Origin of the sequence: Bordetella genomosp. 12, from assembly GCF_002261355.1 — a bacterium.
Lineage (GTDB): Bacteria > Pseudomonadota > Gammaproteobacteria > Burkholderiales > Burkholderiaceae_B > Bordetella.
Window position 1 is genome coordinate 901057 of sequence record NZ_NEVU01000002.1, and the last position, 112229, is coordinate 1013285.

At 65.4% G+C, this 112229-nt stretch carries 109 protein-coding genes (2 of these 109 only partly in view); 65 read left to right on the forward strand and 44 right to left on the reverse strand.

The window, feature by feature from the left end; translation table 11 throughout:
• Nucleotides 1-79, forward strand: the 3' end of a protein-coding gene (purF, locus tag CAL22_RS09685; protein ID WP_094812596.1) for an amidophosphoribosyltransferase. The gene continues 1442 nt to the left of window position 1, outside the view; the window shows 79 of its 1521 coding nt (coding positions 1443-1521); the start codon falls outside the window, past its left edge; its stop codon occupies nucleotides 77-79.
• Between the two features lie 66 nt (nucleotides 80-145).
• On the opposite strand, the gene CAL22_RS09690 is transcribed toward purF, so the two are convergent.
• Genes CAL22_RS09690 through map form a run of 4 tightly spaced genes read right to left on the reverse strand, consistent with a single transcriptional unit; the run spans nucleotide 146 to nucleotide 4843 of the window.
• Complete coding sequence (locus tag CAL22_RS09690) at nucleotides 146-625, reverse strand: disulfide bond formation protein B (RefSeq protein WP_094812598.1); 480 nt, start codon at nucleotides 623-625, stop codon at nucleotides 146-148.
• 12 nt (nucleotides 626-637) lie between these two features.
• On the reverse strand, nucleotides 638-1351 hold the full coding sequence (locus CAL22_RS09695) for a MarC family protein (protein ID WP_094812600.1): 714 nt from the start codon (nucleotides 1349-1351) through the stop codon (nucleotides 638-640).
• 48 nt (nucleotides 1352-1399) lie between these two features.
• Nucleotides 1400-3997, reverse strand: coding sequence for a [protein-PII] uridylyltransferase (locus CAL22_RS09700; RefSeq protein ID WP_094812602.1), 2598 nt, complete (start codon nucleotides 3995-3997; stop codon nucleotides 1400-1402).
• A gap of 24 nt (nucleotides 3998-4021) precedes the next feature.
• Nucleotides 4022-4843: a type I methionyl aminopeptidase gene (gene map / locus CAL22_RS09705; protein ID WP_094812604.1), complete on the reverse strand. Its 822-nt coding sequence runs from the start codon at nucleotides 4841-4843 to the stop codon at nucleotides 4022-4024.
• A 723-nt stretch (nucleotides 4844-5566) separates the two neighbouring features.
• Here map and rpsB point away from each other — a divergent pair.
• The 17 genes from rpsB (at nucleotide 5567) to CAL22_RS09790 (ending at nucleotide 21788) form a co-directional block, all read left to right on the forward strand.
• Nucleotides 5567-6316 carry a 30S ribosomal protein S2 gene (gene rpsB / locus CAL22_RS09710; RefSeq protein WP_094812606.1) on the forward strand — a complete coding sequence of 250 codons (750 nt, stop codon included), beginning with the start codon at nucleotides 5567-5569 and terminating at the stop codon, nucleotides 6314-6316.
• A 148-nt stretch (nucleotides 6317-6464) separates the two neighbouring features.
• The gene (gene tsf, locus CAL22_RS09715) at nucleotides 6465-7343 is read left to right on the forward strand and encodes a translation elongation factor Ts (protein ID WP_094812608.1); all 879 of its coding nucleotides are present in this window, start codon (nucleotides 6465-6467) and stop codon (nucleotides 7341-7343) included.
• 105 nt (nucleotides 7344-7448) lie between these two features.
• The gene (gene pyrH, locus CAL22_RS09720) at nucleotides 7449-8165 is read left to right on the forward strand and encodes a UMP kinase (RefSeq protein WP_005013924.1); all 717 of its coding nucleotides are present in this window, start codon (nucleotides 7449-7451) and stop codon (nucleotides 8163-8165) included.
• 13 nt (nucleotides 8166-8178) lie between these two features.
• Entirely contained in the window at nucleotides 8179-8739 is a 561-nt protein-coding gene (gene frr, locus CAL22_RS09725) for a ribosome recycling factor (RefSeq protein WP_094812610.1), read from the forward strand.
• A gap of 170 nt (nucleotides 8740-8909) precedes the next feature.
• Entirely contained in the window at nucleotides 8910-9668 is a 759-nt protein-coding gene (gene uppS / locus CAL22_RS09730) for a polyprenyl diphosphate synthase (protein ID WP_094812612.1), read from the forward strand.
• Between the two features lie 30 nt (nucleotides 9669-9698).
• Complete coding sequence (locus CAL22_RS09735; RefSeq protein WP_094812614.1) at nucleotides 9699-10550, forward strand: phosphatidate cytidylyltransferase; 852 nt, start codon at nucleotides 9699-9701, stop codon at nucleotides 10548-10550.
• Nucleotides 10547-11746, forward strand: coding sequence for a 1-deoxy-D-xylulose-5-phosphate reductoisomerase (locus CAL22_RS09740; protein WP_094812616.1), 1200 nt, complete (start codon nucleotides 10547-10549; stop codon nucleotides 11744-11746). Before CAL22_RS09735 ends, CAL22_RS09740 begins: the two co-directional genes overlap by 4 nt.
• Before the next feature lie 97 nt (nucleotides 11747-11843).
• Nucleotides 11844-13178: an RIP metalloprotease RseP gene (gene rseP / locus CAL22_RS09745; protein ID WP_094812618.1), complete on the forward strand. Its 1335-nt coding sequence runs from the start codon at nucleotides 11844-11846 to the stop codon at nucleotides 13176-13178.
• 52 nt (nucleotides 13179-13230) lie between these two features.
• The gene (gene bamA, locus CAL22_RS09750; RefSeq protein WP_094812620.1) at nucleotides 13231-15609 is read left to right on the forward strand and encodes an outer membrane protein assembly factor BamA; all 2379 of its coding nucleotides are present in this window, start codon (nucleotides 13231-13233) and stop codon (nucleotides 15607-15609) included.
• A gap of 183 nt (nucleotides 15610-15792) precedes the next feature.
• A complete protein-coding gene (locus CAL22_RS09755; protein WP_094812622.1) occupies nucleotides 15793-16347 on the forward strand; it encodes an OmpH family outer membrane protein in 555 nt (184 codons plus the stop codon).
• A 6-nt stretch (nucleotides 16348-16353) separates the two neighbouring features.
• Complete coding sequence (lpxD, locus tag CAL22_RS09760; RefSeq protein WP_094812624.1) at nucleotides 16354-17439, forward strand: UDP-3-O-(3-hydroxymyristoyl)glucosamine N-acyltransferase; 1086 nt, start codon at nucleotides 16354-16356, stop codon at nucleotides 17437-17439.
• A gap of 82 nt (nucleotides 17440-17521) precedes the next feature.
• Nucleotides 17522-17977: a 3-hydroxyacyl-ACP dehydratase FabZ gene (gene fabZ, locus CAL22_RS09765; RefSeq protein WP_094812626.1), complete on the forward strand. Its 456-nt coding sequence runs from the start codon at nucleotides 17522-17524 to the stop codon at nucleotides 17975-17977.
• Nucleotides 17978-18772 carry an acyl-ACP--UDP-N-acetylglucosamine O-acyltransferase gene (lpxA, locus tag CAL22_RS09770; protein WP_094812628.1) on the forward strand — a complete coding sequence of 265 codons (795 nt, stop codon included), beginning with the start codon at nucleotides 17978-17980 and terminating at the stop codon, nucleotides 18770-18772. It abuts the gene before it with no gap.
• On the forward strand, nucleotides 18769-19956 hold the full coding sequence (gene lpxB, locus CAL22_RS09775) for a lipid-A-disaccharide synthase (RefSeq protein ID WP_094812630.1): 1188 nt from the start codon (nucleotides 18769-18771) through the stop codon (nucleotides 19954-19956). Before lpxA ends, lpxB begins: the two co-directional genes overlap by 4 nt.
• Nucleotides 19943-20551 (forward strand): ribonuclease HII, encoded by a 609-nt coding sequence (rnhB, locus tag CAL22_RS09780; RefSeq protein WP_094812632.1) that lies wholly within the window; start codon nucleotides 19943-19945, stop codon nucleotides 20549-20551. Before lpxB ends, rnhB begins: the two co-directional genes overlap by 14 nt.
• Nucleotides 20548-21327: a TrmH family RNA methyltransferase gene (locus CAL22_RS09785; protein ID WP_094812634.1), complete on the forward strand. Its 780-nt coding sequence runs from the start codon at nucleotides 20548-20550 to the stop codon at nucleotides 21325-21327. Before rnhB ends, CAL22_RS09785 begins: the two co-directional genes overlap by 4 nt.
• Nucleotides 21328-21389: 62 nt before the next feature.
• Complete coding sequence (locus CAL22_RS09790) at nucleotides 21390-21788, forward strand: hypothetical protein (protein ID WP_094813573.1); 399 nt, start codon at nucleotides 21390-21392, stop codon at nucleotides 21786-21788.
• A gap of 10 nt (nucleotides 21789-21798) precedes the next feature.
• On the opposite strand, the gene ppsR is transcribed toward CAL22_RS09790, so the two are convergent.
• A complete protein-coding gene (gene ppsR / locus CAL22_RS09795; RefSeq protein ID WP_094812635.1) occupies nucleotides 21799-22626 on the reverse strand; it encodes a posphoenolpyruvate synthetase regulatory kinase/phosphorylase PpsR in 828 nt (275 codons plus the stop codon).
• Nucleotides 22627-22784: 158 nt separating this feature from the next.
• Here ppsR and ppsA point away from each other — a divergent pair, with 158 nt between their 5' ends.
• On the forward strand, nucleotides 22785-25151 hold the full coding sequence (ppsA, locus tag CAL22_RS09800; RefSeq protein ID WP_094812637.1) for a phosphoenolpyruvate synthase: 2367 nt from the start codon (nucleotides 22785-22787) through the stop codon (nucleotides 25149-25151).
• 81 nt (nucleotides 25152-25232) lie between these two features.
• Here ppsA and CAL22_RS09805 read toward each other — a convergent pair whose 3' ends face one another.
• Nucleotides 25233-25970 carry a glutamine amidotransferase gene (locus tag CAL22_RS09805; RefSeq protein WP_348271685.1) on the reverse strand — a complete coding sequence of 246 codons (738 nt, stop codon included), beginning with the start codon at nucleotides 25968-25970 and terminating at the stop codon, nucleotides 25233-25235.
• A 117-nt stretch (nucleotides 25971-26087) separates the two neighbouring features.
• Between CAL22_RS09805 and CAL22_RS09810 the strand changes: the two genes are divergently transcribed.
• Genes CAL22_RS09810 through CAL22_RS09820 form a run of 3 tightly spaced genes read left to right on the forward strand, consistent with a single transcriptional unit; the run spans nucleotide 26088 to nucleotide 28673 of the window.
• On the forward strand, nucleotides 26088-26519 hold the full coding sequence (locus CAL22_RS09810; RefSeq protein ID WP_094812641.1) for an NfeD family protein: 432 nt from the start codon (nucleotides 26088-26090) through the stop codon (nucleotides 26517-26519).
• A gap of 33 nt (nucleotides 26520-26552) precedes the next feature.
• Complete coding sequence (locus tag CAL22_RS09815) at nucleotides 26553-27476, forward strand: SPFH domain-containing protein (protein WP_094813575.1); 924 nt, start codon at nucleotides 26553-26555, stop codon at nucleotides 27474-27476.
• 39 nt (nucleotides 27477-27515) lie between these two features.
• Entirely contained in the window at nucleotides 27516-28673 is a 1158-nt protein-coding gene (locus CAL22_RS09820) for a GGDEF domain-containing protein (protein WP_244193829.1), read from the forward strand.
• Here CAL22_RS09820 and smpB read toward each other — a convergent pair.
• The gene (smpB, locus tag CAL22_RS09825; protein WP_005013871.1) at nucleotides 28670-29131 is read right to left on the reverse strand and encodes an SsrA-binding protein SmpB; all 462 of its coding nucleotides are present in this window, start codon (nucleotides 29129-29131) and stop codon (nucleotides 28670-28672) included. The two genes, CAL22_RS09820 and smpB, sit on opposite strands and share 4 nt — an antisense overlap.
• 65 nt (nucleotides 29132-29196) lie before the next feature.
• On the opposite strand from smpB, the gene CAL22_RS09830 reads away from it, so the two are divergent.
• The 6 genes from CAL22_RS09830 to CAL22_RS09855 all read left to right on the forward strand — a co-directional run bounded on the left by CAL22_RS09830 (nucleotide 29197) and on the right by CAL22_RS09855 (nucleotide 34199).
• Complete coding sequence (locus CAL22_RS09830; protein WP_005013870.1) at nucleotides 29197-29631, forward strand: type II toxin-antitoxin system RatA family toxin; 435 nt, start codon at nucleotides 29197-29199, stop codon at nucleotides 29629-29631.
• Entirely contained in the window at nucleotides 29621-29953 is a 333-nt protein-coding gene (locus CAL22_RS09835) for an RnfH family protein (protein ID WP_094812645.1), read from the forward strand. The genes CAL22_RS09830 and CAL22_RS09835 overlap by 11 nt, the downstream gene beginning before the upstream one ends.
• A gap of 164 nt (nucleotides 29954-30117) precedes the next feature.
• Nucleotides 30118-31272, forward strand: a complete 1155-nt coding sequence (locus CAL22_RS09840) for an acyl-CoA dehydrogenase family protein (protein ID WP_094812647.1) — start codon at nucleotides 30118-30120, stop codon at nucleotides 31270-31272.
• Nucleotides 31269-32444: an enoyl-CoA hydratase/isomerase family protein gene (locus tag CAL22_RS09845; protein ID WP_094812649.1), complete on the forward strand. Its 1176-nt coding sequence runs from the start codon at nucleotides 31269-31271 to the stop codon at nucleotides 32442-32444. Before CAL22_RS09840 ends, CAL22_RS09845 begins: the two co-directional genes overlap by 4 nt.
• Before the next feature lie 43 nt (nucleotides 32445-32487).
• The gene (gene mmsB / locus CAL22_RS09850) at nucleotides 32488-33378 is read left to right on the forward strand and encodes a 3-hydroxyisobutyrate dehydrogenase (RefSeq protein ID WP_094812651.1); all 891 of its coding nucleotides are present in this window, start codon (nucleotides 32488-32490) and stop codon (nucleotides 33376-33378) included.
• A gap of 131 nt (nucleotides 33379-33509) precedes the next feature.
• Nucleotides 33510-34199 (forward strand): VIT1/CCC1 transporter family protein, encoded by a 690-nt coding sequence (locus tag CAL22_RS09855; RefSeq protein ID WP_094812653.1) that lies wholly within the window; start codon nucleotides 33510-33512, stop codon nucleotides 34197-34199.
• Nucleotides 34200-34217: 18 nt separating this feature from the next.
• On the opposite strand, the gene CAL22_RS09860 is transcribed toward CAL22_RS09855, so the two are convergent.
• Entirely contained in the window at nucleotides 34218-35192 is a 975-nt protein-coding gene (locus CAL22_RS09860) for a YgfZ/GcvT domain-containing protein (RefSeq protein ID WP_094812655.1), read from the reverse strand.
• A gap of 132 nt (nucleotides 35193-35324) precedes the next feature.
• On the opposite strand from CAL22_RS09860, the gene mltG reads away from it, so the two are divergent.
• The 14 genes from mltG (at nucleotide 35325) to CAL22_RS09930 (ending at nucleotide 47316) form a co-directional block, all read left to right on the forward strand.
• Nucleotides 35325-36341 carry an endolytic transglycosylase MltG gene (mltG, locus tag CAL22_RS09865; RefSeq protein WP_094812657.1) on the forward strand — a complete coding sequence of 339 codons (1017 nt, stop codon included), beginning with the start codon at nucleotides 35325-35327 and terminating at the stop codon, nucleotides 36339-36341.
• Nucleotides 36341-36964 (forward strand): dTMP kinase, encoded by a 624-nt coding sequence (gene tmk, locus CAL22_RS09870; protein WP_094812659.1) that lies wholly within the window; start codon nucleotides 36341-36343, stop codon nucleotides 36962-36964. Before mltG ends, tmk begins: the two co-directional genes overlap by 1 nt.
• The gene (gene holB, locus CAL22_RS09875; protein WP_094812661.1) at nucleotides 36961-38016 is read left to right on the forward strand and encodes a DNA polymerase III subunit delta'; all 1056 of its coding nucleotides are present in this window, start codon (nucleotides 36961-36963) and stop codon (nucleotides 38014-38016) included. Before tmk ends, holB begins: the two co-directional genes overlap by 4 nt.
• Before the next feature lie 19 nt (nucleotides 38017-38035).
• Nucleotides 38036-38806 carry a TatD family hydrolase gene (locus tag CAL22_RS09880; protein ID WP_094812663.1) on the forward strand — a complete coding sequence of 257 codons (771 nt, stop codon included), beginning with the start codon at nucleotides 38036-38038 and terminating at the stop codon, nucleotides 38804-38806.
• A gap of 54 nt (nucleotides 38807-38860) precedes the next feature.
• Nucleotides 38861-39652, forward strand: a complete 792-nt coding sequence (locus tag CAL22_RS09885) for an ankyrin repeat domain-containing protein (protein ID WP_094813577.1) — start codon at nucleotides 38861-38863, stop codon at nucleotides 39650-39652.
• A 194-nt stretch (nucleotides 39653-39846) separates the two neighbouring features.
• Entirely contained in the window at nucleotides 39847-40581 is a 735-nt protein-coding gene (locus tag CAL22_RS09890; RefSeq protein WP_094812665.1) for an IclR family transcriptional regulator, read from the forward strand.
• 35 nt (nucleotides 40582-40616) lie between these two features.
• Complete coding sequence (locus CAL22_RS09895; RefSeq protein WP_094812667.1) at nucleotides 40617-41360, forward strand: transporter substrate-binding domain-containing protein; 744 nt, start codon at nucleotides 40617-40619, stop codon at nucleotides 41358-41360.
• A complete protein-coding gene (locus CAL22_RS09900) occupies nucleotides 41357-42025 on the forward strand; it encodes an amino acid ABC transporter permease (RefSeq protein ID WP_094812669.1) in 669 nt (222 codons plus the stop codon). Before CAL22_RS09895 ends, CAL22_RS09900 begins: the two co-directional genes overlap by 4 nt.
• Nucleotides 42022-42786: an amino acid ABC transporter ATP-binding protein gene (locus tag CAL22_RS09905; protein ID WP_094812671.1), complete on the forward strand. Its 765-nt coding sequence runs from the start codon at nucleotides 42022-42024 to the stop codon at nucleotides 42784-42786. Before CAL22_RS09900 ends, CAL22_RS09905 begins: the two co-directional genes overlap by 4 nt.
• Entirely contained in the window at nucleotides 42783-43730 is a 948-nt protein-coding gene (gene hutG / locus CAL22_RS09910) for a formimidoylglutamase (protein WP_094812673.1), read from the forward strand. The genes CAL22_RS09905 and hutG overlap by 4 nt, the downstream gene beginning before the upstream one ends.
• A gap of 98 nt (nucleotides 43731-43828) precedes the next feature.
• A complete protein-coding gene (locus tag CAL22_RS09915) occupies nucleotides 43829-44545 on the forward strand; it encodes a ribonuclease activity regulator RraA (RefSeq protein WP_094812675.1) in 717 nt (238 codons plus the stop codon).
• A 210-nt stretch (nucleotides 44546-44755) separates the two neighbouring features.
• Nucleotides 44756-46045, forward strand: coding sequence for a Glu/Leu/Phe/Val family dehydrogenase (locus CAL22_RS09920; RefSeq protein WP_094812677.1), 1290 nt, complete (start codon nucleotides 44756-44758; stop codon nucleotides 46043-46045).
• A 160-nt stretch (nucleotides 46046-46205) separates the two neighbouring features.
• A complete protein-coding gene (locus CAL22_RS09925) occupies nucleotides 46206-46769 on the forward strand; it encodes a chromate transporter (protein ID WP_094812679.1) in 564 nt (187 codons plus the stop codon).
• Between the two features lies 1 nt (nucleotide 46770).
• Nucleotides 46771-47316, forward strand: coding sequence for a chromate transporter (locus tag CAL22_RS09930; protein WP_094812681.1), 546 nt, complete (start codon nucleotides 46771-46773; stop codon nucleotides 47314-47316).
• A 22-nt stretch (nucleotides 47317-47338) separates the two neighbouring features.
• Here CAL22_RS09930 and CAL22_RS09935 read toward each other — a convergent pair whose 3' ends face one another.
• From CAL22_RS09935 to CAL22_RS09965, 7 genes are all read right to left on the reverse strand, one after another.
• The gene (locus tag CAL22_RS09935) at nucleotides 47339-48163 is read right to left on the reverse strand and encodes an RsiV family protein (RefSeq protein WP_094812683.1); all 825 of its coding nucleotides are present in this window, start codon (nucleotides 48161-48163) and stop codon (nucleotides 47339-47341) included.
• 50 nt (nucleotides 48164-48213) lie between these two features.
• The gene (locus CAL22_RS09940) at nucleotides 48214-48990 is read right to left on the reverse strand and encodes a lipoate--protein ligase family protein (RefSeq protein WP_094812685.1); all 777 of its coding nucleotides are present in this window, start codon (nucleotides 48988-48990) and stop codon (nucleotides 48214-48216) included.
• On the reverse strand, nucleotides 48987-49262 hold the full coding sequence (locus CAL22_RS21210; RefSeq protein ID WP_094812687.1) for a biotin--protein ligase: 276 nt from the start codon (nucleotides 49260-49262) through the stop codon (nucleotides 48987-48989). Before CAL22_RS21210 ends, CAL22_RS09940 begins: the two co-directional genes overlap by 4 nt.
• 16 nt (nucleotides 49263-49278) lie before the next feature.
• The gene (locus CAL22_RS09950; protein ID WP_094812689.1) at nucleotides 49279-49743 is read right to left on the reverse strand and encodes a GNAT family N-acetyltransferase; all 465 of its coding nucleotides are present in this window, start codon (nucleotides 49741-49743) and stop codon (nucleotides 49279-49281) included.
• Nucleotides 49744-49756: 13 nt separating this feature from the next.
• Nucleotides 49757-50248, reverse strand: a complete 492-nt coding sequence (locus CAL22_RS09955) for a glutathione peroxidase (protein WP_094812691.1) — start codon at nucleotides 50246-50248, stop codon at nucleotides 49757-49759.
• A gap of 79 nt (nucleotides 50249-50327) precedes the next feature.
• Nucleotides 50328-51509, reverse strand: coding sequence for a DUF1501 domain-containing protein (locus CAL22_RS09960; protein ID WP_094812693.1), 1182 nt, complete (start codon nucleotides 51507-51509; stop codon nucleotides 50328-50330).
• Nucleotides 51510-51533: 24 nt separating this feature from the next.
• On the reverse strand, nucleotides 51534-53069 hold the full coding sequence (locus tag CAL22_RS09965; RefSeq protein WP_094812695.1) for a DUF1800 domain-containing protein: 1536 nt from the start codon (nucleotides 53067-53069) through the stop codon (nucleotides 51534-51536).
• Nucleotides 53070-53236: 167 nt separating this feature from the next.
• Here CAL22_RS09965 and CAL22_RS09970 point away from each other — a divergent pair, with 167 nt between their 5' ends.
• A complete protein-coding gene (locus CAL22_RS09970) occupies nucleotides 53237-53560 on the forward strand; it encodes a tetratricopeptide repeat protein (protein ID WP_094812697.1) in 324 nt (107 codons plus the stop codon).
• 7 nt (nucleotides 53561-53567) lie between these two features.
• On the opposite strand, the gene phrB is transcribed toward CAL22_RS09970, so the two are convergent.
• A complete protein-coding gene (phrB, locus tag CAL22_RS09975) occupies nucleotides 53568-54980 on the reverse strand; it encodes a deoxyribodipyrimidine photo-lyase (RefSeq protein ID WP_094812699.1) in 1413 nt (470 codons plus the stop codon).
• 218 nt (nucleotides 54981-55198) lie between these two features.
• Here phrB and CAL22_RS09980 point away from each other — a divergent pair, with 218 nt between their 5' ends.
• Both CAL22_RS09980 and arsC read left to right on the forward strand, forming a co-directional pair.
• Nucleotides 55199-56671: a CoA transferase gene (locus tag CAL22_RS09980; protein ID WP_167383618.1), complete on the forward strand. Its 1473-nt coding sequence runs from the start codon at nucleotides 55199-55201 to the stop codon at nucleotides 56669-56671.
• A gap of 33 nt (nucleotides 56672-56704) precedes the next feature.
• Nucleotides 56705-57064: an arsenate reductase (glutaredoxin) gene (arsC, locus tag CAL22_RS09985; RefSeq protein ID WP_094812703.1), complete on the forward strand. Its 360-nt coding sequence runs from the start codon at nucleotides 56705-56707 to the stop codon at nucleotides 57062-57064.
• A 23-nt stretch (nucleotides 57065-57087) separates the two neighbouring features.
• Here the strand turns inward: arsC and CAL22_RS09990 are convergent, their stop codons facing one another.
• The 3 genes from CAL22_RS09990 to CAL22_RS10000 all read right to left on the reverse strand — a co-directional run bounded on the left by CAL22_RS09990 (nucleotide 57088) and on the right by CAL22_RS10000 (nucleotide 60557).
• Nucleotides 57088-57642, reverse strand: a complete 555-nt coding sequence (locus CAL22_RS09990; protein ID WP_094813579.1) for a peroxiredoxin — start codon at nucleotides 57640-57642, stop codon at nucleotides 57088-57090.
• Nucleotides 57643-57742: 100 nt separating this feature from the next.
• Nucleotides 57743-59005 carry a YXWGXW repeat-containing protein gene (locus CAL22_RS09995; RefSeq protein WP_143276957.1) on the reverse strand — a complete coding sequence of 421 codons (1263 nt, stop codon included), beginning with the start codon at nucleotides 59003-59005 and terminating at the stop codon, nucleotides 57743-57745.
• 124 nt (nucleotides 59006-59129) lie between these two features.
• The gene (locus CAL22_RS10000) at nucleotides 59130-60557 is read right to left on the reverse strand and encodes a PLP-dependent aminotransferase family protein (RefSeq protein WP_094812705.1); all 1428 of its coding nucleotides are present in this window, start codon (nucleotides 60555-60557) and stop codon (nucleotides 59130-59132) included.
• Nucleotides 60558-60646: 89 nt separating this feature from the next.
• On the opposite strand from CAL22_RS10000, the gene CAL22_RS10005 reads away from it, so the two are divergent.
• From CAL22_RS10005 to CAL22_RS10015, 3 genes are read left to right on the forward strand one after another with little or no spacing between them, the layout of a single operon-like run.
• Complete coding sequence (locus CAL22_RS10005; RefSeq protein WP_094812707.1) at nucleotides 60647-61078, forward strand: GNAT family N-acetyltransferase; 432 nt, start codon at nucleotides 60647-60649, stop codon at nucleotides 61076-61078.
• Nucleotides 61079-61089: 11 nt separating this feature from the next.
• The gene (locus tag CAL22_RS10010) at nucleotides 61090-61692 is read left to right on the forward strand and encodes an FMN-dependent NADH-azoreductase (RefSeq protein WP_094812709.1); all 603 of its coding nucleotides are present in this window, start codon (nucleotides 61090-61092) and stop codon (nucleotides 61690-61692) included.
• Nucleotides 61689-62120: a carboxymuconolactone decarboxylase family protein gene (locus tag CAL22_RS10015; protein WP_094812711.1), complete on the forward strand. Its 432-nt coding sequence runs from the start codon at nucleotides 61689-61691 to the stop codon at nucleotides 62118-62120. The genes CAL22_RS10010 and CAL22_RS10015 overlap by 4 nt, the downstream gene beginning before the upstream one ends.
• An 86-nt stretch (nucleotides 62121-62206) precedes the next feature.
• On the opposite strand, the gene CAL22_RS10020 is transcribed toward CAL22_RS10015, so the two are convergent.
• The 9 genes from CAL22_RS10020 to CAL22_RS10060 form a co-directional block, all read right to left on the reverse strand.
• Nucleotides 62207-62614: a DoxX family protein gene (locus CAL22_RS10020; protein WP_094812713.1), complete on the reverse strand. Its 408-nt coding sequence runs from the start codon at nucleotides 62612-62614 to the stop codon at nucleotides 62207-62209.
• Nucleotides 62615-62824: 210 nt separating this feature from the next.
• Nucleotides 62825-63253, reverse strand: coding sequence for a universal stress protein (locus CAL22_RS10025; protein WP_094812715.1), 429 nt, complete (start codon nucleotides 63251-63253; stop codon nucleotides 62825-62827).
• 108 nt (nucleotides 63254-63361) lie between these two features.
• Nucleotides 63362-64102, reverse strand: coding sequence for an acetoacetyl-CoA reductase (gene phbB, locus CAL22_RS10030; RefSeq protein WP_094812717.1), 741 nt, complete (start codon nucleotides 64100-64102; stop codon nucleotides 63362-63364).
• On the reverse strand, nucleotides 64092-64562 hold the full coding sequence (locus tag CAL22_RS10035; RefSeq protein WP_094812719.1) for a hypothetical protein: 471 nt from the start codon (nucleotides 64560-64562) through the stop codon (nucleotides 64092-64094). The genes phbB and CAL22_RS10035 overlap by 11 nt, the downstream gene beginning before the upstream one ends.
• A gap of 38 nt (nucleotides 64563-64600) precedes the next feature.
• Nucleotides 64601-65728 (reverse strand): ABC transporter permease, encoded by a 1128-nt coding sequence (locus tag CAL22_RS10040; protein ID WP_094812721.1) that lies wholly within the window; start codon nucleotides 65726-65728, stop codon nucleotides 64601-64603.
• Nucleotides 65729-65731: 3 nt separating this feature from the next.
• The gene (rbbA, locus tag CAL22_RS10045; protein ID WP_094812723.1) at nucleotides 65732-68476 is read right to left on the reverse strand and encodes a ribosome-associated ATPase/putative transporter RbbA; all 2745 of its coding nucleotides are present in this window, start codon (nucleotides 68474-68476) and stop codon (nucleotides 65732-65734) included.
• Entirely contained in the window at nucleotides 68476-69537 is a 1062-nt protein-coding gene (locus tag CAL22_RS10050; RefSeq protein WP_094812725.1) for an HlyD family secretion protein, read from the reverse strand. The genes rbbA and CAL22_RS10050 overlap by 1 nt, the downstream gene beginning before the upstream one ends.
• A gap of 13 nt (nucleotides 69538-69550) precedes the next feature.
• The gene (locus tag CAL22_RS10055; protein WP_094812727.1) at nucleotides 69551-70996 is read right to left on the reverse strand and encodes an efflux transporter outer membrane subunit; all 1446 of its coding nucleotides are present in this window, start codon (nucleotides 70994-70996) and stop codon (nucleotides 69551-69553) included.
• Nucleotides 70997-71000: 4 nt separating this feature from the next.
• Nucleotides 71001-72731, reverse strand: coding sequence for a PHA/PHB synthase family protein (locus tag CAL22_RS10060; protein WP_094812729.1), 1731 nt, complete (start codon nucleotides 72729-72731; stop codon nucleotides 71001-71003).
• 202 nt (nucleotides 72732-72933) lie between these two features.
• Here CAL22_RS10060 and CAL22_RS10065 point away from each other — a divergent pair, with 202 nt between their 5' ends.
• Nucleotides 72934-73596, forward strand: a complete 663-nt coding sequence (locus CAL22_RS10065) for a TetR/AcrR family transcriptional regulator (RefSeq protein WP_094812731.1) — start codon at nucleotides 72934-72936, stop codon at nucleotides 73594-73596.
• Between the two features lie 6 nt (nucleotides 73597-73602).
• On the opposite strand, the gene ligD is transcribed toward CAL22_RS10065, so the two are convergent.
• Together ligD and CAL22_RS10075 are read right to left on the reverse strand one after the other, a co-directional pair.
• On the reverse strand, nucleotides 73603-75954 hold the full coding sequence (gene ligD / locus CAL22_RS10070) for a DNA ligase D (RefSeq protein ID WP_094812733.1): 2352 nt from the start codon (nucleotides 75952-75954) through the stop codon (nucleotides 73603-73605).
• Between the two features lies 1 nt (nucleotide 75955).
• Nucleotides 75956-76906: a Ku protein gene (locus CAL22_RS10075; RefSeq protein ID WP_094812735.1), complete on the reverse strand. Its 951-nt coding sequence runs from the start codon at nucleotides 76904-76906 to the stop codon at nucleotides 75956-75958.
• Between the two features lie 257 nt (nucleotides 76907-77163).
• Between CAL22_RS10075 and CAL22_RS10080 the strand changes: the two genes are divergently transcribed.
• The 5 genes from CAL22_RS10080 (at nucleotide 77164) to CAL22_RS10095 (ending at nucleotide 82993) form a co-directional block, all read left to right on the forward strand.
• On the forward strand, nucleotides 77164-77475 hold the full coding sequence (locus tag CAL22_RS10080; protein WP_094812737.1) for a hypothetical protein: 312 nt from the start codon (nucleotides 77164-77166) through the stop codon (nucleotides 77473-77475).
• Nucleotides 77476-77581: 106 nt separating this feature from the next.
• The gene (locus CAL22_RS21430; protein ID WP_279628540.1) at nucleotides 77582-77707 is read left to right on the forward strand and encodes a hypothetical protein; all 126 of its coding nucleotides are present in this window, start codon (nucleotides 77582-77584) and stop codon (nucleotides 77705-77707) included.
• 53 nt (nucleotides 77708-77760) lie between these two features.
• Nucleotides 77761-79377, forward strand: a complete 1617-nt coding sequence (locus CAL22_RS10085; protein ID WP_094812739.1) for a VRR-NUC domain-containing protein — start codon at nucleotides 77761-77763, stop codon at nucleotides 79375-79377.
• Nucleotides 79374-81611, forward strand: a complete 2238-nt coding sequence (locus CAL22_RS10090; protein ID WP_094812741.1) for an ATP-dependent DNA helicase — start codon at nucleotides 79374-79376, stop codon at nucleotides 81609-81611. The genes CAL22_RS10085 and CAL22_RS10090 overlap by 4 nt, the downstream gene beginning before the upstream one ends.
• Nucleotides 81612-81748: 137 nt before the next feature.
• The gene (locus tag CAL22_RS10095; RefSeq protein ID WP_208621977.1) at nucleotides 81749-82993 is read left to right on the forward strand and encodes a DUF445 domain-containing protein; all 1245 of its coding nucleotides are present in this window, start codon (nucleotides 81749-81751) and stop codon (nucleotides 82991-82993) included.
• A gap of 12 nt (nucleotides 82994-83005) precedes the next feature.
• Here CAL22_RS10095 and CAL22_RS10100 read toward each other — a convergent pair whose 3' ends face one another.
• The 12 genes from CAL22_RS10100 to CAL22_RS10155 all read right to left on the reverse strand — a co-directional run bounded on the left by CAL22_RS10100 (nucleotide 83006) and on the right by CAL22_RS10155 (nucleotide 95855).
• On the reverse strand, nucleotides 83006-83719 hold the full coding sequence (locus tag CAL22_RS10100; protein ID WP_094813581.1) for an MgtC/SapB family protein: 714 nt from the start codon (nucleotides 83717-83719) through the stop codon (nucleotides 83006-83008).
• Nucleotides 83720-83918: 199 nt separating this feature from the next.
• A complete protein-coding gene (locus CAL22_RS10105; RefSeq protein WP_094812745.1) occupies nucleotides 83919-86432 on the reverse strand; it encodes a TonB-dependent receptor in 2514 nt (837 codons plus the stop codon).
• Between the two features lie 85 nt (nucleotides 86433-86517).
• Entirely contained in the window at nucleotides 86518-87432 is a 915-nt protein-coding gene (locus tag CAL22_RS10110) for a FecR family protein (protein ID WP_094812747.1), read from the reverse strand.
• Between the two features lies 1 nt (nucleotide 87433).
• Nucleotides 87434-87928: an RNA polymerase sigma factor gene (locus tag CAL22_RS10115; RefSeq protein ID WP_094812749.1), complete on the reverse strand. Its 495-nt coding sequence runs from the start codon at nucleotides 87926-87928 to the stop codon at nucleotides 87434-87436.
• A gap of 169 nt (nucleotides 87929-88097) precedes the next feature.
• Nucleotides 88098-89078 (reverse strand): D-2-hydroxyacid dehydrogenase, encoded by a 981-nt coding sequence (locus CAL22_RS10120; RefSeq protein ID WP_094812751.1) that lies wholly within the window; start codon nucleotides 89076-89078, stop codon nucleotides 88098-88100.
• Nucleotides 89062-90012, reverse strand: a complete 951-nt coding sequence (locus tag CAL22_RS10125; protein WP_208621943.1) for a Bug family tripartite tricarboxylate transporter substrate binding protein — start codon at nucleotides 90010-90012, stop codon at nucleotides 89062-89064. Before CAL22_RS10125 ends, CAL22_RS10120 begins: the two co-directional genes overlap by 17 nt.
• Nucleotides 90013-90094: 82 nt before the next feature.
• The gene (locus tag CAL22_RS10130) at nucleotides 90095-90883 is read right to left on the reverse strand and encodes a class II aldolase/adducin family protein (protein ID WP_094812753.1); all 789 of its coding nucleotides are present in this window, start codon (nucleotides 90881-90883) and stop codon (nucleotides 90095-90097) included.
• A 98-nt stretch (nucleotides 90884-90981) separates the two neighbouring features.
• Nucleotides 90982-91908 carry a LysR substrate-binding domain-containing protein gene (locus CAL22_RS10135; protein ID WP_094812755.1) on the reverse strand — a complete coding sequence of 309 codons (927 nt, stop codon included), beginning with the start codon at nucleotides 91906-91908 and terminating at the stop codon, nucleotides 90982-90984.
• Nucleotides 91909-91965: 57 nt separating this feature from the next.
• Nucleotides 91966-92913 (reverse strand): transketolase family protein, encoded by a 948-nt coding sequence (locus CAL22_RS10140; protein ID WP_094812757.1) that lies wholly within the window; start codon nucleotides 92911-92913, stop codon nucleotides 91966-91968.
• Nucleotides 92910-93752 carry a transketolase gene (locus CAL22_RS10145; RefSeq protein WP_094812759.1) on the reverse strand — a complete coding sequence of 281 codons (843 nt, stop codon included), beginning with the start codon at nucleotides 93750-93752 and terminating at the stop codon, nucleotides 92910-92912. Before CAL22_RS10145 ends, CAL22_RS10140 begins: the two co-directional genes overlap by 4 nt.
• 10 nt (nucleotides 93753-93762) lie before the next feature.
• Entirely contained in the window at nucleotides 93763-95019 is a 1257-nt protein-coding gene (locus CAL22_RS10150; protein ID WP_094812761.1) for an aminotransferase class III-fold pyridoxal phosphate-dependent enzyme, read from the reverse strand.
• A 104-nt stretch (nucleotides 95020-95123) separates the two neighbouring features.
• Complete coding sequence (locus tag CAL22_RS10155; protein ID WP_094812763.1) at nucleotides 95124-95855, reverse strand: GntR family transcriptional regulator; 732 nt, start codon at nucleotides 95853-95855, stop codon at nucleotides 95124-95126.
• Between the two features lie 107 nt (nucleotides 95856-95962).
• Here CAL22_RS10155 and CAL22_RS10160 point away from each other — a divergent pair, with 107 nt between their 5' ends.
• The 7 genes from CAL22_RS10160 to CAL22_RS10190 all read left to right on the forward strand — a co-directional run bounded on the left by CAL22_RS10160 (nucleotide 95963) and on the right by CAL22_RS10190 (nucleotide 105332).
• On the forward strand, nucleotides 95963-98275 hold the full coding sequence (locus CAL22_RS10160; protein ID WP_208621944.1) for a penicillin acylase family protein: 2313 nt from the start codon (nucleotides 95963-95965) through the stop codon (nucleotides 98273-98275).
• Between the two features lie 13 nt (nucleotides 98276-98288).
• Nucleotides 98289-99839 (forward strand): ABC transporter substrate-binding protein, encoded by a 1551-nt coding sequence (locus CAL22_RS10165; RefSeq protein WP_094812767.1) that lies wholly within the window; start codon nucleotides 98289-98291, stop codon nucleotides 99837-99839.
• A gap of 9 nt (nucleotides 99840-99848) precedes the next feature.
• A complete protein-coding gene (locus CAL22_RS10170; protein ID WP_167383588.1) occupies nucleotides 99849-100793 on the forward strand; it encodes an ABC transporter permease in 945 nt (314 codons plus the stop codon).
• The gene (locus tag CAL22_RS10175; RefSeq protein WP_094812769.1) at nucleotides 100786-101679 is read left to right on the forward strand and encodes an ABC transporter permease; all 894 of its coding nucleotides are present in this window, start codon (nucleotides 100786-100788) and stop codon (nucleotides 101677-101679) included. The genes CAL22_RS10170 and CAL22_RS10175 overlap by 8 nt, the downstream gene beginning before the upstream one ends.
• A complete protein-coding gene (locus CAL22_RS10180; protein ID WP_094812771.1) occupies nucleotides 101679-102662 on the forward strand; it encodes an ABC transporter ATP-binding protein in 984 nt (327 codons plus the stop codon). Before CAL22_RS10175 ends, CAL22_RS10180 begins: the two co-directional genes overlap by 1 nt.
• Entirely contained in the window at nucleotides 102659-103633 is a 975-nt protein-coding gene (locus tag CAL22_RS10185; protein WP_094812773.1) for an ABC transporter ATP-binding protein, read from the forward strand. The genes CAL22_RS10180 and CAL22_RS10185 overlap by 4 nt, the downstream gene beginning before the upstream one ends.
• 85 nt (nucleotides 103634-103718) lie before the next feature.
• Nucleotides 103719-105332 (forward strand): N,N-dimethylformamidase beta subunit family domain-containing protein, encoded by a 1614-nt coding sequence (locus CAL22_RS10190; RefSeq protein ID WP_208621945.1) that lies wholly within the window; start codon nucleotides 103719-103721, stop codon nucleotides 105330-105332.
• Between the two features lie 47 nt (nucleotides 105333-105379).
• Here CAL22_RS10190 and CAL22_RS10195 read toward each other — a convergent pair whose 3' ends face one another.
• Together CAL22_RS10195 and CAL22_RS10200 are read right to left on the reverse strand one after the other, a co-directional pair.
• Nucleotides 105380-106351 (reverse strand): Bug family tripartite tricarboxylate transporter substrate binding protein, encoded by a 972-nt coding sequence (locus CAL22_RS10195; protein ID WP_094812777.1) that lies wholly within the window; start codon nucleotides 106349-106351, stop codon nucleotides 105380-105382.
• A 155-nt stretch (nucleotides 106352-106506) separates the two neighbouring features.
• Entirely contained in the window at nucleotides 106507-107430 is a 924-nt protein-coding gene (locus CAL22_RS10200) for a LysR family transcriptional regulator (RefSeq protein ID WP_094812779.1), read from the reverse strand.
• A gap of 159 nt (nucleotides 107431-107589) precedes the next feature.
• On the opposite strand from CAL22_RS10200, the gene CAL22_RS10205 reads away from it, so the two are divergent.
• The 4 genes from CAL22_RS10205 to CAL22_RS10220 form a co-directional block, all read left to right on the forward strand.
• The gene (locus CAL22_RS10205; RefSeq protein WP_094812781.1) at nucleotides 107590-109209 is read left to right on the forward strand and encodes a thiamine pyrophosphate-binding protein; all 1620 of its coding nucleotides are present in this window, start codon (nucleotides 107590-107592) and stop codon (nucleotides 109207-109209) included.
• A gap of 150 nt (nucleotides 109210-109359) precedes the next feature.
• A complete protein-coding gene (locus CAL22_RS21215; RefSeq protein ID WP_208621947.1) occupies nucleotides 109360-111357 on the forward strand; it encodes an alkaline phosphatase family protein in 1998 nt (665 codons plus the stop codon).
• A gap of 18 nt (nucleotides 111358-111375) precedes the next feature.
• Nucleotides 111376-111558, forward strand: coding sequence for a hypothetical protein (locus CAL22_RS10215; protein WP_094813589.1), 183 nt, complete (start codon nucleotides 111376-111378; stop codon nucleotides 111556-111558).
• 26 nt (nucleotides 111559-111584) lie between these two features.
• Nucleotides 111585-112229 carry the beginning of a phosphocholine-specific phospholipase C gene (locus CAL22_RS10220; protein WP_094812783.1) on the forward strand. Its footprint extends 1527 nt past the window's final position, so the window shows 645 of its 2172 coding nt (coding positions 1-645); its start codon is at nucleotides 111585-111587; its stop codon lies beyond the right edge, outside the window.

Below are 112229 nucleotides of genomic sequence, written 5' to 3' on the forward strand. Positions count from 1 at the left end.
GTCGCGTGATTCTTCGGCGGGCGAAGAGCTGGCTGGCGGCTTGCAGTTCAACATGGGTTACGCGGCCAACGACGTTTGAGGCGTCAGGCAGTGCGCATGCAAAAAGGCGGCCATCTGGCCGCCTTTTTCGTGGCTTGCGCTTGGGTCAGGCGCGGCGGCGTACGGTGGCCGCGGCCATGAAGAACAGCACTACGAACAGGGCCAGGCTCCAGATGGCGTACTCGATGCCCAGCAGGCTCACCATGGCATCCATGCAGGTGGCGTAGATGCCAAAGACCGAGGGCAGCGCGCCATCAAGTCCGGTTGCGCTCATGAAGCGGTCGGCAAACGTCTGGTCGCAGGACAGCATCTTGGCCGCCACACTGTATTGATACCAGGCTGCCGCCACGCCGCAGGCGGCAAGCACCGTGCACAGCAGACCGCCCAGGCGCGCGGCCAGCGGCGGGGCGTAGGCAGCCACCAGCGCAATCAGGCCGATGCACAGGTAGATCAGGCGCTGCATCACGCACCAGGCGCAGGGTGCCATGTCAAAAGCGTATTGTGAAAGCAAAGCCAGTCCGATCGCGCCGAAGCTGAGCAGGGCGATCAGCAGCAACAGGCGTCGGCGAGCGTTGGGGGCGTTCATAAGGGATCCATCCTATGGTGTGGGTGCGGGTATGGCCAGCGCGGATTGGGCAAGCATGGCAAGCAGAAGTTCACGTGCGCCATCCCAAAAAATCTGCACGCCCAGGCAAAGCATGATGAAGGCCGACATGCGCATGAAGACGGCGGTGCCGTTTTCGCCCAGCCGGTGCAGAATCTGCGCGGCAAAGCGCAGGCAGATATAAAGCGTGAGCGAGACCACCATCACGCCGGGCAGCGAGCCCCCCAGCCGCAGCAGACTGACCAGCCGGTCGTCGTCGCTGAGCGAAGCGCCCACGGTGATGGCTGCGGCGATCGAGCCAGGGCCGCAGGTGATCGGGAAGGTCAGGGGATAGAAGGCGCGAGCTTGGGCCGTTTCATTGGTGAACGGCTCGGCCATGCGAGCTACCCGGCTGGTGTCGCCATCGGCCGAATTGACCAGGCGCCAGGCGCTGTAAATGACCAGGATGCCGCCGCCCACACGCACGATGGCCAACGAAATGCCAAAAAAACTCAGCACCACGTTGCCCGCCACCATGGCCACGATCAGCATGGCGGCCACGTTGACGGCCACCCGCTTGGCCAGCGCGCTGCGGGTGGCGTTGGAGGCGCCGGTGGTCATCGTCCAGAAAATCGGGGCGATGGCGGGAGGATTCAGAAAGGGCAGCAGGGTCGCCACCGCGAACAGAAAGCTGCGGCCCAGGATCAAGGCATATTCGGTGTACGCCATACGCTAAACGGCTGTTAAAAAAGCCGATTGTATGCGGTTTGTCACCGATTAAGCGGCCTTTTGTTGCGGCTCCTCGCCGGCCAGCGCATCCAGCACGGCATGCTCGAACTGCATTTGCGTGCGGGGGCGTTCGAGCACCGAGCCGGAAATGACGAACACGTCCTCGACCCGGTCGCCCAGCGTCATGACCTTGGCCATGACGAGGTCCACGCCATGTTCGGCAAACACCTTGGCCAGCGCATAGAGCAGGCCGGGGCGGTCGGTGGCCGTGACCGACAAGCGCCAGGACTGGCTGCGCTCATCGGGGTGCAGTTCAGCCTGCGGCATGACCGGAAACACCCGCGACAGACGCGATTGCCGGTTGCGGTGGTAGCCGTGCGACCGCGCCAGCGGCACATCGCCGCGTGCCTGCCGCAAGCGGGCAGCCAGTTCGTGTTCGACCAGCGCGGCTTGAGCGCGCAAATCAGACAGGGGTTCCGTAGGCAGCACTATGAAACTGTCCAGTGCCCAGCCCTGGCGCGTCGTATGGATACGCGCGTCCTGGATGCTGAACGCCTTGCCATCGAAATAGCCACAGGTGTTCATGAAGAGATCGGGTGTGTCACGGGTGTAGACCATGATCTGCAAACCCGCGCCTTCTTCGGTCGGGCGCACCTTGACCACGGCCTCTTCGGGCTGCACCTGGTAGTAGAGGTGGCGGGTGTGCCAGGCGATCTCGGATGCATCGTGGCGCAGGAAGTAGGCCACATCCAGTTGTTTCCAGAACGCCTCGCGCGCATCGTCGCGCAGGCCGGCCAGCCGCAGCAGCCGGGCCGCCTCTTCCTTGCGCGCGGCCAGCACGGTGTGCGCGTCCTGCGCGCCGCCCAGCGCCGTGAGCGTCAGGCGATAGAGGTCTTCGAGCAGCTTGCCTTTCCAGGCGTTCCAGACCTTGGGGCTGGTGCCGCGGATATCGGCCACCGTCAGCAGATAGAGCGCGCTCAGGTGGCGTTCGTCCTTGACCTGGCGGGCGAAGTCGTTGATGACTTCGGGGTCGGACAGGTCGCGCTTCTGGGCCACGGCCGACATGAGCAGGTGCTGGCGCACCAGGAACTCGACCAGCTCGGCGTCTTCGGGCGAGAGCCCATGTTCGTGGGCGAAACGGCGCACATCACGCGCGCCCAGCTCGGAGTGATCGCCGCCGCGGCCTTTGGCGATGTCGTGAAACAGGGCGGCCACGTAGAGCAGCCAGTGCCTATCCAGGCCCGCCATGACCTGGCTGGCGACGGGGTACTCCAGCGCATGCTCGGGCATGGTGAAGCGGCGCAGATTGCGGATGACGGCCAGCGTGTGCTGGTCGACCGTATAGACGTGAAACAGATCATGCTGCATCTGCCCGACGATGCGGCGAAACACCGGCAGATAGCGCGGCAGGATGTTCAGCATGGTCATGCGCCGCAGCTCGTGCACGATGCCGCGCGGCTGCTGGAGGATCTGCAGAAACAGCTTGCGGTTGACCGGATTGCGGCGGAACTGCGCGTCGATGCGATGACGGGAGTGCCAGATGGCGCGCAGCGTGCGGGCCGACATGCCGGTCAGTTCGGGATGCTGCTGCATGATGAGAAAGGCCCGCAGCATCAGGGTCGGATTGCGTTCGAAGCAATCCTCGCGAATGATGTCGAGCCGCTCGTGCAGATTGCGGAAATCTTCGTCGATCGCGCGGGCGTCGCTCTCCGGGCGCGGCAGCAGCCTTTCCTCGATGTTCTGCACCAGGATGGCATTGAGCTGCGTCACCAGGCGCGCTGCCCAGTAATAACGCTGCATCAACAGTTCGCTGGCGCGGCGCGTCGCCGTCGAATTGATCCCGTAGATCTCGGCCAGCGCCGGTTGCAGATCGAAGAGCAGCCGGTCTTCCCGGCGCCCGGTGAGCAGATGCAGTTCGATGCGCAGGCGTTTGAATGCCTGCTCGGCGCGGCGCAGGTCGCGCGCCTCGGAGGCGGTCAGCAGCCCGGCCTGGGCCACGGCGCGCCAATTGCGGCCGAATCCGGCGGCGCGCGCCATCCACAGGATGACTTGCAGGTCGCGCAGCCCGCCTGGCGACTCTTTGCTGTTGGGCTCCAGTGCGTACGGCGTGTCTTGATAGCGCGCGTGGCGCTGCTGCATTTCGACGCGCTTGGCCTGGAAGAAGGCGCGGGCATCCAGGCGCGCGGCCATGGCGGCCTCGAACTGCTTCATGAGGTTGCGGCTGCCCGCCAGAAAGCGTGATTCCAGCAGGGCCGTCTCCACCGTGATGTCGGCGGCCGCCTCGGCTTCGCAATCGGCCAGCGTGCGCACGCTATGCCCGGGCTCCAGGCCCAGATCCCACAGCGCCGCCACCAGGGTCTCGACGGCTTCGGCTGCCGCGCCCGTGGGCGCGTCAGGCAGCAGGATGAGCAGATCCACATCCGAGTGCGGATAAAGCTCGCCGCGGCCATAGCCGCCGACCGCGGCCAGCGTGGCGCCGGCCGGCAGGGGGCAAAGCTTGAGCAGTTCCCGTAGGGCCTGGTCGACGATGCGCCGCAACTCGCCAAGCAGGGTATCCGGACGGTGATGCTGCCGGAATTCGGCCACCGCCGCCGCTCGCGCGGCCTGCATGCGTTCCTTGATGGGGTGAAGATCAATCTGGGTCATGCAGGGCCTGCGAGTGCCTGGGGGTCAGATGGCCGGGACGATAACCGTGTCCGGCACGAAAGCGGGAGGGCGGGGCATGTTCGGCGAGATGGTCAGCACTTCACAGCCGGTGTCGGTCACGCAAATGGCGTGCTCCCATTGGGCCGAGAGGCTGTGATCGCGCGTGACCACGGTCCAGCCATCGGCCAGTTGGCGGATCTCGCGCCGCCCGGCGTTGATCATGGGCTCGATGGTAAAGAGCATGCCGGTCTGCAGTTTGACGCCGGAGCCCGGCTTGCCATAATGCAGCACCTGCGGATCTTCGTGGAAGCGCTGGCCGATGCCGTGGCCGCAGAACTCGCGCACCACCGAAAAGCCCTGGGCTTCGGCATATTTCTGGATGGCGTGGCCAACATCGCCCAGCGTGGCGCCATTGCGCACGGCGGAAATGCCCTTCCACATGCAATCGAAGGTGATTTCGGTCAGGCGGCGCGCCAGGATGCTGGGTTCGCCCACGTAGTACATGCGGCTCGTGTCACCAAACCAGCCATCCTTGATGATGGTGACGTCGATATTTAAAACGTCCCCATTTTTAAGCGCCTTGTCGCCCGGAATGCCGTGGCAGACCTGGTGATTGACCGACGTACAGATGGCGCCCGTGAAGGGCGGGTAGCCGGGTGGGGCATAGCCGACCGTGGCGGATTTCACCTTGAGTTCATCCGTCAGGTATTGGAGCGCCAGCTTGTCCAGTTCGCCCGTGGTCACGCCGGGTTTCACGTAGGGCGTCAGGAAGTCGAGAATCTTGGCGGCGTCCTGGCAGGCCGCGCGCATCTTGGCCAAATCGGCCGGGTCGGTAACTATGCCCATGTATCAGCTTGAGTATCGGCTTGGAAAAATAGTAGAATTATAGGCTTGCCTAGAAAACCGTGTCTAAACGGCATATCTAAACGAGCTTTGTTCGGGCTTTGGTTTGCCTTATCGGGTTGGTGCGATTACTGGATGTTGCCAGATTGGCCTGTCGTTGCGAAGGAACGGCGTTGGCGGGTCCGGTAGCTTTGATGGAAGCGCGTTGAGCTTGAAGTGGGGCCAGAGTGGGGCAGGGCTTGGCTTGGCGCCTGGGAGCGATCCTGGGGTGTCTAGCCTGTCGTTTTGGCAGTCTGCCGCAAGGCAGGCGGTAATTTAGGTCAAGTCGTAGTAAAACAGAAATCGGGCGCGATGGGTGCGGCGAAAGCTGCCTCATAAGGCTTTGATCACGTTTTTGAGCGGCGGTGCAGGCGCGGTGTGGGCGCCCGGTTTAAGTTTGGCGGACTGATGACAGTCCGGCGAAATGCCCCGGGACCTGATTCCAGGACGCCGGATTCCGCCGCCAACAAAACGGTTCGAGCTTGCCATGGCCATGCGCCATGCCGGTCGTCTGGGTTTGTCGTGTGCGTTTCGGGGTGTCCCGGATGTGGCATGATCGGCCGACCCGTTTTCTGCAAACCATCCTGTCAGGCATTGGCGCCAGGCAGGAAATCGCGCGTCTAGCCACCCAGGGTGCCGGAGAAACCGGTGCAGGCCAGGCGCAAGACCCAACCCTCGGAGATAGTTATGTCCCTCATGCGCGAAATGCTCGAAGCCGGTGTCCACTTTGGCCACCAGACCCGTTACTGGAACCCGAAGATGGCTCCGTACATCTTCGGTCACCGCAACAAGATTCACATCATCAACCTGGAACAAACCGTCGGTAAGTTCCAGGACGCCACCAAGTTCGTCAAGCAAGTGGCTGCCCGTGGCGGCAACGTGCTGTTCGTCGGCACCAAGCGGGCCGCTCGCGAGCTGGTCGCCTCCGAAGCCCAACGTTGCGGCATGCCCTACGTTGATGCCCGCTGGCTGGGCGGCATGCTGACCAACTTCAAGACCGTCAAGAGCTCGATCAAGCGCTTGAAGGACATGGAAGTCATGGTCGCCGACGGCAGCGTCGAGCGCCTGACCAAGAAGGAAGGCCTGCTGTTCCAACGCGAACTGGACAAGCTGAACAAGTCGATCGGCGGCATCAAGGACATGAACGGTCTGCCCGACGCCCTGTTCGTGATTGACGTCGGCTACCACAAGATTGCCGTGGCCGAAGCCCGCACGCTGGGCATCCCGGTCGTGGCCGTGGTTGATACCAACCACTCGCCCGACGGTGTGGATTACATCATCCCCGGCAACGACGACTCGGCCCGCGCCATCGAACTGTATGCCAAGGGCATCGCCGACGCCGTGCTGGAAGGCCGCGAACAAAACCTGAACGGTCTGGTCGAAGAGATCGCCGAAGGCCAGGAAGAGTTCGTCGAAGTGCAAGAAGGCCAGGCCTGATGCACGGTGCCGCCGGATGAAACATCCGGCGGCGATCATGCCGAGGCGGGCTCCCGCCTCAGGCCCGGTGCGATTGCCCGGGTGTCACAATGAATCAAACCATATGCCCCGGTTCTTCCGGGGCATGTCTTAGCGAATTGGAGCAAACATGGCTGAAATTACCGCCGCCCTGGTCAAGGAACTGCGCGAAAAGACCGATGCGCCCATGATGGAGTGCAAGAAGGCCCTGACGGAAGCCGAAGGCGATCTGGCTCGTGCCGAGGAAATCCTGCGCGTCAAGCTGGGCAACAAGGCCAGCAAGGCAGCTTCGCGCGTGACCGCCGAAGGCCTGATCGGCCTGTTCATCGCCGCTGATGGCAAGCAAGGCGCCGTCATCGAAGTGAACTGCGAAACCGACTTCGTGGCCAAGAACCCCGATTTCGTGGCCTTCGTCAACAAGCTGGCCGAGCTGGTCGCCACGCAAAACCCCGCCGACGTCGCTGCGCTGTCCGCGCTGCCCTTCGGTGAAGGCACCATCGAAACCACCCGTACCGCTCTGGTCGGCAAGATCGGCGAGAACATCTCCATCCGCCGCTTCCAGCGCATCGAAACCCCGGACGCGCTGGCCAGCTATGTGCATGGCGGCCGTATCGGCGTGTTGGTCGAGTTCGCCGGTGCCGAAGAAGTGGGCAAGGATCTGGCCATGCACATCGCCGCCACCAAGCCCAAGGCCCTGAACGCCGACGGCGTGTCGGCCGACGATATCGCCACCGAGCGTTCGGTGGCCGAGCAGAAGGCTGCCGAATCCGGCAAGCCGGCTGACATCGTCGCCAAGATGGTTGAAGGCTCGGTGCAGAAGTTCTTGAAGGAAGTCACGCTGATGTCTCAGCCCTTCGTCAAGAACGACAAGCAATCGGTCGAGCAGATGCTCAAGGAAAAGGGCGCCTCGATCAAGCAATTCGTTCTGTACGTCGTTGGTGAAGGCATCGAGAAGAAGACCACCGATTTTGCCGCCGAAGTCGCCGCAGCTGCCGCTGGCCGCGCCTGAAGCTTAAATTAGTGCCTAAGGGCCGGCGCATAGGGGCCAAATCCTCTGTGACCGGCCTATTTCTTGTCTTACACTTTCGTCGGATCGTTTCTCGGGATATCACCTATGAGCAGCAGACCATATAAACGGGTTCTTCTCAAACTTTCCGGCGAGGCGCTGATGGGCGAAGATGCCTTTGGCATCAATCGCTCCACCATCGTCCGCATGACCGATGAGATCGCCGAAGTCGCCGCCACGGGCGTCGAACTGGCCATCGTCATCGGTGGTGGCAACATCTTCCGTGGGGTCGCCCCGGGTGCGCAAGGCATGGACCGCGCCACCGCCGACTACATGGGCATGATGGCCACAATCATGAACGCGCTTGCGCTGCAAGATGCGTTGAAGCACAAAGGGGTGGATACCCGCGTGCAATCGGCCTTGAACATCGATCAGGTCGTAGAACCCTATATTCGTCCCAAGGCATTGCGCTACCTCGAAGAGGGCAAGGTCGTCATTTTCGCCGCCGGCACGGGCAATCCTTTCTTCACGACCGACACGGCCGCCGCCCTGCGTGGCGCCGAGATCGGCGCGGAGATCGTCCTGAAGGCCACCAAGGTCGACGGCATCTACAGCGCGGATCCCAACAAGGATCCCACGGCCACGCGTTATGCGCGCATCAGCTTCGATGAAGCCATTGTGCGCCGCCTGGAAGTCATGGACGCCACGGCTTTCGCGCTGTGCCGCGACCAGAAATTGCCTATCAAGGTGTTTTCGATCAACAAATCCGGCGCGCTCAAGCGCGTGGTCGGAGGCGAGGACGAAGGCACGTTGGTGCACGTTTAACAAAGGAAAGACCATGAGCCTCGCAGATATTCGTAAATCGGCCGAGAACAGGATGAGCAAGTCGCTCGATACGCTCAAGACCAACCTGGCCAAGATCCGCACCGGCCGCGCTCACACGGGCATCCTGGATCACGTCCAGGTGGAGTACTACGGTTCGCCGGTGCCGGTGGGCCAGGTCGCCAACGTCAACCTGATCGATGCGCGCACGATCAGCGTGCAGCCCTACGAAAAGCACATGGGCGGCGCGATTGAAAAGGCCATCCGTGACTCCGACCTGGGTCTGAACCCGGTCTCCATGGGTGACACCATCCGCGTGCCCATGCCCGCGCTGACCGAAGAGCGTCGCCGCGATCTGACCAAGGTGGTGCGCGGCGAAGGCGAAGATGCCAAGGTGGCGATCCGCAATCTGCGCCGTGAAGCCAATGAAGGCCTCAAGAAGCTGGTCAAGGACAAGGAAATCTCCGAGGACGACGAGCGTCGCGCCCAGGATGAAGTCCAGAAACTGACCGACCGCGCCGTGGCCGACATCGACAAGATGGTCACGCAGAAAGAAGCGGAAATCATGACCGTCTGAACGAAAATCCGCCGCTTGCGCGCATTTGCGCTGGGGCGGTTTTTCAAGGACGATGATGTTTTGCGCCGCCACCGCCGTGCCGCTGCCGGGTCCGGCAGAGGCAGGGGATAGGGGCGGCGCGGGTTTTTCAAGGCCTCGGTTGCCGCCGAGCGGCGCGAGGCAGACATTACATGGCAACAAGTTCCACCCAGGCGATTCCTGAAACCGGCGCGATTCCCCAGCACGTTGCCATCATCATGGATGGCAACGGCCGCTGGGCCACGCGCCGCCACCTGCCGCGCACGGCCGGTCACGCCAAGGGCGTGCAAGCCGTTCGCCGCGTGGTCGAAGCCTGCGGGCGGCGCGGCGTGCGCTATCTCACGCTGTTTGCCTTCAGTTCCGAGAACTGGCGGCGTCCCGCCGATGAGGTCTCCCTGTTGATGCGCCTGTTCGTGCAGGCGCTCGAGCGCGAGGTCGACAAGCTCCAGGAGCAGGGCGTGCGCTTGCACGTCGTGGGCGACCTCTCGGCCTTTGAGCCGCGCCTGCAGGAGCTCATTCAGGCCGCCCAGGACCGCACCCGCGGCAACGATCGGCTGCATCTGTGTGTCGCCGCCAACTACGGCGGGCGCTGGGACATCCTGCAGGCCACGCGCGCCATGCTGCAGGCCGAGCCGGATCTGGCCGCGCGTCCGCAGGACATCGATGAAGTCCGTCTGTCGCAGTATCTGTCCATGGCGTGGGCCCCCGAACCTGATCTGTTCATCCGCACCGGTGGCGAGCAGCGCATCTCCAATTTTCTGATCTGGCAATTGGCCTATACCGAGCTGTTTTTCAGCGACGCCTATTGGCCGGATTTCGGCGCCGAACAACTCGATGCCGCCTTTGCCTGGTACGGCGGCCGGGAGCGCCGCTTCGGGCGCACGAGCGCGCAACTGGCGCCCGCGCGCTGACACCTACTATTCCATCCTAGGAGACGGCTCATGCTGGGTCAGCGTATTGTTACCGCCGTGGTGCTACTGGTCATCCTGGCCGCCACCCTGGCCAGTTCCAATCCCTGGTGGTTCATCGCCTTGCTGGCGCTGGGCGCGGCGTGCGCGGCCTGGGAGTGGCTGCGCCTGACCTTGCCGCCGGGGTCTGCGGTCATCGCCATCGGCGTGCCCGCGCTACTCTTTCTGGCCATGCTCTGGCTGGCCGATCTGTGGTTGCGCGGGCAGGGCGAGTCTGTCTACATCACGGCCTGGGTGGTCCGGGGGCTGATTCCCGCCGTGGCCCTGGTCTGGGTCGTGGGCGCGCCCGCCGTGGTCTACCAAGGCCGCGCCGATGCGGATCCGGTGAGCCTGGGCTGGTCGGTCTTCGCGGTGTTTGCCGTGCTGGCCGCCTGGTCGGCCCTGGCATTGTTCTATCTGTTGCGCGGCCCGGTTTATGTGGTGTCTTTGCTGGCGCTCGTCTGGGTGGCCGACATCGCCGCTTACTTCGCCGGCCGGGCCTTCGGTAAACGCAAGCTCGCACCCAAGGTCAGCCCGGGCAAAACCGTGGCCGGCGCCGTGGCGGGCGTGGCCGGCGCGGTCATTTGGACCGTCGCCAGCGGATGCTATCCCGGCACCTTCGGGCATGACCTGCTGCGCCATGGCCTGGCGCTGGCGATTCCCGCCGCGGCGCTGCTGGGCGTGTTGTCCATCGAGGGCGACCTGTTCGAATCGCTGCTCAAGCGCCGTGCCGGCCGCAAGGACTCCAGCAATCTGCTGCCCGGCCATGGCGGCGTCTACGACCGCATCGATGCCGTCCTGCCTGTGGCCCCCGTGGCCCTGCTCATGTCTGGAGTGTTGTTTTGATGGCTTTTCAACGCATCGCGGTGCTGGGATCGACGGGGTCGATCGGCGACAGCACGCTGGATGTCATTGCGCGCTATCCCGAGTATTTCGGCGTCTTTGCGCTGTCGGCATTCAGCCGCATGGACAAGCTCGCCGCCCAGGCGGCGGCGACCGGCGCGGCCGTCGTGGTGGTGCCCGACGAGGCCGCCGCCAGCCGCTTTCGGCAGGCCTGGCAGGGCAGGGCTGCCTTGCCGGAGATCCGGGTCGGCGCGCAGGCGCTGGCCGACACGGCCGCGGATGCGGCCTGCGACACCGTCATGGCCGCCATCGTCGGCGCGGCGGGTCTGCCCTCGGCGTTGGCCGCGGCGCAAGCGGGCAAACGGGTGCTGCTGGCCAATAAAGAAGCCCTGGTCGCCGCCGGCTCGCTTTTCATGGCGGCCATACGCGATTCCGGCGCCGAACTGCTGCCCATCGACAGCGAACACAACGCGATTTTCCAATGCATGCCGCAGCGCGACCGCGCCCAGGCGCCCTTGGCGCCGGCGCCCGGCGTGCGCAAGCTCATTCTCACGGCGTCCGGCGGGCCCTTCCGCCTGCGGGATCCCGCCGATCTGGCCGACATCACGCCCGATCAGGCCTGCGCGCATCCGAACTGGAGCATGGGCCGCAAGATTTCCGTCGACTCGGCCACCATGCTCAACAAGGGGCTGGAGGTCATCGAGGCGCATTGGCTCTTCGCCATGCCGGCCGACCGCATCGACGTGCTGATCCATCCGCAAAGCGTGGTGCATTCCATGGTCGAGTACGACGATGGTTCCGTGCTGGCGCAGATGGGGCAGCCCGATATGCGCACCCCGATCTCCTACGGTCTGGGGTTTCCGCGGCGCCTGGACGCCGGCGTCAGCCCACTGGATCTGGCCAAATGGGGCCGTCTGGAGTTCGAAACCCCCGATTTGCAGCGTTTCCCCTGCCTGGGCCTGGCCTACGCTGCCTTGCGCAGCGGGCAAGCGGCCTGTGTCGCGCTCAATGCCGCCAACGAGATTGCGGTAGCGGGTTTCCTGGAGGGGCGCCTGCCTTACACCTGGATCCCCCGCGTCATCGAGGCCGCGCTTGAGTGGCAGGCCGGACGTCCTTCTGTTACGCTTGACCGATTAACTGACGTACTAGACCTCGATGCGGAAATACGCACTTATGCGGGCAATCTGGGTCTGGCCTGATTTTCCTTCCTGCAGGCGTTGCGCGGCAGGGCAGGGCGTTCAGGCGCGTCGACTCCCCGCCAGGCTCCATCACCTGGTTTCGTATGGGTCCGCCTAAATGATTTTCACCCTGCTCGCCTTTGTCGTGGCGCTGGGCATCCTGATCACCTTCCACGAGCTTGGCCATTATTGGGTGGCGCGCCTGTGCGGCGTGCGGGTGCTGCGTTTTTCCGTGGGTTTTGGCCGCGTGCTGCTGCGCCGGCGTGATCGCAATGGGACGGAGTGGGCCTTATCGGCCATTCCCCTGGGCGGTTACGTCAAGATGCAGGATGACCCGCCGCCAGGCGCCACGCCGCAACAGGCGGCAGAATCCTTCAATGTCCAACCCGTGGGCCGGCGTTTCGCCATTGTGGCCGCCGGGCCGATCTTCAATCTCATCCTGGCCGTGGCCCTGTATGCCGGGCTGAGCATGGTGGGCACCCAGGTGCCTGCGCCCATTCTGGGCCAGCCGGCGGCCGACACTGCCGCGGCCCAGGCCGGCGTGGCCGCGGGAGACCGCATCGAAGCCGTCGACGGCCGGCCGGTCGAATCCTGGACCGATGCGCGCTGGCGCCTGTTTGACCGCCTCTCGTCGGGTCAGGCGGTCAATCTCGAGGTGCGGGGCGACAACGGAACGGCGCGCACGCTCACGCTGACGCTGCCTGCCGAGCAGCGAGTGGATCCCTCCGAAGGGGACCCGGTCCAGATTGCGGGCCTGCGGCTGCAGGCAGCCAAGCCCGTGGTGCGCGCCGTGGTGGCTGGCAGCGTCGGCCAGGAGGCGGGCTTGCGCGAAGGGGATCTGGTGCTGACGGCTGGCGGCCAGCCTGTAGCCGACGCCGGCGCGCTGGTGCGCATCGTGCAAGAGTATGCCGGCCGGCCGCTGACCTTATCGCTGCAACGCGACGGCGCGCCGCTCGATCTGACGCTGACCCCCCGCGCCGAGACGGTGCAGGGCAAGGTCATCGGCCGCATCGGCGTGCAGCTCGGCGGCGACGTACCCATGGTGACGGAACGCTTCGGGCCGCTCGACAGCGTCTGGCGCGGGGTGCAGCGCACCTGGGATACGGCCTGGCTGTCGCTGCGCATGATGGGCCGCATGGTGTTGGGCGAGGTTTCCTGGCGCAATATCAGCGGCCCGGTCACGATCGCCGACTACGCTGGCCAGACAGCACGCATCGGCTTGGAAGCCTATATCGCCTACCTCGCCCTGATCAGTATCAGCCTCGGTGTTTTGAACTTGCTTCCCATTCCTATGTTGGATGGGGGGCATCTGCTGTACTATCTCGTCGAAATTATCAGAGGCCGTCCGGTGCCCGACCGTTGGATAGACGTCGGACAGCGTGCCGGCCTTGGTTTGTTGGCGGGCCTCATGGGGTTGGCCCTGTTCAACGACTTCGCGCGGCTGTTCAGCTAGGCGCGAATCGAATAAAATCCCCCGCCATTTGCACGACCAAGGATAGCAAAGGATGTCTTTTCGCCGGATGATTACTCACCAGAGGGGCGCAATGCAAAAAAGGCACACGCAACGGCAACCGTTCAAAGCCGTCAGATTGCCCAGCCTGATTGCCGCGCTGCTTTTGCCGGCGCTGGCCTATGCGTTTGACCCTTTCGTCGTGCGCGATATTCGCGTCGAGGGTATTCAGCGCACCGACGCGGGCACGGTCTTCGGTTATCTCCCCGTCAAGGTGGGTGAGAAATTCACCGAAGCCGACGCCACCGAGGCCATTCGGCGCCTCTACGCCACGGGGTTCTTCAGCGACGTTCAGGTCCGCACCGAGAACAACGTCGTCGTGGTCGTCGTGCAGGAACGCCCGACCATCGCGTCGATCAGCTTCAACGGCATGCGTGAGTTCGAATCCAAGAACATCATCAAGTCGCTGTCGCAAGTCGGCTTCGGTGAGGGCCGCATCTTCGACCAGTCGATGCTCGAGCGCGCCCAGTACGAGCTCAAGGAACAGTACCTGAGCAAGGGCAAGTACGGCGTCGAGGTCACGGCGACGGTCACGCCCCTGCCGCGCAACCGCGTGGGCGTGAGCTTTGACGTCTTTGAAGGCGATGTGGCCAAGATCCGCGAAATCCGCGTGGTCGGCAACAAAGCCTTCTCGGAAAGCGAGCTGCTGGATCAGTTCGATCTGACCACGCCCGGCTGGTTGACCTGGTACACCAATACCGACAAGTACTCGCGCGAAAAGCTCGAGGGCGATATCGAGCGTCTGCGCTCCTACTACCTCGACCGTGGCTATCTGGAGTTCTCCTCCGAGCCGCCGCAGGTGACCATCTCGCCGGATCGCAAAGACATCTACATCACGGTCACGATCCACGAGGGCGAGCCCTACAAGGTGCGCAGCGTCAAGCTGGCCGGCAATCTGCTGGGTCTGGACGCCGAAATCGAGAAGCTCATCCAGCTCAAACCCGATGAAGTGTTCTCGGCGGCCAAGGCCAACAATTCGGCCAAGGCGATCACCGACTACCTGGGCGAGTTGGGTTATGCGTTTGCCAACGTCAACCCCAATCCGCAACTGGACCGCGAAAAGCACGAAGCCGACGTCACCTTCTACGTCGACCCGAGTCGGCGCGTCTATGTGCGCCGCATCCAGATCGGCGGCAATACGCGGACCCGCGACGAAGTCGTGCGGCGCGAAATGCGCCAGCAGGAAGCCGCCTGGTATGACGCCGGCGACATCAAGGTTTCGCGCGATCGCGTCGACCGTCTGGGTTACTTCAACGAGGTCAACGTCAAGACCGACCCCGTGCCCGGTTCGCCCGACCAGGTCGACGTCAACGTGGACCTGAAAGAAAAGCCCACCGGCATGATCAACCTGGGCGTGGGCTACGGCTCCACCGACAAGGCCATCCTGTCGGCCGGTATCAGCGAAGACAACGTCTTCGGCAGCGGCACCAACCTGTCGTTGCAGGTCAACACCAGCCAGACCAACCGTGCGGCGGTGCTCTCGCACACCGACCCTTACTTCACCAAGGAAGGCATCAGCCGCACCACCTCGCTGTACTACCGCGTGACCGAGCCCTGGAACAACAACGACGGTGATTACCGCGTGAAGTCCATGGGTCTGGGCATGAACTTCGGCGTGCCGATCTCCGAGTACGACCGGGTCTTCCTGGGTGCCAGCCTCGAGCGCAACCAGATCGATCTGTACACCAACTCGCCGCAGGCTTATCGCAACTTCGTCGACCAGTATGGCGATTCGACCAACGCGGTGATCTTCAGCACGGGTTGGTCCAAGGACACGCGTGACAGCGCCCTGGCCCCGACCAAGGGTTCCTACACCCGCCTCAAGGGTGACCTGTCGACCATGGACTTGAAGTACTACCTGCTGACGGCTCAGCAGCAGTACTTCCTGCCCCTGGGCCGCGACTACACCCTGGCGCTCAATGGCATGGCCGATTATGGCCACGCCTACGGCGGCAAGGATTATCCGGTGATCAAGAACGTCTACGGCGGCGGCATCGGTACGGTGCGCGGCTATGACGGCGCCTCGCTGGGTCCGCGCGACACGCTCACGGGCGATTATCTGGGTGGTTCGCGCCGCTTGATCGCCAACGCGCAGCTGTATCTGCCGTTCCCGGGCGCCAACAAAGACCGCACCTTGCGTTGGTTCCTGTTTGCCGATGCGGGCCAGGTGTCGGCCGGCAGCGGTATGTCTTGCACCGCCGGCAAATCGACCGATCCGGTCGAGGATCCTTGCGGCTGGCGTTATTCGGCCGGTATCGGTCTGTCGTGGCAGTCCCCGCTGGGCCCGCTGCAACTGTCCTACGCCCGTCCGCTCAACTCCAAGCCGGGTGATGACAAGCAAAGCTTCCAGTTCCAGATCGGTACGGGTTTCTGATCGATCCAGGCTAGGATGGATTTAAAGGATCGATTAATCCCGGTAGCGCCGTATTTTGTTTTTACGGGTTTACGGGGTTAATCGTAACGGTTGAAACATGGGGTTATGGGCTCAGGCTCGCGCCCCTGCGGTTTAGTGGCACAATATTGTCTTTGCCCTTTACCTTTCAAAGGTGAGATTTTCATGATGTCTGATTTCGCACTCAACACCTCGGGCCGGCGCGCCGGCAAACTGGCGACGTCCCTGGCGCTGGCGGGTGCACTGCTGTTCGGCTCCGCCGCTGTCACCACGGCAGAGGCCCAGGCGCAAGGCACCAAGATCGGCTTTGTGAACACGGAACGGATCCTGCGTGAGTCGGGCCCGGCCAAGGCTGCGCAAAGCAAGATCGAAGGCGAGTTCAAGCGCCGTGATGACGAACTGCAGCGCATGGGCACGCAACTGCGCAGCCAGGCCGAGAAGTTCGACAAGGACGCTCCCGTTCTGTCGGAATCCGACCGCGTCAAGCGCCAGCGCGAATTGTCCAACCTGGATATGGATCTGCAGCGCAAGCGCCGTGAGTTCCAGGAAGACTTCAACCGTCGTCGCAACGAAGAGTTCTCGGGCATCGTGACCAAGGCCAACGAGGCCATCAAGCGTATCGCCGAACAAGAGAACTACGATCTCATCGTTCAGGATGCCGTGACGGTCAATCCGCGCATCGATATCACCGACAAGGTGATCCAGGCTCTGGGCCGCTGATCGTCCATGCCTGTCTTGCTGGATCCCGCCCAGGCGCCCCGCCTGGACGCTTTGCTGTCCCGGGTTAGTACGCAGGGGCTGGACCCGCAGCTCGATACCGGCGGCGCGGCATTGCCGCTGATCGCTGGTATCGGCACGCTGGCCTCGGCCAGCGCCCAGGAAATCTCCTTCCTGTCGAATCCGCGTTATCAGAGCCAGCTGGCTGCCAGCGGCGCGGCGGCGGTGATCGTCACGCCCGAGGTGGCGCAGGCCCAGCGCGAGCAGGGCTGCACGCAGCTTTACGTCGTCTGTAAACACCCCTATCTCTTGTACGCGCGCCTGGCACAGTGGTTTGATGCCGAGCGCCGCGGCTTGCCCGTGGCGGGTGTGCATCCGAGCGCGGTGGTGGCCGACGATGCCGTCATCGAGGATGGCGCCAGCGTCGGGCCGCATTGCGTGATCGAGTCGGGCGTGCGCATTGGCCGCGCTGCGGTCATCGGGCCCGGCTGCGTGATCGGCAAGGATAGCCGCATCGGCGCCGACACCCGTCTGAACGCCCGCGTGACGCTCTATGAGCGGGTCACGGTGGGCGCGCGCGTCATCGTGCACAGCGGCGCCGTACTGGGCGCCGACGGTTTCGGCTTTGCGCCGGATCCTACCCTGGGCAAGGGCGCCTGGGGTAAGATTCCGCAATTGGGTGGCGTAACGATCGGTGACGATGTCGAAATCGGCGCGAACACCACGATCGATCGTGGCGCGCTGGAAGATACCGTCATTGGCCCTGGCGCCAAGCTCGACAACCTGATCATGATCGCGCACAACGTGCGCGTGGGCGCGCATACCGCCATCGCGGCATGCACCGGCGTGGCGGGTTCGACCACGATAGGCGAGCGTTGCATCGTGGGCGGGGCGGCCATGTTCTCGGGCCACTTGACCATCTGCGACGACGTGACGATCTCGGGCGGTACGCCCGTGACATCGAACATCAGCAAGCCGGGGCGTTATACCGGTGTCTATCCCTATGCCGAGCATGGCGAGTGGCAACGCAACGCCGCCGTGATACAGCAGCTGGCCCAATTGCGTCGCCGGGTGCGCTCACTCGAAAAAGCGTAGGCTGCGCGCCGCGAAACGTGTTTAGGCGAGGCCGTCCATGGGCGGCCTCGCGTCATCTATCTACATTGCAGGAACGAAAGACATGGAACTCGATATCAAGGGGATTATGGAGCGTCTGCCGCATCGTTATCCGATGCTGCTGATCGACCGGGTGCTGGAAATGGTCCCCGGCAAGTCCATCGTCGCGATCAAGAACGTCTCGATCAACGAACCCTTCTTCAATGGCCACTTCCCCCACCACCCGGTGATGCCCGGTGTGCTGATCGTCGAAGCCATGGCCCAGGCGTCGGCGCTGTTTTCGTTCACGGACGAAAACGGTGGCCTGAAGTCCGAAGCGGGCAAGACGGCGTATTATCTGGTGGGTATCGACGGCGCGCGTTTCCGCCGTCCGGTCGTGCCGGGTGACCAGTTGCGCGTCGAGGTCGAGGCCGAGCGCCTGAGCCGCACCATCTGCAAGTACCAGGGCCGCGCCCTGGTGGATGGCCAACTGGTGGCCGAGGCCAAACTGATGTGCGCGATTCGCAGTCTGGAAGAGTAAATGTCTGCAAACATTCATCCCACCGCAGTGGTCGATCCGGCCGCTCGCATCGACAGCACGGCCAAGATAGGCCCGTATAGCGTGGTGGGCCCCGATGTGACCATCGGCGCCGGCACCGAGATCGGGCCGCACTGCGTCATCGATGGGGTCACCACCATCGGGCGGGATAATCGCTTTTACCGTTTCTGCTCCATCGGCGGCATGCCGCAGGACAAGAAATACGCGGGCGAGTCGACCCGGCTGGTGATTGGCGACCGCAACACGGTGCGCGAATTCACCACTTTCAATACCGGCACGGTGCAAGACGGTAGCGTGACGACCATAGGCAATGACAATTGGATCATGGCCTATGTGCACATCGCTCACGATTGCCACATCGCCAACAACACCATCCTGGCCAATTCGGTGCAGCTCGGCGGCCACGTGCATGTTGGCGACTGGGCCATCGTCGGCGGCCTGACCGGCGTGCATCAGTTTTCCAAGATCGGCGCGCACAGCATGACGGGCGGCAACAGCTCCCTCATGCAAGACACGCCGCCCTACGTACTGGGCGCAGGCAATCCGTGCCGGCCCGTCGGGATCAACGTCGAGGGGCTGAAGCGCCGGGGCTTTTCCGCCGCCAGCATTTCCGCGCTGCGCGAAGCCTACAAGATTCTGTACCGCCGAGGCCTGGCGCTGGACGAGGCGCGCGCCGAGTTGCGTGCTCGCCAGCAGTCCGAGCCCGAGGTCGCGCCAGCCCTGCAGGTGTTGCTGGATTTCCTGGATGTTTCCAACCGGGGCATCATCCGTCCATGAGTTTGTCCATCGGCATGGTGGCCGGCGAGCCTTCGGGCGATCTGCTGGCCGGACGCATCATCGGGGGCCTGCAAGCGCGGGCCCCCGATGTGCATTGCGCGGGCATAGGCGGGCCGCAGATGCAGGCCAGAGGATTTCAGGCCTGGCATCCCATGCACGCGCTATCCGTATTCGGCTATGTGGATGCGCTCAAGCGCATCCCCAGCCTGTTGTCCATTTATGGCGATACCAAGCGGCGGCTGCTGCGCGCGCCGCCCAGCGCCTTCGTGGGCATCGACGCGCCCGACTTCAATTTGCGGCTGGAGCTGCAGTTGCGGCAGGCCGGCATTCCTACGGTGCATTTCGTCGGCCCGTCGATCTGGGCCTGGCGCTATGAGCGCATCCATAAAATACGCGCGGCCGTGTCCCACATGCTGGTGCTCTTTCCGTTCGAGGAAGAGATCTACCAGAAAGAGGGCATACCCGTGACCTATGTGGGGCACCCGCTGGCCGGCGTCATCCCCATGCGCCCGGATCGCGCGGCCGCGCGCGCGCGGCTCGGTCTGCAAGCGGGCGAGCGGGTGCTGGCGATTCTGCCGGGCAGCCGGGCTTCCGAGATCCGCATCCTGGCGCCGCGTTTCCTGGCAGCGGCGCAACGCCTGTTGCGCAACGACCCCACGCTGCGTTGCGTGGTGCCCATGGTCAATCCGCAGCGGCGCGCCGAATTCGAGGCGATTCTGGCGCAGTATCCCGTGCCCGGCTTGCGTTGCGTCACGGCGCAGGACATTCAGGGCGATACCGGCACGCCGGTGGCCTGGAGCGTCATGGAGGCGGCCGATGCGGTGCTGGTGGCCAGCGGCACCGCTACGCTGGAGACGGCGCTCTACAAGCGGCCCATGGTGATCTCCTACGTACTGACGCCCTGGATGCGGCGCATCATGGCCTGGAAGTCGGGCCAGCAACGCCCCTATTTGCCGTGGGTGGGCTTGCCCAATGTCCTGCTGAAAGATTTTGCCGTGCCAGAGCTGTTGCAGGACGACGCCACACCCGAGAAGCTGGCCGAAGCCACCTGGGCCGCCTTGACGGACCAGCAAGGCGCCGCGCGCATCGAGGCAAGGTTCACGGCCCTGCACCAGGCGTTGCTGCGCGACACCCCGACACTGGCCGCGCAGGCCATTCTGGAGGTGGCACATGGACCAGGCTGACCTGTTCGGCCAGCCCGAATTTCCGGTTCATGGCGTGGCGGGGGTCGATGAGGCGGGCAGGGGGCCTTTGGCCGGCGCGGTGTATGCGGCGGCGGTGATGCTCGATCCGGGCCGCCCCATCCAGGGTCTGGCGGATTCCAAGGTGCTCAAGGCCGCGCGCCGCGAGGCCCTGGCCGAAGAGATCAAGGCAGCCTCGCTGGCCTGGTGCATCGCCAGCGCCACGGTCCAGGAGATCGACAGCCTCAATATCCTGCGGGCCACCTTGCTGGCCATGCAGCGGGCGGTGCAGGGCTTGGGGCTCGCGCCGCAAGTAGCGCTGGTCGATGGCAATCAGGCGCCGCAGCTCGCGTGCTCGGTGCAGACGGTGATCAAGGGCGATGCGCGGGTGCCTGCGATCTCGGCGGCCTCCATTCTGGCCAAGACCGCGCGCGACAGCGATCTGCTGCGCCTGCACAGCCTTTATCCGCAGTACGCTTTTGATCAGCACAAAGGCTACGGCACGGCGCTGCATCTCGAACGCTTGCGCGCCCACGGCCCGTGCCCCGAACACCGCCGCAGCTTTGCACCCATCAAGGCATTTGGCCTCGTGTCATGAAGCTCATCACATCGCGTGACAATCCCGCCGTCAAGGCGCTGTACCGTCTGGCCGAACAGGCCGGCCGGCGCGGCGCGCCGGTGCTGCTCGAAGGCGTGCATCTGTGTCAGGCCTGGCTGGCGCGGCATGGCGCGCCCGAGCAGGCGGTGTTCGACGCCGACCGCCTGGACCATCCGGAGCTGGCCGATCTGGCGCGGCAGGTGCCCGAGCGGGTGGCACTGGCCCTGGACGCGCGGCTTATGCGCGGGCTGGGCAGTGTGGAAAGCGATCAGGGCGTGGCCTTCGTGGTGCGGCCCGTGTCGCCCGCGTTGCCGGAGACGATCACCGCCAATTGCGTGCTGCTCGACCGCATTCAGGATCCGGGCAATGTGGGCACGCTGCTGCGCACCTGCGCGGCGGCCGGCATACGTCAGGCCTTCCTGGCGACCGGCAGCGCCGCGGCCTGGTCTCCCAAGGTGCTGCGCAGCGGGCAGGGCGCGCATTTTGCGCTGGAGATTCACGAGCATGTGGATTTGCATGCCTTGAGCCAGCGGCTGGAAATCCCCATGGCGGTCACCACGCTGGAGGCATCCGAGGATCTGTTCGCCACGGCCTTGCCGCCCGCTTTGGCTTGGGTCTTCGGCCATGAGGGGCAGGGGGTGGACGCCCACCTGCAGGCCCGGGCCGGCCTGCGCCTGCGCATCGAGCATGACGCGCAGGCCGTCGAATCGCTCAATGTGGGCGCGGCGGCCGCCATTTGTCTGTTTGAGCAACGGCGGCAGGCCCGATCCGCCTGATTTTCTCGCTCCCGAGGCCGGCTTTCGCTATGCTGGCGAGCATTCAATGGGAGCACATTTCGATGAATGCTTTTTTTCGGTCCGCGCGCGGGCTGGCCGCCGCCATGTTGGTGCTGTCCGGGCTGCTGGCCTGCGCCAGCCATGAGCGCGCCTCCTTGGTGCAGGTGCGCAATGGCGAGGGCGATCGCATCGTGATTCTGTCGCGGGCGGTGCCCGCCGCCTTGTCGGGCGACGATGGCCGCAGCCTGCCGGAAAACTCGCGCTGGCGCCGCATCGGTGCGGTGCCGCAAGGCGATGTTTACCGGCGGCTGGATGACCGCTTCGTGGTGCGCGCTCAGGGGCGCGAGCGCGAGGCCTATCTGGTCGAATCCAATGGCAAGCTCATGGGATTCTATCTGCCGGGCGAGAGCTGGTTCGTGCCCCTGTCCACGCCCGTGCGCATGCCGTCCTGGCAGCGTTGACCGCCACCCTTCAATAGCGGCCCAGGCCCACCTCCTGCAGCACCGTCGTGGCGATTTCTTCGATGGACTTGGTGGTGGTCGACAGCCAGGAGATGCCCTCGCGCCGCATCATGCGCTCGGCTTCGGCGACTTCATAGCGGCACTGTTCGAGGGTGGCGTATTGGCTATTGGGCCGGCGCTCATTGCGGACTTCGGACAGACGATCGGGCTGGATGGACAGCCCGAAGAGCTTGCTGCGGTAAGGCGCAATCGTCTTGGGCAGGGTATTGCGTTCGAAGTCGTCCGGCGTGAGGGGGAAGTTGGCCGCCTTGATGGCATATTGCATGGCCAGATAGAGGCTGGTGGGCGTTTTGCCGCAGCGCGACACGCCGACCAGGATGACGTCGGCCTGATCGAGCTGGTTGACGAATTGCCCATCGTCGTGCGCCAGGCTGAAATTGATGGCGTCGATCCGATTACGGTATTTTTCGGAGTCCGCCGCCATGTGCGAGCGGCCGATGGAGTGGCTGGACTTCAGCCCCAGGGCCTGCTCGATATGGCTGACGAAGGTGCCGAACAGATCCAGGAAGATGCCGTTGGCCTGCCGGACCCGTGCCAGGATTTCCGGATTGACGAGCGTGCTGAAGACGATGGGCGGCAAGCCCGTTTCGTCGGCATTGCGGTTGATGCGGGCGGCCGTCTCGTCGGCCTTTGCCAGGGTATCGATAAAGGGTAGCCGGATGGGCTTGAAATCGACCTCCTCGAATTGCGACAGCACCGAATGGCTGAAGGTTTCGGCGGTGATGCCGGTGCTATCGGAGACGATGTAGACAGTGCGGACTATCGGGCTTGCGGTCATATGTAAAAATTTCCAACCAGGGAAGGGCTAGGGACTACCCGAACGAGTACAATCAGACCCCTGAAAAGTCACCCCAAGGGCACCCAGGCCAGTTTGGTCAGCGCAGGTTTTTCTGTCCTGACCAAACTCGCTTTCTTCCATTGTAAAAGGTGACTTCAATGTCGTACGTTGTTAGTTTCGAGCAGCTCCGCATGACGGACGTGGACTCGGTAGGAGGTAAGAACGCATCGTTAGGTGAAATGATCAGTCAGCTGTCTGGCGCGGGCGTCCGCGTTCCGGGCGGCTTTGCCACGACTGCTCAAGCCTTTCGTGACTTCCTGACGGCTTCCGGCCTCGACAAGCGTATCGCAGAGCGCCTGTCCACGCTCAACCCTGAAGACGTACGCGAACTGGCCGTGGCCGGCGCCGAGATCCGCCAATGGATCATCGACGCGCCGTTCTCGGCCGAGTTCGAACAAGCCATCCGCGACAGCTTCGCCAAGCTGGATGCCGATGGCAAGGGCTCGTTCGCCGTGCGTTCGTCGGCCACCGCCGAAGACTTGCCCGACGCGTCCTTCGCCGGCCAGCAGGAGACCTTCCTGAACGTCGTCGGCATCGATGACGTGCTGGACAAGATCCGCCATGTCTTTGCCTCGCTCTACAACGACCGTGCGATCTCCTATCGCGTGCACAAAGGGTATGCCCACGCGGAAGTCGCGCTGTCGGCTGGCGTGCAACGCATGGTGCGCTCGGACAAGGGCAGCGCCGGCGTGATGTTCACCATCGACACCGAATCGGGCTTTGAAGAGGTGGTGTTTATCACGTCGTCGTACGGCCTGGGCGAGACGGTGGTGCAGGGCGCGGTCAATCCGGACGAGTTCTATGTGTTCAAGCACGCGCTCGACGCCGGCCATTACCCCATCCTGAGCCGCCGTATCGGCTCCAAGCTCATCAAGATGGAATTCGATCCGGAACGCCCCGAAGGCCGTGCCGTGCGCACGGTGGACGTGCCGGTTTCCGAGCGCAACCGCTATTCGCTGACCGATGAAGAAGTCATCGAGCTGGCGCGCTATGCCGTCATCATCGAAAAGCACTACCAGCGCCCGATGGATATCGAGTGGGGCCGCGATGGCGTGGATGGCAAGATTTACATCCTGCAAGCCCGTCCCGAGACGGTGAAGTCGCAGCAAAGCGGCAATGACGTGCAGCTGCGTTACCGCCTTAAGGCCACCGGCCATGTGCTGGCGACCGGCCGCGCCATCGGCCAGAAGATCGGCGCGGGCCCCGTGCGCATCGTTGCCGATGTCTCCGAAATGGACAAGGTCCAGCCCGGCGACGTGCTGGTGACCGACATGACCGACCCCAACTGGGAGCCGGTGATGAAGCGTGCCTCGGCCATCGTCACCAACCGCGGCGGGCGTACCTGCCACGCGGCCATCATCGCGCGCGAATTGGGTATTCCCGCTGTGGTGGGATGTGGCGACGCGACCGACATCCTCAAGGAAGGCCAGCCAGTGACGGTGTCGTGCGCCGAGGGCGACGAAGGCCGCATCTATGATGGCCTGATCGAGACCGAGGTCGAGGAAGTGCGCCGCGGCTCGATGCCGCCGATCGACGTCAAGATCATGATGAACGTGGGCAATCCGCAGCTCGCCTTCGACTTCGCTCAGATTCCGAACTCGGGCGTGGGTCTGGCCCGCCTGGAATTCATCATCAACAACAACATCGGCATTCACCCCAAGGCCGTGCTCGACTATCCGAACGTGGATGGCGAACTCAAGCAGGCGGTGGAGTCGGCGGCCCGGGGCCATGCCAGCCCGCGCGCCTTCTTCGTGGAAAAGCTCGCCGAAGGCGTGGCGACGATCGGCGCGGCCTTCTGGCCCAAGTCGGTGATCGTGCGTATGTCGGACTTCAAGTCCAACGAGTATCGCAAGCTGGTGGGCGGTTCGCGCTACGAGCCCGAGGAAGAGAATCCCATGCTGGGTTTCCGTGGCGCGTCGCGCTACATCGCCGAGGACTTTGCCGAGTGCTTCCGCATGGAATGCGAAGCGCTGAAGAAAGTGCGCGACGAGATGGGCCTGACCAACGTCGAGATCATGGTGCCCTTCGTGCGTACCGTGGGCCAGGCGCGCAAGGTGGTCGAGCTGCTGGCAGCCCATGGGCTCAAGCGCGGCGAGAACGGCCTGCGCCTGATCATGATGTGCGAAGTGCCGTCCAATGCCATTCTGGCCGAGCAGTTCCTGGAGCACTTCGACGGCTTCTCGATCGGCTCGAACGACATGACCCAGCTCACCCTGGGTCTGGACCGCGACTCCGGCATGGAGCTGCTGGCCGCCGACTTCGATGAGCGCGATGATGCCGTCAAGTTCATGTTGCGCCGTGCCATCCAGGCCTGCCTGGCTGCTGACAAGTACGTCGGCATCTGCGGCCAGGGCCCCAGCGACCACCCGGATTTTGCCCAGTGGCTCAAGGATGAGGGCATTCTGTCCATGTCCCTGAACCCGGACACCGTGGTCGACACCTGGCAGCAACTGGCCAAGGGTTAAGCGGGCAGTCTGCTTTGCCGCATGAAAAAGGCGGCCTCTTTCGGGAGGCCGCCTTTTTTTGCGTCGTGGCGCCGTGCAGGGTCAGGCTGCGCGCGGCTCCGCGGCATAGCAGGCCACGAAGCGCGCCAGCAGGCTGCCGGCTTGCGCCGTGTCGGCGACGGCGGCGCGCAGCGCCGTGGTGTCCAGCCCCTCGCGGATGTAGCCGTCGGCGTGGTGGGCGATATGATCGCGGACGAACTCGGGCTGGAACTCGGGATGAAACTGCGTGCTGTAGACGCCCGGGCGCAACCTGAGCATCTGGTGCCCGTCCATCGGCGAGCTGGCCAGCACGACGCTGCCGGCAGGCAGAGTGATGACGCTTTGGGCATGCATCATCTGGGCCGGCAGTGTCCGGGGCAGGCCCGCCAGCAGGGGATCCTCCTGGGCGGCCGGTGTCAGCACGATCTCGTGCGTGCCGAGTTCGCGGCCGGCCGGGTTATAGCCCACCTCGCCGCCCAGGGCGTGGGCCAGCAATTGATGCCCATAGCAAATCCCGAACATGGGCAGGCCGGCGTCGGCGGCCTCGCGCAGCCAGCCGGCGCAGGCCTCGCTCCAGGCTTCACGGTCGGTCACCATGGCCGGCGAGCCGGTGATGAGCGCGGCGCGGTAGCGGGCCGGCTCCTCGGGCTGCTGGCCCTCATGGACGGCCACGATGTGGACGTCGGACGGCGCCAGGCCGGCGGCGCGGCGTAGCATTTCGGCATAGCTGCCATGTCTGCGGGCGAGTCCGGCCTCGGGGTCGCCTGTGTGGAGAATGAGGATGGGCATGGGCGTCATGATGCGGGAACAAAGTCAGCGAATGATAGCTCGCCCTGGCCCGCTGTCGAGCCAGAAAGACAGGACTTGCGGGGTGGGAGTCCGTACAATCGGGGCTAACTCATCCCGGGGGCGATATTTATGTGGATCTGGTTCGGCCTGGCGGCGGTCGCCCTTATCGGCGAGGTAGCCTCGGGCACTTTTTATCTGTTGCTGGTGGCGCTGGGGCTGGCCGCGGCGGGATTGGCGGCCTGGGGCGGCCTGGCGCTGGAATGGCAGTTGCTGGCCTGCGCGCTCATCGCGCTGCTGGGATTGCTGCTATTGCGCCGCCGGGGCGTCCTCAAAAAACGCGAGATCGATGCGTCGCGTAATGCCGACGTCAATCTTGATATCGGTCGGACCGTCAGCGTCGAGGACTGGTCGGCGGCGGGCGAGGCCCGGGTACAGTACCGGGGCGCGTCTTGGCAGGCCCAGTTGGCCGCGGGGCAGCCGCGGCAATCCGGCCTGCATGTCATCACTGAAATTCGCGGCGCGGTGCTGGTTCTGGCGCCCACGTCTCATCCGGCGCCTTGAAGCGGCGCCCGTTCATTGCTAGGGGGAATCATGCTGTTTGATACATCAACCACGGTGCTGGTCGTCGTTGTCGTCCTGGCGCTGTTGATCGTGATCAAGGCGATCGCCATCGTGCCGCAGCAACATGCCTGGGTGGTCGAGCGGCTGGGTAAGTTCGACCGCGTGCTCTCGCCGGGCCCGGGCTTCGTGATTCCCTTCATCGAGCGGGTGGCCTACAAACACTCGCTCAAGGAAATCCCGCTCGATGTTCCCAGCCAGGTCTGCATCACCCGGGACAATACGCAGTTGCAGGTCGACGGCGTGCTGTATTTCCAGGTGACCGATCCGATGCGGGCCTCCTATGGTTCGTCGAACTATATTTCGGCCATCACCCAGTTGTCGCAGACCACGCTGCGTTCGGTCATCGGCAAGCTCGAGCTCGATCGCACCTTCGAAGAGCGCGATTTCATCAATACCACCATCGTGGCGTCGCTGGATGAAGCCGCCCTGAACTGGGGCGTCAAGGTCTTGCGCTATGAGATCAAGGATCTGACGCCGCCGGCGGAAATTCTGCGCGCCATGCAGGCGCAGATCACGGCCGAGCGCGAGAAACGCGCCCTCATCGCGGCCTCCGAGGGCCGACGTCAGGAACAGATCAATATCGCCACCGGCGAGCGCGAAGCCGCCATCGCGCGGTCCGAGGGCGAGAAGCAGGCCCAGATCAATAAGGCACAGGGCGAGGCCGCCGCCGTGCTGGCCATCGCCGAGGCCACCGCCAAGGCCATCACGCAGGTGGGCGAGGCCGTGCGCCAGCCCGGCGGCATGGAGGCGGTCAACCTCAAGGTGGCCGAACGCTATGTCGAGGCTTTCGGCGAAGTCGCCAAGGAAGGCAATACGCTCATCCTGCCGTCCAATCTGTCGGATGTCGGCGGGCTGGTGGCCTCCGCGATGACCATCGTGAAGTCGACTCGTACCTGAATCCGTCGCGCCGGCGCCGCGCGCCACCGGTAACCTGCCATGCTAGCCCCGACCACTTTGCTGCTGATGACCGCGCTGGCGTCGCTGATCGGGCTATGCGTGCTGGGCTCGCTGTGGCGCAGCGGCATGCCGGGCATACGCGAGGCCATGAGCGGCCACGTGACCACCATCCTGGCCATGCTGCTCATGGCCCAGCAGGGCTGGGCGCCGCCGTGGCTGGGGGTGCTGCTGGCCAATCTGCTGTATGCGCTGGGCGGCGGCCTGTTCGTCTTCGGTGTGCGGCGCTTTCTGGGGCAGGGCATTTCCTGGCCGCTCATGTCGTGGGCCTTGTGTGCCTTCGTCGCGGCCATGGTGGTCTACACCTATGTCACGCCGGATGTCGGCGCGCGCATCGTGCTGGCCTCGCTGATCTACACGGTCTTGCTCATGCTGCTGGCGTGGTCGCTGTGGCGTGCGCGCGGCGTGCGCTTTGCCTACGGGCATGTTTTCATGCTGGCGCTGGCCTGGACCGGCATCGTCGGCCATGCGACCCGGCTGGTGATCTACGCCCTGGGGCTGGATGCGGTGCCCAGCCTGCTCACGCCTACGCGGCTCAATATCGTATTTCTGTCCCTGGGGGTGGTCGTCATGCCCAGCCTGACGCTGGGTCTGATCATGATGATCCACGACCGGATGTTGCTGGAGCGGGAGCGGGAAGCCAATACCGACTTCCTGACAGGGGTGCTGTCACGCAAAGCCTGGTCGAAGACGGCGCTGCAGATGGGCGAGCGGGCGCGCGCCGAGGGCAGGCCCATGGCCCTGCTGTTGCTGGACATCGATCATTTCAAGCAGGTCAACGACACCATGGGTCACGCCGCGGGGGACGCGGTGCTGCGGCATTTCGCCGTGGTGGCGGGTTCCATGCTGCGCCCGGGCGACGCGCTGGGGCGCCTGGGCGGCGAGGAGTTCATGGCCGCCATGCCGGATCTGAGCGTGCAAGAGGCTCAGGCGCTGGCCGCGCGCATGCTGGCGTTGCTGAACACCATGCCTTGCCAATACGGTGACAGGCAGTTGCGCTATACCTTCAGCGGCGGCGTGGCCAGTTGGGACGGCGCCGAGAGCCTGGCGCTGGCAATGGAGCGCGCCGATCGCGCGCTGTACCGCGCCAAGGCAGGCGGGCGCAGCCGCGTGGATCTGGCCTACTCCGAGGCGGCTTAATCGTCGCGGCGGCGCGTGTCGTGCTTCATGACACGCTCGCGCTCGCGCTCCCAGTCTTTTTCGCGGGCGGTGTCGCGCTTGTCGTAGAGTTTTTTGCCGCGGCCCAGGGCAAAGTCCAGCTTGATGCGGCCATTTTTGTAATGCAGGTTCAAGGGCACGAGCGTGAAGCCGCGCTGCTCGACCTTGCCGATCAGTTTGTGGATCTCCTCGGCCTTGAGCAGCAGCTTGCGCGTGCGCACGGCATCGGGGTGGATGTGGGTCGAAGCCGTGGCCAGGGGGCTGACATGCATGCCGAGCAGGTAAAGTTCGCCATCGCGCACGATGACGTAACTCTCCTTGAGCTGGACGCGGCCGGCACGAATGGCCTTGACCTCCCAGCCTTGCAGCACGATGCCGGCCTCGTAGCGGTCTTCGATGAAATAGTCGTGCGTGGCCTTGCGATTATCGATAATGCTCATAGACGCAATGAATGGGGCGCGCGATGCCGGTAAAATCCGATCATTCTAGCGATTTGCGATAGGCGATGCACAAAGTACAACGCTCCGTCCTGGTTCCCTACAGCGCGGCCCAGATGTTCGACCTGGTTGCCGCAGTGGAGAAGTACCCTGAATTCATGCCGTGGTGCGGCGGCACCGAGGTGCAGTCGCGCAGCGAGCACGGCATGCAGGCTTCCGTTCTGATCAGCTTTGCCGGGATGAAGCAGCGTTTTACCACGCGCAACACCCACGACTACCCTAACCGCATCGATCTGGAGCTGGTCGACGGGCCTTTTTCCAGTCTGGTGGGCCATTGGGTGTTCCAGCCGCTGGCCGAGGATGCCTGCAAAGTGCTGTTCACCCTGGAGTACGCGTTTTCCAATCGCGCGCTCGAAATGGTCGTCGGGCCGGTATTCAACCGCATCGCGACCAGTTTCATCGAGTCGTTCACCAAGCGGGCGCAGCAGGTTTATGGCGAATGAGCTGCGCGTCACCGTCTGCCATGCGCGCGATGACGCCATCTGGCTGCGTGAACTGACGCTGCCTGCGGGTTCGACCCTGGAGGATGCGCTGACCGCCAGCGGATTCCGCCAGGCGTTTCCCGAGGTCGATCCCTGGCAGGAGGGCGTGGGCATCTATGGGCAGCGCGCCCAGGCGCACACGGTGCTTGCCCAGGGCGATCGGGTGGAGATCTACCGGGCGCTCAGTTTCGATCCCAAAGAATCGCGCCGGCGGCGCGCCGAACATCGGCGCGCAAGGCTGAGCAAAACGGGCGCCCGCCCGCGTCCGGCAGGGCTGCTCTAGGCCCGGCAGGGCGCCGCCGCGCGCCCGTCCTCTCCGTGTTTCCTCCAGCCTGGCAAGTCTTGCCGGCGATTTACGTTTACGTTAACGTCATGCCAAGCCGAGGGCACCGGTCTTGCTGACTGGCGCGACCGCAGACGGATCACAACAACTTGAGGAGACAGCCGGTGGATCTTGAACTCACCGAGGAGCAGCGCGCATTTGCTCAGGCCGCGCGCGATTATGCGCAAGGCGAGCTCGCGCCGCATGCGGCGCATTGGGACGCGGAGGGCATTTTCCCGCGCGAGGCCTTTGCCCGTGCCGGCGAGATGGGGTTTTGCGCCATCTACGCCAGCGAGGACATTGGCGGCTTGGGCCTGCCCCGGCTCGACGCCACGCTGGTATTCGAGGAAATGGCCGCCGTGGATCCGTCTACCACGGCGTTTCTGACGATCCACAACATGGCCACCTGGATGGTGGGCAAGTGGGGCAGCGACACGGTGCGCCAGGAGTGGGGTGAGGCCCTGGCCAGCGGCCGGAAGCTGGCCTCCTATTGCCTGACCGAACCCAATGCGGGCTCGGATGCGGCGTCGCTGGTCACGCGCGCCGAGCGCGTGGGCGGCGACTTCGTGCTCAATGGCGCCAAGGCTTTCATCTCCGGCGGCGGCGACACGGATTTGCTGGTGGTCATGGCGCGCACCGGCGCGGCGGGCCCGGCAGGCGTCTCCGCATTCGCGGTGCCGGCCGACGCCGCCGGCATCAGTTACGGCCGCAAGGAAGAGAAAATGGGCTGGAACAGCCAGTCCACCCGGCCCATCAGCTTTGAAAACGTGCGCGTGCCGGCGGGCAATCTGCTGGGCGCCGAGGGCGAGGGTTTCAAGATCGCCATGAAGGGCTTGGACGGCGGGCGCATCAATATCGGCACCTGCTCGGTGGGTGCGGCGCAGGGCGCGCTGGACGCGGCACGCCGCTACATGGACGAGCGGCGGCAGTTCAATCGCAAGCTGTCGGAGTTTCAGGCTCTGCAATTCAAGCTGGCCGATATGGCCACCCATCTGGTGGCGGCGCGGCAGATGGTGCGGCTGGCGGCCTGCAAACTGGATAATGGTTCGGCGGACGCGGGCACCTATTGCGCCATGGCCAAGCGTTTTGCCACCGATATGGGGTTTCAGATCTGCCTGGATGCCCAGCAGATCCACGGCGGGTACGGCTATTTGCGGGACTACCCGTTGGAGCGCCTGGTGCGCGATACTCGAGTGCACCAGATCCTGGAGGGCACCAACGAGATCATGCGTGTGATCGTGGCCCGCCAGTTGCTGGAAAAGGGAGCCGACATTCGATGAGCAACGTTGTCCTGTTTGAAGAGCGGATTGCCGACAATGGCGCGCGGCTGGGCGTGGCCACGCTCAATACGCCGCAGACGCTCAATGGTCTGTCGCTGGAGATGGTCGACCTGCTGGATGCGCAATTGCGCGCCTGGGCGCGTGATCCGGCGGTGGCCATGGTGATATTGCAAGGCGCCGGCGGCAAGGCGTTTTGCGCCGGGGGCGACCTGCATGGCCTGTATGCCAGCATGCTCGAGCACAAGGGGCAGGGGCCCTGGGCCAATACCTATGCGCGCGATTTTTTCGGGCGCGAATACCGCCTGGATTACCGCATTCACACCTATCCCAAGCCCATTCTCTGCTGGGGCAGCGGCATTGTGATGGGCGGAGGCGTGGGCCTGATGATGGGCGCCAGCCACCGCGTGGTCAGCGAGACCTCGCGCGTGGCCATGCCCGAAATCACGATCGGCCTGTTTCCGGACGTGGGCGGCAGCTGGTTGCTTAACCGCATGCCGGGCCGCGCCGGGCTCTTTCTGGCCCTGACCGGCGCCAACTTGAATGCATCGGATGCCATTCATGCGGGGATGGCGGATTTCCGGCTGGACGCGGGGGATTGGCCGGCATTTTGCGAGGCCTTGCTGCATCAACCCTGGGCCAGCCAGCCCGGCGGTCCCGGCAGCGGCAACCTGGCGCCTCGGTCGATCAATGACGGCCTGCTGCGCCAGGCGCTGTTGGCGCACGAGCCCGCCGCGCCGCTGGAACCGGGCCCGCTGCGGCAACATGCTTTTCTGGTCAATAGCGTGTGCGGCAGCAACCGCGTGGACGAGGTCTACGAAGAAATCGCCAGCCTGAAAGACCATGCCGATCCGTGGCTGGCGCGCGCGGCCAAAACCCTGCTGGCCGGCGCGCCCGGCTCGGCGCGCCTGGCGTTCACGCTGCTGCAGCGCACGCGCCTGCGTTCCCTGGCCGATGTATTCCGCTGCGAGTATGTAGCCGCCCTGGCCTGCGTGGCCGAGGGCGATTTCCAAGAGGGGATACGGGCGCTGCTGGTCGACAAGGACAAGCAGCCGCGCTGGGATCCGGCATCGCTGGCTCAGGCCGACGAGGCCTGGGTGCAGCGCTTTTTCGACGAACCATGGCCCGCGGGTACGCCCCATCCGCTGGCCGATCTGGGACCCGGCTTCGCTTGAGCCGGCCCTTTCATAACGAAACCACAGGCAGGAGACAGGCATCATGAGCAGCATTGCATTTATCGGTCTGGGCAATATGGGCGCGCCGATGGCGCTGAATCTGGTCAAGGCCGGGCATCAGGTCGTGGTCTATGACCTCGTCGCCGAGGCCGTCGGCAAGCTTACCGAGGCGGGCGCGCGCGCCGCTTCCAGCGCGGACGCCGCCGTCGAAGGCGCCGAGATCGTGATCACCATGCTGCCGGCCAGCAAGCACGTCGAAGGGCTCTATCTGGAGCGGGATCTGCTGGGCAAGATCAAGACCGGGGCCCTGGTCATCGACTGCAGCACGATCGCGCCGGATGCGTCGCGCAAGGTGGCCGCGGCCGCGCTGGCGCGCGGGCTGGAGATGGTCGATGCGCCCGTGTCGGGGGGCACGGGCGGGGCGGTGGCCGGGACGCTGACCTTCATCGTGGGCGGCACGTCGGCCGCGCTCGAGCGCGCCCGTCCCGTGCTGGAGAAAATGGGCAAGAACATTTTCCACGCCGGCGAGTCCGGCGCGGGGCAGGTCGCCAAGATCTGCAACAACATGCTCCTGGGCATTCTGATGGCCGGCACCTCGGAGGCCCTGGCGCTGGGGGTATCCAATGGGCTGGACCCCAAAGTGCTGTCCGACATCATCGCCAAGAGCTCGGGCCGCAATTGGGCCACCGAGCTGTACAACCCCTGGCCCGGCGTGATGGAGCATGCGCCGGCTTCCAAGGGCTATGCGGGCGGATTTGGCGTGGACCTGATGCTCAAGGATCTGGGCCTGGCAGCCGAATCGGCGCTGGTGTCGCGCGCTTCGATTCCGCTGGGCGAGCTGGCGCGCAACCTGTACAGCCTGCACAGCAACGGCGGCAGCGGCAAGCTGGATTTCTCCAGCATCGTCAACCTCTACGCCAGCGATCGCGAGTGAACCCGCGCCGCACATGATCTCGGCGCACCGGGGACAGGCCAGGGCCGACGCCCCGGGCGCGCCCGCCACCGCCCGCTCGCGGGCGGTGCAGTCGCGGTCTATACTCGCCTGGCCCTGAGTCTGGAGTGCGCATGCCCGCTGCCGAACATCATCGTATCTTTCGCGCCAATTGGCTGCGCGCCGCGGTGCTGGGCGCCAATGACGGCATCGTCTCCACGGCAAGCTTGATCACCGGTGTGGCCGCCGCGCAGGCCTCCCATGCCATGATTCTGACTTCCGGCATCGCGGCGCTGGTGGCTGGCGCGTTGTCGATGGCGGCCGGCGAGTACGTCTCGGTTCATTCGCAAGCCGACATCGAGGCGGCCGATCTGCGCATCGAGCAGCGCTCGCTCAAGCTCAATTCCGCGCAGGAATTGCAGGAACTCACCCATATCTATATCGAGCGCGGCGTCGAGCCGGGCATGGCGCAAGCCGTGGCCCAGCAATTGACCCGCCACAACGCGTTGGACGCCCATGCCCGCGACGAGCTGGGTATTTCGCTTTACAACCGGGCGCGGCCCGTGCAGGCCGCGCTGGCTTCGGCGGCCGCCTTCGCCAGTGGCGCGGCCTTGCCCTTGCTGGTGGCGGCGCTGTCGCCCATGGCGATGTTGATTCCGGCCGTCACGAGCGCCTCGCTGGTGGGGCTGGCGGTGCTGGGCGCCATCGCCGCCCGGGCCGGCGGCGCGCCCATGGGGCGCGCCGCCTTGCGCGTGACGCTGTTGGGTGCGGCCGCCATGGCCCTGACGGCAGGGGTGGGGGCGCTGTTCAATGTGTCGGTCTGAGCGCGGCGCGGGCCGGCATCAGGCCGGTTCGATGGCGTAGGGCAGATCCACCAGGGTGATGGCGGGCCCGTCGGGCGCGCCCAGGCGCAATTGATTGGCCGGCAAGGCGGCCAGGGTGGTCTCGAACAGCAGGCTGGCCGCGTCGCCGGCGTGCGCGGCGTCGATGACCCGGCCCACCGGCTCGCCCGCCGCCGAGGCGTCGTAGATGTCCACGCCGGCCGCAGGCACGGGCAAGGCCGTGACGCCGTGCGCCATGCGGCGCTTGACCGTGCCGCGATAGTGGCTGCGGGCGACGACTTCCTGTCCGGGATAACAGCCTTTGGTAAAGCTGACGCCGCCGATCAGTTCGAGATTGACGGTTTGCGGAATGAACAGATCCTGGGTGGCGGCCGCGATCCACGGCAGGCCGGCGGCCAGATCGGCGGCGCGCCAGCTGTCTTCGTCGCCCAGGCCGAGCAGGGCAGCCAGGGCCGCGCCGTGGCTGTCGAGCTGCTGGGCGTCGGCGATCCACCACCAGCGCAGACCCGCGCCTGGCGCGGCGATCCAGGTGCCGCTGGGCAGCTCGGCGCGCGCCCAGGCCGTGCGGGGCAGCTCCCCGCCCGCGGCCTGCGACAGGGCATCGCATTGGGCCGGTTCGGCCATCACGCCGGCCACCGCGCGCTCGGCCAGGCTGATCTTGACCTTGGCGCGCAGCACGAACATCGACAGGCGCTTGGCCAGCGCCTCGGCCAGATCGGCACGCACGAGCGCCTGCACGGCGTCGGCGCCGTCGCGCCACAGGACCAGGGTGGCAAGCAGGCGGCCCTTGGCCGTGCAGTAACCGGCGAAGCGGGCGCCGTCGGCGGGCAGGCCGGTGACATCCTGCGTCAATTGGCCGTGCAGAAAACTCAGGGCATCGGCGCCGGCGGCAACGAGAACGCGCAGCCCCGGCAGCGGGGCAAAGCGCGGCGAACCTTCAGGACGGGAGACGATCGAATCGGTCAGTGGGTGCATGACTGAGGCTGGCGTGGCGAGCGGGTTGTGCAAACTTCTCATGATACCCGTGCGCGGGCGGCGGCTGCGATAAGCCCGCAAGCCCGGCAGGGCCGGCGTGGGGGGCCACGATCCATTAAACTGCGCACTCTTATGAAAAAACGCTTTGGTTTCTATTTTCTAATGCTCCTGCTGGTGGCGGCGCTGGCCCTTGCCGGCGCGGTGGCGGGCGCTTGGTACTGGATGAACCAGCCCTTGCGGCTGGCATCGGACCGGGTCGACTTCGTCGTGGATCCGGGCGCCACGCCGCGCGCGATTGCGCGCGCGCTCAACGCGGCCGGCGTACCCGTCTGGGAGCCGGGCTTTGTCTGGATGGCGCGGCTGTCGGAGCGCGACAAGCAGATCAAGGCCGGGGGCTATCAGGCCATCAACGGCGACAGCCCCTGGCTGTTGCTCGAGCGGCTGGCGCGAGGCGATATGTCGCAGCGGCAGGTGACGTTTCTCGAAGGCTGGACCTTCCGCCAGATCCGCGCGGCGCTGCGCGAGCATCCCGACGTCAAGCAGACCCTGGGCGAGGTCAGCGATGAAGCCCTGATGGAGCGGCTGGGCGCGGACATCAAGCAACCGGAGGGGATGTTTTTCCCGGACACGTATGTGTTTACGCCCGGCAGCACCGATTACGACATCCTGCGCCGCGCCTACCAGGAAGGGCAGCGCGTGCTGGCCTCGGCCTGGCTCAAGCGCGACCCCGATCTGCCCATGGCCACGCCCTACGAGGCCTTGATCATGGCCTCCATCATCGAGAAGGAGACCGGCCACGGACCGGAGCGGGCGCGCATCTCCGGCGTGTTCGCCAACCGCTTGCGCCTGGGCATGCTGCTGCAGACCGACCCGACCGTGATCTACGGCATGGGCGAGAACTACCAGGGCCGTATCCGCCGGCGCGATCTGCAAGCCGACACGCCCTGGAACACCTACACCCGGCCGGGCCTGCCGCCCACGCCGATCGCCGCGGCCGGACGCGCGGCGCTGGATGCCGCCGTCCAGCCGGAAAAACACAAATTCCTCTATTTCGTCTCCCGCGGTAATGGCACGAGCGAGTTCTCGGCCAATCTGTCGGAGCACAATCGCAATGTATCCCGCTTCATCCTGGGACAAGGGCAGAATTGATGACAGGACGCTTCATCACGCTGGAAGGTGTGGACGGTGCCGGCAAAAGCAGCCACACCGCCTGGCTGGTCGACACCTTGCGCCAACGCGGGCTGGACGTCGTGGCCACGCGCGAACCGGGCGGCACGCCGCTGGGCGAGCGCCTGCGCGAACTGGTGCTCAATGAAGACATGGGTCTGGACACCGAGACGCTGATCATGTTTGCCGCGCGCAGCGAGCATCTGCGCCAGGTGATCGCGCCGGCGCTGGCGCGGGGGGCCTGGGTCGTGTGCGACCGCTACACGGATGCGACCTACGCTTATCAGGGCGGCGGGCGCGAACTGGGCGCGGCGCGCGTGGCCGAGCTCGAGCAATGGCTGCGGCCGGCGCTGCGGCCCGACCTGACCTGGCTTTTCGATGTGCCGCTGGCGGTGGCCCGCGCGCGCATGGCCGGTGAGCGCCAGCTCGACCGTTTCGAGCAGGAAGCCGAGGCTTTCTTCGAGCGCACGCGTCAGGCTTACCACGCACGCGCGGCCGCCGAACCCGGCCGCATCCACATCATCGATGCCAGCCAGACGCTCGATCAGGTCAGGCTCACCCTGCAGGCCGATCTGCAGCAGTTCGTGGCGCGGCAACAGGCATGAGTCTGGCTCAGTTCGCACCCTGGCATCTGGAAACGGCCCGCGCCTGGTTGGGCCAGCGCGAGCGCTTTGCCCATGCCTGGCTGATTCATGGCACGGCAGGCATCGGCAAGCTGGATTTCGCGGCCGCGGCCGCGGCCAGTCTGCTGTGCGAGGCGCCGCGCCAGGGGCTGGCGTGCGGGGCCTGTCCCGCCTGCGCCTGGGTCGCTTCGGGCAATCACCCCGATCTGCGCCGCATCCGTCCGGATGCGCTGGCGCTGGAGGAGGGCGCCGAGGCCGCTGAAGCCGCCGAAGAGGGCGCCGAACCCGCTGCCGGCACGGGCAGCAAGAAAGCCCCTTCCAAGGAGATCCGGATCGATCAGATCCGCAGCCTGGAATCCTGGTTCAACACCGCGACCCATCGCGGCGGCTGGCGCGTGGCGCTCATCTATCCAGCCCAGGCTCTCAATACGGTGGCGGCCAACGCCTTGCTCAAAGTGCTCGAAGAGCCGCCTGCCAACACGGTGTTTCTGATGGTGGCCGACGCGCCGGACCGCTTGCTGCCCACCCTGGTGTCGCGCTGCCGCCGTTTGCCGCTGGCGATGCCGGATGCAGCCACGGCGCTGGCCTGGCTGCAGGCGCAGGACGTGGCCCAGGCGGCGGACTGGCTGGCCGCCGCCGGGGGCGCCCCGCTGGCCGCGCGCCGTCTGGCCGCACAGGCCGACAGCCCGGTACCCGCGTGGCTGAGCAGCCTGGCGCAAACCCTGGCAGCCGCACGCGCGACCGACGTCGGCACGCTGGCCGAAGCGCTGGAGAAATTGCCAGCCGCCGAATGGCTGGACACGCTGCAGCGCTTTTTTACCGATCTGAATCTGGCGGCCCACGGGGCGGCCGTGCGTTACTACCCCAGCCTGGCGCAGGCCACGGAGGCGACGGCCCGCCGCGCGCAGCCGGCGCAATTGGCCGAAACCGGCCGCTGGATCACTCGCCAGCGCGCGCTGGCCGGGCACCCCCTGAATGCCAAACTCTTTGCCCACGCCGCCTTGCAACGCGTGGTGCTATCCTGCCAAGGCTAGGCTATCTGCCTGATTCCCCATGTACGTCGATTCCCATTGCCATTTGAATTTCCCTGAGCTGGCCGCCGACTTGCCGGCGGTGCTCGAGCGCATGGCCGCCAACCAGGTCACGCATGCGCTGGTGGTCAGCGTCAATATGCCGGAATGGCCCGGTCTGATGGATCTGGTCCGTCCGCAGCGCCATTTGTGGGCGTCGGTCGGCGTGCATCCCGACTATGAGGACACGCCCGATCCCACGGCCGAGGAGTTGGTGCGCCTGGCGCAGGATCCCAAGGTCGTCGCCATTGGCGAGACCGGACTGGACTACTATCGTTTGAGCGAGCCGCTGGATTGGCAGCGCGAGCGCTTCCGGCGCCATATCCGCGCCGCCCGCGGCGCTGGCTTGCCGCTTATCATCCACACCCGCAATTCAGCCGAGGACACGGTGCGCATTCTCAAGGAAGAGGGCGCGGCGGAAGTCGGCGGGGTGATGCACTGTTTTACCGAGAGCTGGGAAATCGCCCAGGCCGCGCTCGACCTGAATTTCCACATTTCGCTGTCGGGCATCGTCACGTTCAAGAATGCCGCGATCGTGCATGAAGTGGCGCGCAACATGCCGTTGGATCGTCTGCTGATCGAGACCGACTCGCCGTATCTGGCGCCCGTGCCTTACCGGGGTAAGCTTAACGATCCATCCAAAGTGATCCATGTGGCCGAGAAGATCGCCGAGCTGCAGGGTCGCACCGTGGCCGAGGTGGCGCAGGCGTCGACGGAAAATTTCTTTAAGCTTTTCAGTAAGATAGAGAGATAACTGAAAGTATATTCTCGTTTACACAAGGAGCGTGGCATGCGGGTGAGGATCAAGATGTCCGCGGCGGCGGCGGCCGGGCTGCTGGCCCTGACGCTGGCCAGCCATCCGGTGTCGGCCCAACAGGTCGAGGTGCCGCAGAATTGGTGGTTCTATGTGCACAATGATAGGCCCGCCGAACTCAAGACCTTGCTCGGCCAGGGCGCGGACCCCAATGTGCGCTTCAAGAATGGCCAGCCGGCCATCATGCGCGCGGTGGTCGACGGCGCCTGGGGCGTGTTCGACGTTTTGGCCGCAGACCGGCGCACCGACGTCAACATTGAGAATCCCGCCGGCGAGACGCCTTTGATGTATCTGGCGCTGGCCGGGCAGACCGAGCGGGCGCGCAAACTGATCGCCCGTGGCGCCCAGGTCAACCGTCTGGGCTGGACGCCCTTGCACTACGCGGCCTCCAAAGGGCAGGTCGACACCGCCAAGCTGCTGCTGGCCAAGGGCGCGATGGTCAATGCACCCTCATCAGAAGGGCGCACTCCGCTCATGATGGCCGGCTATTCCGGCAATCGCGACATGGTGCAATTGCTGCTTAATGCCGGCGCGGATCCCACCACGCAGGATCTCAAGGGCCAGACCGCATCGGATTGGGCGCTGGCGGGCAAATGGGGCACGCTGTCGCAGGAGTTGCAACGCATCGCGGAGAAAGCCTGGCAGGCGCGCGAGGCGCAGCGCGGCGCGCCCGGCGCCGGCGCGGCCGTGGAGCCCGCGCCGGCCGCTGCCCCGTCCGTGCCCGATCCCGAGCCGGCTGGCGAGGTGCGCGGCGTCTCAGGCGTGCGGCTCAATTCTTACGAGTAAGGCCGCCGCCGCTTGGCGGCGCCGCCACACCTACCGCCCCGTCAGGGGCTTTTTTTTCGTCTGCATGCTCAAATTTCAGGAAATCTGACTGGGGTTTTCCCTTGTCATTCTCAACAAATGGGAATGTTGAATTTGTATTTTGAGAAAAATCGCTAATCTGTCGGCATTGAGTATCTGTCTGAGAGACGGCTTTGATGCAGGAACAGATTGCGGGCGGTGCCGACCGGGTGCTGTATGTGCTGGCGACCTTGGCGCGCCATGAGAGCCCGCTGACCATCGCCGCGCTGGCCGAACAGACGGGCCTGGCCCAGAGCACCCTCTACCGGCAGATCGCCTTGCTCAAGCGCTGGGGTTTCGTGCTGGAGCAGGCTGGCGCGTATGGGCCGGGTCCGGCCTGTGTGCAATTGGCGCGCGGTTTCGATCAATCGTCCTTCCTGATCCAGGAGTCCCAGGACGACATGGCGCGGCTGGCCGCCGAGTCCGGCGAAAGCGTGGGCCTGCTGGTCGCGGTCAAGGACCAGGCCGTGTGTCTGGACATGGTCGAGAGCCAGCATCCGCTGCGTTGTTCTTTCGTCAAGGGCAAGGGGCTGCCGCTGGTCAAGGGCGCTTCGGCCAAGTCCCTGCTGGCCTTCATGCCGGCCGCGCGCCTGCAGACCCGCCTGGAAGAACTGGGCGCGGCCGGCGCCGACCTGGCCGCGCTGGAGCGCGATCTGCTGACCATACGGCGTCAGGGCTACGCCATGACCGACAGCGAAGTCGATGCCGGGGTCTGGGGCGTGAGTGTCCCGGTGTTCCGCCGCCCCGCCCAAGCCGTGGCCTCGATCACGCTCATGGCGCCGTCGACACGCGCCGCTGCCCGTACCCAATCCCTGGCCGCCATGACCATGGCGGCCGCTGAACGAATTTCCGCCCGACTGGCGGCCCATTAAGCACTACGTACCACCCCCGACCGATAGGACGCACCATGACGACTCGCCGCCAACTGCTTACCGCCGCGCTGACACTGGGTCTGACGCTGAGCTGCTCCAGCTCCTTTGCCGCAGAGACCATCCGCGCCGTGACCGACGCGACTTTCCCGCCGATGGAGTTCGTCAAAGACGGTAAACGCACCGGCTTTGATATCGAACTGGTCGAAGCCCTGGGCCAGGCCATGGGCAAGAAGATCGAGTGGATCGACATTGATTTCAAGGGTCTGATCCCCGCACTGCAGGCCGGCCGCGCCGACATCGCCGTGTCGGCCATTTACATCACCGACGATCGCAAGAAAGTCGTCGACTTCACCGATCCTTACTATGCCGGCGGCCTGGTGGTCGTGACCAAGAAGGACGGCGCGATCAAGAGCGTCAAGGATCTGGACGGCCACAAAGTGTCCGTGCAAGTGGGCACCAAGTCGGTCAACTATCTGCGCGACAACTTCCCCAAGGTGCAGCGCATCGAAGTCGAGAAGAATCAGGAGATGTTCAACCTGGTGCAGATCGGGCGCAGCGACGCGGCCGTCACCGGCAAGCCGGCGGCCAAGCTGTTTGCCCAGAGCACGGCGGACCTGACCGTGCTGGCCGAGCAGGTGACCACCGAGGAATACGGCATCGCCATCCCCAAGAGCAAGCCGGAACTGACCGCCGAAATGAACGCCGCGCTCAAGAAGATCAAGGCTGACGGCACTTACGATCGCCTGGTCAACAAGTGGTTCGAGGCCCCCGCCAAATGACACTGGATTTTTCTCCTGTCTTCGCTGATTTCAGCGCCCTGCTGGATGGGGCGCTGGTCACCGTCGAACTGACGGCGTGCTCCCTGTTGCTGGGCTGTGTGATCGGCCTGCTGGTCGGCGTGGGCCGGCTCAACCCCAAGCACCGCTTCGTCTACAACCTGTGCAGCACTTATCTGCTGTTTTTCCGGGGCACGCCGCTGCTGGTGCAGCTGTTCATCTGGTTCTTCGGCTTGCCGCAGTTCGGCATCGTGCTGCCGGCGTTCGCCTGCGGTGTGCTGGGCCTGGGGATTTACTCCGGTGCTTATGTGTCGGAGATCGTGCGCGGCGCCATCCAGTCGGTGGATCGCGGCCAGACCGAAGCGGCCCGTTCGCTGGGCATGTCCTCCGGGCAGGCGATGCGCATCATCATCCTGCCCCAGGCCGTGGTGCGCATGATTCCGCCGCTGGGCAATGAATTCATCGCCCTGATCAAGAACTCCGCCCTGGTGTCGCTGCTGACGATCCACGATCTGATGCATGAGGGGCAGAAGATCATCAGCGTGTCCTACCGGTCGCTGGAGACCTATCTCGTGATCGCGTTGATGTACCTGGTCCTGACGACGGCCACCACGATGATTCTGCGCAAGATCGAGCAACGCTTGCGCGCCGGAGGAATGGTGCAATGAGCACGCAAGAAATGATCAAGATCCGCGGCCTGCACAAGGCCTTCGGTGACCACGAAGTGCTGCGCGGCATCGATTTCGATATCAAGCCCTCGCAAGTGGTGGTCGTCATCGGCCCCAGCGGCTCGGGCAAGAGCACGCTGCTGCGCTGCTGCAATGGCCTGGAAGTGGCCCAGAAGGGCACGATCGAGATCTGCGGCCATGCCTTGCTGGATCATGGCAAGCAATTGCCCGAGGCCCAATTGAACCGTCTGCGCATGCAGGTGGGCATGGTGTTCCAGTCGTTCAATCTGTTTCCGCATCTGTCGGTGCTGGATAACGTGACGGTCGGCCCGCGCACCTTGCGCGGCCTGGGGCGCCAGGAAGCCGAACAACTGGCGCACGATCTGCTGGCCAAAGTGGGCCTGGCGCACAAAACTACGGCGATGCCAGGCTCCTTGTCGGGCGGGCAGAAGCAGCGCGTGGCGATTGCGCGCGCCTTGGCCATGAAACCCGAAGTCATGCTGTTCGACGAGCCGACGTCGGCGCTGGATCCGGAGCTGGTCGGTGAAGTGCTCCAGGTCATGAAGCTGCTGGCCAAGGAAGGCATGACCATGATGGTGGTCACGCACGAAATGGGTTTCGCCCGCGAGGTGGCCGATGTCGTGGCCGTGATGGACGGCGGCGTGATTCTGGAATCGGGCCCGCCGGAGACCATCTTCAGCAACCCGCGCGAACCGCGCACGCGCGAGTTCCTGCAAGCCGTACTGAGTTCGCAATCATGAGCCAGGCCATCCCCGCGATCTGGCGCGCGCGCGATGACAGCGGCGAGCGCGGTGATACGCGCCGCATGGCGCACATCATCGCCCCGGCCGGCCGCCAGCCGGCGGCGGGCGAAGCCGCCTTGCTGGGCTTTGCCTGCGATGCCGGTGTGCTGCGCAACCAGGGCCGTCCGGGCGCCGCGCAAGGGCCGACGGCCATCCGGCGCATGTTGGCCGGCATCCCCGTGCATGGGCTGGATATCCTGCACGACGCTGGCGATGTCGCCTGCGATGACGGCGATCTGGAAGCGGCCCAGCAGCGCTATGCCGCCGAGGTGGCGCGCTTGCTGGCCGCCGGGGCGCGCACCCTGGCGCTGGGCGGCGGCCACGAAATCGCCTGGGGCAGCTTCATGGGCCTGCGGCAGTGGCTCGACGCCAGCGCGGATGACGGCCCGGTCCTGGTGCTGAACCTGGATGCGCACTTCGACCTGCGCACCGGGCGCCCGGCCAGTTCGGGCACGCCCTTCGATCAGGTGGTCACGCTGTGTGCCGAACGCGGCCTGCCGGTGCAATACGCTTGCCTGGGCGTGTCGCGCCTGAGCAATACGGTGGCGCTGTTCGATCGGGCGCGAGAGGTGGGGGCGTTCTGGGTCGAAGACGTGGACATGCGTGAAGCCGACCTGGCCGCCCGTCTGGCCGATGTCGACCGGCTGGTGGCCCAAGCCCGTCACGTCTACCTGACGGTGGATCTGGACGTGCTGCCTGCCTGCATCATGCCGGGCGTGTCGGCGCCCGCCGCGTATGGCGTGCCGCTTGACGTGATCGAACGCATCGTCACCCGCGTGGCCGCCAGTGGCAAGCTGCGGCTGGCCGATCTGGCCGAGGCCAATCCCGACTTCGACATCGACAATCATGGCGCGCGCGTGGCGGCGCGGCTGGCCTGGCGGATTCTCTCCTGCTGGCGATGACTCAGCGGCGCGTTGGCGTCTGACGCTTTGGTTTCGGCCGGTTTGCGCTTATTGTGTGGACCGGCCCGCGCCTTTTGCGCGGGTGATGGAGATCGCAGATGAATACGCCAGCTCGCGCGCATGCCGGGGACGACGAGGCCTTCAAGGCGCTTGCCGGCATCACCACCGCCACCTTGACCACTGTTCTGCTTAAAAAAGGCCTGCGCAATGTATGGATACGCGGCGCCTTTCCCCTGGCCCCGGGCTTGCCGCGCACGGTAGGCAGGGCCTTTACGGTGCGCTTCATTCCGGCTCGCGAGGACCTGGCCACCCCGGCGTCCTGGAGTTCTCCCAAGTCCACCCGCGCGGCCATCGAGCAGATGCCGGCCGGCTGCATCGCGGTGGTCGATGCGCAGGGCGTGACGGACGCCGGCTTCTGGGGCGACATTCTGTGCGCGCGCATGGCGCATCGTGGGGTGGCGGCGCTGGTCAGCGACGGCGCCGTGCGCGACCTGGCGGGCGTGCTGTCGACCGGCTTGCCGGTGTGGGCCGCCGGCGCGGCCGCGCCGCCCTCGGTGGCCGCGCTCACCTTCGTCGACTGGCAGCAGCCGGTCGGCTGCGGCGGGGTGGCGGTGTTTCCGGACGACGTCATCGTGGCGGATCAGGACGGTGCGGTGGTGATCCCGGCCGCCCTGTTGGCTGAGGTCGTGGCCGAGTCGCTCGAGCAAGAGCGGCTCGAAGGCTGGATCATGCGCGAGGTCGAGCAGGGCGCGGCCTTGCCGGGGCTGTATCCGCCCAACGCCGAGCACAAGGCGCGCTATGAAGCCAGTAAATGAAGCCGGCACAGGCGAGACGCCGGCGGCGTGACGCCAGCCCCAACAAGCGGCCCTCCGGGGCCGCTTTTTTGTTATGGGCGAGGCTTGATCGTGGTGCCCGTCAGACAGGCGATTTATTAATACGTCCCCATTAAATATTTTGAATATATATATGGTGACGTATCAATGTCGCGAGTAGAATTTCGCAAACTCAGTCCGGAGATCGCTTTCATGTCTCAACTCCCCGCTCACGCCTTGCCTTCCTACCTGGATGCCGAACATCTCGGCCCCTGGGGCGTCTACCTGCAACAAGTCGACCGCGTCACGCCCTATCTGGGTTCGCTGGCCCGTTGGGTCGAAACGCTCAAGCGCCCCAAGCGCGCGCTGGTGGTCGATGTGCCCATCGAGCTGGACAACGGCAAGATCGCCCACTTCGAGGGCTATCGTGTGCAGCACAACACCTCGCGCGGCCCCGGCAAAGGCGGTGTGCGCTTTCACCAGGACGTCACGCTGTCCGAAGTGATGGCCCTGGCGGCCTGGATGTCGATCAAGAACGCGGCGGTCAACCTGCCGTACGGCGGCGCCAAGGGCGGTGTACGCCTGGATCCGCGCAATATGTCGCATTCCGAACTCGAGCGCGTCACGCGCCGCTACACCAGCGAGATCGGCGTGATCATCGGGCCGACCAAGGATATTCCCGCGCCTGACGTCAACACCAATGCCCAGACCATGGCCTGGATGATGGACACGTACTCGATGAACGAGGGCGCGACCGCCACCGGCGTGGTGACCGGCAAACCGATCGCCCTGGGCGGCAGCCTGGGCCGGGTGGAAGCCACCGGGCGCGGCGTGTTCGTGGTGGCCTGCGAAGCGGCCCGTGACCGCAACGTGCCGGTGCCGGGAGCCAAGGTCATCGTGCAAGGGTTCGGCAATGTGGGCGGCACCGCAGCGCGCTTGTTCCATGAGGCGGGCGCGCAAGTGATCGCCGCCCAGGATCACACCGGCACGGTGCACAACGGCGCCGGGCTCGATGTGCATAAGTTGCTCGCGCACGTGGCCGCCACGGGCGGGGTGGCGGGTTTCTCCGGCGGCCAGGCCTTGGACAATGCCGAGTTCTGGACCCTGGAAACCGATTTCCTGATTCCCGCGGCCCTGGAGTCCCAGATCACCGAGGCCAACGCCGCCAAGGTGCGGGCCAAGATCGTGGTCGAAGGCGCCAACGGCCCGACCACCCCGCAAGCCGATGACATCCTGCACGACAACGGTGTCTACGTCGTTCCCGACGTGCTGGCCAATGCCGGCGGCGTGACGGTGTCGTACTTTGAGTGGGTGCAGGATTTCTCCAGCTTCTTCTGGAGCGAGGAAGAGATCAACCAGCGCCTCGAGCGCATCATGCGCGAGGCCTATGCCGGCATCGCCCAGGTGGCGCGCGAGCATAAGGTGACCCTGCGCACGGCCGCCTTCATCGTGGCGTGCACGCGCATTCTGCAGGCGCGCCAGGTGCGTGGCCTGTACCCCTGAGCGGGGGCAGACAGGTCGTTGTTACCTGTCCTGCAGATAATCGGGGTTTCCGGCCCCTCCGAAACCGCGCGGCATGCCGCGCGGTTTTTTATTGTCCGTGCGTGCTGCCGGGGCGGCAGGCGGGCGGCCGGCGGACCCCATTTCTGCGAGCACACCCGTCATGGCCCACGACGATACGGCGGCACCGGCACCGACTGCCTGGCGTCTTTTCCTGATTTTCGCGCGCATCGGTCTGACCAGTTTTGGCGGCGGACTCAGCGGCTGGCTGTACCGCGAGTTCGTCCAGGACAGAGGCTGGATGAGCGAAGAGGCGTTTTTCAATGGCCTGGCGCTGTCGCAGGCCTTGCCGGGCGTCAACGTCAAGAACATGGCGATATGGATCGGATACCGCCTGGCTGGCGCGCGCGGCGCGCTGGCCGGTTTCCTGGGCATCATCCTGCCGCCCGCGGTGTTTATTGTCTGCCTGTCCATGGTGATCGCCGAGCTGACCCGGTTTCCCTTGACCCATGTGGCGCTGGCCGGGGCGGCGGCCGCCGCCATCGGTCTGTCCGCCAATATGGCCATCGCCGCGGCAGTGCGGCTGCCGCGCCGGGTCATGCCCTGGATTTTCATGGTGACCACCTTCGTGGCGGTGGGTCTGCTGAACTGGCCGCTGGTGTGGGTGGTCTTGGCCGAGGGGGCCGCCAGTATTGCGCTGGAGTATCGCCGCCTGGGAGGGCGTTGAGATGGACAGAAGCTTGTGGGCGCTGTGGATGGTGTTCGCGCCGCTGTCGCTGGTCACCATCGGAGGCGGGCAGGCGACGCTGGCGGAGATTCAGCGCCAGGTGGTCGATGTCCATCACTGGATGACGGCGCAGCAGTTTCTCAATGCCTTTGCCATCGCGCGGCTCTCGCCCGGCCCGGGGTCGCTGCTGGTGACGCTGATCGGTTGGCAGGTCAGCGGCTTCTGGGGGGCGGTGGTGGCCTCCCTGGCGATCTTCGGCCCGACGGCCTTCCTGATCTATGGGGTGGCTTATCTGTGGCGCCGCCAGCAGGGCGCGCGGTGGCAGCGGGCGCTGGAGGCGGGGCTGCGCCCGGTGGCGGCAGGGATGATTCTGGCCGCGGTGTACGTGCTGCTGACCGCCCTGGAGGGCGGCTGGGCCGCACGCGGGATCACGCTGGCGGCCACCTTGCTCGTGATGCGCACGCGCATCAACCCGCTGTTGCTGGTGTTTGGCGGCGCTGCTGCCCTGGTGCTGCTGCAGGCGATGGGCTGGGGTCCCACCGCCTGAGCCCAGGCTGGCCGCCGCCCGTTCAGGACTTGGTGACCAGCAACTCCGGTTTGACCACGCCGCGCAGTTCGCTCCAGGGCAGCAGCAGTTCCGGTTCGCCGTGGGAGTAAGGGGCGATGGAATAAGCGTCGTACTTGACCACCAGACCATCGCGGGTGACCGCGACGTTGTCGGTTTCCTGGAAGGGCCACATCTTGTCGTAGGCCGCCGGATCGCGCTTGGCGTCTTCGTTGCCGGCCAACCATTTGCGATGGGCCTGTTGCAGCACCTTGACATAGGCCGGGCGGCGGCCGGGGATGAGCAGATCGTCCAGGCGCAGCAGGTGGCCGCCCGCGATCTCCCAATTGAGATAGAGCGTGGCCGGAATGCCGTGGGCCGCGCCGGTGAAGTATTGGTTGGTATGCAGTTCGACGGCGATCACGCCCTGGGCCACGTCTTTGACATTGGCTTTGAAAAAGGTGTTGTCGCGCCCCTGGGCGTTGCGCCAGAAATACTGGGTGTATTCGGTCAGGTTGTTGTATTGGCCGCGCAACTTGCTGTCCACGCCGGTCAGGCTGGCCAGGATGTGGTCGACCGCCTGAGTCAGTTTGGGGATGTCGGGAAACGCCACGCTGTCGATTTCGATGGCGGGGCATTCGCCGGTGCAGCCCGGTTTGACGCCTTTCCATTCGATGTGTTGAGTCTTGACGTCGCCGATGTTGGCGCTGCCGGTCGCTTGCGGCGCGCCGCCGGCCGGCAGGCTGATATTGGCGGGCGGCGCGCTGCTGCAGGCAGCCAGCAGGGCGAGGCCTAGGCAGGCGGCCAGCCGGGGGGCCGACCGGGCAAAGCGGATGGGGATCTGGGGCATAGGGCCTCCTTCGTGCAAAACACCCGGCGCGCGCGAGGCGCGCCCCGGGCTCAAGGTACGAGTGTCAACCACTCCTGGGTGGCGAATTTTTCGTCGACCTGTTGCTGGGCCGCCGCCACGGTGCTGGCGGCCAGCGCCACGGGCTCGAGCGGCGCCATGGCCGCGAAAGTCTGCAGCATGCGTTCGATGATGGCTTCGCGCGCCAGGCCGGTCTGGCTGCGCAAGGGGTCGACCCGCTTCTTCGCGCTGGTCGTTCCCTTGTCGGACAGCTTCTCACGCCCGATACGCAAGACTTCGACCATCTTGTCGGCATCGATGTCATAGGACATCGTGACGTGATGCAGCACGGCCTTGCTGCGCCGTGCCTGGGCCGCGCCGCCTATCTTGCCGCCCTCGGAGGCGATGTCGTTGAGCGGTTGATACCAGGCTTTGATACCCAGGTCGTGCAAGGCTTTGATGACCCAGGAGTCCAGAAAGGCGTACGACTCCTGGAAACTCATGCCAGCAACAAACTCCTGCGGCACCGACAGCGAATAAGTAATGGAATTGCCGGGCTCGATGAACATCGCGCCGCCGCCGCTGACGCGTCGCACCACGGATACGCCGTGGCGCTGCGCGCCGTCGGCATCGACTTCATTGCGCAGGGATTGGAAGCGGCCGATGACCACGGCCGGCGCGGCCCATTCCCAGATGCGCAGCGTGGGCGGACGCAGGCCGGCGCCGACTTCGTCGGTGATGACGGCATCCAGGGCCATGTGCAGCAGGGGTTGCTGAGGCGCTTCGTGCACCAGCTGCCAGCGGTAGTCCTTCCAGTCGGGGCGGCTCATGCGAGCGCCCTGCGCACGACGACGGCCACCGCTTCGGGCGAAAAGCCGAACAGTTCGGCGTCGGCCGGCAGCGCCTGCCGCACGGCTTGCGCCAGCTGAGCCTCGTCGGCGTCGGCCGGCAGGCCGGTCAGGGCGCGGTTGATGCAGGCCAGCGCTTCCGGGGGCTCCAGGAAGAAGTCGCCGCTGATACGGACTTCGGTGAGCAGGCCGTGGCCGATCGCCACATCGGCGACCACCAGTTTGCCGCCCGGGACTTTGTATTCGCCATGCATGGGGGCGGACCCTCCTTCATTGCAGCGCGAGCTTCATGCCCTCATGGGTGGCATGAAAGCCCAGCGCGAGATAGAAGCGCTGCGCATCGGCGCGTTGCTTGTCGGTTGTCAGTTGTACCAGAGCGCAGCCGCGCTGGCGGCATTGCTCGATGGCCCATTCGAAAAAAAGGCGGCCGGTGCCGGCGCCGCGCTCGCTGGCCGCCACCCGCACGCTTTCGATCTGGCCGCGCCAGGCGCCCTGGCGCGACAGGCCAGGTATGAAGCTGATCTGCATGCAGCCGATGACCTCGCCGGCGCGCTCGGCCACGGCCAGCAATTGGTTGGCATCGTCGTCGATGGCTGCAAAGGCGCGCACATAGGCACCATTGGGCGGCTGCGTCGGGTCTTCGCGGTTCTGACCCAAGGCGTCGTCACTCAATAGCGCGACCAGCACGGGCAGGTCGGCAGCACGGGCACGGCGAAAGTGCAGGGCGCAGCACATGGCGGGGCGGCGCTCAGGCCGGGGCGGACAGGGCTTGTTCGATGGCGTCGGCCAGACTGACGGGTGCGTCGGTCGGCGCATAGCGCGCGATGACCTGCCCGTCGCGCCCGACCAGAAATTTGGTGAAGTTCCACTTGATGGCTTCGGTGCCCAGCACGCCGGGCTTTTGCTCTTTGAGCCAGCGGTACAAGGGGTGGGCGTCGGCGCCATTGACGTCGATCTTGGCGAACAGCGGAAAGGTGACGCCGTATTGCGTGTCGCAGAACTGGCGGATCTCGGTGGCGTCGCCGGGCTCCTGGCGGCCGAACTGGTTGCAGGGGAAAGCCAGCACGGTAAACCCCTGATCGGCAAAGCGTTGTTGCAGTTCTTCCAGGCCGGAGTACTGCGGGGTAAATCCGCAATGTGAGGCGACGTTGACCACCAGCACGACCTGCCCGCGCCATTGCGCCAGCGGCAATTGCTCGCCGGCAAGGGATGTCGCGCTGAAGTCATAAAGAGTGGTCATGCTGCCTCCGGGGGGTGACGGGCCGGACAGGCCCCGATCCGAAAGTGTAGCTCGCCGCAGCCCCGGCGGCACGAGGCAATCAGACCAACTTCAGATCCAGGGGGCGCACGCCGGGAAACACCGCCGCCAGGCGCTTGGCGTCCATGCCGTAGAGGCGGGCGAAGAGCCCGCCGAACAAGGCGCGGTATTCCGTCAGGACGGGGTAGTCGCGATCCTGGAACAGCTTGCCGGGCGCGACCGCCACCTGTTCGCCGGCAATGCGGCCGCCGCGCACCTGCCCGCCCATGACCCAGTACACGGTGCCATGCCCGTGGTCGGTGCCGCGCGTGCCGTTCTCGCGGAAGGTGCGGCCGAATTCGCTGATGACCACGACGGTGGTTTTCTTCCAGGCCGGGCCCATGGCCTGTGCGTAGGCGTTCAAGGCCTGGCCCAGTTGCTTGAGCTTGCCTGCCAGGGACCCGCGTGCATCGCCCTGATTGACATGGGTATCCCAGCCGCCGACGTCGACAAAGCCCAGGTTGTAGCGCTCGCGCATGAAGCCGGCGATGCGTTGCGATTCCGCCTGCAGACGGCTGACGGTCAGGGACTTGCCATTGGCTTCATTCTGCTCGGCGTCCATGCGCTGGGCCGCGTTCTTGAGATCCATGCCCTCGATCACGCGGTCTTCGAGTTCGGTGCCCTGGTACATCTCGGTGATGATGCGCCCCTGCGTGTCGTTGAGCCGGCCTTTGCGGGCTGCGCCGGCCAGGCTGATGTTGGGCACGCTGGCCTGGCCACGGAAGATCTGGGGCACATCCTGGGTGAACGCGACGGCCGGCATGCCCAGTTGTTGCGCCAGGCGGTTGAGAAAGCCGGAGTTCACGCGGGCCGGCCCGTCGTCGGCGGCCGCGCCGCGCTCGATGCGGTTCTGCGTTTCGAAGTGGCTGCGGGTGAGGTCTTCCGTGCCGGCAAAGGGCACGAAGGCCAGCTCGCCGCGCTGGTAATAGGGCAGCAGCGTGTCGGCCAGGGCCGGGTGCAGGCCCCAGCCGTCGGCCAGCGGCAGCGCGGCATCGGGCCCGCTGCCGGCGCGCGCCACGGCTATGGTGGGGCGGCTTTCGTAATAGAAATCGCTTTGCGGCACCAGGAGGCTGGCCGCGTCGTAGGCGCCGCGCATAAACACCACCAGCAGGCGCTGGTCGGTGGCGGGCGCGGCCAACAGGCGGGTGGCGTGCAGCGTCAGCGGCAGGCTGGCGGCCAGGGTGAGGAAGTCACGGCGTTTCATGGCGGGCCTCGGCAGTCGGGGTGTTCAGCGGCGCATAAAGGGCGGCGCGGCGAGCAGATAGGTGTTGGCGTCGACCACGTTGCGGGTCTGGGCGATGGCATCGCGGCTGGTGGCCGGCCACGCGGCAAAAGGCGACGGTTCGGCGTAGGCCTGGCTCAGGCGCGAGAGTTTCATGCGCGGCCGGGCTTCGTCCTTGGCCTGGTAGAAACTGCCCGTGGCCGCGGCAATAGCGCGCGCGGCTTCGAAGCGCGCGTTGAGCTGCCCGGAGCCAGACCAGTCGTTCTGGGTCAAGGGATAGCCGTCCGGCGTGAGGCGCCCGTAGAGTGGCTGGCCCAGCGTGCCGATCAGCGTGGCCACCGCCTGCGCGTTGATCAGCGGGGGCTGGTCATGCAGTGCCAGGCGCAGCGACGAGTACACATAGTGCACCGGGTCCTTGAACTTGCCGTCCTTGAGTGAGGCCGTGAAGGCCGGCGAGTTGAACAGCACGCGCAATACGGACGCGATATCGCCCTCGCTTTGCTGGTAGGCGCGGGTCAGTTGATCCACCAGCGCCTGGGGAGGCGTATCGGCGACGAAGAAGGTGGCCAGCTTGCGGCTGATGTGGCGCGCCGTGGCCGGATGGCTGGCCAGAATGTCCAGCGCCTGTTCCACCTCGGCCCAGCCGCGGCCTTTGATGGTGTGGCCCAGCAGCACCTTGTCGCCATAATCATGGCGCGCCGGGTTGAACTCGAAGAGCCCGTCGCTGATGAGCTCGGCGGCGTGCGGGCCTTTGGGTTTGGCGGGCTTGCCGCTCAAGTTGATGCCGACGCCCGTGAGCACACGGGCGAGCTCCTGCACGTCGCGCTGGGTGTAGCCGCCATCGACGCCCAGGGTATGCAGCTCGAGCAGTTCCCGGGCGTAGTTCTCATTGACCTTGCCATCGCGGCTGGCGGCATTGTCCAGGTAGACCAGCATGGCGGGCGAGCGCAGGGTGGCGGCCAGCAGGTCGCGGAATTTCCCCAGTGAGCGCGGCCGCAGCGCCTGCGCTTCATACGCATCGAGCGTGACGCCGACATAGCCCTTGTTGAGCCAGACGTTGAAGTGGTTCATCCAGAACCAGGTCATGTGCTCCTGCAGCTGATTGGGCGAATACAGCGCCAGCCAGACGGCGCGTTCGCGCGCCTGCTGGCCTCTTTCGCGCATGGCGCGGTTGGCCTCGCGCCGGGCCTGTAGTTGCTCGTCTGGGTCCTGGATGTGCTTGTTCTGGGCGATGCGCTCGCGCAGCGCGACCGCCGCCTGCGCAGCCGGGATGCTGGAAATGGGCAGCGCGGCGATGCGCGCGGCCACCTCGGGCGGCAAGGCGGCCCGGGCGGGCGGTTTGAGTTGGTTCTGCAGCCAGGCTTCGTAGCCCTGTTGCCGGGCCTGGGCGAGCGTCTCGGGCGTGGCACCCCAGGTGATGCGGTTGATGCGGGCGTAGAGATCATCAGGCACATCGGCGGCACAGGCCTGCGCCGCCAGGCCTGCGGCAAGCAGGAGGGCGGACAGGGTATGGCGCGGGCGGGGCAAGGACAGCGTCATCATGGAGAACCGGGGCAGGGAAACAGCGAATCAGACTGCACTATGGCGGATAAATTCCCGACCCGCGGCGCGCTGAAACGCTACGACACAGATGGTTTTTACCTGTTTGCCGCCCGCGGAGCACTAACATCGGTGGGAATCAACCGCGAATTATCTGGAGTATCAGCGAGATGCAGGGCCTGACCGAACGTCTGGAAGCCATGCTTGCCAAAGGGCAGGACAACATGTTGTTGCGCTTTTCGCTGGGCAAAGCCTACGTCGAAGCCCAGCGCCATGCCCTGGCCGTCGAGCATCTGCGCGCGGCGCTGGCTTTCGACCCCGCCTATTCGATCGCCTGGAAATGGCTGGGACGCGCGCTCCTGGAGTCAGGGGATACGGCAGGCGCGCGCCAGGCCTGGGAGTCCGGCATGGAGGCCGCGCGCGGCCACGGCGACCAGCAGCTCATCAAAGAGCTGACCGTGTTCTTGCGGCGCCTGGACAAACAGGGGCTGTGAGCGCGGCTCAGGCCGGCGCGGACGGCAGGCTGGCAAACGCCTCGATGGCGCGCAGGCGGCTGGTTTTGAGGTCCGCGATGGCCTCGGGATAGCCGGCGGCATGCCGTTGGGCGGCCGACGGCTCGTGGATGGATTTATCGTCCAGGCCGGCCAGTTCAGGCAGCCAGCGGCGCAGAAAAACGCCCTGGGGATCGAATTTGCGCGATTGGGTGATCGGATTGAAGACGCGGAAGTAAGGCACGGCGTCGGCGCCGGTCGAGGCGCTCCATTGCCAGCCGCCATTATTGGCGGCCAGATCGCCGTCGATGAGGTGCGCCATGAACCAGGCCTCGCCCAGGCGCCAGTCCAGCAGCAGGTTTTTGGACAGAAACATCGCGCTGACCATGCGCAGCCGGTTGTGCATCCAGCCGGTGGCCAGCAACTGACGCTGCGCGGCGTCGACCAGCGGAATGCCCGTGCGGCCTTGTTGCCAGGCCGCCAGATCCTCCGGCGCGTCGCGCCAGGCGAGATAGCGGGTTTCGGGCCGCATGGGTTGATGCATGGACAGGGCAGGGTAAGCGGCCAGCAAATGCAGATAGAACTCGCGCCAGAGCAACTCCGTGATCCAGACGCGCGCGCCGGCCTGCCCGCTGTCGATTTCACCTTGATTGTTGCGCAGTGCCGCGCGCAGGCATTGCGCCGCTGAGAGCACACCGCAGGCCAGATAGGGCGATAGCGCGCTGGTGCCGTCCAGGGCGGGAATATCGCGGCGCTCGTGGTAGCGCGGCAATCCCGCGTCGAGGAAATCGCGCAGCCGCGCATGGGCGGCGTCTTCGCCCGCGGGCCACAGCCGCGCGAGCGCCGGGCTGACGGCCGGCCCGATGGCCGGCACGGCTGCCGCGGGCAGGGCCGGGCCTTGCGCTGCCGGCGCGCGTCGTGCCGCCGGGGGTGCGCTGCGCAGGATGTCGCGGCAGGCGCGCGCGTAGGGGGTGAAGACCCGGTAGGGGTCGCCTTTGCCGGTGCGCACGGAGCCCGGCGGCAACAGCGTGCCGCCGTGATGCGTCGTCAAGCTCACACCCAGCGCCTGCAGACGCGCGGCGCAGGCCTGATCGCGGCGCCGCTCATTGATGCCCCACTCGGCATTGATGTGCACGTCGGCGATGCCGTGGTTGGCGCAGAAGGCCGCCAGCGCGTCTGGCGCTTCTGACCAGTCTTGCACCGTCAGGATAGCGAGCTCGATGCCCCGTTGCGCCAGGGTGGCGCCCAGGGCTTGCAGATTGCGCTGCCAGAAATCCACTTTTGCCGCGGCGTCGCCATGCGCGCGCCACTGGCCTGGCGCGGCGAGAAACACCGCACGGACATGGCCCTGGGCGGCGGCCTCGCTCAGGGCAGGGTTGTCATGCAGGCGCAGATCGCTGCGCAGCCAGACCAGGGTATGCATGGGGCATCAGAAGAGAAAAGGGGCAGCGTCATTCTAGCGGCCGCTCGGGGCGCCGGTGTGTATCGGGGCAGATCGCGGCCTGGCTCGCCAAAGGCTTGAAACCCTTGCAAACGGGGCGCGCCGCGCGCGTTGCCGCAGCCGGCGGGCGTGGCGGCGCTTGACGCCGGCCCGCGGGCAGTCATGTAATCGTCATGACCCCCTCACCTGAATTCTGCGCCATGGGAGATTTTATGGACTCGCGCTCCTCCTTCAGTCAGGCCGGCGGCCTCGCCCCGCAGGATGGCCTGGCGTTCTCGGCCTTGCGTGCGCTCTGGCGCGACGCCGGCCTGCCCGCGGCCGCGCTCGACAATGTGGTGCTGTCCGGCCAGGATCCGGTGCTGCCCTCGTCCTTTGCCGTGGGAACGGCGGCGCAGGTCAGTATCGCAGCGGCGGGGCTGGCCGCGGCCGAACTCTGGCATTTGCGCGGCCAGCCCCGGCAGCAGGTGGCCGTCGACATGCTGCATGCCGCCCAGGAGTGCCGTAGCTACTTCACGATCAACGGCGTGATGCCGGATCAGTGGGACAAGATCTCCGGCGCCTACGCCTGTGGCGATGGCGGCTGGGTGCGCATCCACGCCAAATTCGCCCACCATCGCGATGGCGCGCTGGCGTTGCTGGGTTGTCCGACCGGAGAGCGCGCCACGCGCGCCGATGTCGCTCAGGCCCTGCAACGCTGGAAGGCGCTGGAGTTCGAGCAGGTCGCCGCGGATGCCGGTCTGGTCGTGGCAGCCATGCGCCGCTTCGACGAGTGGGACGCGCATCCTCAGGCGGCCGCGCTGGCGGATCAGCCGCTGGTGAGCATCGAGCGGATCGGCGATGCCGATCCGCGGCCCTTGCCGGCGCATGCCGACGTGCTGGCCCGCCCCTTGCAGGGCGTACGCGTGCTGGACCTGACGCGCATCATTGCCGGGCCGATCGGCGGCCGCACGCTGGCCGCGCATGGCGCCGACGTGATGCTGGTCAATTCGCCGCATCTGCCCAATATCGACAACATCATCGAGACCAGCCAGGGCAAACTCTCGGTCCATGCGGACCTGGAGACCGCCGATGGCCGCATCGCGCTGGGCAATCTGCTGCGCAGCGCGCAGGTGTTCGTGCAAGGTTACCGCCCGGGCGGCATGGAAGCCCTGGGTTTTGGGGCGCAGGAAGCCGCGCGCATCCGCCCTGGCATCGTGTATGTGTCGCTGTCGGCTTATGGCGCTCGCGGCCCCTGGGCCAACCGGCGCGGCTTCGATTCGCTGGTGCAGACAGCCACCGGTTTCAATCACGCCGAAGCCCTGGCCGCCGGCCAGGCCGAGCCCAAACCGCTGCCGGTGCAGATCCTGGATTACGCCTCGGGATTTCTTATGGCGTTCGGGGCCCAGGCGGCGCTGCTGCGGCAGGCCACCGAAGGCGGCAGCTGGCAAGTGCGGGTGTCGCTGGCGCGAACCGCCTTGTGGTTGCGCAGCCTGGGCCGGGTCGACGATGGTTTGAACTGCCCCATGCCGGCGGTGGACGATCTGCTCGACACCACGGAAACCGGTTTCGGCACCCTGAGCGCCGTGCGCCATGCCGCAAGGCTGTCGGCCACACCGGCGGTGTGGGTGCGGCCCTCGGCGCCGCCCGGCACGCATCCCACGGTGTGGCCGTTCCAGGGGACGCTGGCGGGGTAGACTAGGGGGCCCATCCCCCCGCAGGAGCTCACGATGTCGCCCACGCATGCCGCCACCATCTATCACAACCCGCGCTGCGGCACGTCACGCACCGTGCTGCAGGCCTTGCAGGATGCCGGTTACACCGTTACGGTCATCGAGTATCTCAAGACGCCGCCTTCGCGCCAGACGCTCGCGGGCCTGATTCAGCAATCGGGCCTGAGCGTGCGCGAAGCGATACGCAGCAAAGAGTCGCTCTATCAGGAACTCGGGCTGGACGATGCGCAGCGCACCGATGATGACCTGCTCGATGCCATGGTCGACAACCCCATCCTCATCAACCGGCCTTTTGTGGTGACCGACAAAGGCGCGCGCCTGTGCCGGCCGGCCGATGTCGTGCAGGACATCCTCTAAGCGCGCCGGCCCGGGCGCGGGCCTTATTTGCCGGCAGGATGGCTGGCGCGCCAGGCCTTGAGGGCTTCGAGCGTGTTGGGCACATGATGCTCGGGGCTGAGGTCGGTGAATTCGTACACCACTTCGCCTGCCGGAGAGATCACATAGGACGTACGTTTTGCGGCCTCGGGGCGTTTATCCGATACCGCGTCGTAGGCCTTCATGATCTTGCCGTCGGTGTCGGCGGCCACCGGAAACTTACCGCCGCATTCGCTGACGGAGAATTTCTTCAGGGTATCGATGTTGTCGGCCGACACGCCGATGACGGTGGCGCCCAGCGCCTGATACTGCGGCACGGCTTCGGCGAAGTTGCGTGCTTCCAGTGAGCATCCCTGCGTGAAGGCGGCCGGATAGAAATACAGCACCACCGGACCTTTCTGCAGCGCCTGGGCCAGGTCGAAGGAAAAAACCTGGCCGCCCTGGGCGGCTTGGGCGGTAAACGGCGCGGCCTTGGCGCCGGGCGCGAGCGTGGCTTGCGCCGCGCCGCCTTGGGTGGCCAGCGCGACAGCGGCAGCCAACATCAGTGCATGCGTTTTCATCGTGGTCTCCTGGGCCATGCCGCCGCTTGCTGCGCAGCGCGGCAGGTCGGCCTCTAATGTACAGACAGAAGGGAAGGACCGCCAGGTACGCGCGGCGGCGTCAGTTGCGCTCCGGCCGCTCGCCGCCACGCCCAGCGCCGCCCTCGGGGCGGCCGCGGCCTTCGGCGCGAGGCGCGCGCGCTTCATGGCCTTGCTGAGGCATGGCGGCCGGCCGCTCGTTGAGGCGTTCGGGCCGGCCGGATGGGGCACTGCCCGCGTTGCCGCGGTGGTCCGCGCCCGGGCGGCTCGCATTGTCGGAGCGGCTGGGGCTGGCGGGCAGGCTGGGCGCAGCCGGCTGGCTGGGACGAGCCTGGCCGCTCGGCGCGGCTGGGCTGCCGCCAGGCCGGCTGCCCGCCACCACGCCGGGCTGGGCAGGCGTGCCGCCGGGCAGGTTGGGGCGGTTTACGCCCTCGGGGCGGTTGCCCGGGCTCTGGCCCTGGCCGCCGGACGGCCGGGCGTTGTCGGGACGGCCGCCGTGCAGCGCGTTGCCGCCGGCCGGGCCATTGCCCGCCGGGTTCGGCTTGCCGGCAGTGCGGTAGTCGTCGCTGTTCCAGCGCATATTGGCGCGCGGCCCGCCAATGGGGGCGTCGGCCACGGTCTGGCGCGGGCCGTCGCCACGTCCGGCCCATTGCCCCCGGTTGTTGCCAGCCCATCGCGCATGGTCCATCTGATCGCGCGAGGGCGGCGTGCGCCGGTCATTGCGCGCGGCGTCTTCCTGCGGATTGGGGCGGCGATCCAGCCCCCCGGGCCCGCCGTTGTAGCTGACGCGGCGCCGATCGTAGTTGTTGATGGTGACGTTGTGGACGTAGACGTTGGTCACGCGGCCGGGATACACATTGGTGATGGCCCGGTTGTAGAAGAAGGCACGGTCGCGCCAATAGCCGCCGACATAGCCCACCCCGAGGTAGCCAAAGCCGTAATTGATGCCGCCATAGAAGCCGACGTGAGGCCCCCAATAGCCGGCATGCCAGCGATAGACGCCCAGATCGAAAGCCCAATAGCCGGGCGTCCAGAGCGCGCCGACATAGGGGGCGACCACCCAGGCGCCGGGCACCCAGTAAAAGCCATAGGGGTTGCGGGCCCAGTAGCCGGGCGTCCAGATGTAGCCTTCGCCGGGCACCGGCGGCTGTTGATACACCGGCAGCGCCGGCGGGGGCTGGTCGCTGACGGCTACCGCGGCCATGTTGGCGGCGGCGGGATCGGCGCTGGCAGGCGCCGCGGCCGCCTCGGGGGGATCGTAGCTGACCTGGGCATGCGCGGGCACGGCACAGGCCAGCAAGGCCAGGCTCACCAGGGGGTGAAAGCGGAAAGGGCGCGGGATCATGCCTAGCTCCAGGGCGTTACGACATCGGGATGCGAATGCTTGCAGTGTGCCCGGATTAGGCCATAAGTGCGGGCCCGGGTTGCACGACGAAACCACTCAGAAACGACTCATTCGTGACCATTGATTACGGCGCCTGCATCCAGCCCAGTGCCAGGGCCAGCCGGCTGACCAGCGCCTGGGCCATTTCCGGCGAGGCGATGTTGGTAAAACCCATCAAGAGGCCGCCGGTGGCGGCGGGCCCCATATGCCATTGGCTCAGGGGCGTGACGGCCAGTCCGGCCTGCAGGGCGAGGGTGGCCAACGGCGCATCGGCCAGCGCCGGATCGCGCAAGCGGGCCAGAATGTGGATGCCGCCAGCCTGCGTTTGTACCTCCAGGTGGCGCCCCAGACGCGCCTGCAGCGCCTGGGCCAGATAGGCGCGGCGGCTGGCATACAGGGTGCGCATCTTGCGCAGATGGCGGGCGAAGTGGCCCTGCTCCAGGAAGCGGGCCGTGGCGGCCTGGGCGGGTAGCGCCGGCCCGGGCAGATGCCAGGCGGCCGCGCGAAAGCGCTCGATCTGGCTTTCTGGCACGACCAGGTAGGCCAGCCGCAGCCCGGGGAACAACACTTTGCTGAAGGTGCCGGTATACAGCACCCGGCCGCCGCTATCGAGGCTTTTGAGCGCTGGCAAGGGGCGGCCGTGGTAGCGGAACTCGCTGTCGTAATCGTCTTCGATGATCCACGCCTGCTGCTGACCGGCCCATTCGAGCAGGGCCAGGCGGCGAGGCAGGGACAGCGCCACGCCCAAGGGGCTTTGATGCGTGGGGGTGACCACGGCAAAGCGCGCGGTCTCGGCAAGGCGCCTGCCCTGCTGCACATCCAGCCCCTGTTCATCGACGGGAACCGGCGCCAGGCGCATGCCCGCGCGCTCGAGAAAGTCGCGCGCGTGACGATAACCGGGTTCTTCGTGCCACCCGAAGTCGCCGCGCTGCAGCACGGCCTGGCAGACGAGTTCCAGCGCGCCGCGGTAGCCCTGGGTGACGAATACCTGCCCGGGGCTGCACGCGATGCCGCGCGAGATGCCCAGATAGCTGGCGATGGCCCGCCGCAGGTCTTCGCTGCCGTTGGGCGCGGGGTATATCAGGGCGGCGGCGCTCATGTCGCGGGCGGCATGCGCGGCCAGACGCGCCCAGGTCTTGCGCGGAAAGGCGTCCAGGGCCGGCAGGCCGAGCTGAAACGGCCAAGGCTGCGGCTGGCCGTCGCTGGCCGGGCGGGCCGTGGCGGTGGCCGGCGCGGCTTGCGGCAGGGCCGCGGGAGCGGCCGCTAACTGCGGCGACACCACGGTGCCGGCCGGCCCGCGCGGCAGTAAATAACCCTCGCTGGCCAGCAGTTGGTAGGCCAGTTCGACGGTGCCGCGGGCCAGGTTGAGCTCGCTGGCCAGGCTGCGCACCGACGGCACGCGATCGCCCGGCCGCAGCCGGCCGGCGGCGATGGCCTCGCGCAGGCGTGCGTACAACTGCAGGTAGATGGCCGGCCCCCCCTCGCGGCTGGGCCTGAGTTGCTGGACGTCCATGTTCTATGGCCTAGTCAATTAATCAATTCTTGCACCTATTGTATGGGCCATTATTTTCCTAAAGTGAGGGCTCGACGACAAGGAGCAATATGAGTTCCCTCCGCTTTAACCATATCGAAACCGATGCCGAATACCTGGCCAGTTTCGCTGTCATGCAGGAGCTGCGCCCGCATCTGCGCGACGCCGACGCCTACCGGCAGCAATTGCGCCGCCAGGCCGGGCAGGGGTATCGCCTGCTGGCGGCCTGGCAGGACGACCAGGTCCAGGGCCTGGCCGGCTACCGCTGGCAGGAAAACCTGATTTACGGCCGTTTCATCTACGTCGATGATCTGGTGACCACGTCGGCGGCCCGCAGCCACGGTGTGGGCGCCATGCTGATCGAAGCCGTGCGCCAGCAGGCCCGCCAGCAGGGTTGCGCCCATCTGGTGCTGGACACCGCCCTGGGCAATGCGCTGGGTCAACGGTTTTACTTCCGTCAGGGCCTGCTGGCGGCCGGGATGCATTTTCGCCAGTCTCTGTAGCGGGGCACGCCATGAAACAACTGTATTTTCTGGATTGCAGTCCGCACGGCGAAGGGTCGTTGGGGCCGCGGCTGGTGCGTGAGGCCCTGGCCGACGCTCAGGTGCCGCGCGTGCTGACCCGCAGCCTGGGCACGCGGCCGCTGGCGCCGCTGAGCACCGACTACGCCGAGAGCGTGACCAGCGGCGCTGGCCGGGACGCCGCGGCCTTCACGCTTTCCGAACAATTGATCGGTGAGCTCGAAGCCAGCGATGCGCTGTTGATCAGCACCCCTATGCACAATTTCGCGGTGCCCGCGGCGCTCAAGCTCTGGCTGGACTATGTGCTGCGCATGGGGCGCAGCTTCACGGTCACGGCGTCGGGCAAGACAGGTCTGTTACGCGACCGCCCGACCCTGGTGCTGGTGCGTTCCGGCGGCGTGTTTCGCGGCGAGCAGGCGCGCCAACCCGATTTTCTGACCGATTACCTGCGCTATGCCCTGTCCATTCTGGGCTTTCACGAGGTGCGCTTTGCCTATGTGCAGGGCTTGACCCCGCAAGCCGACGAGCTGGCGCTGGCGCGCCAGATGCTGGCCGATTTTTTCCATCCCCTGACCGTTACCGGAGAACCTACATGACCGCTTTGCGCCTGCCTTACAACACCCTGGCTTCCGAGGCATACCACGGCTTTATCGCGACCAAGAAAGCCTTGGACAAAAGCACGCTGGGCAAGGCCCTGATCGAGCTGGTGTATCTGCGGGTGTCGCAGATCAACGGCTGCGCTTTTTGTCTGGAAATGCACGCGGCGGCGCTGCGGGCTGGCGGCATGCCGCAGGGCAAGATCGACAGCCTGGCCGGATGGCATGCGAGCGCGCAGTTCGATGCGCGCGAGCGCGCCGCCCTGACCTGGACCGACTCCCTGGTTTATGTCGGCCAGACTCACGCGCCGGACGCCGACTTCGAGCCGCTCAAGGCCCATTTCAGCGATACCGAGATCGCCGATCTGAGTTTCGCCATTGCGTTGATGAGCGCCTTCAACCGCCTGGCCATAGGCATGCGCCAGTAGCGCGGCGTAGCGGCCCGCGCGGCCGTGCATGAAAAACCCCCGCGGCCTGACGTCAGACCGCGGGGGTGATGCCGGGGACCGGGGCGTCAGTTCCAGCGGCCGCCCGTGCCGCCCAGGCTGTAGCGCCCGGCGCCGGTGAACATCAAGGCCAGGGCGGTAAAGAGGTACATGCCCTGCAGCTCCAGCGCCCAACCGCCGCTTTGCGGATTGATGCTGCCAAACTGGCCGGCGTGCACCAGCATCAAGGCGACGATCATATTGGCGAAAACCAGGAAGGCGCCCAGCCGCGAGAACACCCCGACGATGAGCAGTACGGGGCCCACGATTTCGCCCAGGTAAACGCCATAGGCCAGAAAGCCCGGCAAGCCATGCGATGACAGCATGCCGGCGATGCCGCCCACGCCGCTACCCAGCTTGAACAAGCCGTGCATGAGAATGAGGATGCCCAGCGCCAGACGCAGGATCAGTTTGCCGATATCGTCAGATTTATTCATAGCGGTCTCGCCGGTGGAGTGAGGCAGGTTGATTGAGGCAAAACGCCTCACGGGGACAGGCGCGGCCATTATTGCAAATTCCGTTCGAACGGCACAAGCCTGACGCCGCCCACCCTGACCGCCCGGGGCCGAGCCCATGGCGCCGGCCATGCCCGGCGATGCGAAGAAAGCGGGCCGCAGCCCGCTGTGCCTGGCGTGTCCCTGGCTGGCTTACTTGACCAGCGTGACCGGCACGGCAGAGAGGTGTATCACCTTTTGCGCCACCGAGCCCAGCACCAGCCCGCCCACAGCGCCCAGACCGCGCGTACCCATCACGATGCGATCGCAGTGTTTTTCTTTGGCGTAATCGGCGATGGTCTGCCCCAGCGGCCCGGCGCGCATATCGGCCTGGAAGCGCACGCCGCTGGCCCGGGCTGCAGCCAGGGCGCCGGCCAGGGCCGCGTCGGACTCGGCCTTGTAATAGTTATCGATGGTGTCCTTGCTCAGGAACATCTTGGCGTGGCCCGAGATGATGGGCAGTTGCACATTGAGCAGGTGAATCTGCGCGTCGCCGCCGCTTTCTTTGGCCAGGCCGATGGCATCGTTGAGCGCGCGCAGCGCGCAGTCGGAACCGTCAATGGGGACAAGAATATTCAGCATGGCGACCTCTCTGTCTGCATGTTATGTGAAAAGAAATCCGCGTATCCATTCTAGGCTGGCCTGGCGTGGCCGGTCTTGACCGCGCGCAATCGGCGCGCGGCAAGACGGTCAGTACTGGCCACCGTTCATGGCAACGTTGCTCCCGGTCATGAAGCCGGCGAGCTCGCTGCAGATAAAGGCGATGAGGGCGGCGATTTCTTCGGGTTTGCCGAGGCGGCCCACCGGGATCTGCGGCAAGACCGTCTCGCGCAGCACGTCGGGCGGCACCGCCGCGACCATGGGCGAGTCCAGATAACCCGGCGACACCGTGTTGACGGTCACGCCTTTGCGCGCGACTTCCAGCGCCAGGGATTTGGTAAAGCCATGGATGCCGGCCTTGGCGGCGGCATAGTTGGTCTGCCCGAACGCGCCCTTAAACCCATTGACCGAGGAGATGTTGACGATGCGGCCCCAGCCGCGCGAGGTCATGCCCTCGAGGAAGGGCTGGGTCATGTTGAACATGGAGTCCAGGTTGGTGCGCAATACCTCGCTCCACGCTTCGGGGCGCATTTTGCGCAGGCTGGCATCGCGCGTGACGCCGGCGTTGTTGACCAGGATGTCCACGGTCAAACCATCGGCAGCCAGCGCCTCAGCCAAGTGGCGGCAGCTGCCGTGGTCGCCGACGTCCACGCCGTAGGCCAGGAATTCGCGCCCCGCGGCCTGTTGCGCCCGCAGCCAGGCCTCGGCGGCCGTGCCGCGCTGGTGGCAGGTGATGATGACCCGGTGGCCCGCGCCATGCAGGGCGTGCGCCACGGCCTGGCCCAGCGCGCCCATGCCGCCAGTGACCAGTGCCGTGCGCTTAGCTTTCATGCCGCTCTCCCAGTGTGCGCAGGGATTGGGTGGCGGCGGACATTTGTTCGGCCAGGGTGGTCCACATCCGGCCCGCGGGCGATCCGCTCAGGCCATTGCAGGCCGTGCCCGCTTCCTGCAGCCAGGCATTGCCCGCCTGCGATAGGCCGGCGGCTAGCGCGGCCTGTTCGGACAGCACGGTGTGGACGACGGCCGAGGTGGCGTCCAGGCGTGCCTGCCATTGCTGGCGGGCGACATCGCCCAGCGCCGGGGCGAGGGTCTGCCAGTCGTGCGTCTGCGTCAAGGGGGCGAACGTGGATTGAACGCGGCTGGCGTTGTCGCCCCAGAGGTGCTGGGCCAGCGCGGCCCAACGGCCCTGGCTCTCCTGCGCCAGGGCGGCCAGGCGCTGGCAGTACGCCAGATTGGCGGTGAACAGCGAGGCCGCCGGCGGGGTGCTGGGTTTTGAAGTGGTTTTCTTCATGATCCTTCCTTGCAAAAGGTGAAAAGGAGGAGCCCGGGTCAGGCAAGCTGACTGAGGGTCTTGCGAAAACGCCCGAGCGAAAAGGCAAACAAGAGGCTGCCTATGACCAACAGCGCCAGAAACGGCGCCCACACAACATTCAGCCCCGCGCCTCGGTACAGGATAGCCTGCCCCAATTCCACAAAATGTGTGGTGGGCGCGGCCAGCATGATGTCCTGAACGAACTGCGGCATGCTTTCACGCGGGGTATTGCCGCCCGAGAGCATCTGCAGGGGCAGCAGCACCAGCACCAGCAGCATGCCGAACTGCGGCATGCTGCGGGCCAGCGTCGCCAGGAAGATGCCCATGGAAGTGGTGGCAAACAGGTGCAGGGCCGCGCCGGTCAGAAACAGGGCGACCGAGCCTTCGATGGGGATGTGCAGGGCGCCGCGTACGACGAAAGTGAGCGACAGGCCGGCGGCCACCAGCACGACCAGCCCCATGGACCAGACTTTGGCCAGCATGATCTCGGCCGGCGTGACGGGCATGACCAGCAGATGCTCGATCGTGCCGTGCTCGCGTTCGCGGATGAGCGCCGCGCCGGTCAGGATGATGGACAACATGGTGACGTTGTTGATGATTTCCATCATGGCGCCGAACCAGGCCTGCGTCAGGTTGGGGTTGAAACGCATGCGCACGGCCAGGTCTACCGCGGGCGTGTCGGCCTTGCGGTAGCGTTTGACGAAGGCGTCGACCTCGTCGCTGATGATCTGCTGGATGTAGCCGCTGCCGGTAAAGGCCTGGCTCATGCGGGTGGCGTCGATATTGAGTTGAATCTCGGCCGGCCGTCCGGCCAGGACATCGCGCTGGAAGTTGGGGGGAATGTTGATCCAGAAGGTGTACAGCCCGCGATCCATGCCCGCGTCGGCCTGCGCGGCCGTGACATGGGCCGGGGGCGTGAAGTGCGGCGGATAAAAGGCCGCCACGATGCGTTGCGACATGGGCGAGGCGTCTTCGTCGACCACCGCAATGGGGGCGTTGTGCAGCGTCTCGGGCACCGCCGTGGCGGCGGTGTAGATCATGAGGGTGAAGGACACCGCGATGAGGATGAGCATCATCGGGTCGCGGGCCAGGCTCCAGAGCTCTTTGACGCCCAGCCGGTAAATATTGGCGATGTGGCGGCCCATGATCTATACCTCCTGCTTTTTGAGCAGCAAGACCGACGCGCCCAGCAGCACGGGCACGGCAATCAGCAGCGGCCAGAACGAACTGTAGAGGTCCTGCATGTGCAAGGCCTTGCTGAACACGCCGCGCGAGATGGTCAGCATATGCGTGGCCGGATAGATCTGGCCGATCAGCCGTCCGCCGCCCTCGAGCGAGGACACCGGGTTGATCAGGCCGGCGAACTGCACGGCGGGCACCATGGTGCCCATCATGGTGAAAAACAGCGCCGCGATCTGGCTGCGCGTAAAGGTCGAGGCCAGCAAGCCGATGGCGGTCGCGATGACGCTATAGATGAGCGCGGCAAGCAGCAATGTGGCAAAGCTGCCCGTGATGGGGACATCGAAGACCGTCACGGCCAGCAATACCATGAGCAGAAAGTTCAGCATCGCCAGCGCGACATAGGGCGCCTGCTTGCCCAACAGAAACTCCAGCCGGGTGACGGGCGTGACGTAAAGATTGATGATGGACCCCAGTTCTTTCTCGCGCACCACCGACAGCGCGGTGAGCATCGCGGGCATCATGAGCAGCAACAGGGGAATCACCGCCGGCACCATGGCAGGCAGGCTGCGCACATCGGGGTTGTAGCGAAAGCGCGACTCGATGCTCACCGCCAGATGCGTCGAGCTGCCTGACTGTTTTCTCGCCTGCTCCAGCAGCCACCCTTGGTGCATGCCTTGCACATAGCCGCGCACGGTTTCGGCGCGTTGCGGCATGGCGCCATCTACCCAGATCCCGATCTGCACGTCCTTGCCGCGCTGCACGTCGCGCGCGAAGCCGGCCGGGATCTCGATGGCCAGGGCGAGTTTTCCGGCTCGCATGCGCTGATCCATATCGGCGTAATCGGTGATGGGAGGCTGCTCGATGAAGTAGCGCGAACCCGACAGGTTCAGCGCGTAGTCCTGGCTCAGGCCGGTCTGGTCGCGGTCCAGCACGGCGTAGCGCAGGTCTTCGACGTCCATGCTGATGCCAAAGCCCATGACGAACATGAGAATCAGCGAGCCGACCAGGGCCAGGGTGGCGCGCACCGGATCACGGCGCAGCTCCAGCGCTTCGCGCCACATATAGCTGGCCGCACGGCTGATGTGAAAACCTTTGAGGTGATGGCTGGCCGCCTTGGCGCTGTCCGGAGCGGGCGCGCTTGGCGGGGCCGCGGGCGGCGCGCTGGGCTGCGGCCGGGTGCCGGCGCCGGCCTGCACCAGGTAGTCGATGAAGGCATCCTCCAGCGTGGCGGCGCCGCAATGGCGCGTGATGGCTTCGGGCGTGTCGCTGACCAGCACCTTGCCCGCATGCATGAGCGAGATTCTGTCGCAGCGCTGCGCTTCGTTCATGAAGTGGGTGGAGATGAAGATGGTCACCTGGTCCTGTCGGGCCAGATCGATCAGCAGGCGCCAGAAATTGTCGCGCGCCACGGGATCCACCCCCGAGGTGGGCTCATCGAGGATGAGCAACTCCGGCTTGTGGACCATGGCCACGGCCAGCGACAGGCGCTGACGCACGCCCAGCGGCAGACTGTCCGGCAGGCTGTCCAGGACGTCGGCCAGGTCGAAGCGTTCGACCATGGCCTGCACCCGGGCCGGGATGTCGGCCTCGGGCACATGAAAAAGCCGGGCGTGCAGCACCAGGTTCTGGCGCACGGTGAGTTCGCCGTAGAGCGAAAAAGCCTGCGACATATAGCCCACGCGCCGCCGGGTGTCGATGTCGCGCGGGTCGACTTCGTGGCCGAACAGCCAGGCCTGGCCCTCGCTGGCCGGCAAGAGCCCGGTGAGCATCTTCATGGTGGTGGACTTGCCGCAGCCGTTCGAACCTAGAAAGCCGAAGATCTCGCCCTTGCGGATGCGGAAATTGACGTGGTCGACGGCCACGAAGTCGCCGAAACGCATGGTCAGATCGCGCGCTTCGATGGCGACTTGCGCGTTGTCGTCCACGGCCAGCGGCTGAATCACCACGGGCTGGTGGCCGCGCTTTCTTTCCTCGGGCAGCAGGGCGATGAACGCTTCCTCCAGCGAACTGCTGCCGGTGGAGGCAAGCAGTTCGGCCGGCGTGCCGGTGGCCAGGACGCGGCCGGCGTCCATGGCGATGAGCCAGTCAAAGCCCTGGGCCTCGTCCATGTAGGCCGTGGCCACGATGACGCTCATGCCCGGGCGGTCCTGGCGGATGCTGCCGATGAGGGCCCAGAATTGCGCCCGCGCCAGCGGATCGACGCCGGTGGTGGGCTCGTCCAGGATGAGCAGATCCGGATCATGGATGAGCGCGCAGCACAGCCCCAGTTTTTGTTTCATGCCGCCCGAGAGCTTGCCGGCCGGCCGATCCAGAAAGGCGTCCAGGCCGGTGGCGCGGGTCAGCTCGTCGATGCGGCGCCGGCGTTCGGCCGCATCATGGCCGAAGAGTCGGCCGAAGAACTGCAGATTTTCCTCGACCGACAGGGTGGGGTAGAGGTTTTTGCCCAGGCCCTGCGGCATGTAGGCGATACGCGGGCAGACTTGCTCGCGATGCTGCGCGTCGGCCATATCGCCACCCAGCACCATGACCTTGCCCGCTTGCACCGCGCGCGAGCCGGCCACCAGCGCCAGCAGGCTGGACTTGCCCACGCCATCCGGGCCGATCAGGCCCACCATGCGCGCGGCCGGGAAGTCCTGGGTCAGGTCGTCCAGCGCGACGGTCTTGCCATAGTGCTGGCTGACATGCTCAAGCCGGGCGACAGGCTCGCTCATCACGGCACCTTGACTTCGAGATTGGCGGGCCAGGCCGCATCGGGATCGAGCTTGATCCAGGCCACGCCCGGCAGGCCGGTCTTGACCTGTTCGAGGTGGCGCTGCAGCAGCTCAGGGCTGATCTGCGCCTTGACGCGGAACATGAGTTTCTGGCGTTCGCTGGCCGTCTCCACGGTTTTGGGCGTGAACTGCGCGGTGCTGGCGACATAGCTGACCGAGGCCGGAATGACGAATTGCGGCGCGGCGTCCAGGATGATGTGCACTTCCGTGCCCAGGGCCACCTTGCCGGCCGCCTGCTCGGGCAAAAAGAAGGTCAGGTAGACATCGGAGAGATCCACCAGGTTCAGCACCTTGCCGCCGGCGCCGAGGACTTCGCCAGGCTGGGCCACGCGATACTGCACCCGGCCGTCGCGCGGCGCGCGCAGTTCGCTGTCGACGATGTCGGCTTGCACGCGGGCCACGGTGGCCTGCGCGGCTTCGATGGCCGAGCCCGCGCCGATTTCTTCCGCCTGGGCGGCCTGGATGGCGGCGTCGGCGGCGGCCACTTGCGCGCGGGCGGCCGCCACCGCGGCTTCGGCGCTGCGCACGCGGGCACGGTCATCGTCCAGTTCCTGGATGGACGAGGCGCCTTCCTTGGACAGGGTCTGCGAGCGGGCCAGGCGGCGGCGCGCGGCGTCCAGTTCGCTTTCGCGCTGCACCACGACCGCCTGCGAAGCCTGCTTGTCGCTGCGGCGCAGGGCGACCTGCGCCCGGGCGCTGGCCGCCGCGTTGATGGCCTGTTGGTGTTGGGCGCGTGCTTCGGCGTGCTGCGCGTTGAGCGTGTCGATCTGCATGCGGGCCAGGGGTTGCCCGGCTTTGACGAAGGCGCCCTCATTGACCAATACATCCTCCACGCGGCCAGCCAACTTGGTGGCGACGTCGATCTCGGTGGCTTCGATACGGCCATTGCCGCTGACGAAGCCGTCTCCGGGGCCCCGGTCGTTGAAGGTGCGCCAACCGTAGTAACCGAGCAAGGCCACGACGGCGACGATGGCCAGGGGCAGAATTTTTCGGGCATTCATCTTGGAGACCTCGTTACGGTTGTTCTGGGGTGGCCGGTGCGACGGCCGGGACGTGCGTGCCGCCGCCCAGCGCGGTAAAGAGCGCGACCTGGCTCGACAGCAGGGCGCGCTGCGTGCTGGCCCATTGCTGTTGGGCATCGAGCAGGTCGCGCTGCGCGTCGAGGACTTCGAGAAAGGGCGAGGCGCCGTGGTCGTACCGCAGCCGGGCCAGCCGCGCGCGTTCGGCCTGGGCCTGCACGGTGGCGTGCAGAATCTGCACTTGTTCGGCCAGCCAGTAGCGTGCCGACAGGGCATCGGCGACCTCCCGGAAGGCGGTCTGTATGCTCTTCTCGTACTGCGCCACGGCCTGTTGCTGCCGCGCCCGGGCCAGTTCCAGATTGGATTGGCGGCGTCCCGCGTCGAAGATCGGCAGGTTCAGATTGGGGGCGAAATTCCAGGCCAGGCTGCCGCTTTTGAACAGGCCGTCGAGCTGACTGCTGGCGGTGCCGAAGGCGCCGGTGAGCGTGATCTGCGGAAAGAAGGCCGCCCGCGCCGCGCCGATATTGGCATTCGCGGCCCTGAGCTGGTGTTCGGCGGCCACGATGTCGGGCCGGTTGGTCAGCAGATCGGAAGGCAGGCCGGCCGGCAGGTCACGCATGAGCGCTTCGTGCGTCAGGGCATCGGGAGCAGGGGGCACGTCGATCGGCTGGCCGATGAGTTCTTGCAGGCTCTGCAATTGCGCCGCGCGCGTGCGTTCGAGTTCGGCTCCCAGGGCCGTGGCCTGCTGCCAGAGCGTTTCGACCTGCGTCAGGTCGAGCTTGGAGATCGAGCCCACCTCGAAGCGGCGCCGGAAGATGCGCAGCGATTCCGCCCGGGTGGCGATGGTCGAACGCGTGAGCGCCAGGCGTTCATCGAGTTCGCGCAGCGTGAGGTAGCTGTCGGCCACCTGGCTGATGAGCGAGAGCGTGGCCGCCTGCCGTGCCGCGTCGGTCGCCAGGTATTGCTCGAGCGCGGCGTCTTTCAGATTGCGCACGCGGCCCCAGAAGTCCAGCTCCCAGGACGCCATGCCCAGTCCCACCTGGTATTGCGACCCGGTGACCGGACGGCCCGTGAGGTTGAGATCGCCGGGGGTGCGTTGGCGTGTGCCGTCGGCGGTTGCGCCCAGGGTGGGGAACTGATCCGCCCGTTGGATGCCGTAGGCTGCACGCGCTTCTTCGACCCGCAGGATAGCCAGACGCAAGTCGCGATTATTGTCCAGCGCCCGGGTGATCAGGGCGCGCAACTGCGGGTCGGTGTAGAAGGCCTGCCAATCGACCGTGGCGGCCGCAGGGCCAGCCTGTTCCGGCTGAACCGCCGGCGCGGCCGGCTGCGGGAAGCGGTCGGCCACGGGCAGGGCCGGCTGTTCGTAGTCTGGCGCCAGCGAGAGGCAGCCCGACAGCAGGCAGGCGCTGATCGCAAGGCTGAGCAAGCGGCAGGTCATGATGTCATTTCTCCAACACGTAGGCGCCGGGCGCGGCGCCCAGCACCGGAAGTCCCAGGCGCGGCGCGCCCATGCCCGGCGGTCTGGCGCGCGCCGGTCCGCTATGGCTGTCGAGCCACCGCACCCAGGCTGGCCACCAGGAGCCCTCATGCCGGTCCGCCTGATCGCACCAGTCATCCGGCGGCAAACTGGCGGCATGGGCCGCCCGCTCGAGGATGCGATAGGCCCGGCGCGGATGGCCGGGCTCGCTGACGATGCCCGCGTTGTGGCCGCCGCTGGCCAATACAAATGTCAGCGCTGCGGGGCTCAGATGATGCAGCTTGTAGACCGATCGCCAGGGCGCGACATGGTCGCGTTCGGTGGCCACCGCGAAAATGGGCTGGCGCAGGTCGGCGAGCATGACCGCGCGTCCGCCGACGGGGTAGCGGTTTTGGGCCAGGTCATTGTTCAGGAACAGACGCCGCAGATATTGGGCATGCATGCGCGCCGGCATGCGGGTGGCATCGGCGTTCCAGGCCATGAGGTCATTCAGGGGGCGGCGCTGGCCGAGCAGATATTCATTGACCAGGCGCGACCACAGCAGGTCATAGGAGCGCAGCATCTGAAACGCGCCGGCCATCTGATCGGCGCGCAGGTATCCGGTGCGCGCCATCTGCGCCTCCAGCATGCTGATCTGGCTTTCATCGATGAACAGCCCGAGCTCCCCCGGCTCGCTGAAATCCGTCTGGGCAGTAAAGAGCGACAGCGTGGCCAGCCGGGTATCGCCCTCGCGCGCCAGGGCGGCCGCGGCAATGGCCAGCAGCGTGCCGCCCAGGCAATAGCCTGCGGCGTGGATGCGCTGGCCGGGCACGATGGCATTGACCGCGCCGAGCGCGGCGTCCACGCCTTCTGCCAGATACTCGTCCATGCCCAGATCGCGATAGGAGGCGTCAGGATTCTTCCAGGAGATGCAGAACACCGTGTAACCCTGATCCACCAGATAGCGGATGAGGGAGTTGTGCGGCGACAGGTCGAGGATGTAGTACTTCATGATCCACGCCGGCACGACAAGCAGGGGTTCGGGGTGAACCTTGGCCGTGGCGGGTTCGTACTGCAGCAACTCAATCAGGCGGTTGCGGAACACGACCTTGCCAGGCGTGAGGGCCACCGCTTTGCCGGGGCGAAAACCATCGGCGCCGGCTGGCGGTTGCCGTTCCAGTTCGCGCAGGGCGTCCTCCAGGGCATGGCGCGCGCCGCGTGCCAGGTTGGCGCCGCCTTCTTGCCAGGTCTGGCGCAGCACTTGCGGGTTGGTCCAGAAGGCGTTGCCCGGCGAGAACATATCGAGCCACTGGCGCGCCGCGAAGGCGGCCAGCTGGGCATGGTGGGCTTGCACGCCAGGCACATCGCGCGTGGCCGCGTCCCACCATTGCTGAGTCAGCAAGAACTGCTGCCGGTAAAGCGTGAACGGCCATTGCTGCCAGGCGGGATCGCTGAAGCGCCGATCGGTGTCCAGGGCGGGGTCCGGCGCGGTGCTGGCACCCGCGGCCATGGCTTGACCCAGGCGCGTCGCTTGATCGAACGCCAGTTCGCCCAGTGCCAGACGGGTGCCGGGCGCGTTGGCGAGATGGCAGGCCCAATCCATCCAGGCCAGCAAGCCTGCAGCGGGCGATAAGGAGGCGGTGCAGCGGGCAAGCGCCGCCTTGGCCGCCCTATCCAGGGCGGTGTGGGCGTGCGAGGGGATCTTGCGCTTGCTCATTGCCTGCCACCTTCAGATCCACGGCACCGGGTCGGCGCCGCTGTTTTGACGGGGGTATGCCTTGCGGCATAGCGGGCGCGTAAAGCCCGCCCGAGTATTGTCGGCCCGGCGGCCGATTCCAGCTTTGACGCAGATCAAGGTAATGACCGACCAGTCGGTATGTAATAGGCCGGTGCCAACCCGCCCTTAGTTTCCGCCTCCGATGATGAATTCACAACTCGATCCGGCCCCGAAATCCCGGCGGCGCTTGCCCGCCGAGCTGCGCGTGAGCCAGATACTGGACGCCGCGCTGGCGGAGTTCTCGGCGCGCGGCTATGCGGCCACGCGGATGGACGACATTGCCCAGCGCGCGCAATTGTCCAAAGGCGGCTTGTATGTGCACTTCACGAGCAAGGAAGAGGTATTGTCGGCGTTGCTGGACCATTGGCTGCGGCCCATTGCCATCGACCCGCAAGCCATGCTGAGCGGCGTCAGGACACTGCGTGAGCTGGCCGAGCGTCTGGTCAGCCACATCCACGCCGCGCTGGCGCAGCCGGCCTTGATGATCACCTTCCGCTTATTGATGGCCGAGGGCGCGCGTCTGCCGGATTTGATCGAACGCTGGGGGCGCGATAGCCGCGCCCAGCAAGAGGCATTGGCCGAACTGATCGCGCTGGCGGCCGAACGCGGGCTGTGCCGGCCGCAGGCTGCGGCCCACGCCTGGTTGCTGCTGTCACCGGCGGTGCATGCGCTGGTGGCGGGTATCGTGTCGGGCCGCGAGGAGATCGCCCGCGACCGCCAGTGGCGCGCGGGCCATATCGAGATGTTGTGCGCCTTGCTCGCCCCGCCGGAACCGGCCGCCGCCCGCCTGCGATCCGCGGCCTAACGCCGCTTAACGGTTCAAGCCCAGCCGGCCCAGCATGCGCGGGCCCACCTGTCTGCGGCTGGTGGCGTAATCGGCCCAGGGGTTCGGGTTGTTCTCCACCCAGGCGCAAGCATTGCGCAGATTAAAGGCCGGTCCGCGCAGATCCTGGGCCGGATCGAGCATCTCCCAAGGCAGGGGCAGGGACACGGGCCCTCCCGGGCGGGCGCGCACGGAAAACGCCGCGACAGCGGTGGCGCCGTTGCCATTGCGCAGGTAGTCCACAAAGATGCGGCCGCGCCGTTTGGCCTTGGCCATATTGGCCACGAAGCGATCGGGCAGCAAACGCTCCAGCCTGTCGGCCAGGCCGTGCGCCAGCATCTTGACCTCGTCCCAGCCGGCCAGGGGCCTGAGCGGCGCCACGAGGTGCAGGCCCTTGCCGCCGGTGGATTTGAGAAACGGCACCAGACCGACCTCCTGCATCAGCCCGCGCGCCAGTTGGGCGCCTTCGACGAGCGTGGCCCAGCTCACTCCTTCGCCCGGATCCAGGTCGAGGATGAGGCGGTCCGGGCAGTCGTTCTTGGGCGCGCGCGCGTTCCAGGTATGCAACTCGATGACCCCCCATTGCACCAAGGCAATCAAGCCTTCCAGGGTGTCGATCGTGAGATTGCCCTGCGGGTCGCGGCTGACTCCAGCCGGCAAGGGGGAGGTGATGTGCTTCTGAAAGAAGCCCTTGTGATCGACCCCTTCGGGATAGCGCAAGAGCGCCACCCGGCGTTTTTGCAGCTGCGGCAGGATACGCGGGCCGATAGCCTCGTAATAGCGCGCCAGCGTCAGCTTGCTGGTGTCGGGCTGGCGCAGCACGATGCGGGCCGGATGGCTGATGGTGATACGGCGGATCTGTTCCGGCATGGCAGGGGCCTCGGGGCGGACAGGGGGGGCGGGAGCCGGGTCATCGACCTGCGCGGCCGGTTTGTCGGCGCGCAGGCCGACGAAGGCGGCCTGACGCAAGCGGCCTTCGCGGGTCAGTCCCGCGTAGGTGACCTCGGCCACGAGTTCGGGCTGCAGCCAGGTCGCCCCTTTGGCGGCGGGCGGCAGATGCACGAAGGGGCTGCCGGGTTGCGTCAAGGCTTGCATGCGGTCCTTCAGGCGGCGCAGGGTGGCGGCGTCAAACCCCGTGCCCGCGCGGCCGACGTATTCCAGGCGTTTGCCGCGCCGCAGCCCCAGCAGCAGGGCGCCGAAGTGTTCGCGCCCGCCGGCCGGCGGGGTATATCCGCCGATGACGAACTCCTGGCGCGGGCGGCATTTGAGTTTGAGCCAATCCTGACCGCGGCCCGGCGCATAAGGGGCCTCGGCCCGCTTGGCGATCAGCCCCTCCAGCCCGAGGCGGCAGGCCTGGGCCCAGGCCTGGCCTGCCTGGGCCGCGTCGGCGACCTCGATACTTTGGGTCAGCATGAGCGGCGCGGGCGCCTGCTCCAGCAGTACCCTCAGCCAATGCTGGCGTTGCGACAGGCTCACCCCGCGCAAGTCGCGGCCTTCCCAGTAGGGTATGTCGAAGACCACGAAGCGCAAGGCCGAGGCGTCGCCGTCGAGCGCGTTCTGCAGCAACTGGAAGTCCGAAATGCCCTGGCGATTGAACACCACCACTTCGCCGTCCAGCCAGCCCTGGCCCAGCCGCATGGCGGCGATGGCATCGGCCAAGGCCTGCAGCCGGGCCGTCCAGTCCAGACCGTTGCGGCTGATGAAGCGCACCTTGCCGGCGCGCAGCGCGCACGACATGCGGTAGCCGTCGTATTTCACCTCGTAGTTCCAGTGCGCGCCGGGCGGCGGCCGCTCGGCCAGCGTGGCCAGCGGCGGCGGCATGCGGCTGGGCATGGCGGCGGCTTTGCCGGGCAGGGTGTCCGGCCGCGGCCCAGCCGGCCGGTCCTGCAGTTTGCGCAGCAGCCATTGGTCTGCGCGGGTCTGAATGAGCGCCCATTCGCCCTGCAGGCGCTGGCCCTCGAGACGAAAGCGCAAATGCCCGCGCTTGAGCGCGCGTGCCGGGTCGCCGTCCATCTGCCAATGGCCGCTATCCCAGATGTCGACGTGGCCCGCGCCGTAGTGGCCGGCGGGGATGTCGCCGGCGAACTGCGCATACTCCAGCGGGTGATCTTCCACCCGCACGGCCAGCCGTTTGATCGCGGGGTCCGTCGACGGCGCCTTGGGCACGGCCCAACTGACCAGCACGCCGCCTATCTGCAGCCGGAAATCGTAATGCAGGCGCCGCGCCGCGTGCTTTTGCACGACAAAGACGGCGGCGTCTTGCGCACGGATCTCGCCCCTGGGCTCGGGGCTGGCCGAAAAGTCGCGCTTGGCGCGATAGGCCTGCAGCTTGCCGGCCATCTCAGGCCGCCTTGCGCCGGCTCGATCGGGAGGCTGTGCGCGTTGACGCGCTGGTTTTGGCCGCTTTCTTGACCGTCTTTTTCGCCGCTTTCTTGGCGGTTTTCCTGGCCGCCGATTTGGCCGGCGGGCTAGCCTTGGCCGGGGCTTTGCGCGCCGCGGCGGGTGTGCGCCGGCCCTGGTCGATGCTTTGTTTGAGCATGGCCATCAGATCCAGCACCTTGGCCGAACCCGGCGCGGCGGCCGGTTCATCGGCCTGGCTCAGGCTATGCGTCTTGCCCGCCTTGACCTTGGCGCGGATCACCGCCAGCAGGTCTTCGCGATAGCCATCGCGGTACTGCTGCGGATCCCAGTCCAGCCCCATCTCGTCGATCAGGCGCAAGGCCATCTCTGTTTCGCGCGCGGTGGCGCGCTTGGCGGGCAGTTCCATGTCAGGCGCCTCGCGGATCTCGTCCGCATAGCGCATGGTCACCATCATCAAGGCGTCGCCTTGCGGCAGCAGCGCGGCCAGATGCTGACGGGTGTGCAACACGACTTGCGCCAACGCCAGACGGCCGCTTTTGCGCAACGCGTCGCGCAGCAGCACATAGCCCGGCCCGCCGCGCTTGTCAGGCTCCAGGTAATAAGGCGTGTCGTAGAAGTACAGCGGGACCTCGGCGGCCTTGACGAAGCCCAGGATCTCTATGGTCTGCGTGGCAACGTCATTGGCGCGCCGGAAATCGTCGTCGCTGAGATAGACATAATCGCCTTTCTCGTACTCGTAGCCGCGCACGATGTGCTCGGCGGAGATGGCTTTGCCGGTGCGTTTATTGATGCGCTGATAGCCGACCGGCGCGTCATCGCGCTTGTCGATCCAGTCGAAATCCAGCCGTGCCGATTGGATAGCCGGATGCACGGCCACGGGGATATGCACCAAACCAAAGCTGATCGCACCTTTCCAGAGGGTTCTCGCCATGTCGGGCTCCTGAGCGCTTGCCAGCGTCCACCATACGCGGCCCATGGCGGGCGCGTCCAGAAACCTGGCTAAATTGGGGGCTTCAGGGTGACAGCGCGGCGATTTCGGGTAAAAAGGAAGCGTCAGGGTATTGTCAGCCGGCCATCCGGCAAGCGGGCCGCCATTGCCAATCCGGCCGGGCCGCGTCATGCTGCCAATACGCTGAGCGGTTCTGAATGGCCGGCGCCCGTCGGGGGCGCCCACAAACAGGAGCAGTCATGAATACCCGTGCCGACAATCCGGTGGCGTTTGGCCGCCTTCCCGCCGATATCGATGCCCGAGGAGGCGATCGACAGGCCGAAGCCGTGGCGGCACCCGATAATCCGGCAGGGCAGGTAAGCATCAACGCCAAAGTGCTGCCGCCGACCAGCCTGGTCGATGTCCCTAATTTTCCGCCCAAAGTCCCGCGTGACGGCAACGAAGCGCTGGCCGAACGCCTGCCTGCGATGGACGAGCAGACCGAATCCAACTGGGCTGACGGCAGCCAGCCGCAACCTCGCGCCAAGAACGCGCGCTCATCGCTGTTCTGAGCCGCGCTGGCGGCAAGCCCCCGGCTTCGGGCGTGCGCGCTCGGCCGTGGCCGGCTCTGCAGACGCGGCGTCCGATGCCGACAGGCAAGCCCAGACCGGAGGCCTCATGTTTTCACGCCCCTGCCATACCCCCTTGAAGCCGACGCCGCAGCAACCGCGTCCCGAGCCGGGTGATATCCCGGTCGACCCGGACAGCGACATGCCCCGGCGCGACAGCCCCCTGACCGGGTGAGCGCGCGGCTGTTATGATGCTGCTGTATATTCATACAGTCATCTGCCGCTTCGATGTTGCCTGCGCATCGCTATTACTACCTGCACAACTTCCAACGCGCGCTGGCCTGGATCGCAGCGCGCTACGACGACCTGCTCGATGACGCCGAGCGCGGCTTCATCGCCCGCTTTGCTGAGCTGCCCCAGCCCGCGCAGGCCTTGCTCGTGCGCCTGCTCACGCGCAAAGGGGATGTCTTTCGCAGCGCCAAGCTGGCGTACGAGGAAATCGGCGACATTCCGGCCGCGGCGGCACCCTTGCTGGCGCTGGGGTGGCTGGCGGCCGATCCTGATCTCACCACCGAAGACCTGGGGCGGCTCTACACCAAGGCCGAGCTGGCCACCTTGGCAGGGGTCAAACCCGGTGTGCGCAAAGAGGCCATGCTGCAGGCGCTGCAAGGCGCCGGGCCACGGCCGCACCGCCAGTGGTGGCCGCAGGCGCAGGAGGCCGTCTGGCAGGTGCGCGTGGCAGAGATCTGCCAGCGTCTGCGCCTCCTGTTTTTTGGCAATCTGCGCCAGCAATGGGACGAACTGGTTCTGACCGACCTGGGCATCTATCAATACGAAAGCGTCGATTTTTCGCACGATTCGCGGGCTTTCCGGCAACGCACGGATGTGGAGGATTATCTGCGCCTGCATGCCTGGCGCGAGCAACTCGAGGCCAGCGGGCCGCAAGCCGATTTACTCCACGCCGTGTCCGCGGCGGCCAGCTCCAATCCCTGGTTGATGGCCCGGCGCGCGAAGCTGCTCATGCGCATCGGCCAGGCGTGTGAGCGCCTGCGAGACTGGCCGCAGGCCGAGGCCGCCTACGCCGCCAGCCCATACCGGGGCGCGCGCCATCGCTTGATGCGTGTCTTGGAGCAACAGGGCCGTTTTGAGCAGGCCCACGCCTTGGCGCTCGCCGCGGCGGCGCAGCCCGAAGACGAAGGCGAAGGCCAGCGCGTGGCGCGCATGCTGCCGCGTTTGCGCCGCCAACTGGGTCTGGCCGCGCAGCGCAAAGCGCCCGAGCCCGGGATCATCGAGCAAGCCCTGTGCCTGACGTCGTCTACGGAAGGTGCTGCGGTCGAAGTCCTGGCGCGCGATCACTACGCCCGCCAGGGCGGCAGCGTTCACTATGTCGAAAGCGGCCTGATCAACGGCTTGTTTGGCCTGTTGTGCTGGGAGGCTATTTTCGCGCCCCTGCCGGGCGCTTTCTTCCATCCCTATCAGCGCGGGCCGGCCGATCTGGCCGCGCCGGATTTCGTGGCGCGCCGGGCCAGCCTGTTCGAGGCCTGTCTGGCGCGTCTGGACGACGGCAGCTATGCCGCAAGGATCCGCGAACGCTATCAGGCCAAAGCAGGCATACAGGCGCCTTTCGTCCATTGGGGCATGTTGCAGCCAGCGCTTCTGGACGAGGCGCTGGCCTGTCTGCCCGCGGCAGACTTGCGGCGTCTGTTCGAGCGCCTGCTGGCCGATCTGGGCGCGCACCGCAGCGGCTTGCCCGACCTTATCCGCTTCGGCCCTCAGCCGGGCCAGTATGAGTTGATCGAGGTAAAGGGGCCGGGCGACCGGCTGCAAGACAATCAGATCGCCTGGCTGCGCTACTGCGCCCGCCATGGCATCCCGGCCCGCGTGTGCTATGTGAGCTGGTCATGAAGCTCATGGTGGCGGTGCGCACCTTGTGCGAGTTCAGCGCCCGCAGCGGCGATCTGGACCTGCGCTTTACCCCCGCGCCCAGTGCGCAGGAGGGCATGGCCGGGCACGCGGCCATCGCCGAGCGGCGTGGCGACGGCTACGAAAACGAAGTCTCGCTCTCGGCCGAGCATGGCGCGCTCACCGTGCGCGGGCGCGCCGACGGCTTCGATGCCCGCCTAACGCAGCTCGAAGAAATCAAGACGTATCGGGGCGATCTGGCCGCCATGGGCGCCAACCAGCGCGCCCTGCATTGGGCCCAGGCCCGTATCTACGGGCACATGATGTGCCAGGCGCGCGGATTGCCGGGGCTGACGCTGGCGCTCGTCTACGTGGATATCCAGACGCTGGCCGAAACCGTCCTGACCGAATGGCAGGAGGCGTCGGCGCTGGCGGCGCACTTCGCCCAGGCTTGCGAGCGCTACGTGCAGTGGGCGCAACGCCAGGCGCAACACCGCCGCGCCCGGGATGCCGCCTTGCAGGCCATGCGCTTCCCGCACGGGACCTTCCGGCCCGGGCAGCGCGAGCTCGCGGTAGCGGTATTCCGCGCCGCGCGCGACGGCCGCGCCTTGCTGGCCCAGGCCCCGACGGGGATAGGCAAGACCTTGGGCGTGCTCTTTCCGGCGTTAAAGGCCTGCGCGGCGCAAGGCCTGGATAAAGTTTTTTTCCTGACCGCCAAGCGGTCCGGAAGGGGCTTGGCGCTGGGTGCGCTGGCGCAACTGCCGCCCGGGCTGCGCACGGTCGAATTGCTGGCGCGCGATGCGGCCTGCCTGCATCCGGACAAGCATTGCCATGGCGAATCCTGCCCCCTGGCTCGCGGTTTCTACGACCGCCTTGCCGCCGCGCGCGATCAGCTCGAGGCCGGGGGGGATTATTCGCAACCGGCGCTGACCCGCGCCGCGCGCGAGCACCAGCTTTGCCCCTACTTCCTCAATCAGGAGATGCTGCGCTGGGCCGATGTGGTCATCGGCGATTACAACTACTACTACGACGCCAACGGCTTGCTCTATATGTTGACCCAGGCCTGCCAATGGCGGGTCGCCGTGCTGGTCGATGAAGCGCACAACCTGGTCGAGCGCGCGCGCGCCATGTATAGCGCTCAACTGCGCCAGACGGCGCTGATTGCCGCGCGCCGGGCCGCGCCCAAGACCTTGCGCGCGCCCCTCGATGGCCTCAAGCGTTCCTGGAAGTCCCTGGCGGGCAAGGCCGAGGCCGAGTATTCGGTCTATGGCGACGTGCCACCGGGGCCTTTGGCGGCGCTGCAGAAACTGGTGCAGGCTGTCAGCGACCATCAGGCGCAGACAGCGCAGGCCTTGCCGGCCGACGACGCTTTGCTCGCCTTTTACTTTGACGCCCTGCGTTTCACGCGGCTGGCCGAACAGTTCGGCGATCACAGCCTGGTCGACCTGCAGCGCCAGGGCGAGGACAGCGAGCTGGGCTTGCGCAATGTGGTGCCAGCCAGTTTCCTGGCGGCGCGCCATGCCGGCGCGCACTGCACGGTGATGTTCTCCGGCACGATGGGCCCGCAGCGCTTCTACCGCGAGATGCTGGGTTTGCCTGCCGCCACCGGCTGGCTCGATGTGGCCGGGCCCTTTCGTGCCGAGCAACTGGCCGTGACGGTGGCCGGCCATGTGTCGACGCGGCTGCACGATCGTCCGAAATCGGTCGAACCCATCGGCGCCATCATTGCCCGCCAGTATGCCGAACACCCCGGCAACTACCTGGCTTTCCTGAGCAGTTTCGACTATGCCAGCCAGGTCCAGGCCTGGCTGGCGCGCCATCATCCGGGGCTGCCCGTCTGGACCCAGACGCCGGGCATGGGCGAGCACGAGCGCGACGCCTTTCTGGCGCATTTCGTCGCGGGCGGGCGAGGGGTCGGCTTCGCGGTGCTGGGCGGCGCCTTTTCCGAGGGGGTGGACCTGCCGGGGGAGCGCCTGGTCGGGGCCTTTATCGCCACCTTGGGTCTGCCCCAGCGCAATCCGCTCAATGAGGCAATGAAGCAGGTGATGGCGCGGCGCTTCGGCGCCGAGCACGCTTATGACTACACCTATCTCTATCCCGGCATGCGCAAAGTCGTGCAGGCTGCCGGCCGCGTCATTCGGGACGAGGCCGATCGGGGCAGCGTGCATCTGATCGACGATCGGTACCGCTGGGCCCGGGTGCGCCGGCTGCTGCCGCAATGGTGGGACTTGCCCTGAGGGGGCAGGCGGCGATGTCGTGTACGCTGTATTGTGCGCCGGCCGAATGGCCAGCCCTGTCCATCCCCGCACGAGAGAATCCTGCCTTGTCCGAAACGCTCACTGCCAACGAATTGCGCCGCCAACAGCTGGTCCGCATGAAACGCTGGGCACTGGTGCTGCTGCTGATGATGGTGGCGGGCTTTGTGACCAGCCACCTCATGGGCGGGCAGGGCGCCTGGGCCTGGGTCAGGGCCTTCTGCGAGGCCGCCACCGTCGGCGCGCTGGCGGATTGGTTTGCCGTGGTGGCGCTGTTTCGGCGTCCCCTGGGACTACCCATTCCGCATACCGCCATCATCCCCAACAGCAAGGACCGCATCGGCGAGAACCTCGCGGTTTTCGTGCGCGACCACTTTCTGGATCCCGACAGCCTGCTCGAGCGCCTGCGGGTCTTCGACCCGGCCGCGCGCCTGGCGCGTTGGCTGTCGCGCCCCGCGCAGGCGCGGGCCCTGGCCCAGGGGGTGCGCCTGACCGCCTTGCAAATGCTGGCGTTGCTCGACGAACAGGCCGTGCGGCGAGCCATCCGCCAATTCGTCGAGGAGACGGTGCGTCGCTGGGATGCGGCCCAGACCGCGGGCGAGGTCTTGACGCTGCTGACGCGTGACGGTCGCCACCAGGAGCTGCTTGACGCGGCGCTGGAACGGCTGGCGGCCTATCTGTCGCAAGAGGACGTCAAAGCGCGCGCGTCCGCGCTGCTGGTCAAGTTTGCCCGCAAGGAATGGCCGCGCATCATCGCCACGGTGGATCTGGTGGCATCGGTCGACAACATGGCCGACAACCTGGCCGACCGCCTGGCCCGCGCGCTGATGGACGAGTTGCGCGACGTGCTGGCCGAGCCGCAACACCCAGTGCGTCAGGACTACGAGCAATGGATCGTGGATTACATCGGGCGCCTGCGCGACGACCCGCAGGTCGGCGCGCAGGTCCAGGCCCTGAAAGAAAAATTGCTGGCCGAGCCACGGGTGCAGACCTACGTGCAGGCGCTATGGGACGACATTCATGGCGCCTTGCGGCGCGACCTGGAGCGCGACGACTCCGCCTTGGCCCGGCATCTGGAACTTGCCCTGACCGGGCTGGCCACCAAACTGGGCAAGGACGAGAAGGTGCGCGCCGCCCTCAATGCCCACATCCTGGGCGCGGCGCGCCGCCTGACCGGACGGTTGCGCGCCGGCGTCACCGACCATATCGCGCGCACGGTCAAAAACTGGGATGAGCGGCATCTGGTCGATGAGCTCGAACTCAACGTGGGCCGCGACCTGCAGTATGTGCGCTTTAACGGCACCCTGGTGGGCGGCCTGATCGGCCTGGCCCTGCACGCGGTGGTGCTGCTGCTGCAACGCTAGGCCCGGCGCGGCCTAGATCGTATTGGCCGACCAGAAAGCCTGGCGGATGGCCGGCGATGCGGCCAGCGTGGCGGCCACGCGATCCAGATCCTTATCGTCGATGGCGGCCTCGGCCAGCGTCGCCTCGATCTCCACATCGCTGTCGCCGAACTGATCGATATTCAGTTCGGACAGGGGCAATTGTTCGGCCTCGAGCACTTCTTCGAGTTTGGCCAGCGCCTGTTGCTGCTGGCCGGCGCCGGTGATCAGATGGATGACGGTATTGACCTCGGTGTGCTGCGGCTCGACCGGCTGACGGTTGACGTAGCTCACCACCGGGCGCAGCAAGGTATTGGCGGCCAGCACGAACAGCGCGGCGGCCACCGCTTCGAGCATCATGGACGCGCCCGCGCAGGCGCCGATGGCCGCCGAACCCCACAGTGTGGCGGCCGTATTCAGCCCGCGGATACTGCCGCCTTCGCGCATGATGGCGCCCGCGCCCAGAAAGCCCACGCCGGACACCACATAGGAAATGACGCGCGCCCCGCCGTCCGGCCCGCCGATGCGAAAGGCCAGATCCACGAAGATCGCCGCGCCCACGGAGACCAGAACATTGGTGCGCAGGCCCGCCGTACGTTGCCGTACCTGGCGTTCAAAGCCGATCAGCGCGCCCAGCACAAAGGCCGTGGCCAGGCTGATGAGCGTATTGGCCAGAGGCAGCCATTGGATATTCTCGAAATTCTTCATCACGGACTCGTAGAGATTGCGGCCTGAAGGACCGCCCGCCATTGTCCACGTGTCATGTGAAATTAGCGTTGCGCTGCCGGCGCAGGCGCCGCCGGCCGCTACGAGCCGGCCGGGCCATCGAAAGCCCGGCGATTATAGGGGGGCGGCGGCGCCCTGGCCAGGCAGGGTGCCGCGCGCCCGGCGGGCGTGGCCGCCGGGCTCAGTAGCGCACGCTGTACGCCAGGCCGAAGGTACGGCCCCGGCCGTTGAACTGCAAGGAGTCTGCCGTCATGAGGCCGGCGTAGAGGGTCTGGGCGCGCTGGCTCCACACGGTCTGATAGCGGCGGTCGAACAGATTCTGGATGCCGACGCTGATCGTGCCGTACTTGTCGAGGTCATACCCGCCAAACAGATCGAAGGTCAGGTAGCCTTTCAGACGATTGCCGTCGGCATCGCTGAGGTCAAAGTTGCGGTTGGCCTGCAGCCGCAGGGACGCCGGCCCCGAACGCCAGGCGCCGTAGACCGAGGCCTTGGACGGGCTGGCCAGCGTCACGGTCTGTTTTGCCCAGCCGCCGTCGGCCTGCTGCTGTTCCGAGCGGATGGCCAGCCAGTTGACCCCGGCGCTCCAGCGCGGGTTGAAGGTGTAGTTGAGTTGACCTTCGATACCGTAGTTGCGCACCTTGCGGTCCTGCAAACCCACCGACAGGGTGATCGGCTGAATGGCCAGGGCTTTGTCGGACCACGCATAGAAGGCGGCCGTCTGCAGTTGCCAATCCCCATAATCGCCGCGCCAGCCCACTTCGACCTGGCGGGTCTTGATATTGGCCAGCTCCGACCCGTCGATGGTGACGGCGCTCAGCAGACGCCAGGTGTCACCTTGCAGACGGTAGTTGCCGTTGCCGTAGTACTTGGCCACGTCCACCAACTCGAAACCTTCCGAGTAGTTCAGCCAGGTCTGCTGCCGGGCGTCCAGTTTCCAGAGCAGGCCTGCGTTGAACAAGGTGGTGTCATAGGCATTGTCGCCGCCCGGAATGGCCTGCGCCTGCGTGCCCAGGCCGTTTTGCATGAGTACTTGCTGCGGCACCGGCACGAAGTCGCTCAATTTGACCTTGTTGCGCTGCTGGCGCAGCCCGCCGCTGAGCGTCAGGCTGTCGGTCAGCCGCCAGTCACCCTGGGCGAAGGCCGCCCAGGTATCGGCGGTGTAGCTGGGATAGCGCTGCAGATTCGCCAGGTTGTCGAAGTCCAGCCCCCCCGAAGCCAGAGCGCGGTTCCAGTCGAAGTAGGCCGTGCCGCCGTTGAACTTCTCGCGCGAGAACTCCAGCCCGTAGGTGAGCTTGAAGGCCTCCCAGTTCTTGCTGAGCGCGGTCTTCAAGCCCCAGGTATCGGTGTTCTGTTGCGAGGCGCCGTAGTAGAAGCCGCGGCGGCAAGCCGCTGCCGTGGGGCAGCTGCCGTCGTTATAGGTGAACTGGTTGGGGAAGGGGTAGAAATCCAGTTTTTCGCGGCGCCAGTACGCCTGGGCGAACAGGTCCTGGCCGCCCAGCACATCGCGGGCGTTGTAATCGGCCATCAGCAAGGCGCGCTCGGTCGATGGCTTGACGTCGGAGTCAAAGCCTTTACGGATATCGAGCAGATCCGAATTGGCCGGGCCGGCCAGGGGGATGGCCCCCTGCAGGTTGCGGCCCAGATAGAGCGCCCGTCCGGGGTGGAACTCCGAGTGATAGAACTGGCCCAGCAGCTTGAGCGACTGCTTGTCATCGAGTTTGATGTCCAGGGTGCCGGAGAGATCGAGCGCCCGGTTGTATTGCAGATCGGTCTGCGTGATGTCGGGCGTAACCTGTTTGCCGCTGGCGTCATAGGCCGCGCCGTTCTGGGCATAGGCCAGCGCCAGGCGGCCGAAGACCTGCTCGGTACCGCCCTCGACCGACTGCGCGACGCGCCAGTCGAAGTCCTCCGAACCGGAAAATCCGCTGCGGCCGGCGACTTCGCTGGTAAACGTGGCCGGTCCGGGCGCGCCGCGTTTGGTGACAATGTTGATGATCCCGCCCGTGGCGCCGCCGCCATAGACGGAACTGGCGCCAGACAGCACCTCGATGCGTTCGATATTGAAGGGCGAGATCGAGTCGAACTGGCGGCTGATATTGCGCATCGAATTCAACGACACGCCATCGATCATAATCTGCGCACTGCGGCCGCGCATGTTCTGGGAGTAGTTGGTCCGGCTTTGTGAGCCCAGGTCCAGGCTGGGGACCAGGTTGCCCAGCACTTCGGACAGACTGGCGCCGCCGCGGGCCTGCTGTTCGATCTGCTCGCTGGTCAGATACCAGACGGTGCGGGGCAGTTCGCTGATCGTGCTGGGCGCGTAGCCGCCCACGACCACCACATTTTCGAGTGTCTGCGCAGCCACTGGCGCCGACTCGACCAGGACCGCGCCAGGCCCGGTAAAGCGCCAGCTCAGGCCGCTGCCGGCCAGCACACGGTCGAGCGCCTGAGCCGCGGTGTATTGCCCGGCGATGGCCGCTGCGCGCTTGTCCTGGGTGAGCGCGGCGGGAAAGGAAATCTGTAATTGGTACTGCCGGCCCAGCGTCAAGAGCGCGGAATCCAATGACTGAGCCTGTAACTGCAGGCTTTGCGGCGTTTCGGCCTGTGCCTGGACGGCGGTGTGGGACAGGGCCAGCGCGAGGGCCAGGGCAATCGGGCGCAAATGTTGTTTCAGCGATGCGGGTTGGGGCTTCATAGGGGTTCCTTGCTGGGGTCTTTCCGTATAGACGCAACCCGGAGGCCAGAACCCTACCCCCCCCCAGCCAAAATTTTTTTGCGCTTCAGCGCCGGGAGACCCAGGCCCAGTTGCCCAGCCGGGTGACTTTTCCGCCGGCGGCGCGCGCCAGCGTGTCCAGTGCCTGCGGGTGTTGCACGGACACGAGGGAGCTGATGCGTTGCTCGCCCAGGCCGCCGGCGATCCAGACGCGAGCGCCGGTGTAGCGCGATAACTGATCTACGGCGTCTTGCAGGCTGACATCGCGCAGCATGAGCAAGCCTTCGGCCCAGGCCGCTTCGCCGAGGGGGTCGAACCGCTGCGCATGCATGCCGCCGGGGCCGGCCTGTACACGCTGACCCGGTGCGAGCACGGCAGGCGGCGTATCCGGGCCGCAGGCCAGACATTCCACCCGCACCCGGCTTTCCAGCACCGACACGATCGTTTCGGCGTCCTGGCGATTGACCTCGTATCGCGTGCCCAGGGCGGTCGCCCGGGCCTGAGGGGTGTCCACGGAGAAGGGGCGTGCGGCGTCGGGCGCCACGGTGAACAGAGCACGGCCGTGCAGCAAGCGTACCCGCCGCTCATGGGGCTGGAAATCCAGCTCGATGGCCGCGCCGGCGTCCAGCACGACCTGGCTGCCGTCGGGCAGACGGGTGGTGAGCACCTGGCCATCGGCGCTGGCGATGACGTTGGCCGGCGGCGGGACCTGCCGGGCCACCAGCCACCCGGCGACCAGCGCCGCACAGGCCACCGCCGCGATCGCGCGGCGGCGCTGGGTGCCGCGCACATTGCGGCGCAAGGCCTGACCGTCTACCTGGTTCATCTGCTGCCACAGATGCGCGATGCTGTCATAACAGGAGGCGTGGTCGTCGCGCGCGCCATACCAGCGCTCGAAGGCCGGATCGGGCAAGTCGGCCGGGCTGGCGCCATTGCGGCGGACCACCCATTGGGCCGCGCGGCGTTCGATGGCAGCGTCCATGTCAGTCCTGGGTCATGGCGAGCCGGCACGCCAGCAGCACCCGGGTCATGTGCTTTTCGATGGTCTTCAGGCTCACGCCCAGGCCATCGGCGATGTCGGCATAGCTCTGCCCGTCGATTTTGTGCATCAGAAAAATCTGGCGCGTGCGCAGGGGCTGGGCCAGGATGGCGGCTTCCAGGCGCGCGATGAGTTGGCGCAAGGCGACGACCTCGGCCGTGTCAGGGCTGGCGGCGTCGGGCAATTGGAATTGGGCGTAGCGCTCGATATTGCGGTTTTCGGCCGCTTGCCGGCGTTGCAGGTCGATGGCCAGGTTGGCCGCCACCTGAAACACATAGGCGCGCAGATTGCCGATGGGCGCGCTCAGGGTGTGCGTGCCCGCCAGTTTGATCCAGGTTTCCTGGGCGCAGTCCTGGGCGGACTCGCGAGAGCCCGTGCGGCGGGACAGGAAATCGACCAGCTCGCGGTAATGCGTGGCGACTGTGTCGGCAAGCTTCATGGCGTGGGCGGCGGCTAACGTTCGGAGCGCGAATTATAATGAGAAACGTTATCAGCATGAAGGAAAAAGCATCTGCTTTCGCGCCGCGCCGGCCCGCCCAGACCGGCGCCCAGGCGCGCGCCGGGCCTTTGCGCCGCCACGCGGCGCGGCTAGGCCCAAGCCGGGCGCGTTACAGGCTGAACAGGTTGCGCAGCGGCTGCCCGCCAGCCAGCCGGGTGAGGTTATCGACAAAAATACCGCGCACGCGGTCGGCATTGCCGCTGGAAAACGCAGCGCTATGCGGGGTGACGATGACGTTGTCCAAATCCCACAACGGAGAATCCGCCGGCAGCGGTTCCTGGTGAAACACGTCCAGAAAAGCGCCTGCCAGCCGGGCGTGGGCGAGCTGCTCGATGAGCGCGGTTTCATCCACCACATGGCCGCGCGCCACATTGATCAACATGGCATGCGCTGGCAGCAGCGCCAGCGCCTCGCGGCTGACCAGGTTCTGCGTCAGGGCGGTCAGGGGGCAGGCCAGAATCAGCCAATCCGCCTCGGGCAGGGCCTCGGCCAGCCGGCCATAGGGTAGGCTGCGTGCGGCTTCGGCCACCGGCGCATCGGAGTGCCGCAAGACCGTCAGGCTCATCCCCAAGGCTTTGAGGCTGGCCCCGATACGCTGGCCGATGCCTCCCCAACCGACGATGACGGCATGTTGACCCGCCAGGTCGCGGGGCTCGCGCTCGCCCAGCGTCTGCCAGCGATGCTCGCGCTGCTGCCGGGCAAGCAGCGGCAGCTTGCGCGCCAGCGACAGCAGACCGGCCAGGGCGGTTTGCGCCACGACGGCATCGCTGGCGCCTTGCGAGGTCGTCACGCTCACGCCGCGGGCGGCCAGATCGAGATAGATCTGGCGGTCGGCCCCCGCCGAATGCACATGCACCCAGCGCAGGCCGGCATTGCCGCGCAGTGCATCGTAGTAAACGGCCGTCGCGGGCTCGACCTGGAATTTGGTCGAATTGCCCGTGATGTCGCGCGAGATGAAGGCAATGTCAAAGGCCTCATCTGGCCGCTGCAGCCGCCACGAGAAGGGGGCCTGCGCCAGGGCCTGGCTCAGGCGAGGCGCTTCGGCCTCGGAACAGAGAATGCGCAGCGCGGTGTCAGTTGGTGGGGGCATCGAATTTCTTTACGAGGATGGCCCACTTATCGTATTCGCTCTTGATGAAGCTGGCGAATTGTTCCGGCGTGCCGCCAAGCGGCTCGGCGCCTTCCTGCAGCATCTGGGTTTTCAACGCGGGCAAGGCGGCATTGACTTCATGGTTGATGGTGGCCACGACCTCGGGCGGCGTGCCCTTGGGCCCAAAAAAGCCGAACCACGACCCGGCGTCAAAGCCCGGGTAGCCGGATTCTGCGATGGTCGGCAGATCGGGCAGGGTCGATGAGCGCTTGATGGTACTGACGGCCAGGGGGCGCAACTTGCCGGCGCGAATCTGCCCGATGACCGACGGGATGGTGGCGAACATGAAGTCCAGCCGGCCGGCCAGCAGATCGTTCAGGGCATCCGCGCCTTTATAGGGAATGTGCGTCGCTTGCGCGCCGAGCTGATCCATCAGCATATAGCTCGACAGATGGGATGAGGTGCCGACCCCGGTCGACCCATAGTTAAGCGGCTCTTTGCGCGTCTTGGCATAGGCCAGGAAACTCTTGATGTCCTTGGCGGGCGAGGAGGGCGGCACCACCAGCACATTCGGCACGGTGGCGATCTGCACCATGGGCACCAGATCGCTCAAGGGGTCATAGGCCAGCTTCATCAACGACGGGTTCACGGCGATCGGGCCGACCGAGTTGACGATGAGCGTGTATCCGTTGGGCTCGGCACGCACGACGTATTCGGTTCCGATATTGCCGCCCGCGCCGGGCCGGTTCTCGACCACGAAAGGCTGGCCCAGCTTGCGGGCCAGGATATTGGCCGTGCTGCGGGTGAGCGTATCGGTCGTGCCGCCGGCCGAGAACGCAACCACGGTCTTGACCGGGCGTTCGGGGTAGTCGGCCGCCTGGGCCGAGGTACAGGCAAAGACCAGCAAGGCACTGGCCAGCATCGGGTGCTTCATGGTGTCTCCTCGAGAGCGCGATGTTTTTATGGTTTGCCGGACGGCATCTGACGGCCGCCCGGGTCATGCCTGATGCGCCGCTTCAGAGCCGAAAGCCCGGATCCATGCGGTCGAGTTTGCGCAGCAAGGCGGGCCACTCCATGAGCCCATAAGGCCGGCGCGTACCGGGCTGGTAGTTGTTCCAGGTTTCTTCGAGCACTTCCGGCGGCACGGCCTTGAACGGGCTGCCTGCGGCCATGGCCGCCAGTTGCGAACGGCAGGCCAGTTCCAGCCGGTGCATCCAGTTGAATGCTTCGCCCACCGAACGGCCCACCGTGAGCGCGCCGTGGTTGCGCAAGATGAGGGCTTCGCCCGAACCCAGGTCGGCGATCAGCGAGGCCTGCTCGGCCGTATCCAGCACGACACCCTGATAATCGTGATAGCCGATCTTCAGAAAGCGCATCGCCGTCTGCGTGATGGGCAACAAGCCGCAGTCCAGCGAGGACACCGCCATCGAGGCCCAGCTGTGGGTGTGGATCACGCAATCGACGTCGTGGCGCGCGCCATGGATGGCGCTATGAATCACGTAGCCCGCCTTATTGATCCCGTAATTCAGATCGCCGAAATCCGGACGGGACAGGATCTTGCCGTCCAGATCCACCTTGACGAGGCTGGATGCGGTGATCTCCTCGTACATCATGCCGTAGGCATTGATCAAAAAGGCATTGTCCTCGCCCGGCACACGCGACGAAATATGATTCGCCATCATGTCCGACATGCCATAGAGGGCGACCAGCCGATAACAGGCGGCCAGATTGACGCGCGCCTCCCATTCTTGGGCGGAGCACTGGGATTGCAGGGAAGGAATGGAAAGTACGCCGGGTGCTGTCATCACGATCCGAGAGGTGGGTGGCGCCGTCTGGCGACCGGTCGTGAGGACTTTATCGGGCTTGCTGGTCGCCGCCTAGACATCCAGGCGGCATGGGGGCATCATAAATCGAGAAGGGTGGCGCCCGGCCAACTGCCGTGGCGCACCAGACTGCGCATGACATCGACCAGCACCACGCGCGTGGCCAGCGCCGCCGGCGAAAGCTCATCTTCGTTCAGGCAGCTCACCAGATTGCGGCGGAACAAATAAGGATCTTCAATCGGGTGCATGTCGAGCAGCCCGCTCTCGACGCGGGCCACGGCCGCGCCGGGTTGAATGGTCGCCATGGCATTGGCCTGCACGATGTCCATGAGCGTGGTCAGCCCATCGATCTCCACGGCGATCCAGGGTTCGCGTCCCGCGCGCTCGAACGCGGCCTGCACCCAGGCGCGCAACCCATGCGCCTTACTGGTCACCGCCAGGGGCAGGCCGGCCAACTGGTCGATGTTCACGGGCTGGCCGTCGGGCAGGGCGAGCAAACCGCGCCGCGCCAGCAAAAACAGCTTCTCGTCCAGCACCGCGACGGCATTGCGGCTCTTGCCGCCATCGTTTTGAAACAGCACCGCCAACTCCAGACGGCGCGACGCCAGCGATTCATTCAGATTGCCGGACAGCCCCTCGACCAGATGCAGCCGCACGTTGGGATGACGCTCGGCCATGGCCGCGAAAAAATGCCGTGCCACGAGCGAAGCCGTCGTGGGCGTGAAGCCCACGCTGACCATGCCGGAGAGCCTGGCCTCGCGCGCCGCCGCCACGGCGCTCTCGGCATGGCGCAGCGTCAACTGCGCCTGACGCAAGAAGGCCTGCCCGGCCGGCGTGGGCACCACCCCCGTCGGGCTGCGCAGCAAAAGCCGCGTGGAGAGTTCGCTTTCCAGGCGGCTGATCTGCTGGCTGAGCGCCGAGGCCACCACATCGAGGTCACGCGCGGCGCGGCCGATACTGCCCAATTCGGCCACGCGCACGAAATAACGGAGTTGTCGCAGTTCCATGGCGCCCAGGGTAAGCGTGGCGCCGGGTCCTGGCAAGGCGCCGATGCGGGCGCCGTGTTAACGCAGGGCCAGGAATGCGCGCGCTATCGCCGGCGCATCCATGCCGAGCTCACGCATGAGATGTTCCGTGCTGGCTCCATAAGCAAAAACGTCTGGCACGCCAATCCGGCCAAACCGTAAGGCACGGCCGCTCTCGGCTATCCCCTCTGCGAGCGCCGACCCCAAGCCTCCTATGATGGAGTGATTCTCGATGGTAAGGACGGTGCCCGCAGCGAGCGCCGCGTCCAGCACGGCGGCTGGGAGGGGCTTGAGATGGGTGACAGCGGCGACGGCGACCTGTTTGCCTTCGGCACTAAGCAAATCAGCTGCCGCAAGAGCTAGCGGTATGCTGAGCCCGCAGGCAAGCAGCAGGCCATCGCGCCCGTCGCGCAGTGTGGCCATTCCGTTGTCGGCTTGCGGGTAGCGTTCGCGCTGGGGGCGAGCTCGGGTCAGGCGCAGATAGACCGGGCCATCATAGGCCAAGGCCGCCTGGACCGCCTCGCCGGCCTGGCCCGGAGCCGGTTCGATGATGTGCATGTTGGGCAGGGCACGCATCAACGCAATATCGTCGATCGCCTGATGGCTGACTCCGAGCAACGTGTCAACGCCAGGAATGAAACCAACCACCTTGGCATTGGCACGGGGGTAGGCCAGTTGCATGGCAAGCTGGTCATAGGCCCGTCGTGTTGCAAAGACGCTGAAGGTATGCACGAAAGGGATGCGTCCGCAGCGCGCCATACCGCCTGCCATGCCCATCATATTGGCTTCGGCAATGCCGACCTGGAAAAATTGCTGGGGCAGTTGGTCGCGCAGGAGGTCTGTTTCGGTTGGCCCGCTCAGATCGGCCGTGAGTGCCACGATGCGCGGGTCACGGCGCGCTGCGTCCAGCAGAGCCTGTCCATAAGGTTTCTCTATCTCGCCCGTACCGCTGCGATCCGTGAAGTCATTGACAGTAAGGCTGCTCATACTTTGACCTCGTTCAGTTCTTGCAGGGCTCGCTCAGCCGCCTCGGGCGGCAATCGGAGGTTATGGCCCAGTATTCCCTCTAGTGAGGGGGCGCCTTTGCCGACCAAGGTGCGAGCAATCAGGCAATGCGGTTGGCCTGGCGTGCTGCGCGTTCTTGCGAATGCCGCCAAGACGGCTTGCATGTCATTGCCGTCGATGTCCTCCACGCGCCACCCGAAGGCGCGCCACTTGTCACCGAGCGGCTCGTGGGGCTGTACCTGGTTCACGTGTCCCTCGACCTGCATATCGTTGGCGTCGATGACGAGACACAGGTTGTCCAATCCCCAATTGCCGGCAGCCATGGCGGCCTCCCAGACCTGGCCTTCCTGCAACTCACCATCGCCGAGCATGACGTAAACACGGCTATCGGCACCGCTGCGCCTGAGTGTGGCAGCCATGCCCACACCGACCGATAGCCCCTGGCCCAGCGAGCCGCAAGTCGCCTCGATCATCGGCCCAAGGCGCTCGGAAGCGTTGATTTCCAGCGCTGATCCATCCTCGCAATAGGTTTCCAGGCGAGAGCCGTCGAAGTAGCCCCGCGCAGCTAAAGTGGCGTAGAAAATGGCGGTATTGTGAGCTGTTGAGAGGATGAAACGATCGCGGTCAGGCCAATCGGCCTGGTCAGGGCGTAGCCGCAGTTCGGAAAAATAGAGTGCCGTAAACAGATCGGCGGCCCCCAATCCTTGTTGCACATAACCTTGGCCGGTGCGGGCCACCATTTTCACGACCTGTTTGCGAAGTGCGAGGGCAATCCCTTGCAGTTCGGCGGTGTCTTTCGTGGGCGCGGATGACAAGCTCATGATGAGGTCCTCAAAAGGCGGCAGCCACGCGGGAAAATGCGTGGTCTGTCACTTCAAGCGCTTGGTCGATGTCTTTTTCGGTATGCGCCAGGCTGAGGAACATGTTGTGGCGATGATGCAGATAGACGCCCTCCCGCAATGCCGACGCGGCAAAGCATGCGCCCTTGGCCTGACCGGGGTCATCCTCAAAGAGAACCATGGGCAGCTGCACCGGACCGCTTTGGCATATGGCTAGCCCGTGCCGGATCGCCTGGGCATGCAAACCGTCGCGCAGACGCTGGCCCATGCGCTGCAGATACGCGGGAGCCTCATTTTGCTCAAGGACGTCCAGCGTGGCCAGGGAGGCAGCCATCGCGGTTCCTCCCATCCAGAAAGAGCCGGTGATGTAGATGTCTTGCGCTGCGCGGCGCCAGTTCTCGCCGCCGGTGACAGCGGCCAGTGCATGACCGTTGGCAATCGCCTTGCTCCAGGCCGACAAGTCTGGACGCACATTCAGGGATTCCCAACTGCCAGCCAGCGACAGTCGCAAACCCGCCCGGACTTCGTCTATGACCAACGCCGCGCCTTCGGCGTCGCACAGCGCACGGGCCCGTGCTGCGAATGCAGCATCGGGCAATTCCTGGTGCTGGCCCAAATCATGCCGGAACGCCGATACGAGAATCGCGGCCAGGTCATTGCCAGCCTGGCGTGCGGCGGTCTCGAGGCTTTCGATGTCGTTGTATTGAAAATAGATCAAATGCGCCCGGTCCTCGGCAGTGACGCCAGCCAATGACGGTGTGCACCAAGGCACCGCGCCGTGATAGGCGCCTTTGGCGAGCAGAATCTTGCGTTTCCCCGTGCCGGCGCGGGCGATCATGACAGCCGCTGTCGTGGCGTCGGTGCCGTTTTTCTGAAACATCGCCCAGTCGGCGTGGGGCAGCAGCCCGACCATGCGTTCAGCCAACTCGACAAATCGGGCGGATGGCCCATTCATACAGTCGCCTTGCTCCGCTTGGCGGCGCGCGGCTGCCTCGATGACGGGGTGCTTGTGCCCCGCGATCACCGGCCCCCAACTGCACATGAAGTCCAGATACTCACGTCCATCCACGTCCCAAAGACGGCAACCTTCCGCTCGCGAAAAGAACTGCGGATAGCCCTCGGGCAGGCCGCTCGCCCGCAGGTGACCATACATTCCTCCCGGGATGACCCGGTTTGCGCGGTGGCGCAACGCCGCATCCTCAATGCCAATGCGGGTGCCAGGATCTACTACCGTTGAAATGGCGGTCATCTTTTTTCCTGTCTAGGCGTTACCGGTCTTGGAGCAAACACGATACAGGATATATGATGTTTTAAAGTGTGCAAAGCGACACGTAGGGTCCGTGCAACAAGGACTCAGGCTCGCGGGGTGCGCCGAACGGTTTTGGTCGACGATTTTTTGACGGGCTCGATGTCTTGTCCGTCGATGGTTTCCAGATAAGCGACAAACTGCTGGCCGCCCTCGATCAGATCCTGTTCGACCGCGTTCGATAAGGCCGGCGCATCGCCGGCTTGCAGAGCGGCGATGATGCGCGTGTGCTGGTGGTCGCCCTGATAGCTGGGGTGGCCATGCGGGTAAAGATAGTTCAGCAGCGGCCCAGCCTGTATCCATAGCCGCTCGAGTATGTCGGTCAACTGACTCATGCCGGAGCGGCGGTAGAGGGTGAAATGGAAGTCGAAGTTGGATTTCACGGCCTGGGGATAGTCCCTTTCTTTTTCAGCCCTCACAAGCGTGGCGTGAATAGTCTGGAGCTCGGCGATGAACTCGGCATCCACATGGGGCAGGGCTTCGACGGCAGCGAGCGGCTCGAGCAGGAGTCGCAGGCGCCTGATCTCCATGTACTCAGCCAAAGAGAGCCGACGCGTCAGAAAGTAGTAGCCCGCTTTCATTTCGACTGCGCCGTCGTTGGTGAGCAGCAGGATGGCTTCGCGGACGGGCGTTTCGCTGACCCCCAGGTCGGCGGCGAGCTCACCGATCTTCAGGCGCTCTCCAGGTTGAAAGCGGCCCGACATAAGGCGATCGCGCAAAGTGCGATAGACCTGAGCCGTGAGGCTGGAGCGGACGACAGAAGGTTTGGAGATGGCCATGGCATCGTTGGACGTGATATCGGCCCCTATTTTAGGGAAGCCCGGGTGCTGGCGGGATATTTAGCGTCGCAGGGCCTTATAGGTAGAACTCCCCATATCAGGCCGGTTTGAAAAAACACAATATATTATATAACGTGTTAGCTGGCGTCGGCCAGCCCTATGAGGAGCGCTGGATGTCGTCATCCCCGGAAGTGCTGCGTGACCGTTGGGGCATACCGCATGTGCGGGCACAAGGTATAGACGACCTGTTCTACGCCAATGGATATGTGCATGCGCAGGACAGGATGTGGCAGATGGATGCCGCGCGCCGCCGCGCGGTCGGGCGTTACGCCGAATGGGTCGGCGCCGAAGGCGTGCCTGCCGACAGCCTCGCGCGCCGCTTAGGCGTGGAAGCGGCATCTCGTCGCGACTATGCGCATCTGAACGGGGAAACGCAGCGCATGCTGGAGTGCTATACGGCTGGCGTCAATGCAGCCATGGCGCAGCTCCCCCTGCCGCTGGAGTATCGGCTGCTCGGTGAACGACCGGAGCCTTGGGAGCCCTGGCAATCGGTGGCCGTCATGCGCCAGCGAGGTCTGTTGATGGGATCCATATGGTTCAAGCTGTGGCGCGCGGCGGCCTTGCGTACCGTCGGGCCCGAAGCCATACGTTGGCTGCGCTACGACGACGGAGGTCAGGAGCGCTATGTTTCGCCGCAGGATGCCGCCTTGACCGGACGCTGGATCGCGGGTCTGAAGGACTTGGCCCCGGCGATCGAGGCGCTGTTGGCCTTGGCACCGGAAGACGCCACCATCGCGGGGTCGAACAACTGGGCGCTATCGGGAGCCCACACTGCCAGTGGCCTGCCGCTGGTTGCAGGCGATCCGCATCGTATTTACGAGATCCCGGGAATGTATGCGCAACTTCACCTGAGTTGCGACGATTTTGACGCATTGGGTTTCTCTGTCCCTGGGGTACCGGCCTTTCCCCACTTTTGTCATACCGAGTCGGTCGCTTGGTGTGTGACGCACGCTTTCGCCGATATCCATGACCTCTATCTGGAACGGTTCGACCCTGCGCGGCCAGATCATTATGAAACCGAGACGGGATGGCAACGGGCCGATAGCCGGACAGAGGCCATCTCCGTAAGAGATGGCGCCGAGGTGCAGGTGGCGATTGAGCATACCCGGCACGGTCCTGTCATTGCACGCATGGGGCGTCACGCGGTGGCCTTGCGTTCCGTTCAGCTCGACCCGGTGGATCGTTCATTAGATTGCTTGTTGCCCATGCTACGGGCAGGCGACGTACAGCACTTTAATGAAGCCAGCCGTGCCTGGGGGGTTATCGACCACAGCGTGGTATCGGCTGACCGGCAGGGGCATATCAGCGTCAATGTCCGCGCCATCGTCCCTGAGCGCGACCGCGTCAACGGCTGGTTGCCAGTGCCTGGGTGGACAGGGCAGCACGAATGGAAGGGCTTTATCCCCTGGGCACGTATGCCGCGCGTGGTCGATCCGGCGGATGGGATGATCGTGACCGCCAACAATCGCATTTCTCCGGAAGATGCGGGCGATTACCTCTGTACGGATTGCCATCCGTCGACGCGCGCCTGTCGTATCGCGGATCTGCTGCGCCCGATGACCGCGGCCTGCGTTGATGACATGCAAACCCTTCTCGGCGATGTGAGCAGCGCCAGGGCCCGAGAAATTGCCGCAAGAATCGCAGCCGTATCTGTGGAAGAGGGCGCTGCCAAGGCGCTGCAGGCCATGCTCAGTGGCTGGAATGGACAAATGGTGCTGGATGCTGTCGAGCCGACCGCCTACATGGCGCTGCGGCAGACCATGACCCGACTGCTGGCGCAGCGCAGCGGACTTGAGAATGCGGCCGCGGACCCGTTTGCCAGCATGGCGGCACCTAGCGTGGTACCCGTCAATCAGCTGTGGTGGTCGTTGCCAGAGTTACTGCGACGTGATGACTGCAGTCTGCTTAACGGTGCCAGTTGGGACGAGATCATTAAGGAATCGCTCGAATGGGTCGCATCTTCCGCGCCGCTGTCGCCGTGGGGGCGCGCGCATCGTCCCCGCTTTGCGCATCCGCTAGGTCTGCATTTCGCCGGGCAGGCTGTTGCACCGGTCTCCAATCCCGTGGCTGGCGATGGCGATTGTGTCAATGCCAATGGCGCCTATCCGTCTTCCGGATTGGCGGCCACCTATGGACCCGTGGCCCGTTACATCTTCGACGTGGCCGACTGGGATAACAGCCGCTGGGTCGTGCTGCATGGCAGCTCCGGCGAGCCTGGCCATGCTCACTATGAAGACCAAAATGCATATTGGGCGCGTTGCGAGCTCGTACCAGCGCCATTTTCACGCCAAGCGGTCGATGCGGCCGCCGTGTCGCGTACCCATCTAACCGTGCCGTTGCAGGCCCTGTCTGCTCAGTAAAAAGGGGAAAACCATGCTGACCAAATTCTCGATCAAGCAAGCCACTTTATGCGCGGCGCTATGCCTTGCACTGCCTGCCTTGGCCGCGCAGGAGGAAAAGCCGAAAACGGGGGGAACGCTGGTCTATGCCAGTCTGTCGGGACCCGGTACGCTTGATCCCCAGGTGGCAGCGAGCATGGTGGACCTGGAAGTCATCCATCATCTGTTTGAGGGGCTGGTGGCCATGGACGCCCACTACAACACCAAGCCCTTGCTGGCCCGGGAAGTCAAAGTCAGTGATGATCAGAAAACCTTCACGTTCCTGCTTCGTAAGGGTGTGAAGTTTCACAACGGCAAAACAATGACTTCGGCCGACGTGAAAGCCACCTTCGAACGCTATGCACGCGTCAGCCCCAATAAGGCCGTTCTCGATGACGTGCTGAAGTACGACACGCCAGACGACGACACCTTCGTCATTGAACTGAAGAAACCCAACTCGGTTTTTCTGGACGTGTTGAAAACGCCGGTTTATCCCTTCGTGATTTTGCCCGCTGAGCAAAAAGACAAGCCGGCTCGGGGGATCGATATCATCGGCACGGGGGTGTTCAAGCTGGGGCAGTGGGTCAAGGACAGCCATCTGACGATTCAGCGGTTTGCCGATTATGTCGCCGACGATAGCGCAAGCGGGCCTGACGGCTTTGCCGGCAAGCGTACGGCCTATGTCGATGCGGTGCGGTTCAACTTTGTACCGGAGGCGAATGCACGCGTGGCGGCCATGCAGACGGGGGAGGCCGTGTTCACGTCGACCGTGCCCCCCGAACTGGCCGCGCGCTTGAAATCGCAGAAGCACCTGGAGGAAGTGACGGTTTATCCATATTGCCAACAGTACTTCATCGTCAATTCGCAGCAACAACCGACGGACAAGCCGCAGGTGCGCCAGGCGATCCGTACGGCGGTGCATGTCGACGATATCATGAAGGTGATCGGCGCCTCGCGCAAGAATCACTCTATGGTCTATCCGGACGGCGCGTACTACGGCGGCGACGTCACCAATGGCCGCTACAACGAGAACGACCCGAAGAAAGCGCGGGATCTGCTCAAAGAAGCAGGTTATCAGGACGAGCCCATAGTCCTGCAGACGAATAATAACTACGACTACATGCGCGACTCCATTCTGGTGTTGTCGGAGCAATTGAAGAAGGCCGGGATGAACGTCAAGATCGACATCACGGACTGGACCAGCAACGCCTCCAATCTGCAAACCGGCAAGGGCAATTGGAATGTGTCGACGACCAGTTTCTGCTCTAACCCCATCCTGGGGCCGCAGCAATGGCAGTCGATGATTTACAACTTCCCGCACGTCAAGAACGACAAGGTGCTGGATGACGCTTATGAGACGTTTTACAAGACCGGCGATCTTGAGGGGCGAAAGAAAGCGTGGCTGGATATCGAACAACGCGTGCTGGATCAGGCCTATCTGATCAAGGTTGCCGACCGGGGTAACGTCCAGATACTGAACACGCGGAAAGTGGGTGGATTCGAGCCGTACTACATGAACCATTTCTGGAACGTCTGGCTCAAGTAAGGATCGGCTATGTACCGCATCGTTTTCACCCGGATCGGACAGGCTTTGCCGGTGATGCTCATCGTGGCGGTCCTCACTTTTTTCCTGATGCATATGCTGCCGGGAGATCCGGCGGTCATCATCGCGGGAGATCAGGCGGGGCCGGACGCCATCGCCGCGGTCCGTCACAGCCTGGGGCTGGACCGGCCGTTGCTGGATCAATTGTGGTTATGGCTGACTCATCTGGCTCAGGGTAATTTCGGCGAGTCTCTGATTCTGAATCAGCCGGTGCTCCAAGCGGTGGCCGAGCGTTTGCCGGTGACCTTGTCGCTCGCCACAGTCGCTTTCGCGATCACGCTCCCGGTTGGGATAGGGATGGGGATGATTGCCGCTTACTGGCGCAACTCCTGGTTGGATTCGGCAGTGATGGGGTTCGCGCTGATCGGCGTATCCGTTCCGAGCTTTTGGATAGGGACTCTGTCGGTCATCCTGTTCAGCGTGAACCTGGGTTGGCTGCCATCGGCCGGCTACGTGCCAATCGAGGATGGTTTCTGGGAGTGGCTCGGCGCATTGATTCAACCCGCGGTTGTGCTTGCCTTGTTTCAGATAGGGTTCATGGCGAGGATGACAAGGTCTGAGATGCTTGAAATCCTGGACCAGGATTATGTTCGCACGGCGCGCGCCAAAGGGGTCTCGGAGTTCCTGACCGTCAGCAAGCACGCGTTCCGTAATACGCTGGTTTCCGTGGTGACGGTTGGTGGATACATACTGAGCCTTTTGATAGGCGGATCGGTCGTGGTGGAGCAAGTGTTTGCGCTGCCCGGAATCGGCAGACTCCTGGTGCAGGCCATCATGGCGCGCGACTATCCCACCGTACAGGGCACGATGTTGCTGCTGGGGTTCGCCTTCGTACTTATCAACGTGTTGATCGATGTGGTCTACACCTTTCTCGACCCACGAGTGCGTTATGACTGAGACCGTCGCCCACATTGCGGCCCCGGCGGAGTCACCCGCCACCCATTCCAGGACACTGGTGCTCAAACGGCTGTGGCGACACCGGTCTTTCCGGCTGGGAGCCATTGTGCTGTGGCTTATCGTAATGGCCGCGGTCTGTGCGCCCTTCCTGACAAAGGGGGATCCCATGGCCATGCAGATCGCCAATCGATTTCATCCGCCTTCTTGGGAGTACCCTTTCGGAGCGGATCAGTACGGACGGGATGTGTTTACCCGTGTGCTCTACGGTGCGCGTCTGTCGCTCTGGATTGGCTTTACGGTGTCCATTCTTGCCGCCATCGGCGGCGCAGTGATCGGTATGGCGGCGGGCTACTTCAGCTGGCTGGATTCCCTGCTCATGCGATTCATGGACGCGTTGCTGGCATTCCCGGCCATCCTGCTTGCCATAGGCATCAATGCGGTGCTTGGGCCCCAAATCCATAGCGTCATCATTGCTCTAGCCAGTGCTTACATCCCGCGCACCGCGCGCATCGTTCGCGCGTCGGTGCTGGTGATCAGGCGTCTCGATTATGTTGACGCTGCACGCATCAGCGGGGCAGGCGCCTGGCGCATTCTTACGCGTCATATATTTCCCAATACGATGGCGCCGTTGCTGGTATCGCTGACCTTCATTTTTGCCTACGCGATTCTGGCTGAAGCCACCTTGAGCTTTCTCGGGATCGGCCCTCCGCCGCCCATGCCGAGCTGGGGCAACATTATCTCCGAAGGACGGGATTACGCGGTCGAGGCCTGGTGGATCATGCTCTTCCCAGGGTTGGCGATCAGTCTCTCAGCGCTTGCCATCAATCTGTTGGGTGATGGATTACGCGATGTCCTGGATCCGAGGCTGAAAGTGGAGGGCAATTGATGAGCCTGCTGGAAGTCGATAACCTCAGCGTGGATTTTCGTGGTGACACGGGCTGGACGCGCGCTGTCAGCAACGTTAGCTTTTCTCTGGAGGCCAATACCTCATTGGGTATCGTGGGCGAGTCAGGAAGCGGCAAGAGTGTGTGTGCGCTGTCGATTCTGCGCTTGCACCATCGGCGCATGTCCCGGATGCCCGAGGCCAGCATCCGTTTTGACGGCAGCGATCTTCTGGGTATGGGTGAGAGGGAGTTGAGGCGCGTGCGCGGCGCAGATATTGCGATGATCTTTCAGGATCCCATGAGCTCGCTCAATCCTGTGCTGACCATCGCTGATCAGATAGGCGAGACCTTGCGGATTCATCAGGGTCTGGACAGACAGGCAGCTCGCCGCCGGGCGGTTGAGCTGCTGGATTTGGTCCGGATACCCGACGCGGCCCGGCGGGTGGACGAGTATCCCCATCGATTGTCAGGAGGCATGCGGCAGAGGGTAATGATTGCGATGGCCATCGCCTGTAGGCCACGGTTGCTGATCGCCGACGAGCCGACCACCGCGCTGGATGTCACGATTCAGGCGCAAATCATGCAGCTCCTGCGTGAACTGCAGGCTGAAATCGGTATGTCGGTGATTCTGATATCGCATGACCTCGGGTTGGTGGCGGAGTTTGCGCAGCGCGTCATCGTCATGTACGCCGGGCATATCGTGGAGCAGGCCGATGCTGCCGACATGTTCGAACGTCCGTTGCATCCTTATACGGAAGGTTTGTTGCGCGCGATTCCCAGGCTCGATAGCGTACCGGGTCGGCTGCCGGCCATCCCCGGCAACATTCCAGCACCCGGAAACTGGCCCAAGGGTTGCCGCTTCGGTCCACGCTGCGGGTTGGCTCGGCCGGCCTGCCTGGCGCGTGCGGTTCCACTCGAAACCGTGCAGGGACACCGGCTGTTGCGCTGTCCGCCGCGGCGCCTAAGCCTGGAGGCGACCCCATGAGCGAAATCGTACGTGTGCGCGGGCTGACACGGGACTTCAAACTGGGTCGCGCTGCGGGCAATGCCGTCCTTCGGGCGGTCAATGATGTCAATTTTGACATCGGCTTGGGCGAAACATTGGGGTTGGTCGGCGAGTCCGGGTCCGGTAAATCGACCATCGGCCGGATGATGATAGGGCTGCTTGCGCCGTCACAAGGCGAGATATGCCTGTTCGGGGAGTCGATTACGGGTCTGGACGGCAAGAAGAAACTGGAACGAGTGCGGCGCCGCCTGCAGTTCGTTTTTCAGGATCCCTATTCTTCGCTGAACCCGCGCATGCGCGTAGGTGATGCCGTGGCCGAACCCATCGATATCGCGCTGAAACTCGGCTCGAGGGAGCGTCAGGAGCGCATTGCCGAGTTGTTCGAGATGGTGGGGCTACCCCCCTCTTTTGCGTCTCGATTCCCCCACGAGTTTTCGGGAGGGCAGCGGCAGCGCATCGTCATCGCCCGCGCCTTGGCTTTGAATCCGGAATTCGTGGTGTGTGACGAAGCTGTGGCCTCGCTCGATGTATCCATGCAGGCCCAGATCGTCAATCTGTTGATGGATTTGCAAGAGAAGTTGGGCTTGAGCTATCTGTTCATCGCCCATGATTTGGCCGTCGTGCGGGCGATCGCGCAGCGCGTGGCAGTGCTGTATGCCGGAGAGGTGGTGGAGGTGGGCAAGCGCGAAGGGCTGTATTCCCGCCCGCGTCATCCCTACACGCAGGCCTTGCTCAAAGCGGTGCCAAGGCCAGAAGTCGGGCGACCTCGCCCGCCGCCCATCAAGGGCGAACTCTTGAGCGTGCTCAATCGGCCCAAAGGGTGCAGTCTCAGCCCACGCTGCGCCTACGCCACAGGACGCTGCCACGAAGAAAAACCGCAGTTGCGGGATGTCGAGCCCGGGTGGATGGTGGCATGCCATCACCACGAGACGATCGAAGGCCGTGGCTGAACATTCAAACCAAGGAAGTTTCCCGATGCCCCGCAACCGCCCAGAGTTTGGCCCGCATAATCAGCGGGCCCGTACGACCAGTGTCATGCATCCCGATCAAGGCCTGCATTTGTCGCATTGGTACGAGGCGCCCCGCGAAGATCCAACTCAGGCGGAAGTCTATGTCTACACCGATGATCTCTCGTATGCGCCCGGCGATACGGTAGTCTTCAGAGCGTCGAGCAACGCGGCTCACTTCAGTCTGGAAGTCTGGCGTGATGGCGTGGAGGCTGTTTGCGTCCATGCCGCCGATAACATAGCTGGCCAGTTCGTACCCATGCCGGCGCAAGCCTACCGCCAGGGGTGTGCGTGGCCCGAAGCCCATCGCTGGACGATTCCGGAAGATGCGGTCAGTGGTTTCTATCGCGTGGCTTCGTGGTGCCAGCGGCCTGACGGGTCCCGGTTCTTGCAGCATCATTTCTTTGTCCTGCGGCCCCCCATTGGTCAAGCCAAAGCATCGGGACGGTTCTTGCTTTTGTTGTCGACCTCGACATGGACGGCTTATAACGATTGGGGGGGAGCAAACGCCTACGACGGCATAGACGGCCCGAATGGGTGTGACTTTTCACCGGTCTTAAGTGTGCAACGTCCCTGGACCCGTGGCTTGGTGTGGTTGCCGCCCGGCGCGCCGCGCCTGTGTGACCCGGTGCCACGCGAACCCTGGGAAGCTCCGCGCTATCCGACCAAGGAGTGGGCCTATACGAATGGCTATGCCCAGTATTACGCTTCTTCCGGCTGGGCGCAGTTCGAGCGGCATTTCGTGATCTGGGCCGAGCGTGAGGGTTATCACTTCGACATGATGACTCAAACCGACCTGCATTACCGTCCGGAATTGCTTGAGGCGTACGGCACGGTGGTTATCGCCGGCCACGATGAGTACTGGACGCGCCAGATGCGCGAAAGCATCGACGGTTTCGTTGAACGTGGCGGGGCGGTGGCGCGCTTTGGCGGGAATTTTATGTGGCAGATCCGCCTGGAGGACGAAGGCAGACGCCAGGTTTGCTACAAAGCGCGCGCCAAGGATGAGGACCCGGTACGGGGAGGCTGCGACCACGCCTATCTCACCGGGGCCTGGGAGGAGCAGGCCGTCAACTGGCCCGGCGCAACGACTTTTGGCGTCAATGGTATGCGAGGTGTTTACTCGTCTTGGGGCGGATTTGCCCCGCGTGCGAGCCGGGGCTTTACCATCTACCGCCCGCAGCATTGGGCGTTTCACGGTCTTGACGTGCACTATGGTGATGTCATGGGCGCTCAGGCCGGTATATTCGCCTATGAAGTCGATGGTTTGGAATATACGTTCCGCCATGGCCTGCCGTACCCCACACACGAGGACGGAGCGCCGGAGAATACGCAGATCCTGGCGATGTCACCGGCTCTGTACGGTGAAGAAATGCATGATGGCGAAGGTTTTCGCTACTATCTCAAAGATGGTGGACTGGCCCGCAAGGCCGAGGCGCTCAGCGGAGATTCCAGCCCCGAGTCCATCGCACGACATCAATACGGTTCGGGCATGATGGTGTCGTTTACTCGTGGTCGTGGTGAGGTGTTCACCGCTGGAAGCTGCGAATGGGTCATGGGGCTGACCCGCAACTGTTACTACACCCAAGGTGTCACACGTAATGTGCTGGCACGTTTTCTCGCGCGGCAAACATCCGTGTAGCGGGCTGGCCAGGCTTGCCGCGCCTGGCCACATAACCGTGCGCTGCCTCAATTGGCCGTGAGGCCTGCCTGTTTGACGACATCGGCCCAGTGGGCGAGATCTTTTTTCAGCGTGGCACCCACGACCTCGGGGGGTTGATAGCTCGCGTAGCTGCCCTGTTTGGTGATCTGCTCCTGGAACGCGGGCGAGGTCACGACGGTCTGCATGGCTTTGGAGAGTTTCTGCACGACGTCGGGCGGCATGTTGGCCGGGCCGAACAGCGAGAACCAGGCCTCGAGCTGGAAGTCGGGCAGGCCCGCTTCGGCGGTGGTCGGCACGTCGGGCAGCATGGGATGACGGCGGGCGCTGGTGATGGCCAGGCCGCGCAATTGGCCGGCCTGGATCTGGCCGATGACGGTCGGCGGGGTGGTGATCAGCAGCTGGACTCTATTGGCCAGCAGGTCCTGCATGGCGGGCGCCGCGCCGTTGTAGGGCACGTGGGTCATGTGGGCCTTGGTGAGCAGTTTGAATTGTTCGGTACCCAGGTGCTGGATGGATCCCGTGCCGGAAGAGGCGTAGTTGAGATTGGCGTCGGGCTTTTGCGCCAGGGCGATGAATTCGCGCAGATCCTTGGCGGGCGAGGATTTCGGTACGGTGATCACGTGCGGCCCGCGCGTGACTTCGGCGATGGGCGTGAAGCTCTTGATGGGGTCCCAGGGCAGATTCTGGGTCAGCGCGGGGTTGCCGGCATGGAAGCCCTCATAGGAGAACAACAGGGTGTAGCCATCCGGTTTGGCGCGCGCGACATGGCCATAGGCGATGTTGCCGCTGCCACCGGGTTTGTTCTCGACGATAACGGGCTGGCCCAGTACGTCCTTCAGATGCTGCGCCAGCGCGCGGCCGGCGATGTCCATGGCGCCGCCGGCGGCCACGGGCACCACGATGCTGACGGGGTGGTTGGGGTAGTCCTGGGCGGCGTGGCTTGCGCAGGTCAACAGGCTGGCCGCGCAGGCCAGGGCAAAGGTCCAGCGACGGGTCATAGTCTTCCTCCTGGGTGCGCGTCTGGGCGCGCTGTGTCGATGCGCCATGTTGAATGCACGGCGCCTTGCGACACATTATTGGCCGCGCCACGGCTTCGCACCGATGGTCCCGCGCTTGTATCAGCTATGCTTTTTTGTACTAGGACGCGCCAGGTTCAGGCCAGCGCGATGCCCAGATCCCGCTCGCTGGCGGCCAGCGCGTCGCGCAGGGTGGGGGCCAGGGCTTCGGCGACCGTGCGTGCGGCGCGGGTCAGCGGACGCGATACCGACGTGGCGACCATGAGGCGCGTGGCCAACTGCGGCGCGCCCAGCGCGGTGGCGTGCAGCCGGCCGTCACGCAGCTCCTCGGCCACGGCCGGCAAGGCCAGAACCGTATGGGCGGCCCCGGTGACCGCCACGGCTTTCATGAGACTTAGGTCGTCGAGTTCATAGTCGACCCGCAGCGTGACCCGGGCTTTGGCCGCGGCGGCTTCCAGCGTGCGGCGCAGACCATGCGTGGCGCTGGGCAAAGCCAAAGGCAGTTGCGCCAGGGTCGCGATGTCCACCGGACGCGGTCCGGACGGGGGAAGGGCGGATATCAGGAACAGCCGGGCTTCGCCGAGAAAGTCCACGCCGATATGGCGGGAGCGGCGGGCATCGTGCAGGATGGCGATATCCAGCCTGCCGTCGACCAGCCATTCGTGGACATAGCCGCTGTAACCGGACAGGAAGTTCAGGCGCAGGCCGGGATGGCGTGCGCGCAGGCGTTCGATCAGCGGCAGACCCAGCAAGGACAGTATCGTCGGCGTGATGCCGATGCGGACCAGCCCCGAGATGGGACGCTCGCTGTCGCCCAGCCCGGTCATGGCCGAACTCAGCTCCCGCATGAGCGGCAAAATGCGTTGGCGGAAGGCTTCGCCCTCCGGCGTGAGCGAGACGCCGCGTCCGTGACGGTAAAAGAGGCGGGCGCCGCAGCTTTCTTCCAGACGCTGCACCTGACGGCCCAGGGCCGGCTGGGCGACGCCGATCACGCTGGCCGCGCGGGAAAAACTGCCGTGTTCGGCCACACTGAGAAAGTACTCAAGCCGCTTGAAATCCATGCCTATTCCTTGGCTGGCGGGTCCATGACGCCGATGATGCCTGGATTTCGGCTGGCAAGCCATGCCTGCCCGGCATAGCTGATAACGGCGCGGGGATATTGAAGCCGGCCCGGGGCCGAGCCCAGAATGCGGGCGATACCTTTTGCGCAGCCCGCCACCATGTCACAGACTTCTTCGCACGCTTTGCTCAACGTTCTGGCCGCCAATGGCGTGGACCGGGTCTTCCTCGTCCCGGGCGAGAGCTATCTCGGCATTCTCGATGCCCTGGTGGATTTTCCGCAGATCGATACGGTCACCTGCCGTCATGAGGGCGGGGCGGGCTACATGGCCGTGGCCGATGGGCGGCTGGCTGGCCGTCCTGGCGTGGCCCTGGTCAGCCGCGGACCGGGGATGAGCAATGCGGCCATTGCCGTTCACACCGCGCAGCAGGATGCGGTGCCCCTCATCATGATCGTGGGCCAGGTGGCCAAGAAAGATCTGCGGCGAGAGGCTTTTCAGGAAATCGACTACCAGAAGATGTTCGGCAGTATCGCGAAATGGGTGTTCGAGCCGACCGAACCCGGCCAGTTGGCCGAGGCGGCTTTCAAAGCGGTCCGCCTGGCGACGACCGGCACACCGGGCCCGGTGGTGCTGGTCATTCCCGAAGACATCCAGCAGCAAGAGACCGAACAGCCCGAGTGGCAGGCGCGCGGCCATGCGGCAACCTTGCCCGATGCGCGCACGATGGACGATCTGGCGCACGCGTTGCAGCGCGCGCAGCGGCCCTTGGTGATTGCCGGCGGTACGTTGGAGCAGGGGGAGGGACGCGCGGCATTGTTGGCCCTGGCTCAGGCCTGGGCGCTGCCGGTGGCGGTGTCGTTCCGGCGGCACGATGTCTTTCCCAATACGCATCCGCAGTACGTGGGTGAGTTGGGCCTGGCCAATCCCGCCGCCCAGATCGCCGCTTTCGAGGAGGCGGATTTCATTCTGGCGCTGGGCACGCGCCTGGGCGACATTCCCACGCAGGGCTATGCCTTCCCGGCGTTGCCGCAACCGCGGCAGGTACTGGCGCACTGCTATCCCGATCCGCATATCGTGGGGTTGAACCACGCCGCCGATTACGGGCTGGTCTGCAGCCCCGAGGCCCTGGCGCAAGCGCTGGCGTTGCGCGCCGGCCCGGCCGCGCCCGAGCGTCAGGCGTGGATCGCGCGCCTGCGGGCGCTGCACGAAGCCCGCGCGGCCTGGCCCCAGCGCACGCCCCAGGATGGGGTGGACTTCGCGGCCGTGGTGCACAGTGTGGCGCGGCAGGCGCCCGCCGACCTTGCCGTCTGCCTGGACGCGGGCACCTTCGCCGCCCCGGTGTACCGGCACTTCCCGTTTGTCTATCCGCAGCGGTTAATGTCGCCCATCGCCGGCGCAATGGGCTACGGCGTGCCGTCGGCCATCGCCACCGCGCTGCGCGGGCAGCGCGCGGTCTGCATGGTGGGCGATGGCGGGCTGCTGATGACGGGCAACGAAATGATCTTGGCGGTGGAGCGCCGCCTGCCTATCCTGTTTATCGTGTCGAACAATGGCAGTTATGCGTCCATCCGCATTCACCAGGAGCGCCACTATCCCGGGCGCGTCAGCGGCACCGCCCTGAACAACCCTGACTTCCTCGCTTTGGCGCGCGCCTACGGCATGCCCGCGCAACGTATTACCGAGGCCGCGCAGATCGATGAGGCGATCGCCCGGGGCCTGGCAGCGCCGGGACCGGTGTTCATCGAGGTCGCCAGCAGCCTGGGCAGTGTATTGCCCTGAGGCCGCCCGGCCTCGCGATGGCGCCCGCCGGGCCATTGCTGAAAAAATCCTGATGGATCGATCGGGAATTCTCTTCTTTGCTTAACGGGCCTTTCACGTTGCGCCGCCACGATGTGGTCAGCGTGAAAACCCTGACTAAAGAAGAGAAACATGCAAGGATTGAACTGGAGAAGGTGGTGCGCGCTGGCCGTGACCACCGGGGCGCTGGCGGCCTGCGGCGGCGGTGACGGCGATGATGCCGATGATCCGCCAGCCGAAACGCCCGTCACCCAGCCCGGCGCCTCGGTCAAGAAGGTGTTGTTGGTGGGGATCGATGGCCTGACCTACGACGCCCTGCGGCAGGGGCTCGAGGCCAAAACACTTCCGAACCTGGCACAGTATTCGATCACGCGCGCCTGGACGGGCGGCGTGACGGCGGCGCCCACGCAGCAAGCCACGCTTGCCGCCCCGGGCTGGGCGACCCTGCTCAGCGGCCAATGGGCGGACCGGCACGGCGTGCGCTCAAATGCGGCCGATCAGGCTATCAAGACCGCCAGTGTGTTTCAGCGCGTCAAGAGCGCTCAGCCTCAAGTGCGTAGCGCCGCCGCCATGCATTCCACGCTGTTGGCCGGTTTGATCCGCCGTGACCGGGACGCGGGCTATCTCGATTCCCTGACGGACTGCGCGGGCCTGGACGACTGCGTCTCTTCGCAAGTGCGCGACCGTATTACCGAAGGCTACGATGTGGTCGTGGCCCAATTCGGTGCGCCGGGCAGCGCCGCCGCCGAGGGCGGCTTCGACACCCGCTATGAATCCGTGCTGCAACGCACGGATGCGGCGCTGGGCGTGCTGGCCGCGCAGATCGCCGAGCGGCGTGCCTCCCACCCGCAGGAGAGCTGGCTGACGGTCGTGGTCAGCAGCCACGGCCTGGGCAAGACGGGCACGCAAGACGGGCTGCCCCTGGCGCCGAACAAGACGGTTTTTGTCGCGAGCAGCTTGCCCGACATGCTGGGCGGCAGCGCCGACGATGCGGCCTTCGATGGCGCCTGGGATAGCAATTGGTACGCGCTGCCCAGCGCGGCCGATGTGGCGCCGACGCTGCTCAGCCATATGGATGCCCTGCCCGAAGCGGCGGGGTATGACCTGGCCGGCACCTCGCTGGCCGAGTCCCTGGCCGTGCGCCGCCTGGTGACGCGTACCGCGATGGACAACAAGAGCGTGACCCTGAACTGGGTACGCGTGGGCGAACCCGAAGGCGAGATCGTCATCAGCCGCGATGGCACGGAGATTGCTCGGGTGGCCGGCACTTCTGCCGAGTATGTCGATAGCGCTTTTGCTTTTGACACCGAGGGCCTGCACAGCCTGAACTACACCGTGGCGGCCGGTCATTCGGTGGCGTCGGCGCGCGCGACCGTGCTCTACACCAAACCGGTGCTGCTGCTGGCGTCGTTGCGCACCGGCCTGACGATGTTCTTCCCCTTCGAGGGTGATCTGGCGGATCTGGCCAACGGCGGCGGGGCCATCACGCCTTATGACGGCACGCAGCAGCCGGTCTTCGCCCAGCAGGGCGTCTTTGGCAGCATGTTCCAGAACGAGCGCGGCTCGGCGGCCAGCGGCGCGTTCAAACTGGACCACCCCGCCGGAATGCTGACGACACCCAACGCGTTCACCATCGGGTTTTGGTACCAATCGGATGGCGTGGCCAACGACCGCTCCATCATCGGCAACAAGAACTACAACTCGGGCGGCAATCCCGGCATCACCATCGCGCAATGGGCCGGTCCCGAGCTGCGATTCAACCTGGCTGGCGGGTCGCGCGTCGATATCAACGGCGTGAAGTTCACGCCCAACAAGCCTATCTACGTGGCCATGGTGATCGACAAGACCGCCAAAACCATGGAGGCCTATGCCTACGACCCGGAGCTGGGCTTCTCGCGCCGCAGTGTCGCCACCGGCTCGGTCAACCTGGCCCAGGTCGAGGGGGTGTTCGGTCCGCACATTGGACTGAATGAGGACGGCCTGGGCACCTACGGTGTGTGCTGCGCCGGCACCAAGGGCCCGTACACCATGTACTTCGATGATCTGGCCATCTGGTCGCGCGCGTTGACCGAAGCCGAGGTGCGGTCCATCGCGCTGTCCGGCAAGTCCATCCAGGAACTGTTTCGCTGATTTTCACCAGGAATGACCATGACTACCTACCCGAAGCTGCGCGGAGCCTTCCGCCTGGGCGCTGCCCTGTTGTTGACCGCCGCGCTGGCCGCCTGCAGTGGCAGCGATCACGACGACGACGAGAGTGCGGCCACGCCGCCCGACAGCGGTACCCAGCCCGAGACGCCCGTCGTCAAACCTGAATTGCGCTGCGCGCCCTAAGCCCGAACACCCGTCAGGAAACCCCTGTGAACTCGAACGACACCTCCATCCACGCCGGCAAGCGGCGTTTCCTGCGCAACGCGCTGGCCTCCACGGCCGGTCTGACCGCGCTTTCCATGTTCCCGCCTTCGATCCGCCGTGCGCTGGCCATTCCCGCCAACAATCGCACCGGCACGATCAACGATGTCGAGCATGTGGTGATCCTGATGCAGGAGAACCGTTCTTTCGATATGTACTTCGGCACATACAAGGGTGCGCGCGGTTTTGGTGACCGCATCACCATCCCCTTGCCGAACGGCCGCAGCGTGTGGGAGCAAAGCAACGGCACGCGCGTCGTCATGCCCTATCACCTGGACAGCACGCAGGGCAACGCGCAGCGCGTGGCAGGCACCCCGCACGACTATGTCGATGCGCAGAACGCCTGGGACGCCGGCCGGATGGCGCAATGGCCGCGCTATAAGCAGGATCAGTCCATGGGGTATTACCGGCAGAAGGAGCTGGAGTTCCAGTTCGCGCTGGCCGAGGCCTTCACCTTGTGCGACGCCTATCATTGCGCCTCGCACGGTGGGACCAATACCAATCGTTTGTTCCACTGGACGGGCACGAACGATCCGCTGGCGCAGGGCAATGGGCCGTCGACCCGCAACCAATGGGACGGCTTGGGTGCGTCC

Coding starts and splice junctions, on each gene's coding strand:
- CAL22_RS10105 (WP_094812745.1), bottom strand. CDS start 86,432: ATGAAGCCCCAACCCGCATCGCTGAAACAACATTTGCGCCCGATTGCC.
- CAL22_RS10130 (WP_094812753.1), bottom strand. CDS start 90,883: ATGACAGCACCCGGCGTACTTTCCATTCCTTCCCTGCAATCCCAGTGC.
- CAL22_RS10135 (WP_094812755.1), bottom strand. CDS start 91,908: ATGGAACTGCGACAACTCCGTTATTTCGTGCGCGTGGCCGAATTGGGC.
- CAL22_RS09895 (WP_094812667.1), top strand. CDS start 40,617: ATGACGACTCGCCGCCAACTGCTTACCGCCGCGCTGACACTGGGTCTG.
- CAL22_RS10125 (WP_208621943.1), bottom strand. CDS start 90,012: ATGAAGCACCCGATGCTGGCCAGTGCCTTGCTGGTCTTTGCCTGTACC.
- CAL22_RS10010 (WP_094812709.1), top strand. CDS start 61,090: ATGAAACAACTGTATTTTCTGGATTGCAGTCCGCACGGCGAAGGGTCG.
- CAL22_RS09960 (WP_094812693.1), bottom strand. CDS start 51,509: ATGAAACGCCGTGACTTCCTCACCCTGGCCGCCAGCCTGCCGCTGACG.
- CAL22_RS09980 (WP_167383618.1), top strand. CDS start 55,199: ATGGGAGATTTTATGGACTCGCGCTCCTCCTTCAGTCAGGCCGGCGGC.
- CAL22_RS10035 (WP_094812719.1), bottom strand. CDS start 64,562: ATGAAGAAAACCACTTCAAAACCCAGCACCCCGCCGGCGGCCTCGCTG.
- phrB (WP_094812699.1), bottom strand. CDS start 54,980: ATGCATACCCTGGTCTGGCTGCGCAGCGATCTGCGCCTGCATGACAAC.
- phbB (WP_094812717.1), bottom strand. CDS start 64,102: ATGAAAGCTAAGCGCACGGCACTGGTCACTGGCGGCATGGGCGCGCTG.
- CAL22_RS09835 (WP_094812645.1), top strand. CDS start 29,621: ATGGCGAATGAGCTGCGCGTCACCGTCTGCCATGCGCGCGATGACGCC.
- CAL22_RS10120 (WP_094812751.1), bottom strand. CDS start 89,078: ATGCCCCCACCAACTGACACCGCGCTGCGCATTCTCTGTTCCGAGGCC.
- CAL22_RS10145 (WP_094812759.1), bottom strand. CDS start 93,752: ATGAGCTTGTCATCCGCGCCCACGAAAGACACCGCCGAACTGCAAGGG.
- map (WP_094812604.1), bottom strand. CDS start 4,843: ATGGGCATAGTTACCGACCCGGCCGATTTGGCCAAGATGCGCGCGGCC.
- CAL22_RS09695 (WP_094812600.1), bottom strand. CDS start 1,351: ATGGCGTACACCGAATATGCCTTGATCCTGGGCCGCAGCTTTCTGTTC.
- lpxB (WP_094812630.1), top strand. CDS start 18,769: ATGAGTTTGTCCATCGGCATGGTGGCCGGCGAGCCTTCGGGCGATCTG.
- CAL22_RS10100 (WP_094813581.1), bottom strand. CDS start 83,719: ATGAAGAATTTCGAGAATATCCAATGGCTGCCTCTGGCCAATACGCTC.
- CAL22_RS10025 (WP_094812715.1), bottom strand. CDS start 63,253: ATGCTGAATATTCTTGTCCCCATTGACGGTTCCGACTGCGCGCTGCGC.
- CAL22_RS09830 (WP_005013870.1), top strand. CDS start 29,197: ATGCACAAAGTACAACGCTCCGTCCTGGTTCCCTACAGCGCGGCCCAG.
- CAL22_RS10215 (WP_094813589.1), top strand. CDS start 111,376: ATGACTACCTACCCGAAGCTGCGCGGAGCCTTCCGCCTGGGCGCTGCC.
- CAL22_RS09790 (WP_094813573.1), top strand. CDS start 21,390: ATGAATGCTTTTTTTCGGTCCGCGCGCGGGCTGGCCGCCGCCATGTTG.
- arsC (WP_094812703.1), top strand. CDS start 56,705: ATGTCGCCCACGCATGCCGCCACCATCTATCACAACCCGCGCTGCGGC.
- CAL22_RS09880 (WP_094812663.1), top strand. CDS start 38,036: ATGTACGTCGATTCCCATTGCCATTTGAATTTCCCTGAGCTGGCCGCC.
- CAL22_RS10005 (WP_094812707.1), top strand. CDS start 60,647: ATGAGTTCCCTCCGCTTTAACCATATCGAAACCGATGCCGAATACCTG.
- rseP (WP_094812618.1), top strand. CDS start 11,844: ATGATTTTCACCCTGCTCGCCTTTGTCGTGGCGCTGGGCATCCTGATC.
- CAL22_RS21210 (WP_094812687.1), bottom strand. CDS start 49,262: ATGCATGGCGAATACAAAGTCCCGGGCGGCAAACTGGTGGTCGCCGAT.
- hutG (WP_094812673.1), top strand. CDS start 42,783: ATGAGCCAGGCCATCCCCGCGATCTGGCGCGCGCGCGATGACAGCGGC.
- ligD (WP_094812733.1), bottom strand. CDS start 75,954: ATGGCCGGCAAGCTGCAGGCCTATCGCGCCAAGCGCGACTTTTCGGCC.
- tmk (WP_094812659.1), top strand. CDS start 36,341: ATGACAGGACGCTTCATCACGCTGGAAGGTGTGGACGGTGCCGGCAAA.
- CAL22_RS10080 (WP_094812737.1), top strand. CDS start 77,164: ATGAATACCCGTGCCGACAATCCGGTGGCGTTTGGCCGCCTTCCCGCC.
- CAL22_RS09905 (WP_094812671.1), top strand. CDS start 42,022: ATGAGCACGCAAGAAATGATCAAGATCCGCGGCCTGCACAAGGCCTTC.
- CAL22_RS10185 (WP_094812773.1), top strand. CDS start 102,659: ATGAGCGAAATCGTACGTGTGCGCGGGCTGACACGGGACTTCAAACTG.
- fabZ (WP_094812626.1), top strand. CDS start 17,522: ATGGAACTCGATATCAAGGGGATTATGGAGCGTCTGCCGCATCGTTAT.
- CAL22_RS09935 (WP_094812683.1), bottom strand. CDS start 48,163: ATGCCCCAGATCCCCATCCGCTTTGCCCGGTCGGCCCCCCGGCTGGCC.
- mltG (WP_094812657.1), top strand. CDS start 35,325: ATGAAAAAACGCTTTGGTTTCTATTTTCTAATGCTCCTGCTGGTGGCG.
- CAL22_RS10050 (WP_094812725.1), bottom strand. CDS start 69,537: ATGAATGCCCGAAAAATTCTGCCCCTGGCCATCGTCGCCGTCGTGGCC.
- tsf (WP_094812608.1), top strand. CDS start 6,465: ATGGCTGAAATTACCGCCGCCCTGGTCAAGGAACTGCGCGAAAAGACC.
- bamA (WP_094812620.1), top strand. CDS start 13,231: ATGTCTTTTCGCCGGATGATTACTCACCAGAGGGGCGCAATGCAAAAA.
- uppS (WP_094812612.1), top strand. CDS start 8,910: ATGGCAACAAGTTCCACCCAGGCGATTCCTGAAACCGGCGCGATTCCC.
- CAL22_RS09965 (WP_094812695.1), bottom strand. CDS start 53,069: ATGATGACGCTGTCCTTGCCCCGCCCGCGCCATACCCTGTCCGCCCTC.
- CAL22_RS10155 (WP_094812763.1), bottom strand. CDS start 95,855: ATGGCCATCTCCAAACCTTCTGTCGTCCGCTCCAGCCTCACGGCTCAG.
- CAL22_RS21215 (WP_208621947.1), top strand. CDS start 109,360: ATGCAAGGATTGAACTGGAGAAGGTGGTGCGCGCTGGCCGTGACCACC.
- CAL22_RS10065 (WP_094812731.1), top strand. CDS start 72,934: ATGATGAATTCACAACTCGATCCGGCCCCGAAATCCCGGCGGCGCTTG.
- CAL22_RS09755 (WP_094812622.1), top strand. CDS start 15,793: ATGATGTCTGATTTCGCACTCAACACCTCGGGCCGGCGCGCCGGCAAA.
- CAL22_RS10180 (WP_094812771.1), top strand. CDS start 101,679: ATGAGCCTGCTGGAAGTCGATAACCTCAGCGTGGATTTTCGTGGTGAC.
- CAL22_RS10095 (WP_208621977.1), top strand. CDS start 81,749: ATGAAACGCTGGGCACTGGTGCTGCTGCTGATGATGGTGGCGGGCTTT.
- CAL22_RS10015 (WP_094812711.1), top strand. CDS start 61,689: ATGACCGCTTTGCGCCTGCCTTACAACACCCTGGCTTCCGAGGCATAC.
- CAL22_RS10165 (WP_094812767.1), top strand. CDS start 98,289: ATGCTGACCAAATTCTCGATCAAGCAAGCCACTTTATGCGCGGCGCTA.
- mmsB (WP_094812651.1), top strand. CDS start 32,488: ATGAGCAGCATTGCATTTATCGGTCTGGGCAATATGGGCGCGCCGATG.
- CAL22_RS10060 (WP_094812729.1), bottom strand. CDS start 72,731: ATGAGCAAGCGCAAGATCCCCTCGCACGCCCACACCGCCCTGGATAGG.
- CAL22_RS09690 (WP_094812598.1), bottom strand. CDS start 625: ATGAACGCCCCCAACGCTCGCCGACGCCTGTTGCTGCTGATCGCCCTG.
- CAL22_RS10175 (WP_094812769.1), top strand. CDS start 100,786: ATGACTGAGACCGTCGCCCACATTGCGGCCCCGGCGGAGTCACCCGCC.
- CAL22_RS09920 (WP_094812677.1), top strand. CDS start 44,756: ATGTCTCAACTCCCCGCTCACGCCTTGCCTTCCTACCTGGATGCCGAA.
- CAL22_RS09970 (WP_094812697.1), top strand. CDS start 53,237: ATGCAGGGCCTGACCGAACGTCTGGAAGCCATGCTTGCCAAAGGGCAG.
- CAL22_RS10205 (WP_094812781.1), top strand. CDS start 107,590: ATGTCACAGACTTCTTCGCACGCTTTGCTCAACGTTCTGGCCGCCAAT.
- CAL22_RS09855 (WP_094812653.1), top strand. CDS start 33,510: ATGCCCGCTGCCGAACATCATCGTATCTTTCGCGCCAATTGGCTGCGC.
- CAL22_RS10170 (WP_167383588.1), top strand. CDS start 99,849: ATGTACCGCATCGTTTTCACCCGGATCGGACAGGCTTTGCCGGTGATG.
- CAL22_RS09860 (WP_094812655.1), bottom strand. CDS start 35,192: ATGCACCCACTGACCGATTCGATCGTCTCCCGTCCTGAAGGTTCGCCG.
- CAL22_RS10200 (WP_094812779.1), bottom strand. CDS start 107,430: ATGGATTTCAAGCGGCTTGAGTACTTTCTCAGTGTGGCCGAACACGGC.
- CAL22_RS10140 (WP_094812757.1), bottom strand. CDS start 92,913: ATGAGCAGCCTTACTGTCAATGACTTCACGGATCGCAGCGGTACGGGC.
- CAL22_RS09785 (WP_094812634.1), top strand. CDS start 20,548: ATGAAGCTCATCACATCGCGTGACAATCCCGCCGTCAAGGCGCTGTAC.
- CAL22_RS10040 (WP_094812721.1), bottom strand. CDS start 65,728: ATGGGCCGCCACATCGCCAATATTTACCGGCTGGGCGTCAAAGAGCTC.
- lpxD (WP_094812624.1), top strand. CDS start 16,354: ATGCCTGTCTTGCTGGATCCCGCCCAGGCGCCCCGCCTGGACGCTTTG.
- CAL22_RS09950 (WP_094812689.1), bottom strand. CDS start 49,743: ATGTGCTGCGCCCTGCACTTTCGCCGTGCCCGTGCTGCCGACCTGCCC.
- CAL22_RS09940 (WP_094812685.1), bottom strand. CDS start 48,990: ATGAGCCGCCCCGACTGGAAGGACTACCGCTGGCAGCTGGTGCACGAA.
- CAL22_RS10090 (WP_094812741.1), top strand. CDS start 79,374: ATGAAGCTCATGGTGGCGGTGCGCACCTTGTGCGAGTTCAGCGCCCGC.
- CAL22_RS09885 (WP_094813577.1), top strand. CDS start 38,861: ATGTCCGCGGCGGCGGCGGCCGGGCTGCTGGCCCTGACGCTGGCCAGC.
- CAL22_RS10115 (WP_094812749.1), bottom strand. CDS start 87,928: ATGAAGCTTGCCGACACAGTCGCCACGCATTACCGCGAGCTGGTCGAT.
- CAL22_RS10110 (WP_094812747.1), bottom strand. CDS start 87,432: ATGGACGCTGCCATCGAACGCCGCGCGGCCCAATGGGTGGTCCGCCGC.
- CAL22_RS09810 (WP_094812641.1), top strand. CDS start 26,088: ATGTGGATCTGGTTCGGCCTGGCGGCGGTCGCCCTTATCGGCGAGGTA.
- CAL22_RS10085 (WP_094812739.1), top strand. CDS start 77,761: ATGTTGCCTGCGCATCGCTATTACTACCTGCACAACTTCCAACGCGCG.
- CAL22_RS09955 (WP_094812691.1), bottom strand. CDS start 50,248: ATGACCACTCTTTATGACTTCAGCGCGACATCCCTTGCCGGCGAGCAA.
- CAL22_RS10055 (WP_094812727.1), bottom strand. CDS start 70,996: ATGACCTGCCGCTTGCTCAGCCTTGCGATCAGCGCCTGCCTGCTGTCG.
- lpxA (WP_094812628.1), top strand. CDS start 17,978: ATGTCTGCAAACATTCATCCCACCGCAGTGGTCGATCCGGCCGCTCGC.
- CAL22_RS09990 (WP_094813579.1), bottom strand. CDS start 57,642: ATGAAAACGCATGCACTGATGTTGGCTGCCGCTGTCGCGCTGGCCACC.
- frr (WP_094812610.1), top strand. CDS start 8,179: ATGAGCCTCGCAGATATTCGTAAATCGGCCGAGAACAGGATGAGCAAG.
- CAL22_RS09845 (WP_094812649.1), top strand. CDS start 31,269: ATGAGCAACGTTGTCCTGTTTGAAGAGCGGATTGCCGACAATGGCGCG.
- CAL22_RS10190 (WP_208621945.1), top strand. CDS start 103,719: ATGCATCCCGATCAAGGCCTGCATTTGTCGCATTGGTACGAGGCGCCC.
- CAL22_RS09900 (WP_094812669.1), top strand. CDS start 41,357: ATGACACTGGATTTTTCTCCTGTCTTCGCTGATTTCAGCGCCCTGCTG.
- CAL22_RS09735 (WP_094812614.1), top strand. CDS start 9,699: ATGCTGGGTCAGCGTATTGTTACCGCCGTGGTGCTACTGGTCATCCTG.
- CAL22_RS10195 (WP_094812777.1), bottom strand. CDS start 106,351: ATGACCCGTCGCTGGACCTTTGCCCTGGCCTGCGCGGCCAGCCTGTTG.
- rnhB (WP_094812632.1), top strand. CDS start 19,943: ATGGACCAGGCTGACCTGTTCGGCCAGCCCGAATTTCCGGTTCATGGC.
- CAL22_RS09930 (WP_094812681.1), top strand. CDS start 46,771: ATGGACAGAAGCTTGTGGGCGCTGTGGATGGTGTTCGCGCCGCTGTCG.
- CAL22_RS09995 (WP_143276957.1), bottom strand. CDS start 59,005: ATGATCCCGCGCCCTTTCCGCTTTCACCCCCTGGTGAGCCTGGCCTTG.
- CAL22_RS09925 (WP_094812679.1), top strand. CDS start 46,206: ATGGCCCACGACGATACGGCGGCACCGGCACCGACTGCCTGGCGTCTT.
- rbbA (WP_094812723.1), bottom strand. CDS start 68,476: ATGAGCGAGCCTGTCGCCCGGCTTGAGCATGTCAGCCAGCACTATGGC.
- CAL22_RS21430 (WP_279628540.1), top strand. CDS start 77,582: ATGTTTTCACGCCCCTGCCATACCCCCTTGAAGCCGACGCCGCAGCAA.
- CAL22_RS10075 (WP_094812735.1), bottom strand. CDS start 76,906: ATGGCGAGAACCCTCTGGAAAGGTGCGATCAGCTTTGGTTTGGTGCAT.
- rpsB (WP_094812606.1), top strand. CDS start 5,567: ATGTCCCTCATGCGCGAAATGCTCGAAGCCGGTGTCCACTTTGGCCAC.
- ppsR (WP_094812635.1), bottom strand. CDS start 22,626: ATGACCGCAAGCCCGATAGTCCGCACTGTCTACATCGTCTCCGATAGC.
- pyrH (WP_005013924.1), top strand. CDS start 7,449: ATGAGCAGCAGACCATATAAACGGGTTCTTCTCAAACTTTCCGGCGAG.
- ppsA (WP_094812637.1), top strand. CDS start 22,785: ATGTCGTACGTTGTTAGTTTCGAGCAGCTCCGCATGACGGACGTGGAC.
- holB (WP_094812661.1), top strand. CDS start 36,961: ATGAGTCTGGCTCAGTTCGCACCCTGGCATCTGGAAACGGCCCGCGCC.
- smpB (WP_005013871.1), bottom strand. CDS start 29,131: ATGAGCATTATCGATAATCGCAAGGCCACGCACGACTATTTCATCGAA.
- CAL22_RS10150 (WP_094812761.1), bottom strand. CDS start 95,019: ATGACCGCCATTTCAACGGTAGTAGATCCTGGCACCCGCATTGGCATT.
- CAL22_RS09890 (WP_094812665.1), top strand. CDS start 39,847: ATGCAGGAACAGATTGCGGGCGGTGCCGACCGGGTGCTGTATGTGCTG.
- CAL22_RS09700 (WP_094812602.1), bottom strand. CDS start 3,997: ATGACCCAGATTGATCTTCACCCCATCAAGGAACGCATGCAGGCCGCG.
- CAL22_RS10020 (WP_094812713.1), bottom strand. CDS start 62,614: ATGAATAAATCTGACGATATCGGCAAACTGATCCTGCGTCTGGCGCTG.
- CAL22_RS10000 (WP_094812705.1), bottom strand. CDS start 60,557: ATGGACGTCCAGCAACTCAGGCCCAGCCGCGAGGGGGGGCCGGCCATC.
- CAL22_RS09915 (WP_094812675.1), top strand. CDS start 43,829: ATGAATACGCCAGCTCGCGCGCATGCCGGGGACGACGAGGCCTTCAAG.
- CAL22_RS09820 (WP_244193829.1), top strand. CDS start 27,516: ATGCTAGCCCCGACCACTTTGCTGCTGATGACCGCGCTGGCGTCGCTG.